General features: G+C 54.1%; 103 protein-coding genes, 4 pseudogenes and 1 riboswitch (1 of these 108 running past the window's edge). Of the genes and pseudogenes, 64 read left to right on the top strand and 43 right to left on the bottom strand.

Going from position 1 to position 115343, the window contains the following annotated elements; translation table 11 throughout:
* A protein-coding gene (locus ACG0Z5_RS03800) for a tellurite resistance TerB family protein (protein WP_394445464.1) crosses the window boundary here: on the top strand, nt 1-231 show its 3' end. 429 nt of this gene lie to the left of the window's left edge; 231 of the gene's 660 nt are visible here — the last part of the coding sequence; its start codon lies off the left edge, out of view; the stop codon is at nt 229-231.
* An 81-nt stretch (nt 232-312) separates the two neighbouring features.
* Nucleotides 313-2373 carry an oligopeptidase B gene (gene ptrB / locus ACG0Z5_RS03795; RefSeq protein ID WP_394445463.1) on the top strand — a complete coding sequence of 687 codons (2061 nt, stop codon included), beginning with the start codon at nt 313-315 and terminating at the stop codon, nt 2371-2373.
* Here the strand turns inward: ptrB and exoX are convergent, their stop codons facing one another.
* The 3 genes from exoX to ACG0Z5_RS03780 form a co-directional block, all read right to left on the bottom strand.
* Nucleotides 2374-3033 (bottom strand): exodeoxyribonuclease X, encoded by a 660-nt coding sequence (gene exoX, locus ACG0Z5_RS03790; protein ID WP_394445461.1) that lies wholly within the window; start codon nt 3031-3033, stop codon nt 2374-2376.
* Nucleotides 3034-3061: 28 nt separating this feature from the next.
* Nucleotides 3062-3754: a carbon-nitrogen hydrolase family protein gene (locus ACG0Z5_RS03785; protein WP_394445459.1), complete on the bottom strand. Its 693-nt coding sequence runs from the start codon at nt 3752-3754 to the stop codon at nt 3062-3064.
* Between the two features lie 108 nt (nt 3755-3862).
* On the bottom strand, nt 3863-4093 hold the full coding sequence (locus tag ACG0Z5_RS03780) for a DNA polymerase III subunit theta (RefSeq protein WP_319627940.1): 231 nt from the start codon (nt 4091-4093) through the stop codon (nt 3863-3865).
* Between the two features lie 138 nt (nt 4094-4231).
* Here ACG0Z5_RS03780 and yobA point away from each other — a divergent pair, with 138 nt between their 5' ends.
* From yobA to ACG0Z5_RS03765, 3 genes are read left to right on the top strand one after another with little or no spacing between them, the layout of a single operon-like run.
* Nucleotides 4232-4606: a CopC domain-containing protein YobA gene (gene yobA / locus ACG0Z5_RS03775; RefSeq protein ID WP_394445457.1), complete on the top strand. Its 375-nt coding sequence runs from the start codon at nt 4232-4234 to the stop codon at nt 4604-4606.
* 2 nt (nt 4607-4608) lie between these two features.
* Nucleotides 4609-5478, top strand: coding sequence for a copper homeostasis membrane protein CopD (copD, locus tag ACG0Z5_RS03770; RefSeq protein ID WP_394445456.1), 870 nt, complete (start codon nt 4609-4611; stop codon nt 5476-5478).
* A gap of 16 nt (nt 5479-5494) precedes the next feature.
* Entirely contained in the window at nt 5495-5833 is a 339-nt protein-coding gene (locus ACG0Z5_RS03765; protein ID WP_394445455.1) for a YebY family protein, read from the top strand.
* 687 nt (nt 5834-6520) lie between these two features.
* Here the strand turns inward: ACG0Z5_RS03765 and ACG0Z5_RS03760 are convergent.
* Nucleotides 6521-6664 (bottom strand): Ecr family regulatory small membrane protein, encoded by a 144-nt coding sequence (locus ACG0Z5_RS03760; RefSeq protein ID WP_394445453.1) that lies wholly within the window; start codon nt 6662-6664, stop codon nt 6521-6523.
* Between the two features lie 130 nt (nt 6665-6794).
* The gene (locus ACG0Z5_RS03755) at nt 6795-7745 is read right to left on the bottom strand and encodes a VirK/YbjX family protein (RefSeq protein ID WP_394445451.1); all 951 of its coding nucleotides are present in this window, start codon (nt 7743-7745) and stop codon (nt 6795-6797) included.
* Nucleotides 7746-7909: 164 nt separating this feature from the next.
* On the opposite strand from ACG0Z5_RS03755, the gene pphA reads away from it, so the two are divergent.
* Entirely contained in the window at nt 7910-8554 is a 645-nt protein-coding gene (gene pphA, locus ACG0Z5_RS03750) for a protein-serine/threonine phosphatase (RefSeq protein WP_394445449.1), read from the top strand.
* Between the two features lie 4 nt (nt 8555-8558).
* Here pphA and ACG0Z5_RS03745 read toward each other — a convergent pair whose 3' ends face one another.
* The 5 genes from ACG0Z5_RS03745 to yebS form a co-directional block, all read right to left on the bottom strand.
* Nucleotides 8559-8750, bottom strand: coding sequence for a YebW family protein (locus tag ACG0Z5_RS03745; protein WP_394445447.1), 192 nt, complete (start codon nt 8748-8750; stop codon nt 8559-8561).
* 97 nt (nt 8751-8847) lie between these two features.
* The gene (locus ACG0Z5_RS03740) at nt 8848-9087 is read right to left on the bottom strand and encodes a YebV family protein (protein WP_319627870.1); all 240 of its coding nucleotides are present in this window, start codon (nt 9085-9087) and stop codon (nt 8848-8850) included.
* A 115-nt stretch (nt 9088-9202) separates the two neighbouring features.
* Nucleotides 9203-10627, bottom strand: a complete 1425-nt coding sequence (rsmF, locus tag ACG0Z5_RS03735; protein ID WP_394445445.1) for a 16S rRNA (cytosine(1407)-C(5))-methyltransferase RsmF — start codon at nt 10625-10627, stop codon at nt 9203-9205.
* Between the two features lie 77 nt (nt 10628-10704).
* Complete coding sequence (locus tag ACG0Z5_RS03730; RefSeq protein WP_394445443.1) at nt 10705-13341, bottom strand: MlaD family protein; 2637 nt, start codon at nt 13339-13341, stop codon at nt 10705-10707.
* A complete protein-coding gene (gene yebS, locus ACG0Z5_RS03725) occupies nt 13310-14593 on the bottom strand; it encodes a membrane integrity lipid transport subunit YebS (RefSeq protein ID WP_394445441.1) in 1284 nt (427 codons plus the stop codon). The genes ACG0Z5_RS03730 and yebS overlap by 32 nt, the downstream gene beginning before the upstream one ends.
* Nucleotides 14594-14736: 143 nt before the next feature.
* Between yebS and ACG0Z5_RS03720 the strand changes: the two are divergent.
* The 4 genes and pseudogenes from ACG0Z5_RS03720 to htpX all read left to right on the top strand — a co-directional run bounded on the left by ACG0Z5_RS03720 (nt 14737) and on the right by htpX (nt 19163).
* A pseudogene (locus tag ACG0Z5_RS03720) lies at nt 14737-15250 on the top strand (GAF domain-containing protein).
* Nucleotides 15251-15331: 81 nt separating this feature from the next.
* Nucleotides 15332-16024, top strand: a complete 693-nt coding sequence (proQ, locus tag ACG0Z5_RS03715; RefSeq protein ID WP_319785869.1) for an RNA chaperone ProQ — start codon at nt 15332-15334, stop codon at nt 16022-16024.
* 19 nt (nt 16025-16043) lie between these two features.
* Nucleotides 16044-18092, top strand: a complete 2049-nt coding sequence (prc, locus tag ACG0Z5_RS03710; protein ID WP_394445439.1) for a carboxy terminal-processing peptidase — start codon at nt 16044-16046, stop codon at nt 18090-18092.
* 189 nt (nt 18093-18281) lie between these two features.
* Nucleotides 18282-19163, top strand: a complete 882-nt coding sequence (gene htpX / locus ACG0Z5_RS03705) for a protease HtpX (protein WP_319627877.1) — start codon at nt 18282-18284, stop codon at nt 19161-19163.
* Between the two features lie 62 nt (nt 19164-19225).
* Here the strand turns inward: htpX and ACG0Z5_RS03700 are convergent, their stop codons facing one another.
* On the bottom strand, nt 19226-20599 hold the full coding sequence (locus tag ACG0Z5_RS03700; protein WP_394445437.1) for an MFS transporter: 1374 nt from the start codon (nt 20597-20599) through the stop codon (nt 19226-19228).
* Nucleotides 20600-20776: 177 nt separating this feature from the next.
* Here ACG0Z5_RS03700 and kdgR point away from each other — a divergent pair, with 177 nt between their 5' ends.
* The gene (gene kdgR, locus ACG0Z5_RS03695) at nt 20777-21568 is read left to right on the top strand and encodes a DNA-binding transcriptional regulator KdgR (protein ID WP_394445435.1); all 792 of its coding nucleotides are present in this window, start codon (nt 20777-20779) and stop codon (nt 21566-21568) included.
* 61 nt (nt 21569-21629) lie between these two features.
* Here kdgR and ACG0Z5_RS03690 read toward each other — a convergent pair whose 3' ends face one another.
* Complete coding sequence (locus ACG0Z5_RS03690) at nt 21630-21869, bottom strand: YobH family protein (RefSeq protein WP_394445673.1); 240 nt, start codon at nt 21867-21869, stop codon at nt 21630-21632.
* A 158-nt stretch (nt 21870-22027) separates the two neighbouring features.
* Between ACG0Z5_RS03690 and mgrB the strand changes: the two genes are divergently transcribed.
* From mgrB to rlmA, 6 genes are all read left to right on the top strand, one after another.
* Complete coding sequence (mgrB, locus tag ACG0Z5_RS03685) at nt 22028-22174, top strand: PhoP/PhoQ regulator MgrB (protein ID WP_319627880.1); 147 nt, start codon at nt 22028-22030, stop codon at nt 22172-22174.
* Nucleotides 22175-22247: 73 nt separating this feature from the next.
* The gene (locus ACG0Z5_RS03680; protein WP_394445432.1) at nt 22248-22541 is read left to right on the top strand and encodes a YebO family protein; all 294 of its coding nucleotides are present in this window, start codon (nt 22248-22250) and stop codon (nt 22539-22541) included.
* 610 nt (nt 22542-23151) lie between these two features.
* The gene (locus ACG0Z5_RS03675) at nt 23152-23268 is read left to right on the top strand and encodes a DUF2627 domain-containing protein (RefSeq protein ID WP_097163794.1); all 117 of its coding nucleotides are present in this window, start codon (nt 23152-23154) and stop codon (nt 23266-23268) included.
* Between the two features lie 41 nt (nt 23269-23309).
* Nucleotides 23310-23519 carry a transcription antiterminator/RNA stability regulator CspE gene (gene cspE, locus ACG0Z5_RS03670; protein WP_001062678.1) on the top strand — a complete coding sequence of 70 codons (210 nt, stop codon included), beginning with the start codon at nt 23310-23312 and terminating at the stop codon, nt 23517-23519.
* Between the two features lie 210 nt (nt 23520-23729).
* Nucleotides 23730-25463 carry a peptidoglycan glycosyltransferase FtsI gene (ftsI, locus tag ACG0Z5_RS03665; RefSeq protein ID WP_394445430.1) on the top strand — a complete coding sequence of 578 codons (1734 nt, stop codon included), beginning with the start codon at nt 23730-23732 and terminating at the stop codon, nt 25461-25463.
* A 62-nt stretch (nt 25464-25525) separates the two neighbouring features.
* Nucleotides 25526-26320 (top strand): 23S rRNA (guanine(745)-N(1))-methyltransferase, encoded by a 795-nt coding sequence (gene rlmA, locus ACG0Z5_RS03660; RefSeq protein ID WP_394445428.1) that lies wholly within the window; start codon nt 25526-25528, stop codon nt 26318-26320.
* Here rlmA and mntP read toward each other — a convergent pair.
* The 5 genes from mntP to manX all read right to left on the bottom strand — a co-directional run bounded on the left by mntP (nt 26317) and on the right by manX (nt 30496).
* Nucleotides 26317-26883, bottom strand: coding sequence for a manganese efflux pump MntP (gene mntP, locus ACG0Z5_RS03655; protein WP_394445426.1), 567 nt, complete (start codon nt 26881-26883; stop codon nt 26317-26319). The genes rlmA and mntP overlap by 4 nt on opposite strands.
* A 61-nt stretch (nt 26884-26944) precedes the next feature.
* Nucleotides 26945-27085: riboswitch (yybP-ykoY riboswitch) on the bottom strand.
* Between the two features lie 198 nt (nt 27086-27283).
* The gene (locus tag ACG0Z5_RS03650; protein WP_394445424.1) at nt 27284-27742 is read right to left on the bottom strand and encodes a DUF986 family protein; all 459 of its coding nucleotides are present in this window, start codon (nt 27740-27742) and stop codon (nt 27284-27286) included.
* A gap of 63 nt (nt 27743-27805) precedes the next feature.
* On the bottom strand, nt 27806-28657 hold the full coding sequence (locus ACG0Z5_RS03645) for a PTS mannose transporter subunit IID (protein WP_319627886.1): 852 nt from the start codon (nt 28655-28657) through the stop codon (nt 27806-27808).
* Nucleotides 28658-28669: 12 nt separating this feature from the next.
* On the bottom strand, nt 28670-29467 hold the full coding sequence (locus ACG0Z5_RS03640; protein ID WP_110512219.1) for a PTS mannose/fructose/sorbose transporter subunit IIC: 798 nt from the start codon (nt 29465-29467) through the stop codon (nt 28670-28672).
* Between the two features lie 57 nt (nt 29468-29524).
* On the bottom strand, nt 29525-30496 hold the full coding sequence (manX, locus tag ACG0Z5_RS03635; RefSeq protein ID WP_394445421.1) for a PTS mannose transporter subunit IIAB: 972 nt from the start codon (nt 30494-30496) through the stop codon (nt 29525-29527).
* A gap of 441 nt (nt 30497-30937) precedes the next feature.
* On the opposite strand from manX, the gene yoaE reads away from it, so the two are divergent.
* Nucleotides 30938-32500 (top strand): CNNM family cation transport protein YoaE, encoded by a 1563-nt coding sequence (gene yoaE / locus ACG0Z5_RS03630; protein WP_394445419.1) that lies wholly within the window; start codon nt 30938-30940, stop codon nt 32498-32500.
* A 4-nt stretch (nt 32501-32504) separates the two neighbouring features.
* Here the strand turns inward: yoaE and ACG0Z5_RS03625 are convergent, their stop codons facing one another.
* From ACG0Z5_RS03625 to pabB, 4 genes are all read right to left on the bottom strand, one after another.
* Nucleotides 32505-34097 carry an EAL domain-containing protein gene (locus ACG0Z5_RS03625; RefSeq protein ID WP_394445417.1) on the bottom strand — a complete coding sequence of 531 codons (1593 nt, stop codon included), beginning with the start codon at nt 34095-34097 and terminating at the stop codon, nt 32505-32507.
* 127 nt (nt 34098-34224) lie between these two features.
* Nucleotides 34225-35589 (bottom strand): L-serine ammonia-lyase, encoded by a 1365-nt coding sequence (sdaA, locus tag ACG0Z5_RS03620; protein ID WP_394445415.1) that lies wholly within the window; start codon nt 35587-35589, stop codon nt 34225-34227.
* Between the two features lie 173 nt (nt 35590-35762).
* Complete coding sequence (locus ACG0Z5_RS03615; protein WP_394445413.1) at nt 35763-36341, bottom strand: CoA pyrophosphatase; 579 nt, start codon at nt 36339-36341, stop codon at nt 35763-35765.
* A gap of 3 nt (nt 36342-36344) precedes the next feature.
* Entirely contained in the window at nt 36345-37697 is a 1353-nt protein-coding gene (gene pabB / locus ACG0Z5_RS03610) for an aminodeoxychorismate synthase component 1 (protein WP_394445411.1), read from the bottom strand.
* 89 nt (nt 37698-37786) lie between these two features.
* Here pabB and ACG0Z5_RS03605 point away from each other — a divergent pair, with 89 nt between their 5' ends.
* The gene (locus tag ACG0Z5_RS03605) at nt 37787-37972 is read left to right on the top strand and encodes a YoaH family protein (RefSeq protein ID WP_159755532.1); all 186 of its coding nucleotides are present in this window, start codon (nt 37787-37789) and stop codon (nt 37970-37972) included.
* Between the two features lie 11 nt (nt 37973-37983).
* Here the strand turns inward: ACG0Z5_RS03605 and ACG0Z5_RS03600 are convergent, their stop codons facing one another.
* On the bottom strand, nt 37984-38328 hold the full coding sequence (locus ACG0Z5_RS03600) for a RidA family protein (RefSeq protein WP_319627893.1): 345 nt from the start codon (nt 38326-38328) through the stop codon (nt 37984-37986).
* A 128-nt stretch (nt 38329-38456) separates the two neighbouring features.
* Here ACG0Z5_RS03600 and ACG0Z5_RS03595 point away from each other — a divergent pair, with 128 nt between their 5' ends.
* The 5 genes from ACG0Z5_RS03595 to rnd all read left to right on the top strand — a co-directional run bounded on the left by ACG0Z5_RS03595 (nt 38457) and on the right by rnd (nt 44860).
* Nucleotides 38457-40376, top strand: coding sequence for an ATP-dependent DNA helicase (locus tag ACG0Z5_RS03595; RefSeq protein WP_394445408.1), 1920 nt, complete (start codon nt 38457-38459; stop codon nt 40374-40376).
* Nucleotides 40377-40433: 57 nt separating this feature from the next.
* Nucleotides 40434-41129 (top strand): tRNA (adenosine(37)-N6)-threonylcarbamoyltransferase complex dimerization subunit type 1 TsaB, encoded by a 696-nt coding sequence (gene tsaB / locus ACG0Z5_RS03590; RefSeq protein WP_394445406.1) that lies wholly within the window; start codon nt 40434-40436, stop codon nt 41127-41129.
* 38 nt (nt 41130-41167) lie between these two features.
* Nucleotides 41168-41755, top strand: coding sequence for a Slp/YeaY family lipoprotein (locus ACG0Z5_RS03585; protein WP_394445671.1), 588 nt, complete (start codon nt 41168-41170; stop codon nt 41753-41755).
* 215 nt (nt 41756-41970) lie between these two features.
* Entirely contained in the window at nt 41971-43656 is a 1686-nt protein-coding gene (fadD, locus tag ACG0Z5_RS03580; RefSeq protein ID WP_394445669.1) for a long-chain-fatty-acid--CoA ligase FadD, read from the top strand.
* Between the two features lie 73 nt (nt 43657-43729).
* The gene (rnd, locus tag ACG0Z5_RS03575) at nt 43730-44860 is read left to right on the top strand and encodes a ribonuclease D (protein ID WP_394445404.1); all 1131 of its coding nucleotides are present in this window, start codon (nt 43730-43732) and stop codon (nt 44858-44860) included.
* 58 nt (nt 44861-44918) lie between these two features.
* Here rnd and minE read toward each other — a convergent pair whose 3' ends face one another.
* The 3 genes from minE to minC are packed head-to-tail and all read right to left on the bottom strand — an operon-like array spanning nt 44919 to nt 46726.
* Entirely contained in the window at nt 44919-45188 is a 270-nt protein-coding gene (minE, locus tag ACG0Z5_RS03570; RefSeq protein ID WP_097163775.1) for a cell division topological specificity factor MinE, read from the bottom strand.
* Between the two features lie 3 nt (nt 45189-45191).
* Nucleotides 45192-46004, bottom strand: a complete 813-nt coding sequence (gene minD / locus ACG0Z5_RS03565) for a septum site-determining protein MinD (RefSeq protein WP_319627898.1) — start codon at nt 46002-46004, stop codon at nt 45192-45194.
* Nucleotides 46005-46027: 23 nt separating this feature from the next.
* Nucleotides 46028-46726, bottom strand: coding sequence for a septum site-determining protein MinC (gene minC, locus ACG0Z5_RS03560; RefSeq protein WP_319627899.1), 699 nt, complete (start codon nt 46724-46726; stop codon nt 46028-46030).
* Nucleotides 46727-46851: 125 nt separating this feature from the next.
* On the opposite strand from minC, the gene ACG0Z5_RS03555 reads away from it, so the two are divergent.
* From ACG0Z5_RS03555 to ACG0Z5_RS03545, 3 genes are all read left to right on the top strand, one after another.
* Nucleotides 46852-47127 carry a YcgL domain-containing protein gene (locus tag ACG0Z5_RS03555; protein ID WP_394445401.1) on the top strand — a complete coding sequence of 92 codons (276 nt, stop codon included), beginning with the start codon at nt 46852-46854 and terminating at the stop codon, nt 47125-47127.
* Nucleotides 47128-47146: 19 nt separating this feature from the next.
* The gene (locus tag ACG0Z5_RS03550; RefSeq protein WP_394445399.1) at nt 47147-47806 is read left to right on the top strand and encodes a fumarylacetoacetate hydrolase family protein; all 660 of its coding nucleotides are present in this window, start codon (nt 47147-47149) and stop codon (nt 47804-47806) included.
* Between the two features lie 95 nt (nt 47807-47901).
* A complete protein-coding gene (locus ACG0Z5_RS03545) occupies nt 47902-48345 on the top strand; it encodes a YcgN family cysteine cluster protein (protein ID WP_394445397.1) in 444 nt (147 codons plus the stop codon).
* Between the two features lie 64 nt (nt 48346-48409).
* On the opposite strand, the gene ACG0Z5_RS03540 is transcribed toward ACG0Z5_RS03545, so the two are convergent.
* The 3 genes from ACG0Z5_RS03540 to nhaB form a co-directional block, all read right to left on the bottom strand.
* Nucleotides 48410-50599 carry a TonB-dependent siderophore receptor gene (locus ACG0Z5_RS03540; protein ID WP_394445395.1) on the bottom strand — a complete coding sequence of 730 codons (2190 nt, stop codon included), beginning with the start codon at nt 50597-50599 and terminating at the stop codon, nt 48410-48412.
* A gap of 251 nt (nt 50600-50850) precedes the next feature.
* Complete coding sequence (gene dsbB, locus ACG0Z5_RS03535; protein WP_394445393.1) at nt 50851-51381, bottom strand: disulfide bond formation protein DsbB; 531 nt, start codon at nt 51379-51381, stop codon at nt 50851-50853.
* Between the two features lie 135 nt (nt 51382-51516).
* Nucleotides 51517-53073: a Na(+)/H(+) antiporter NhaB gene (nhaB, locus tag ACG0Z5_RS03530; RefSeq protein ID WP_394445391.1), complete on the bottom strand. Its 1557-nt coding sequence runs from the start codon at nt 53071-53073 to the stop codon at nt 51517-51519.
* Nucleotides 53074-53288: 215 nt separating this feature from the next.
* Here nhaB and fadR point away from each other — a divergent pair, with 215 nt between their 5' ends.
* Nucleotides 53289-54008, top strand: coding sequence for a fatty acid metabolism transcriptional regulator FadR (fadR, locus tag ACG0Z5_RS03525; protein ID WP_394445389.1), 720 nt, complete (start codon nt 53289-53291; stop codon nt 54006-54008).
* A gap of 56 nt (nt 54009-54064) precedes the next feature.
* On the opposite strand, the gene ACG0Z5_RS03520 is transcribed toward fadR, so the two are convergent.
* A complete protein-coding gene (locus tag ACG0Z5_RS03520) occupies nt 54065-55597 on the bottom strand; it encodes a SpoVR family protein (protein WP_319627906.1) in 1533 nt (510 codons plus the stop codon).
* Nucleotides 55598-55916: 319 nt separating this feature from the next.
* Between ACG0Z5_RS03520 and ACG0Z5_RS03515 the strand changes: the two genes are divergently transcribed.
* The gene (locus tag ACG0Z5_RS03515; protein ID WP_394445387.1) at nt 55917-57215 is read left to right on the top strand and encodes a D-amino acid dehydrogenase; all 1299 of its coding nucleotides are present in this window, start codon (nt 55917-55919) and stop codon (nt 57213-57215) included.
* A gap of 9 nt (nt 57216-57224) precedes the next feature.
* Nucleotides 57225-58295 (top strand): catabolic alanine racemase DadX, encoded by a 1071-nt coding sequence (dadX, locus tag ACG0Z5_RS03510; RefSeq protein WP_394445385.1) that lies wholly within the window; start codon nt 57225-57227, stop codon nt 58293-58295.
* Between the two features lie 96 nt (nt 58296-58391).
* On the opposite strand, the gene ACG0Z5_RS03505 is transcribed toward dadX, so the two are convergent.
* Nucleotides 58392-60125, bottom strand: a complete 1734-nt coding sequence (locus ACG0Z5_RS03505) for a potassium/proton antiporter (protein WP_394445384.1) — start codon at nt 60123-60125, stop codon at nt 58392-58394.
* 95 nt (nt 60126-60220) lie between these two features.
* Entirely contained in the window at nt 60221-61132 is a 912-nt protein-coding gene (gene ldcA, locus ACG0Z5_RS03500; RefSeq protein ID WP_394445383.1) for a muramoyltetrapeptide carboxypeptidase, read from the bottom strand.
* A 92-nt stretch (nt 61133-61224) separates the two neighbouring features.
* Between ldcA and emtA the strand changes: the two genes are divergently transcribed.
* Nucleotides 61225-61845 (top strand): membrane-bound lytic murein transglycosylase EmtA, encoded by a 621-nt coding sequence (emtA, locus tag ACG0Z5_RS03495; protein WP_394445382.1) that lies wholly within the window; start codon nt 61225-61227, stop codon nt 61843-61845.
* Here emtA and ACG0Z5_RS03490 read toward each other — a convergent pair whose 3' ends face one another.
* Nucleotides 61846-62577: a flagellar brake protein YcgR gene (locus ACG0Z5_RS03490; protein WP_394445381.1), complete on the bottom strand. Its 732-nt coding sequence runs from the start codon at nt 62575-62577 to the stop codon at nt 61846-61848.
* A gap of 209 nt (nt 62578-62786) precedes the next feature.
* On the opposite strand from ACG0Z5_RS03490, the gene ACG0Z5_RS03485 reads away from it, so the two are divergent.
* On the top strand, nt 62787-63041 hold the full coding sequence (locus ACG0Z5_RS03485) for a GlsB/YeaQ/YmgE family stress response membrane protein (RefSeq protein WP_394445380.1): 255 nt from the start codon (nt 62787-62789) through the stop codon (nt 63039-63041).
* Between the two features lie 94 nt (nt 63042-63135).
* On the opposite strand, the gene ACG0Z5_RS03480 is transcribed toward ACG0Z5_RS03485, so the two are convergent.
* From ACG0Z5_RS03480 to ACG0Z5_RS03460, 5 genes are all read right to left on the bottom strand, one after another.
* Complete coding sequence (locus ACG0Z5_RS03480) at nt 63136-65256, bottom strand: TonB-dependent siderophore receptor (protein WP_394445379.1); 2121 nt, start codon at nt 65254-65256, stop codon at nt 63136-63138.
* Nucleotides 65257-65430: 174 nt separating this feature from the next.
* Complete coding sequence (treA, locus tag ACG0Z5_RS03475) at nt 65431-67185, bottom strand: alpha,alpha-trehalase TreA (protein WP_394445378.1); 1755 nt, start codon at nt 67183-67185, stop codon at nt 65431-65433.
* Between the two features lie 179 nt (nt 67186-67364).
* On the bottom strand, nt 67365-68528 hold the full coding sequence (gene iadA, locus ACG0Z5_RS03470) for a beta-aspartyl-peptidase (protein WP_394445377.1): 1164 nt from the start codon (nt 68526-68528) through the stop codon (nt 67365-67367).
* 8 nt (nt 68529-68536) lie between these two features.
* Entirely contained in the window at nt 68537-68998 is a 462-nt protein-coding gene (locus ACG0Z5_RS03465) for a YjiG family protein (RefSeq protein WP_319627919.1), read from the bottom strand.
* The gene (locus ACG0Z5_RS03460) at nt 68979-69656 is read right to left on the bottom strand and encodes a nucleoside recognition domain-containing protein (RefSeq protein WP_394445376.1); all 678 of its coding nucleotides are present in this window, start codon (nt 69654-69656) and stop codon (nt 68979-68981) included. The genes ACG0Z5_RS03465 and ACG0Z5_RS03460 overlap by 20 nt, the downstream gene beginning before the upstream one ends.
* A gap of 283 nt (nt 69657-69939) precedes the next feature.
* Here ACG0Z5_RS03460 and ACG0Z5_RS03455 point away from each other — a divergent pair, with 283 nt between their 5' ends.
* From ACG0Z5_RS03455 to phnE (ACG0Z5_RS03435), 5 genes are all read left to right on the top strand, one after another.
* Nucleotides 69940-71331: a glycoside-pentoside-hexuronide (GPH):cation symporter gene (locus ACG0Z5_RS03455; RefSeq protein WP_319785969.1), complete on the top strand. Its 1392-nt coding sequence runs from the start codon at nt 69940-69942 to the stop codon at nt 71329-71331.
* A gap of 95 nt (nt 71332-71426) precedes the next feature.
* Nucleotides 71427-72269 (top strand): phosphonate ABC transporter ATP-binding protein, encoded by an 843-nt coding sequence (gene phnC, locus ACG0Z5_RS03450; protein ID WP_319785850.1) that lies wholly within the window; start codon nt 71427-71429, stop codon nt 72267-72269.
* Nucleotides 72270-72299: 30 nt separating this feature from the next.
* A complete protein-coding gene (gene phnD / locus ACG0Z5_RS03445; RefSeq protein ID WP_319785849.1) occupies nt 72300-73238 on the top strand; it encodes a phosphonate ABC transporter substrate-binding protein in 939 nt (312 codons plus the stop codon).
* Nucleotides 73239-73297: 59 nt separating this feature from the next.
* Nucleotides 73298-74164 carry a phosphonate ABC transporter, permease protein PhnE gene (phnE, locus tag ACG0Z5_RS03440; RefSeq protein WP_394445373.1) on the top strand — a complete coding sequence of 289 codons (867 nt, stop codon included), beginning with the start codon at nt 73298-73300 and terminating at the stop codon, nt 74162-74164.
* Nucleotides 74161-75042, top strand: a complete 882-nt coding sequence (gene phnE, locus ACG0Z5_RS03435; protein ID WP_394445371.1) for a phosphonate ABC transporter, permease protein PhnE — start codon at nt 74161-74163, stop codon at nt 75040-75042. Before phnE (ACG0Z5_RS03440) ends, phnE (ACG0Z5_RS03435) begins: the two co-directional genes overlap by 4 nt.
* A 51-nt stretch (nt 75043-75093) precedes the next feature.
* On the opposite strand, the gene ACG0Z5_RS03430 is transcribed toward phnE (ACG0Z5_RS03435), so the two are convergent.
* From ACG0Z5_RS03430 to ACG0Z5_RS03420, 3 genes are read right to left on the bottom strand one after another with little or no spacing between them, the layout of a single operon-like run.
* The gene (locus tag ACG0Z5_RS03430) at nt 75094-76203 is read right to left on the bottom strand and encodes a mandelate racemase/muconate lactonizing enzyme family protein (protein ID WP_394445369.1); all 1110 of its coding nucleotides are present in this window, start codon (nt 76201-76203) and stop codon (nt 75094-75096) included.
* A gap of 11 nt (nt 76204-76214) precedes the next feature.
* A complete protein-coding gene (locus tag ACG0Z5_RS03425; RefSeq protein WP_394445367.1) occupies nt 76215-77072 on the bottom strand; it encodes a fumarylacetoacetate hydrolase family protein in 858 nt (285 codons plus the stop codon).
* 26 nt (nt 77073-77098) lie between these two features.
* Nucleotides 77099-77824, bottom strand: a complete 726-nt coding sequence (locus ACG0Z5_RS03420) for an SDR family oxidoreductase (RefSeq protein WP_394445365.1) — start codon at nt 77822-77824, stop codon at nt 77099-77101.
* Between the two features lie 193 nt (nt 77825-78017).
* On the opposite strand from ACG0Z5_RS03420, the gene ACG0Z5_RS03415 reads away from it, so the two are divergent.
* Nucleotides 78018-78800, top strand: a complete 783-nt coding sequence (locus tag ACG0Z5_RS03415) for an IclR family transcriptional regulator (protein ID WP_394445363.1) — start codon at nt 78018-78020, stop codon at nt 78798-78800.
* 232 nt (nt 78801-79032) lie between these two features.
* The gene (locus tag ACG0Z5_RS03410; protein WP_394445361.1) at nt 79033-80355 is read left to right on the top strand and encodes an MFS transporter; all 1323 of its coding nucleotides are present in this window, start codon (nt 79033-79035) and stop codon (nt 80353-80355) included.
* Between the two features lie 31 nt (nt 80356-80386).
* Here the strand turns inward: ACG0Z5_RS03410 and ACG0Z5_RS03405 are convergent, their stop codons facing one another.
* Nucleotides 80387-81157 (bottom strand): IclR family transcriptional regulator, encoded by a 771-nt coding sequence (locus tag ACG0Z5_RS03405; protein WP_394445359.1) that lies wholly within the window; start codon nt 81155-81157, stop codon nt 80387-80389.
* A 180-nt stretch (nt 81158-81337) separates the two neighbouring features.
* On the opposite strand from ACG0Z5_RS03405, the gene ACG0Z5_RS03400 reads away from it, so the two are divergent.
* From ACG0Z5_RS03400 to dbpA, 3 genes are all read left to right on the top strand, one after another.
* Complete coding sequence (locus tag ACG0Z5_RS03400) at nt 81338-82951, top strand: OPT/YSL family transporter (protein WP_394445357.1); 1614 nt, start codon at nt 81338-81340, stop codon at nt 82949-82951.
* Nucleotides 82952-82979: 28 nt separating this feature from the next.
* Nucleotides 82980-84032: a DUF917 family protein gene (locus ACG0Z5_RS03395; RefSeq protein WP_394445355.1), complete on the top strand. Its 1053-nt coding sequence runs from the start codon at nt 82980-82982 to the stop codon at nt 84030-84032.
* 155 nt (nt 84033-84187) lie between these two features.
* Nucleotides 84188-85561, top strand: a complete 1374-nt coding sequence (gene dbpA / locus ACG0Z5_RS03390) for an ATP-dependent RNA helicase DbpA (RefSeq protein ID WP_394445353.1) — start codon at nt 84188-84190, stop codon at nt 85559-85561.
* 145 nt (nt 85562-85706) lie between these two features.
* On the opposite strand, the gene ACG0Z5_RS03385 is transcribed toward dbpA, so the two are convergent.
* Nucleotides 85707-86225, bottom strand: coding sequence for an Hcp family type VI secretion system effector (locus ACG0Z5_RS03385; protein WP_319785846.1), 519 nt, complete (start codon nt 86223-86225; stop codon nt 85707-85709).
* A 642-nt stretch (nt 86226-86867) separates the two neighbouring features.
* Here ACG0Z5_RS03385 and tssB point away from each other — a divergent pair.
* The 22 genes and pseudogenes from tssB to ACG0Z5_RS03275 all read left to right on the top strand — a co-directional run bounded on the left by tssB (nt 86868) and on the right by ACG0Z5_RS03275 (nt 115137).
* Nucleotides 86868-87365 (top strand): type VI secretion system contractile sheath small subunit, encoded by a 498-nt coding sequence (gene tssB / locus ACG0Z5_RS03380; RefSeq protein ID WP_394445351.1) that lies wholly within the window; start codon nt 86868-86870, stop codon nt 87363-87365.
* 27 nt (nt 87366-87392) lie between these two features.
* Nucleotides 87393-88877 carry a type VI secretion system contractile sheath large subunit gene (gene tssC, locus ACG0Z5_RS03375; protein WP_394445350.1) on the top strand — a complete coding sequence of 495 codons (1485 nt, stop codon included), beginning with the start codon at nt 87393-87395 and terminating at the stop codon, nt 88875-88877.
* Between the two features lie 6 nt (nt 88878-88883).
* The gene (tssE, locus tag ACG0Z5_RS03370) at nt 88884-89321 is read left to right on the top strand and encodes a type VI secretion system baseplate subunit TssE (RefSeq protein WP_394445349.1); all 438 of its coding nucleotides are present in this window, start codon (nt 88884-88886) and stop codon (nt 89319-89321) included.
* Nucleotides 89321-91128, top strand: a pseudogene (gene tssF / locus ACG0Z5_RS03365) (type VI secretion system baseplate subunit TssF). Before tssE ends, tssF begins: the two are co-directional and overlap by 1 nt.
* Nucleotides 91092-92141: a type VI secretion system baseplate subunit TssG gene (tssG, locus tag ACG0Z5_RS03360; protein WP_394445348.1), complete on the top strand. Its 1050-nt coding sequence runs from the start codon at nt 91092-91094 to the stop codon at nt 92139-92141. Before tssF ends, tssG begins: the two are co-directional and overlap by 37 nt.
* Nucleotides 92142-92161: 20 nt before the next feature.
* On the top strand, nt 92162-93457 hold the full coding sequence (tagH, locus tag ACG0Z5_RS03355) for a type VI secretion system-associated FHA domain protein TagH (protein ID WP_394445347.1): 1296 nt from the start codon (nt 92162-92164) through the stop codon (nt 93455-93457).
* On the top strand, nt 93454-93999 hold the full coding sequence (gene tssJ / locus ACG0Z5_RS03350) for a type VI secretion system lipoprotein TssJ (RefSeq protein ID WP_394445346.1): 546 nt from the start codon (nt 93454-93456) through the stop codon (nt 93997-93999). Before tagH ends, tssJ begins: the two co-directional genes overlap by 4 nt.
* A 2-nt stretch (nt 94000-94001) precedes the next feature.
* A pseudogene (gene tssK, locus ACG0Z5_RS03345) lies at nt 94002-95349 on the top strand (type VI secretion system baseplate subunit TssK).
* Nucleotides 95349-96131, top strand: a complete 783-nt coding sequence (icmH, locus tag ACG0Z5_RS03340; RefSeq protein ID WP_394445345.1) for a type IVB secretion system protein IcmH/DotU — start codon at nt 95349-95351, stop codon at nt 96129-96131. The pseudogene tssK and the gene icmH overlap by 1 nt, the downstream one beginning before the upstream one ends.
* Nucleotides 96128-98728: a type VI secretion system ATPase TssH gene (gene tssH / locus ACG0Z5_RS03335; protein ID WP_394445343.1), complete on the top strand. Its 2601-nt coding sequence runs from the start codon at nt 96128-96130 to the stop codon at nt 98726-98728. The genes icmH and tssH overlap by 4 nt, the downstream gene beginning before the upstream one ends.
* Nucleotides 98725-99525: a helix-turn-helix domain-containing protein gene (locus ACG0Z5_RS03330; RefSeq protein ID WP_394445341.1), complete on the top strand. Its 801-nt coding sequence runs from the start codon at nt 98725-98727 to the stop codon at nt 99523-99525. The genes tssH and ACG0Z5_RS03330 overlap by 4 nt, the downstream gene beginning before the upstream one ends.
* Complete coding sequence (vasI, locus tag ACG0Z5_RS03325) at nt 99522-100193, top strand: type VI secretion system-associated protein VasI (protein WP_394445340.1); 672 nt, start codon at nt 99522-99524, stop codon at nt 100191-100193. The genes ACG0Z5_RS03330 and vasI overlap by 4 nt, the downstream gene beginning before the upstream one ends.
* Before the next feature lie 5 nt (nt 100194-100198).
* Nucleotides 100199-101581 (top strand): type VI secretion system protein TssA, encoded by a 1383-nt coding sequence (gene tssA / locus ACG0Z5_RS03320; protein WP_394445339.1) that lies wholly within the window; start codon nt 100199-100201, stop codon nt 101579-101581.
* Nucleotides 101582-101607: 26 nt separating this feature from the next.
* The gene (gene tssM, locus ACG0Z5_RS03315) at nt 101608-105129 is read left to right on the top strand and encodes a type VI secretion system membrane subunit TssM (protein WP_394445338.1); all 3522 of its coding nucleotides are present in this window, start codon (nt 101608-101610) and stop codon (nt 105127-105129) included.
* Nucleotides 105130-105141: 12 nt separating this feature from the next.
* Nucleotides 105142-106455: a VasL domain-containing protein gene (locus ACG0Z5_RS03310; protein WP_394445336.1), complete on the top strand. Its 1314-nt coding sequence runs from the start codon at nt 105142-105144 to the stop codon at nt 106453-106455.
* Nucleotides 106456-106482: 27 nt separating this feature from the next.
* Nucleotides 106483-108375, top strand: coding sequence for a type VI secretion system tip protein VgrG (locus ACG0Z5_RS03305; protein WP_394445335.1), 1893 nt, complete (start codon nt 106483-106485; stop codon nt 108373-108375).
* Between the two features lie 45 nt (nt 108376-108420).
* Nucleotides 108421-108888, top strand: coding sequence for a DcrB-related protein (locus ACG0Z5_RS03300; protein ID WP_394445334.1), 468 nt, complete (start codon nt 108421-108423; stop codon nt 108886-108888).
* A gap of 12 nt (nt 108889-108900) precedes the next feature.
* The gene (locus ACG0Z5_RS03295) at nt 108901-113403 is read left to right on the top strand and encodes an RHS repeat-associated core domain-containing protein (RefSeq protein ID WP_394445333.1); all 4503 of its coding nucleotides are present in this window, start codon (nt 108901-108903) and stop codon (nt 113401-113403) included.
* Nucleotides 113404-113408: 5 nt separating this feature from the next.
* Nucleotides 113409-113798, top strand: a complete 390-nt coding sequence (locus tag ACG0Z5_RS03290; RefSeq protein ID WP_394445331.1) for an Imm50 family immunity protein — start codon at nt 113409-113411, stop codon at nt 113796-113798.
* A 72-nt stretch (nt 113799-113870) separates the two neighbouring features.
* Entirely contained in the window at nt 113871-114167 is a 297-nt protein-coding gene (locus ACG0Z5_RS03285) for a hypothetical protein (RefSeq protein ID WP_394445330.1), read from the top strand.
* A 78-nt stretch (nt 114168-114245) separates the two neighbouring features.
* Nucleotides 114246-114578, top strand: coding sequence for a hypothetical protein (locus ACG0Z5_RS03280; RefSeq protein WP_394445329.1), 333 nt, complete (start codon nt 114246-114248; stop codon nt 114576-114578).
* On the top strand, nt 114550-115137 hold the full coding sequence (locus tag ACG0Z5_RS03275) for a hypothetical protein (protein ID WP_394445327.1): 588 nt from the start codon (nt 114550-114552) through the stop codon (nt 115135-115137). Before ACG0Z5_RS03280 ends, ACG0Z5_RS03275 begins: the two co-directional genes overlap by 29 nt.
* Before the next feature lie 132 nt (nt 115138-115269).
* Here ACG0Z5_RS03275 and ACG0Z5_RS03270 read toward each other — a convergent pair.
* Nucleotides 115270-115343, bottom strand: a pseudogene (locus ACG0Z5_RS03270) (integrase); the annotation flags it as partial.

Here is a 115343-nt window from a genome sequence, read left to right as displayed (position 1 = left end):
GAGCTGGTCGAGAAAGCGATTGCTCAGCCTTTGGATCCGCAACGGCTGGCGAAAGATGTACGCAATGAAGAGGAAGCCCTGGAGCTTTATTTCCTCAGCTGTGCCGCCATCGATATCGATCACTTTATGGAGCGGAGCTATCTTAATGCGCTCGGCGATGCGCTGAAAATTCCTCAGGAGGTGCGCGATGGCATCGAAGCGGATTTAAAAGCGCAAAAACAGTCGCTTTAACGACAGAATGGCATGTTTCGCTTGCATCGCTCTGCACATTTGCCACCCTTAGGGTAAGGTAATTTGCAGAAGAACAATGACATGCCACCCAAAGCAAAACGTATTCCCCACGCCATGAGCCTTCATGGCGACAACCGCATCGACAACTACTACTGGCTGCGTGACGACGACCGCGCGCAGCCCGCCGTGCTTGAGTACCTGAAACAGGAGAACGACTACGGGCATGAGGTCATGGCCTCGCAGCGTACCCTGCAGGAACAGGTGCTCAAGGAAATTGTCGATCGTATCCCGCAGCGTGAGGTGTCCGCGCCTTACGCCAAAAACGGTTATCGCTACCGCCAGATTTACGAACCGGGCTGCGAGTACGCGATTTATCAGCGTCAGTCGGTGCAGAAAGAGGAGTGGAACGATTGGGAGCTGCTGCTGGATGGAAATCAGCGTGCGGCGCACAGCGAGTTCTACACTCTCGGTGGGCTGGGCATTTCTCCTGACAATACCCTGATGGCGTTGACGGAGGATTATCTGTCCCGTCGCCAGTATGGCCTGCGTATCAGAAATCTGGAGAACGACAACTGGTACCCTGAGACGCTGGAAAACGTTGAGCCGGGGTTTGTCTGGGGGAATGATTCACAGACGCTGTATTACGTGCGAAAACACCCAACCACGCTGTTGCCGTATCAGGTCTGGCGACATACCGTCGGGATGCCGGAGACGGTGGACGAGCTGGTGTACGAAGAGAAAGACGACACGTTTTACGTCAGCCTGCATAAAACCAGTTCAAAGCACTATGTGATTATCCATCTGGCGAGCGCCACCACCAGTGAAGTCCTGTTGCTCGATGCCGAGTTGCCGGATGCGCAGCCGCTGTGCTTCCTGCCACGTCGGAAGGATCATGAATACAGCCTCGACCATTTCCAGCATAATTTTTACCTGCGCTCGAATCGTGACGGCAAAAACTTCGGTCTGTATCGTAGCCCGGTGCGCGATGAACGACGTTGGGAAGCGCTGATCCCTCCGCGCGACGCCGTGATGCTGGAGGGTTTTACGCTGTTCACTGACTGGCTGGTGGTCGAAGAGCGTCAGCACGGGCTGACCAGCCTGCGCCAGATAAACCGGAAAACGCGTGAATCCATCGGGATAGCCTTTGACGATCCGGCGTATGTCACCTGGCTGGCGTACAATCCTGAGCCTGACACTTCGCGTCTGCGGTACGGGTATTCCTCCATGACCACGCCGGATACGTTGTTCGAACTGAACATGGATACCGGCGAGCGCACCGTGCTTAAGCAGCAGGAAGTGACCGGGTTTGATGCCAGCCGTTATCGCAGTGAACATTTATGGATCAAAGCCCGGGATGGCGTGGAAGTGCCGGTGTCACTGGTTTATCACCGGGAGCATTTCCGCCAGGGCAACAATCCGCTGTTGGTGTACGGCTACGGCTCTTACGGTGCCAGCATGGATGCGGATTTCAGCAGCAGCCGATTAAGCCTGCTCGACCGCGGCTTCGTCTTTGCCATCGCTCACGTTCGTGGCGGCGGTGAGCTGGGGCAGCAGTGGTATGAAGACGGTAAGTTCCTGCTAAAGAACAACACCTTCAATGACTATCTCGATGTCTGCGACGCACTGCTGGCGCAGGGCTATGGCAATCCCTCACTCTGTTACGGCATGGGTGGCAGTGCGGGCGGGATGCTGATGGGCGTCGCTATTAACCAGCGTCCCGACCTGTTCCACGGCGTGATAGCCCAGGTGCCGTTTGTTGATGTCCTGACTACCATGCTCGATGAATCTATCCCGCTGACCACCGGAGAGTTTGAGGAGTGGGGCAATCCGCAAGATCCTGAGTATTACCACTACATGAAAGGCTACAGCCCGTATGACAACGTCGAGAAAAAGGCGTATCCGCATCTGCTGGTCACGACCGGACTGCATGATTCCCAGGTGCAATACTGGGAGCCAGCAAAATGGGTGGCGAAGCTGCGCGAGCTGAAAACTGACGACAATCTGTTGTTACTGTGCACCGATATGGATTCCGGGCACGGCGGTAAGTCGGGGCGCTTTAAAAGCTATGAAGGGGTGGCGATGGAATTCACGTTCCTGATTGCGCTGGCCCAGGGCACTTTGCCGGGCCAGGCGCCGCGATAGCTACTCGCCCAGCCAGTGTTTCAGCGTCAGGCGCAGTTCAGGGCTCATCGTGTTGAGATTATTGAACAGCCAACGGAGGTAGCCGGGATCTTTCTCAGCTACCTCTGCCACCGGTTTTCCGCGATATTTACCGAAGGTGAAGGTGGTCATCAACGCCGGACGACCGGTGATATCGGCCATCTGATCGGCACTCCAGCCGGAGACATTGATAATATCAATCAGCAGCGCGGCGGTGATGTAGCAATCATACAACGCGCGGTGATGATGCAAACCCGGCGGCGTGGCCACGTTAAGTTTGCGTGATTTATACAACGCCATATTGCTGTACTTAATACCCGGCCACAGGCGGCGGGCCAACTTCATCGTGCATATCCACTCGCCGTTCATTTCCGGCAATACGCGGCGGTCAAAGCTGGCATTGTGTGCCACGTACCATGTGCTGCCCTGATAATACGGCACCACGTCCTCAATCCACGGTTTATCGGCCACCATATCTTCGGTGATGCGATGAATTGCCATCGCCTGGGGGCTGATGGGTCTGTCCGGGCGCACGAGATGGCTCATGGGATTGGTTATCTTGCCGTCAACGATGTCCACCGAGGCGATTTCAACCACGCCTCCTTGTAAATCACAGGTTTCCGTATCGATAACGCGTAACATGGTGCTCTCCCGGCTGAAAAGAGGCAGGTTATGCGTCACAGAGGCTTTCGTCAATGGCGCAGAAGATTTCACTGAGCGGAATGATATCGCCTTCCCAACCTCCGTCATACTGTCGTCCGGTTAACAGCAGTTCTCCGCTGTCGGCGCGAACGATCAGCTGTCCGTTTTCATCCCACAGTGCACTGCCGTCTGCATAGTTGGATTTCAGCACCGCAATGGCGTAGCGGTGAGCCAGGCGTTGGAGGTGTTGTCCGGATTGCTGTTGTTGGAAGTCGGTAGTGCAGGTGCCGGTCGCCAGCAGTGCGGCGTTCGAGTCAAGTTCATTGCCTTTCGCTTCAGGGGCGAGAACACTGATGTGATGGGTATTCGGAGTCAGGCAAGTCCCCTGGCCCTGCTGCAACGTTAGCGGCGCGGTGCCATCGGGTACAAAAATGGCCACCCCTTTGCAGCGTTGACCGTTCATTTCAACCGGCATTCCGGCCACAATGGTCATGCCGTGGCGCGCCGCCGCATCGCTTAGGGGCTCAAGCAGTTGTTCATCCGGTGGAGGGGGCAGGGACGTTCGGGGTCCGGGGCCGGTTAACGACATTTCCGGGAAAACGAGCAGTTGGCAGGCGTGCTGTGCAGCCGCTTCGATAAAACGTAAATGGTGGGCAATATTATCCGCAACGCTCCTGTTGCGGGCCGTGTACTGTGCAGCAGCAATTGTCCATGCAGGCATAGTGGCTTCCTTAACACGTATTCCGACTCAGCGTCCCTGAGCCGGTATTCAGAATCTTCTCAAGATTTTAGCAATAGCTGTGTAAGGAAGTGTAACAGTGAGTAAGTCTTACTTCTGTTTAGGTTCGTAGGGCAGGCGCGAAAGGTTCACCGATGCCAGACGATGGGCGATCAGTCGCTCACGAAACCAGTCGCGCAGATGGGCAGGTTGCTCACGCTCAACCACTTCTGCCACGATAGGCATATTGTAGCGCTCTTTAAAGGCGACCCCGGCGGCGGCCAAATCGACGTTCACTTTGTCCATCTCGTCCTGGGGGATTTTTGCCAGATTGGTGGTCATCATAGGCTCCTTCTGTTTCCGGGGCTGAAAGTACTAAGAGTGTCGCGAAATAGCAAGGCCAACGGCGGTGAATCTCGACGTAAACATTATAGAGCGTTATTCTTTCACCCAAATAGATAACAAAAGGGAATGAAGAGAATGAATCGTATCGCTTCACGCGCGCTGCGCGCCGGTGTGTTCCTGACCTGCGTCTTAACCACTTCCGCTGCTTTTGCACACGCTCATCTTAAGCATCAATATCCTGCGGCCGATGCACAGGTCACCGCTGCGCCCCAGGCGTTAACCCTGAATTTTTCCGAAGGTCTTGAAGTCAAATTCAGCGGCGTGACCCTGACCGGTCCGCAGCAGGCCCAGGTACCTGTTGGTGCGGTGAAACTCAATGAAAAAGATAATACTCAACTTATCGTCCCGGTTGAGGAATTGCTCAAGCCTGGTGACTACAGAGTAGACTGGCACGTAGTGTCGGTCGATGGCCACAAGACCAAAGGCCAGTATCAGTTCAGTGTGAAATAATCGTGCTTGCATCTGCCTATGTCGGGCTGCGATGCCTGCATTTTATCACCGTGATGCTGTCGTTCGGCTGCGTGCTGTACGGTGCCTGGTGGGCCACCCCGCAGCTTCGGCGGTTGATGATGCTGCGCTTTATGCCACTGCTCCGTGTGACGCTGCTGATCAATGCCGTGTCAGCAACTCTGATGCTGATGTTACAGGGCGGTCTGATGGCGAACGGTTGGGGCGATGTGCTGCAACCAGACATCTGGCTAGCGGTAACAGGCACACGATTTGGAAGCATTTGGCAGTGGCAAATTCTGCTGACGTGGGTGGCATTGGCGATTGTCTGCCTCAGGCCGCATCGACTGGCCCCTTTGCTGCTGATCCTCTGTGTGGCGCAGCTCCTGCTGATGGCAGGCGTGGGACACGCGGCGATGCAGGATGGTGCTATCGGCGCGCTACAGCGTCTGAATCACGCGATTCATTTGCTGTGTGCGGGCGCGTGGTTTGGAGGCCTGCTGCCATTCCTGTACTGCCTGCATCTGGCCAAAGGACCATGGCGGACTTCAGCCATCAACACCATGATGCGCTTTTCGCGCTATGGGCATCTTGCGGTAGCCGGTGTGGTGCTGAGCGGAATAACCAATGCCTGGTTGATTCAGGGGCAACTGGTGAGTGACTCAGGATACGGGCGGCTGTTGTTGGTGAAATGTGCGTTAGTGGCGCTGATGGTGGTAATCGCGTTAGCGAACAGGTATGTTTTGGTGCCGCGGATGGCATCCAACAGGCAGCACTGTCAGGCGCTGTTTCTGCGAACCACCCAGCTGGAGATGATTTTAGGAACTCTGGTTTTAGCGACGGTCAGTCTGTTCGCAACCTGGGAACCGTTCTGAATTAAGTGGCGAACTCATGAAAAAACTCGTTCTATCAATGCTGTTACTGGCAACTTCCGGAACCGCTCTGGCGGCACCGCAGATTATCACCGTCAGCCGTTTTGAAATCGGCAAAGCGCAATGGGCGTTCAATCGCGAAGAGGTGATGCTCACCTGCCGTCCGGGTCATGCGCTGTACGCCATCAACCCGAGTACTCTGATGCAGTATCCGCTGAACGCGGCTGCTGAGCAGGAAATGAAAGAGGGGAAAACCACCGCTCAGCCTATTTCTGTTATCCAGGTAGACGATCCAGCGCATCCGGGGCAAAAGATGAGTTTGGCCCCATTCATTGCCCGCGCCGAGAAGCTCTGTTAACACCTGACACTAAGCGATTGACTGACAATAAAAAACCGCAAGTTATTCTGACGAATGCTTGCGGTTTTTACTTTTTGTGACGCGTTGCTCGCGGTTTTTTTCTGACCACTTTTGTCGCGGACTGGAAAACCTGGCACGGTCATCTATTCTTAAAGGGCAAGGCGACTTTAGCCTGCATTAATGCCAACTTTTAGCGCACGGCTCTCTCCCAAGAGCCATTTCCCTGGACCGAATACAGGAATCGTATTCGGTCTCTTTTTATCTGTAATTCACATCAGAGAGTGACAACGCCAGTTACCCGACTAACACGTCTCAGTGACTGACCTGATGTCTTTTATATCACATCAAAATCGGTCTTAACATTTTTTTTACAGGAAAATTCGCGCTGTTGTTCAGGCAAAAAAAATCCCCTTCACTTCGCAGGGTAAAGGGGAAAAGCTTGCAATGAATATTATATTTCGGACTCACTTTTGCAGCGTTACAGGGATATGCAGTGCCGCGAGGTGGATGGTCTGAAAGTTGCGCGTCCAGGGTTGATGGAGTCAGTCAGACCTGAAATGTTCCTCAACGAGTCGACAGGAAGAACGACGCATCGCTTAACATTTCGTAGCTGATGTTATGTGGAGAGGCGATTCGGTTCAAATAACAAGTTGTTTAATTTTGAACAGTTCTCATGGCCTGAGGCCGTTACATAGGCGTGACGATGTCCGGATAGAGGAGGGTTTCGAGATAGCTGACCAGCAACCAGATTTGATCGCTCAGGATGAACCAGATACCGAATCCAAGTATAACCAGGACCAGGATTGTCAGGGCAATTTCAATTTTGCTCATAGCCAGGATATACCGCCAGCGAGGAATCGGGGGAATAACCCGCGGATGATAGCGAAACATCAGGGCTATGCGCAATTGTAATACGCAAAAGCCTCTGCCTGTGAACAGGCAGAGGCTCATTAAAGAAAAATTAGGCGTTGGGGAACAGGGATCGAAACTGCACGGCCATCTCATCGAGTAGGGCAAAACGACGGCGATACTCAGCGCGTTTTTTGCTGGCAATCTCTTCGATGGATTTCCGGTCCTGCTGTAACGGCAGTTGCCAACGGAATTCGCTGGTTTTCACCCCGTCGATGGAGGCCCAAAACTCATCATAGCTGGCATGGAAATGACGGCCCTTACTAAAACGGTAGCGCAGGGCCCGGAATACGTGACCGTTATCGCTGACACCGGAAAGTGACGTAACCCCACACTCGGCCGCCATCAGGCCAAAAAATGCCACCAGAATGCGTTTAGGGAACAGTCCGTAACAGGCGCGAGTGGCATGTTTAATCACCTCATGAGAAACACTGCGGCGTGGACCTTGTAATCCTCCAATGACAATTTCCCAGCCATCCTGATTGCGATTGACGCTGAACGTGGCGCTGGCAAGCACTACATTATCCGCGGTGCAGAACCACAGCGTGCTTTCACCCTCGCGTTCGGCTTTACGCGCGCAGGAGGCGTAGAGCGTTAAATGCGCATCGTCTTTACCGATAAGCGTCATCAGCGCCGTGGGTTCGGTTGCCAGTAATGCACTGGCAAGCCGCGGGCTTTTCATCGAATCAACAAACTGATAGTGACCGACAATGGCTTGCGCACGTTGCGTAGACGACAGACCACGGGAGAGATACTGGCGATGCGTTTTACTCGGTAACGTCACCTGGGCATTCAGCAGTCGCATGAAATCGGGACGCTGCCCAAGATTGTCGAGCATCATTCGGGTCGAGCGATAAAAAATCATCGTCCTCAGCAGGAATTTCAGGCGATAGTCTGCTTTTTTCCAGATAGGTGCCGGGGCAAGATTGCCTTTGACCAAGTCGGAAAGAAGATGTGCTCGCGGTGCAGGTGAATAGGCGGAATGCAGGGTGTTGTCCGTCACGATAATAACCTCATCATTGTTATGACGCTATTCTAGCGACCGGTGAGGTTTATCTTAATGGGGGCGGAGACTTTATTACCCGTTCGTTTACGCGCGATTTAAGTTATTCGCTAGAGCCAGAGAATATTTGTAGATCCCCTATACTTATCTCAGGGGTAAATTTTATGTATCAGCGAATTAATGGCTCAGCATGGCGGCATATCTGGTTAATGGGCGATCTGCATGGCTGCTTTAACCTCTTGATGTCCAAGCTTAAAGAGCTGGATTTTAATCCCTACGAGGATCTGCTTCTGTCGGTGGGCGATCTTATCGACCGTGGGCCTAATAGCCTCAAGTGCCTGAGTTTAATTGAACAAAAATGGTTTATTGCTATTCGGGGTAATCACGAGCAAATGGCGATCGAAGCCCTTGAAGATCATCAATTATCGCTGTGGGCATTAAACGGTGGCGATTGGTTTACGCATTGTTCTGCTGGCGAAAAACAGCGAGTGCGGGATTTATTACATGCGTGCCAGCAATTACCCTATATTATTGAAGTCGATACCGCGACAGGTACTCATATTATTGCTCACGCCGATCACCCGGCGGCACGTTATCACTGGCAGCAGGAACTGGACTGGCATCGGGTACTTTGGGATCGGCAGCGGCTGAGTGACCATCTGGCAGGAAAGCATTCGACGATTGAAGGTGCCGCTCATTTCTGGTTTGGACACACGCCGTTGAAACATCGCTACGATACGCAAAATCAGCATTACATCGACACCGGCGCGGTATTTGGCGGGAACTTAACGCTGGTGCAACTGCAGTAACGTTTTACAAATCGCTGTACTCCTGAGCGGGGTGCCAGAAGCCATCGATAAAATCCTCCACTGGGAAGCACCCCCCCTGGCGCAGACGCTGATCGTCCATCGCACGCAGGCACTGGGATTCGGTGTTGTAGACGTCTACCACAATGTCTTCGCAGCCGCCGTCGAGATAACAAATAAACAGAACCAATGCGAACATCTCACCCTCACGCGCATCCATTACCCGTTAAGTGTAAGAGAGATAAGCGAAAGGCGAAAATAAATAACCCGCCTAAATTGGGCGGGTTCCTGTTGGGTCAGGCAAGGCGCATAACCCAGGCGTCGGTCTTACGGTCGTAATGTTGGCGGTAAAGGACAGAATGCTCCCCATCAAGAATGGCGGGAACGCTGGTATCGGCATCCCATGCATCGAGTTGCATGCACAAATCAGGATCGGATTTACAGGGTATGCTTAACGTTCGCTCCCCTTGCTGCTCGCCATGCAGCTCGGCGTCATCAATTTCAAAGGCGCCTATACGTACGCTGGTTTTGGTCATAATGCTCTTCGGTTGTCTGCTTCACTGTGGTACGACCAGTTAGGTCCTCCCATTTTTCAGCGTAGACAACGGCGAGCATTTTGCCAGTCAGAACGTGCTTATTTTTACCGAGCCGCTACGCCTTGCCCGCGAACAGTTTTCCGTCGCGGACCAGCTCACGCGGGTAGCTATTCTTGAGGCGTGAGCCGACTTTTTTCGCCAGCCCCAGCGGATGTCCCTGAAAGGTCACGATAACATCGTCCCGCTTTGGTGGGGTTTCTGGCCACACGTCCCGGCCGCGATACCACTCTTCGGCTTCCGCCAGGGTCAGTTCAAATCGCGAACTTATTTCACCCGCCAGCGCGATGACCGCCTCATGCTGCCAGCGAAAACCTTTGTTAAAGGTCTCGGCCAGGCGAAGGCCGAGGCGTGAAAAACGCACTTTGCCGATCAACGGTTCAATCTCAGCCGGGAACAGCCAGATCTCTTTATCGCGTTGCCACAGGTTGAGCGTGTCATCCCAGTGTAATCCTACGGCGGCAGCGGCCTGTACCACTGCGGCAGACTCGCGGGTTTTCATTGGCGTAAACGGGAATTTCCCGACTTTATAACCAGGCGCCGGAAGGGCATCGATCGCGGCCGTTTTATGCAGGCGGGCGACGAAAAAACCTTCACAGTCATAGATCTGCGGGAAGACGTGCAGATAACCCTCCGGCGTTAGTGCCAGTTCTGCGCCCTCGAACAGCGCCTTGAGCGGGACGACCTCAACGGCCTGCGGATAGCGTGCCAGCAGCCAGTCCAGCACCTCTTCATTTTCTTCGCGGTTCAGGGTGCAGGTGGAATACACCAGCGTACCGCCAGGGCGAAGCGCGTGAAATGCGCTGTCGATGAGTTCGCGCTGGGTCTGTGCTATCTCGCGGTTGCTTTCAGCAGACCAGTTTTTCAGCGCGTCCGGATCTTTACGCACCACGCCTTCCCCGGAGCAGGGCGCATCGAGCAGAACGGCATCGAAACATTCTGGCAGCGCGGCACCAAATACGCGGCCGTCGAAATGGGTGAGGGCTACGTTGCTTATCCCACAGCGGCTAATATTGGCATGCAGCACTTTTACGCGGCTGGCGGAAAACTCATTAGCAAGGATTGCGCCCTGATTGCCCATTCGCGCGGCGATTTGCGTGGTTTTAGAACCGGGAGCGGCGGCAACATCCATGACCCGGCCCGGCTGATTGTCATCGGCAAACAGGGCAGTGACCGGCAGCATGGAGCTGGCTTCCTGAATGTAGAACAGGCCGCTCAAATGTTCGGCCGTGCTGCCCAGCGGCAGGGCATCTTCATCTTCGCGCTCAATCCAGAAACCTTCCTCGCACCACGGAACCGGTGTGAGCTGCCAGCCGTAAGGCGCTACCAGATTCAGAAAATCGGCGACGGAAATTTTGAGGGTGTTCACGCGAATACTGCGACGCAGCGGTTGTTGACAGGCGGCGATGAAGTCGTCGAAAGAGAGATGAGCGGGCATTGCTGCACGCATCACCTCGAGGAAGGAGTCAGGAAGATAAGCCACTAAACGCACCAGATTCATAAACGGGTGCGCAGTTTAGCACAGCGACTCCGGCTTCTTACAGCCGGAGTCGTGCAGGTTTAACGCGGCAGGGCGGTGCCCCAATCACGCCACTCTTTCGGTTCCGTATCCTGCAACAGGAAATGTTTGTTTTCCTGGGCTTTCGGCGCCAGCGGCGTTCCTGGTGGGGTGGCAAAGGCGATACCACCGCGAATGAACTGGTTGAAGGTCCCGGTCTTCACCACGCCGCCGATAATTCCGAAGTCGAGGTTGTAGCCAGATGCCAGCCAGAACACCGAGTTATTGCGTACCAGATGCTGGTAACGCTGGCTGATACGCAGCGTCACCATCACCCGATCGGACAACGACCCGAGGTGCAGGCCGGTGACGGTTCCGACTTCAATCCCGCGGAACAATACCGGTGTGCCAATACTTAAGGAGCCCGCTTCAGGTGCTTCGACGATAATGCTCAGCCCATCGAGATAACGAGAATCGGTGATCGTCGCTTCCTGCAGTTCGAAGTCACGACGTGCATTGCCCCCGCGTCCGGGTTCGACGTTGATGTACGGCTGCAAAATGGTATCCAGATGCTCAACGCCTGCGGCTGAAATCTGCGGTGTGACCACCGAGAATCGGGTGCCGTTGCGGGCAAAAGTCTTCACGTATTCCGGGTACAGTACCGCTTTAGCCTGAACTTCATTACGAGAGGTAATCAGTTCTAACGTCTGGATCTGACCAATATTGATGCCCAGATAACGAATCGGCATCCCTTCCGCCAGCTTACCGGCGTCGAAGGCGTGGAGCGTGATCTGGCCCCCGACCGCACGCGCAGAGGTTTCTGACGGATAGAGAATGCGTTTATCCCCTTTACGCGCGCCTGCGCCCGCGCCGCTCAGGTTATCAAAGCTTATCGCCCCGCGCAGAGCACGAGAGAGCGGCGATGCCTGAACGGTCAGCCCGCTGCCGTTTAGCTGGACTTTCGCCCCGCCTTCGGCCCAGAAAACGCTGTTTTGGGTCAGCAGATTGCGGTATTCCGGTTTGATGTGCAGTTCGATATCAAACGCGTTGGCCCGTGGGCGAACGGTAATAACTTCCCCGACTTCAAATTTACGGTACAGAACCACCGAACCCGCCTGTACATCCGGCAAGGTGTCTGCCGTCAGGGTGAGAGTGGTGGTGGGCAGATCGCCGAGACTGTTTTCCAGCGCTTTTTCAAGATTGGCGTACAGCGGATAGTCCTGCTTCATCGCGCCTTTTTCGCCGGGCAGAATACGGATCCCGCCGCTGATCCATTCGCTGGCGCTGGCCCCCAGGAACTCAATACCGTCGAGACCAACTTTGACGTCGACCCGGCTGTTGACCACAAACTTACTGTCGCCATGAACGAGGTCGCGATATTGCGGATCGATGGCAACAGAGAACGAGACGCCTTTCCCGGTGAGCGTACGCTCAAGAACCTGACCGATTTTAATCCCGTGCAGGATAACCGGCTGGCCCGCGTCGACACCGTAAGAATCCGGCGCGCTGAGGGTCAGGGTCGCAACTCCGGGTTCCTGAAGCAGCGTCTTATCCGCAGGTACCACCACAAAATGGTTACGCGGCTGGCCTTCGCCCGGGACCAGCTCAAAGGTGCTACCGGTAAGCAGTGAACTCAGATTGGTGTTTTCCAGGGACAGCTTCGGATTACGCAGTTCAATACGGGTTTTATCACGCAGCAGATTCACTACGCTCGGATCAACGGTCATTTCACCGCTGACCGCGCCGCCCGGATTGAGGTCGAGCTTGGTCAACTGACCGACTTCCAGCCCCTGATACATGAGTGCAGTCGAGCCCGCTTTCAGACCCGCGCCGTCTGGCAGGTCGAGTTTGACAATGACCCCACGCTGGCTGTGCGCCAGGTCGGCATACAGGCCAAACTCATCATTCTGTTCGGCAGGCTTCGAGGCTTCCGGTGAGTCAAAGGCAATCGCGCCGTTGACCAGCGCCGCCAGGCTTTCGAGCTGCACTTTCGCGCCGCTCAGGCCGACATCCGCTTTAATACCGGACACGTTCCAGAATCGGCTGCCTTTTTTCACCAGATTCGTGAAGCGGCGGTCAATCAGAATATCAACGGTGACGCCCTGATTATTGGTGTTAATCGCATAGTCATACACGCGTCCGACCGGGATTTTACGGAAGTACACCAGCGAGCCGCTGTTGAGTGAGCCTAAATCCGGAGCATGCAGATGGATCATCAGCTCGCCGTTGTTCAGACGATATTTAGGCTGCGTATCTAACGCGGTGAAGTGGTCTTTCTTCTCACCTTTACCCGGCATCATGCCGATGTAGTTCCCTCCAACCAGCGCATCCAGACCCGATACCCCTGCCAGTGACGCTTTCGGTGTCACCAGCCAGAACTGCGTTTCCTGGCGTAGGGCATCTTTCATATCGCCTTTAATGCTGGCTTTGACCTCAATACGGTTGAGATCTTTCGCCAGGCTAATTTCTTCCACGGTGCCCACTTCAACGCCCTGATAGCGCACAGGCGTTCGGCCGGGAACAATGCCATCGGCAGAAATAAAATCGATAGTCACGGTAGTGCCGCGATCCTCAACGCTATTCCAGATAAGCCAGCCCGCAATCAGCAAGGCAATGACCGGCAGCAGCCAGAAAGGGGAGATACGGCGTTTCGTTTTAATTCTCGCTTCAGTCGGTGAAGCGGGCGTTTCCTGACTCATGTGCATCCCAAAGTAAGCGGCTGTCCAGCCATTCAACAGCAAGAATAGTCAATATTACCGCAGCACCGAAATAAAACGCAGCGGGTCCCATAGTAAAAGCAAGTAACTGATCGCGATTGATAAGCGACATCATCAGCGAGATGACAAACAAATCGAGCATCGACCAGCGACCAATCCACGTCACAAAGCGCAACAGAAGGATACGGGTGCGCAATCCCTGTTCACATTTAAAGTGAATGGATACCAACAGGGTAATCAACACCAGCACCTTGGTGAAAGGCACCAGAATACTGGCGATAAACACCACGGCCGCAATCGGAATATTGCTGCTGGCGAGCGAGATTATCCCGGACAGGATCGTGTCTTCCTGGCGAGCGCCATTCACATAGATTATCGAAATCGGCAGCAGGTTCGCCGGGATTAAAAAAATCAGCGAGGCAATCAGCGCCGCCCAACTTTTTTGCAGGCTATACGCCCGGCGATGACGAAGCGGGATGTGACAGCGACGACAGCGCCCGCGCGCGTCTGAGAATCCGGTGTGGTGGCAGCCCAGACACACCTGCAGACCCGGATCGGGGCGTTGAGCAGGGCGATGAGGATAAAAACGGTCCCAGAGCTGTTCGACGTTGAGATGGATCAGCGTCAAGATACTCAACAGCACCAGAGAAATAAAAGCGACTAGCCCCAATCCCGGCTGGAGAAAGGCGTAATCCTGGACCTTAATCGACGCCACGCCGACCCCAACGAGGTAGATATCCAGCATTACCCACTCTTTGAGGCGCTCCAGCATCAGCAGCACCGGGCGAAGATTCATGCCGAGAATATTACCGAGCCATAAATAAGCGATAGCAATCACCAGCACCAGCGGCGCGCCCACACTGCAAAACAGCACCATCGCGGCGGGAATGGGGTCGCCCTGTTCGGTCATCTGCCAAATCCCCTGCATCAGGTTGGCATCAATGCGCACCCCGAGAAGATGCAGACGAAGCAGCGGTTCGCTCCAGGCAAAAGGCATCAGCAACATCATGGTAACAGCCATCGCCGCGAGGCGGGTCAGCGACCAGTCACGTCCATCACGAATTTTTGCATCGCACCGTGGGCAATATGCACTCTGCGTCCTTTTGACCACAGGCAGACTGAACAGCACGTCACACTGGGGACAGCGATGATATTCCGGTGGTGCCAGCGGATTGCCAATCGCATGGACGGTGATTTTTTTACCCGGCGAAATTTGAGAAGCTCTTAGTGCCATTTATTAGCTTTAGAAATGAATGTATAACTCTATCTTAACCTATGAATGGATTCATCTTGAGCCTGAACGCATTTAATGCTTATTTTAATAGGCTATGCGTCGGCGATGACCGGCTTCGAAGTAAGACAACAAGTGATTGAATAATGAGCAAATCAGAGTTTTACGCGGATCTTAACCGCGATTTTCAGGCATTAATGGCAGGTGAAACCAGTTTTTTAGCCACACTCTCTAATACCAGTGCGTTGCTGTTTGAACGCCTGTCTGAGGTTAACTGGGCCGGTTTTTATCTTCTCGAAGGTGATACGCTGGTTTTAGCCCCGTTCCAGGGCAAAATTGCCTGCGTACGTATTCCGGTCGGACGTGGCGTATGCGGCACCGCGGTGTCACAAAATCGTGTCCAGCGCGTAGAAGACGTTCATGCCTTTGACGGTCACATTGCCTGTGATGCGGCAAGCAACTCAGAAATCGTACTGCCACTTGTGGTAAACGGACACATTATTGGGGTGCTGGATATCGACAGTCCCGCGTATTCCCGCTTCACGACTGAAGATGAACAGGGGCTTCGTGAGCTGGTCGGCCACCTTGAACAGGTGCTTGCGGCGACCGATTATCACAAATTCTTTCAGCCTGTCGCAGGATAATCAACGGATAACGTAGCATTTACCGATGGCGTCATTATAATGACGCCTGTTCATGCCCGCGGTATGTTGGCTACGTCCGTTGTAATCAGGAAATTTCATGGAAAATCAACCTAAGTTGAATAGCAGTAAAGAAGTTATCGCTTTTCTGGCCGAACGATTCCCACAATGTTTCAGCGCCGAAGGTGAAGCACGCCCGCTGAAAATTGGAATTTTTCAGGATCTGGTGACTCGCGTTGAGGGTGAAATGAACCTCAGCAAAACCCAGCTTCGTTCCGCCCTACGTCTTTATACTTCCAGCTGGCGCTACCTGTACGGCATCAAAGCGGGCGCGACCCGTGTTGATCTCGACGGGAACCCATGCGGTGAGCTGGATGAGCAGCATGTGACTCACGCGCGTCAGCAGCTTGAAGAAGCGAAAGCCCGTGTGCAGGCACAGCGTGCTGAGCAGCAGGCGAAAAAACGTGAAGCCGCTATTGCTGCGGGTGAGCCTGTTGATGCGCCGCGCCGTGAGCGTAAACCGCGTCCGGCAGCTCCACGTAAAGATGCGGGTGCTAATAAACCGCGTCCGGCAGCAAAACCGGCCGCCGCGAAAGCGCCACGTCCGGAACGTGAAGAGCGTCATACCCCGGTATCAAACATTTCTGAACTGAGCGTTGGCCAGTCTCTGAAGGTGAAAGCGGGCAATAACGCAATGGACGCCACTGTACTGGAAATCACCAAAGATGGCGTTCGTGTACAGCTGACTTCTGGTATGTCAATGATTGTACGCGCAGAACACTTAGTGTTCTGAAACGGAGGCCGGGCCTGGCATGAACAACTTTTTTAAGGTCACCGCGCTCGCTGGCATGCTGTTGATGGCAGGCCAGTCGTTCGCCGTGGACGATATTACTCGTGCTGACCAGATTCCAGTTCTTAAGGAAGAGGCTCAGCACGCAACGGTAAGCGAGCGTGTGACGTCTCGCTTTACCCGTTCTCATTATCGCCAGTTCGATCTCGACAACGCGTTCTCGGCGAAAATCTTCGACCGTTATCTCAATCTGCTGGATTACAGCCATAACGTGCTGTTGGCCAGTGATATTTCCCAGTTTGAATCACGTAAATCGCAGGTCGGCGACGAACTGCGTAGTGGTAAACTGGATGTTTTTTACGACCTGTTTAATCTGGCGCAAAAGCGCCGCTTTGAGCGCTATCAGTACGCGCTCAAAGTGCTTGAGCGTCCGATGGATTTCACCGGAAACGACACCTACAACCTTGACCGCAGCAAAGCGCCGTGGCCGAAGGATGTGGCCGAGTTGAACGCGCTGTGGGACGGTAAAGTCAAATATGACGAGCTGAGCCTTAAGCTTGCCGGGAAAGACGATAAAGAAATTCGCGAAACGTTGACCCGTCGCTACAAGTTCGCCATTCGCCGTTTGGCTCAGACCAACAGCGAAGACGTGTTCTCTCTGGCGATGACAGCGTTTGCGCACGAAATTGACCCGCACACCAACTACCTCTCCCCGCGCAATACTGAACAATTCAACACCGAAATGAGCCTTTCTCTGGAAGGTATCGGTGCGGTACTGCAAATGGATGACGACTACACCATGATTAATTCCATGGTGGCAGGTGGCCCGGCAGCGAAGAGCAAAGCGATAAGCGTAGGCGACCGCATCGTCGGTGTCGGCCAGACCGGTAAAGGGATGGTCGATGTCATCGGCTGGCGCCTGGACGACGTGGTGGCATTGATTAAAGGGCCGAAGGGCAGCAAAGTGCGCCTTGAGATCCTGCCTGCGGGTAAAGGTACCAAAACCCGCATCGTCACCTTAACGCGCGAGCGTATTCGTCTCGAAGACCGTGCCGTGAAGATGTCAGTTAAAAACGTCGGTAAAGAAAAAGTCGGCGTACTGGATATCCCTGGCTTCTACGTTGGCCTCACTGATGATGTGAAAGTGCAACTGCAGAAACTGGAAAAACAAAACGTCAGCAGCGTGGTTATCGACCTGCGCAGCAACGGCGGTGGAGCACTGACGGAAGCCGTATCGCTCTCTGGTCTGTTCATTCCATCTGGTCCGGTGGTGCAGGTGCGCGATAACAACGGCAAAGTGCGCGAAGACAGCGATACCGATGGCGTGGTGTATTACAAAGGTCCGCTGGTGGTGCTGGTTGATCGCTTCAGCGCTTCGGCATCTGAAATTTTTGCCGCCGCGATGCAGGACTATGGCCGGGCGCTGATTGTCGGTGAACCGACCTTCGGGAAAGGCACCGTCCAGCAGTACCGTTCGCTGAACCGCATCTACGATCAGATGCTGCGCCCGGAATGGCCAGCGCTGGGTTCCGTGCAGTACACCATTCAGAAGTTCTACCGCATCAATGGCGGCAGTACCCAACGTAAAGGTGTTACCCCGGACATCATGCTGCCAACCGGAAGCGAAGAGACGGAAACCGGTGAGAAGTTTGAGGATAACGCTCTGCCGTGGGACAGTATCAATGCCGCGACCTTCGTTAAAACGGGTGATATGATGCCGTTTGGTCCGCAGCTGCTGAAACAGCATAAAGAGCGAATTGCCAAAGATCCGGAATTCCAGTACATCGCCAAAGATATTGCCCATTTCAACGCATTGAAAGACCGCCGCTACATCGCCTCACTGAATTACGCTCAGCGTGAGAAAGAGAATGAGGAAGATGATGCGACCCGTCTGGCGCGCATTAACGATCGCTACAAGCGTGAAGGCAAACCGCTGTTGAAGAAACTGGATGATTTGCCGAAGGACTATCAGGAACCCGATCCGTATCTGGATGAAACCGTCCACATCGCCAATGACCTGGCGACGATGGAAAAGGACAATCCCCCGGTGAACCCAGCACCAAGCAAATAACCTCAACAGGCACAAGAAATTGTGCCTGTTTTTTTACCTGCCTCTACCTGCGTCAGCGGGATGCAACAGAATGTAAAGTTGTGTTTTTCTCGTGACTTAGCGACCTCTGATAGTTGAAAATCACCGTAAGACCCATACCATATGGGTAACCGCATAGTGCGTTTTGTTACAACGAGGTTAAAGAATATTATGATGCGAATCGCGCTTTTCCTGATGACCAACCTGGCAGTGATGGTTGTTTTTGGGCTGGTGCTAAGCCTGACAGGAATTCAGTCAAGCAGCATGACGGGCCTGCTGATCATGGCGCTGCTTTTCGGTTTTGGTGGCTCGATTGTGTCGCTGATGATGTCGAAATGGATGGCGCTGAAATCCGTGGGCGGAGAGGTTATTGAACAACCGCGCAATGAAACTGAGCGCTGGTTGATGAATATCGTCGCGCAGCAATCTCGTCAGGCGGGTATTGCCATGCCACAGGTCGCTGTTTACCACGCGCCCGATATCAACGCTTTTGCCACCGGTGCCCGCCGTGATGCGTCGCTGGTTGCTGTGAGTACCGGTCTGTTGCAAAACATGAGCCGTGACGAAGCCGAAGCGGTTATTGCGCACGAAATCAGCCATATTGCCAACGGTGACATGGTAACCATGACCCTGATTCAGGGGGTGGTGAACACCTTTGTTATCTTTATTTCTCGCGTAATCGCTCAGATTGCTGCCGGTTTCCTCGGCGGTAACCGCGATGAAGGTGAAAGCAGCAACGGCAACCCGCTGATCTATTTTGCGGTCGCCACGGTGCTGGAGCTGGTATTTGGTATTCTCGCCAGCATTATCACCATGTGGTTCTCCCGTCATCGTGAGTTCCATGCGGATGCCGGTTCAGCCAAACTGGTTGGACGTGAGAAAATGATTGCGGCGCTGCAGCGTCTGAAAACCAGCTATGAGCCACAGGAAGCGAGCAGCATGATGGCGTTTTGTATCAACGGTAAAGCGAAATCAATGAGCGAACTGTTCATGACGCACCCGCCGCTGGACAAACGTATCGAAGCGCTGCGCAGCGGTGAATATCTGAAGTAACAGGTTCACAGTACGACCCTAAAGCAAAGCGCCTCAATGAGGCGCTTTTTTTACGTCAGTATTCAGGCTGTGGCACGGGGTTGAGTGACGCGAAGACCACTGATAACCGCCGCGATCACTGCGAGCGTTCCGGCCATCAACAGGGAAGTGTGGGTGCCGTGCGTACCGAACAGGTTAAACATCAGTGCTACAAGTGCAGCCCCGGTACTTTGTCCGAGCAGGCGCGCCGTGCCTAACATGCCGCTGGCTCCGCCACTGCGGTTACGCGGGGCCGACGAGACAATGGTGTGATTGTTCGGCGACTGGAAAAGGCCAAACCCGGCCCCGCAAAGCATCATGCGCCAGATAATATCCAGGTCCTGCGGCGAGGGGGGGAGCAGCGCTAAGGCAAACAACCCGCTTGCCATAATTGCCAGCCCCAGCGCGCCGAGCAATCCGGCGTGAACCTTTTCGATGAGATATCCTGCCAGCGGTGCCATCACCATGGTCGCCAGCGGCCATGGGGTTAACAACAAACCGGTTTCGACTTCACTCCGGCCCATCATCGACTGCAGAAAGAAAGGCAGCGACACCATCGCCAGCATCTGGGCGCAGAAGGAACAAATAGAGGTACAGATAGAGAGTGAAAACAGCGGGATGCGCAGTAGGTCAACCGGCAGCAGCGGCACGGGAAGCTTCAGTTGACGGCGGACAAAGAAGAAGCCGATCACCAGCATCGCCACCACTTCGCACAGTACCAGTCGTAAGGATTGGCCCTGGGCAAAACTGCTCAGGGCGGTGATCAGCAGACCAAAGGTTAAGGCATTCATGATGGCGCTTGGCCAATCGAAGCGTGACGCCTGGCTGCGGGCGCCGTTCGGCGGCAGATAGCGCATCGCCAGCGCAAAGGCAACAATCCCCAGCGGGACGTTGATCAGAAACAGCCATTGCCAGGAAGCGACGGACAAAATCGCCGCGGCAATAGTCGGGCCAGCGGCCGAGGATACCGCCACAATGAACGAGTTAATCCCCATTCCGCGCCCGAGGAAACGCTGCGGGTAAATAAGGCGGATCAGTGCGGTGTTGACGCTCATCAGCGCCGCGCCACCCAGTCCCTGTGCAACGCGGGCCAGCGTCAGCATCTCCAGTGAATGCGATAAGGCGCAGAGTAGTGAAGTACAGGTGAACACCACCAGGCCACATTTGTAGATCCGTCGATAGCCGAACATATCGCCAAGAAACGCCAGGGTCAGCAGCGAAATCACGATGGCAATTTGATAGGCGTTAACAATCCAGATTGAGGCGGCGGGGGAGGCATGTAAATCCGTGGCGATAGTGGGCAGGGCGACGTTGGCAATGGCACCGTCGAGCACCGCCATCGAAATGCCGAGCACGATAGTCAGGATGGCACCATAGCGTTGCGGCAATGGCAGACCATCAGGAGCTGTTTTTTCCATGTTAAAGATAGGTCTTAGTTGAAATCATTATGCAGGTAATTATTTTAGCATTGATTATTCGGCAACAGCTCGCAGATTTGTAACGAAGTCGTATAAGAGTGATTGCGGCGGAAGGCGTGCGAAATTATAATAAAAACCAGTTCTGAATTTTATAAAACAGTCGCGATGAGGTGATAAATGGCAGTTGCAGATTTGGATAAACAGCCAGATTCTGTCTCTTCGGTATTGAAGGTTTTTGGCATTCTGCAGGCGCTCGGCGAAGAGCGTGAGATTGGGATCACCGAGTTATCACAGCGCGTGATGATGTCTAAAAGCACGGTTTATCGTTTTTTACAGACCATGAAATCACTGGGCTACGTGGCGCAGGAAGGTGAGTCAGAGAAATACTCACTGACCTTAAAACTGTTTGAACTGGGTGCGCGCTCGCTGCAAAACGTCGATCTGATCCGTAGTGCAGATATTCAAATGCGTGAACTCTCTCGTCTGACGAAAGAGACCATTCACCTTGGCGCCCTGGACGAAGACAGCATTGTCTACATCCATAAAATTGACTCGATGTATAACCTGCGCATGTACTCGCGCATTGGTCGTCGTAATCCGCTGTACAGCACCGCGATTGGTAAAGTGCTGCTGGCGTGGCGTGACCGCGAGGAAGTGAAGCAGATCCTCGAGCATGTGGAATATAAACGCAGCACCGAGCGGACTATCGCCGACACCGAAGAGTTACTCCCATTGTTGGATCTGGTCCGTGAGCAGGGTTACGGTGAAGATAACGAAGAGCAGGAAGAAGGGCTGCGCTGTATTGGCGTCCCGGTGTTCGATCGTTTCGGCGTGGTCATTGCCGGGCTGAGCATCTCCTTCCCGACGCTGCGTTTCTCCGAAGAGCGTCTGCACGAGTACGTCAGCATGTTGCATACCGCGGCGCGCAAAATTTCAGAGCAAATGGGCTACAACGACTATCCATTCTGAGAATGAAAACCATAAACGGAAAACGCCGCATTAAGCGGCGTTTTCCGTTTATGGTGACCGATTATCCGTTATCGACAACCGTTTTGCTTTTGCGCAGCAACGGGCAGTCGGTCAGGCCGATGATACCGCTGTTTGAGTGCACGTACTGGGCCGTGCTGGTGCCATTTGCAGTCAAATACTTACACTGTAATCCCAATCCACCCACGTTCTCATGGCTACCTATCAGTATGCCATAACCGGATAACAGCAGGGCAATCCAGGCGATTGCCAGTACAATAATTGTACGAATAGTAAAACGCATCATATGCCTCGTTCTTGTTGCTTCCCGTGGACCAGATTAAAGTGTTCACGCTTTGAAACAAGTCGATGATTCTTAAAATGAACCAACTCTATTACAGTTAGCCGCGGTTTAAGGTTAGCGTGCTAACCTGTCTGTAAATGTGAAAACCGGAGAGTGGAGTGAAAAAGTTACGCTGGACCATTCTGGTCGTTATCCTCCTGATTGCCTTTCTTTTACTGTGGACTCAGATGATTAACGTACTGTGCGATCAGGATGTGCAGTTCTTTAGCGGTATTTGCACCATCAATAAATTCATTCCCTGGTAAGTTTTTATAGCAGGTAATTTCCTTCCTCGGGGCGGCGAGTGGTAGAATGGTGGCTCCAATTTGAGGTGGTGAAATGGTTGATTTAATGAATTCCGGAATGTTGAATTTGGCCTCCCTGGCAGTGTCTTTGCTGGTTCTGGTTATTGGACTGGTCCTGTGGTTTTTCGTAAACCGTGCCAGTTCCCGAGCGAACGAACAGATAGAACTTCTGGAAGCCCTGCTGGATCAGCAGAAACGTCAAAACGCATTGCTGCGTCGTCTTTGCGAAGCAAATGAACCGGAGAAGGAAGAGCCGGTGAAACCTGTAGAGCTTCCTCAGACCCAGGAAGATGATGATGACTTTATCCGTCTGGTGGCGGAACGCTGATACGCTTCCCGGTGGCCAGATGCGCTGACTGCCGGGATGTTGAATACAGTATTACTTTGCTATAACGCTTTATTATGTTTTATCACCAATCGGTCTTAATCCCTTCTTGCTATATCCCACGTTAACACTCAACGATTTTTAATTCTTTTACTGATTCCTTTAATGTTGGTTTAAAAAAAGGCAGCGAAACGTTTTGATTGCTTCATAATGAAGCAGTGTCATCAAAAATTCATTATTATGGTGCAATATCAATAATATTTAAAATCGATAATTAGGCTGCGTTTTATAAGGTTAACAGAGCAAAACTGAAGCATATTTATGCACAAAATTGTCTAACTTTAGAAAAATCGTGCGTTTATGGACTTGTTGCCTGGCAGAAGCGAAGCCGTTGAGCTAGGGTAAAAAAGTCGTATAAAACGCAGTCTGGCGGGCATTGTGTTTCTATACCCACCAACATGACGTGTCGTTGTAGGGGCGCATAATTGTGCAGACGATCAACACTTTGTTTCTGGAATTGTGCGACCGATCGAGACACGTTTAAAAATGGCTTGCCATTATTTACGTTGTATGTGATAACACGGTTTGGGTTAAACGAGGTACAGTTCTGTTTATGTGTGGCATTTTCAGTAAAGAAGTTCTGAGTAAACACGTTGTCGTTGAATACCGCTTCTCTGCCGAACCTTATATTAGTGCCTCATGCAGTAATGTCTCAGTTTTAGCTATGTAAGTGCCCCATGGGCGAAGAAAACACTCTAAGGAATTTTGCAAATGGCAAAGATTAAAGGTCAAGTTAAGTGGTTCAACGAGTCTAAAGGTTTTGGTTTCATTACTCCTGCAGACGGCAGCAAAGATGTATTCGTACACTTCTCTGCAATCCAGGGTAACGGCTTCAAAACTCTGGCTGAAGGCCAGAACGTTGAGTTCGAAATCCAGGACGGCCAGAAAGGCCCAGCTGCAGTTAACGTAACTGCTATCTGATTCGGATTACGAATCCACTGATCTCATTCGAAATCAGCCATAAAGCCTCGCTCTAAGCGGGGCTTTTTACGTTTATGACAAAATGTGTCCACTTTCCCTCCTCAGTCGCGCTTTGTTGCAAAACCACAACTTTATTAGCATTGTTTAGCGATTATCTCGCCTCCTTTTCACGTTAAATCATTGGGTTGCGAATCATAACCGGGAGCCGGAGTGCAAAACCATCGCCGTCACTTTACCCCAGTCCGTTTTGGCCTGGTGTGTTTGGGTATTTGTTGTTGTCTGGGGCTGTTATTGGCCCGCGTCGGCTGGCTGCAAATCATTTCGCCAGATAATCTGGTAAAACAAGAAGATATGCGCTCTTTACGCGAAGAACCGATCGCTGTTCCGCGCGGAATGATTACGGACAGAGAAGGGCGCCCGTTAGCCGTTAGCGTCCCGGTCAGCGCCATTTGGGTTGACCCGCAGACGCTATTAGCAAAAGGCGGTGTGGGATATAGCGCCCGCTGGCAGGCGCTTGCCACCGCGTTGCATACCACGCTGGAGGAATTGAGCACCCGTATTACCCAGCATCCACATTCCCGCTTTCTGTATCTGGCTCGCCAGGTCGATCCGCAGCAGGCGGCGTGGATCGATAAACTGCATCTGCCTGGGATTAACCTTCGCGATGAGTCGCGCCGCTTTTACCCTTCAGGACACGTAGCCGCCAACCTGATTGGTTTCACCAATATTGACGATCAGGGCATTGAAGGCGTAGAGAAAAGCTTTAACGCCCAACTACAGGGCAAGCCTGGGCTGCGGCTGGTGCGCAAAGACAGACACGGGAATGTGATTGAGAACCTGACCGAGCAGGCTGCGGTGCCTGCGCATACGTTGCAGCTCAGTATCGATGAGCGCCTGCAAACGGTCACCGAGGATGCGCTGGACAATGCCGTGCGCTGGAACAAAGCCGAATCTGGCGCGTCGGTGCTGATCAAAATTGATACCGGTGAGGTTTTGGCGATGGCCAACTACCCGGATTTCAACCCCAATAACCGTGATCACGCCACGCTGGATGATTTCCGTAATCGTGCCATCAGCGATACCTTTGAACCCGGCTCCACGGTAAAACCACTGGTTATCATGACCGCTTTACAGCAGGGGATCGTTAAGCCTGACAGTGTGGTGGATACCCATCCGTACACGGTCGATGGGCACCGTATTCGTGACGTTGGCTTTTACCCTGAACTGAGTCTCACCGGCATCCTGCAGAAGTCCAGTGACACCGGCGTGTCGCATCTTTCACTCGCTATGCCAATCCAGCATCTGTTGGACACCTATAAAGGTTTCGGCTTCGGTCAACCGACCGGACTCGGCCTTACCGGTGAAAGCCAGGGCCTGATGCCGCAACGTCGTTTCTGGGGACAGCTCGATCGCGCCACTTTCTCGTTCGGTTACGGCTTAATGGTAACGCCGTTGCAGTTGGCGCATGTGTACGCCACCATCGGTGGGTTCGGGATTTCGCGCCCTTTGTCGATCACCCGGATTGACCCGCCGGTGATGGGGCATCGTGTGATGTCCGATGAAATTGTTCATCAGGTTGAACATATGATGGAAAGCGTCGCGCTGCCGGGCGGAGGCGGGATCAAGGCCGCAGTCAATGACTATCGCGTAGCGGTTAAAACCGGTACCGCGAAAAAAATTGGCCCAGACGGTAAATATATTGATAAATACATCGCCTATACGGCAGGCGTTGCCCCGGCCAGTAACCCTAAATATGCCCTGGTAGTGGTGATTAACGACCCGGAGAATGGCAAATACTACGGCGGGGCTGTGGCCGCCCCGGTCTTCAGCCAGATAATGGGCGATGTCCTGCGGCTGGAGAATGTGATGCCGGACGGTATTGCCCCGGGTTCAGACAACCTCATCGTCATGGATCATAACCACGCACTCTCTCCGCCTCTGTAATTCATTCACCTGAAGGGCGAATAGCGTTACACTTTCGCCCTTTCAATGATATCGGAGTCATCATGTCCTGGAGTTGTCCTCTCTGTCACGCGCCGCTTGAGCGCCACAACAACAGCTACATTTGCCCTCAGCGCCACCAGTTTGATCTGGCGAAAGAAGGGTATATCAATCTGTTGCCGGTGCAGCACAAGCGTTCGCGCGATCCGGGTGACAGCGCGGAGATGATGCAGGCTCGTCGTGCGTTTCTTGATGCGGGCCATTATCAGCTGCTGCGCGAGGCGATTGCTGACATTCTCACTCACGCAGCGCCGCAGAACGTGCTCGATATTGGCTGTGGTGAAGGCTATTACACCCACGCCTTTGCGGAAATTGCCGGACACACCTGGGGCCTGGACGTCTCAAAAGTCGCGGTTCGCTATGGCGCTAAACGTTATTCTCAGGTCGAGTTCTGCGTGGCCTCCAGCCAGCGTCTGCCGTTCAGCGATGCCTGTATGGATGCAGTGGTACGCATTTACGCGCCGTGTAACCCTCAGGAGCTGGAAAGAGTCGTCAAGCCGGGTGGGCTGGTGATCACCGCCACGCCGGGACCGCGTCATCTGATGGAACTGAAAGGGCTCATTTATGATGAAATTCGTCTGCATGAGGCGAACAGCGAAACGTTGCCGGGATTCGAGAAGGTCAGTCAGCAACAGTTGGCGTATCCGATGACGTTAACCGGTGGGGAAGCCGTCGCGCTGTTACAAATGACGCCGTTTGCCTGGCGTGCAAAACCGGAAGTGTGGGAGAAACTGGCTGGACTGGAGAAATTTGACTGCCAGACTGATTTTCTTATTCAGGTCTGGCAGCGAAACGCTTAACCCGCGAAGTGGCTCCAGAGGATCTGCACGCCGATCCCTATCAGCACAATACCGCCGAGGATCTCGGCGCGTTTGCCCAGCAGCGGGCCAATAAAGCGGCCGACCATCATTCCGATGGTGGTCATCACCAGCGTCGCACAGCCAATCGCCAGCGCGGTATACACGATATTGACCTGTAAGAATGCCAGGCCCACACCGACGGCCATCGCATCGAGGCTGGTCGCAATCGCAGTGGTGACCAGCAGCCAGAAACCGTGGCGAGTTGGGGCTTTTTCTTCTTGGTCTTCATTCCCACGCCAGCCTTCAATCAGCATTCGTCCGCCGAGAAACACCAGCAGCACGAAAGCAATCCAGTGGTTCCATTCGAGCACGAACTGACTGGCGAGCATACCCAGGCCCCAGCCGATAAGCGGGGTGATCGCTTCGACGCCGCCAAAGATAAGACCGGTGCGCAGTGCTTCAGAGAATTTCGGTTTATGAAGAGAAGCCCCTTTGCTTATCGAGACGGCAAACGCGTCCATCGACATACCAAAGGCGAGTAGGATAGTGGCTGAGAGATTCATCGCTTGTCCTGACCGGGGAAATATCCATATGACATACCACTGCCCCCAGTAAACATACGCCAGCTCAGGCATATAGCAGTGATATGTCTATGGTCTCGCCTGCTCACCATGCTGATGAACCGTACGTGCCACGTTTTGCAACGAGTATGTTGACACGTACATTTCCGGGAAAGGAAATCGGCTACTCCCCAACGACGGGCGGAACCTTAACATAATTTGAGAAAATAAAACAATAACAAAAATCCATTATATCAATCACTAGTTGATAACGATTTTCATTTAAAAAATATCGTAATGGAAACGTTAATAAATATGAGGTGGAAACGGCGGGGATATAGCCATGGCTATAAAGCTATTTGCACAAAATAACTTCAAGTATAGCCATTGCTATATTTATAACTCATTGAGCAGAAGAGAGAAGTTTGTAGATGTGTTCCAGGTCGTCGATATTTCGTACACGTACAAGTAATCGCCGTTGTTCTAATTGCATCACCAAAACACCATCTTCAGATAAATTCATCTGTTGAATCCGGGTATAGGCAATCCATACGTTAGCGAAGAAGAAACCCTGTTGTTTAAAAATAATTTTCGGCGTACGGATCCAGAACAGATATAAACCCATCAACGCCAGCGCACATAATAACCATGTGGTTATTAATTGGCCGTTAGCATTAACATTTTGATAAATAAGAATCGCCACCAGGCCGACGAAGATTATCCCATCAACGCGTCCACGGCGGAGCAGGGGGATTGCGAGCAGCACGGGGCCCTTCAGGTGCGGCATAATGAATTGATCGTAAATGGCAAAAGCCAGTAACGCTACGATAAACAGGACAAGCACCCAATCCGTGATAGTCATTACACCTCCAGAAATAAAAACCGGGGGCAAGCCCCCGGCGTTTCACTATTAATAATCGAGCAATTACAGGCCCAGCAGGCCAACCGCATAACCTGCGATACCGATGACGAAGAAGCCAACGATGATCCACAGTGGGTTGACTTTCTTACGCAACAGCCACATACAGGCGAAGGTCAGCAGCAGAGGCACCAGGCCCGGCATCAGCTGGTCAAGGATAGTCTGCACGGTGGTTACGTGAACCTGGCCGTCGGAACCGGTGATTTTCGACACCACCAACGGAATATTCACGTGCGTCCACTTGTTAACCAAGGCCCCCATGACAAACAGGCCGAGAATGGATGCCCCCTCTGTCAGTTTCTGCAGGAAGCCGCCGCCCATATCCTTAACGATGTCCACGCCTTTACGGTAGCCATAAGCTACGCCGTAATAACGGGTTGCCAGACGTACCGCGTTGAACAGGATGAAGAACAGCAGAGGACCCAGCAGGCTGCCGCTCATCGCGATACCAGCCCCGAGTGCCGCAAATACCGGACGGACGGTACCCCAGAAAATGGGGTCACCGACACCCGCCAGCGGACCCATCAGACCGACTTTGATACCGTTGATGGCACCATCGTCAATCTCTGCGCCGTTAGCACGCTGCTCTTCCATCGCCAGCGTAACCCCGAGAACCGGTGCCGCAACATACGGATGGGTGTTGAAGAATTCCAGGTGACGTTTAATTGCCTGACGACGCGCGTCGTTGTTTTCCGGGTACAGACGACGGATTGCCGGCACCATGGAGAAGCAGAAGCCCAGCGCCTGCATACGTTCGAAGTTCCATGAACCCTGGAACAGGTTAGAACGAAGGAATACGGCGCGGATGTCGCTCTGAGTGAGTTTTTTCTCTGGAGTCGCTTTTGTGATATCAACCATTTCGCTCACCTGTTAGTCCAGTTGGTTATCGAGATCGTTGTTAGCAGCCTGTACCTGGCCACCCGCAACACGATTATATTTCGGGCTCAGCTGGATATACAGAATTGCCATAACTGCACCAATCACACCCAGAGCAACCAGGTTGAAGTTGGTGAATGCCGCGGTAACGAAGCCGAGGTAGAAGAACGGCATCAGGTAGCCAGCACGCATCATGTTGATAACCATCGCGTAACCTACCACAACGATCATGCCACCTGCGATGTTCAGACCGCCGGTAACCACTTCAGGGATAGCGTTCAGCATGCTCTGTACTTCGCTGGTGCCTACAGAGATAGCCACGATAACCGCTGGGATAGCGATACGCATTGCTTGCAGGAACAGGGAAGAAACGTGGAGCCAGGACAGCGCCGTCAGGTTACCGGTGTCTGCCGCCTTATCCGCCGCGTGCTGGAAGGCCACGGTGATGGTACGAACGATGATGGTCAGAACCTGGCCTGCTGCCGCCAGCGGGATAGCCAGTGCGATACCGGCACCGATGCTTTGGTGACCCGCGATAACCAGAACCGTAGAAATGATGGAAGCCAGTGCCGCATCCGGTGCAACGGCTGCACCGATGTTCATCCAGCCCAGGGCGATCATTTCCAGGGTACCACCGATGATAATACCTGTTTTCATGTCGCCAAGGACTGCACCAATCAGGGTACAGGCCACCAGCGGACGGTGGAACTGAAATTCATCGAGTACGGATTCCATACCCGCAATACACGCGACGATGAACACCAGCACAATCTGAAGAGTGGTAATCTCCATTGTACTTCTCCTATAACATAAGCCTAAGTGTGAAAATTCAGTGAATCAGCAGGGGGGTTATTTACTGACCTTGCTGATCAAATCCATCATTTTCAGTTTCTGGTCGGTAGAAACTTTACGAGCTTCCAGTTCAATACCGCGCGCATTCAGTTTTTTGAACGCTTCGATATCTTTTTCATCAACTGAAATCGCGTTGTTGACCTGAGTTTTGCCCTGACGGAAAGCCATACCACCGATATTCACGGTAGTGATTTTCACCCCTTCGGCAACGATACGTTCAACGTCAGTTGGGTTGGTAAACAGCAGCATCACACGTTCACCGGCATATTGCGGGTTGTTGTAAACGCGGATCATTTTCGCCACATCGACCACGTGAGCGGTCACACCTGGAGGCGCAACCTGCGTCAGCAGCGTTTTGCGCACGGTATCTGCCGCCACTTCGTCACTGACGACGATGATGCGCGTAACGTTGGTTTCCTTAGTCCAGCGCGTCGCGACCTGGCCGTGAATCAGACGGTCATCGATACGTGCGAGGCCGATAACCATATAGTCATTCGGACCCATTGGTTTTGCCGGAACGTTGGCTTTCGGGGCTGCGGCAGCAACCGGTGCGGGAGCGGCTTTTTCCACCGGCTTCGCTTTCAGCGCTTTCACGCCTTCACGACCGGTTTCAACAGCCAGTGCGACCAGTTCGTCAAAGCTTGGGTTGTCATCACGCGCCATCAGCGTTTCGACTAACATCGGGATATTCACCCCAGCAATGACTTCATAATGCTCTTTATCGACGACAATGCGACTGGCAGCGTTGAACGGGCTACCACCCCATGTATCGACGAGAAATAGCACCCCTTTACTGGTGTCGAGATTGGCCAGCTGTGCGTTGTACTTCTCGATGAGTGTTTCTGCATTCTCGCCTGGCACGAAATCGATCCAGCCGACGTTTTCCTGCTCGCCCAACAGCATTTCTGCGGTTTTCAGCAGCTGTTCTGCAGCCCAACCATGTGTGCCTATTACAATAGCAATCGTCACTTGCTACCTCCTTTTATTATCGTTACGACAAAACCACTGCCGTTTGATGAACCGTCGGTTTTCACCGAATCGATTCAGATAGGGGTTAGAGTTAGAAATCTAATAACTTCCGTGAATTATTTTAGATAGTGAAAAAATAATTAATGTGATGAAGATCCGTAATTTACTCATCCATGGACAATAATTTTGGAGCGCAAAAAATCAGCGAAAAAATGCAAAGAGACGTAAATTTTTTCCCGAAACTGGCGTCTCTCTGATATGTTTACATCCCGTTTAATTACTCAGGAGTATAGGGCATAGCCCAAGTATGGATCGTCACCGACGTCAGTTAACCCTCTGGCCATCTGCTGCCACTTCTTCCCCACTTATTTATCACCCCGAGATAGTCTCGCCCGTCTTTGACAGCGCGATGACAACGATTGCGCTTTGCAGGAGCTACGCATGGAACTCTTAATGGATCCGTCTATCTGGGTCGGCCTGCTGACGCTGGTTGTTCTGGAAATCGTACTCGGTATTGATAACCTGGTATTCATCGCGATCCTCGCCGACAAACTGCCGCCAAAGCAGCGTGATAAAGCACGTCTGATTGGCCTCTCATTGGCGCTGGTTATGCGTCTGGGGCTGTTGTCGGTTATCTCGTGGATGGTGACCCTGACCAAACCGCTGTTCAGCGTCTGGGACTACGCGTTCTCCGGCCGCGATCTGATCATGCTGCTCGGGGGTATTTTCCTGTTGTTCAAAGCCACTACAGAGCTGCATGAACGGCTGGAAAACCGCCAACATGACGAAGGGCATGGGAAGGGCTACGCCAGTTTCTGGGTCGTGGTACTGCAAATTGTGGTGTTAGATGCGGTGTTCTCCCTCGATGCGGTTATTACCGCAGTAGGGATGGTGAACCATCTGCCGGTCATGATGGCGGCGGTGGTGATTGCGATGGCGGTCATGTTGCTGGCTTCAAAGCCGCTGACTCGCTTCGTCAACCAGCATCCGACGGTGGTTGTACTGTGTCTGAGCTTCCTGCTGATGATAGGTCTGAGCCTCGTCGCAGAAGGGTTCGGCTTCCATATTCCGAAAGGCTACCTGTACGCCGCGATTGGTTTCTCGATAATTATCGAGCTGTTTAACCAGATTGCCCGTCGCAACTTTATTCGTCATCAATCTAACGTGCCGCTGCGTGCCCGCACCGCTGACGCTATCCTGCGTCTGATGGGCGGTCGCAAGCAAACGGTGGTTCAGCATGACGCGGAAAATCCAGTGACGGTTCCGGTCCCGGAAGGCGCATTTGCCGACGAAGAACGTTACATGATCAACGGCGTGTTGACCCTGGCGTCACGTTCCCTGCGCAGCATCATGACGCCTCGCGGTGAAATTAGCTGGGTGGATGTGAATCTCAGCGTGGATGAAATTCGCCAGCAGCTTCTTTCGTCGCCGCACAGCCTGTTCCCGGTGTGCCGTGGCGAACTGGATGAGATCATCGGTATCGTGCGTGCTAAAGAGATGCTGGTGGCGCTGGAAGCGGGTGAGGACGTTGCCGCGATGGCCTCAGCAACGCCTGCCATTGTGGTTCCGGAAACACTGGACCCTATTAACCTGCTCGGCGTGCTGCGTCGTGCCCGGGGCAGCTTTGTGATCGTGACCAACGAGTTTGGCATGGTGCAGGGCCTGGTTACGCCGCTGGACGTACTCGAAGCGATCGCCGGTGAATTCCCGGATGCGGATGAAACACCGGAAATTATTGCTGATGGTGATGGCTGGCTGGTTAAAGGATCGACTGACCTGCATGCGTTACAGCAGGCGCTCGGTCTGGAACATCTGCTGGGCGATGACGAGGATGATATCGCCACGGTGGCGGGCCTCGCGATTGCCGTCAACGGCCATATCCCACGGGCGGGTGATGTCTTACATGTGACTCCGCTGGAGATAACCATTGTTGAGGCAAATCCCTATCGGGTGGACCTGGTTCGGGTCGTGAAACAAGCTTCAGGTCACGACGAAGACGAGTAATTCCTCACAGAATAACGGGCAGTATATGCCCGTTATGTTCCTTTGGTGGGGGCGTTCCTCCTGCCAGCCAGCGCGGAAACTCCGCCAACGGCATCGGTTTCGCGTACAAATACCCCTGTAGTATCGGCACACCATGATGCCGCAAATAATGCGCCTGCTGCGCTGTTTCTACCCCTTCTGCCACCAATTCAATATTCAGCCTTTGCCCCAGGGCGATAATAATATCCGTGACCGTTGAATTCACCGCATCGGTGCCGATGGCGTTAGTAAAAGATTTATCGATTTTGAGAATATCCGGATGAAGCTGTTCCAGCCAGGAGAGGGCGCTGTTGCCGGTGCCGAAGTCGTCAATCGCCAGTCGCACGCCTTTGCGGTGCAGTTCGCGCACCAGCCGATAATCCACGCCCTGCAAATCATCGCGCTCGGTAATTTCCAGGACCAGCTGCTGCTGTGGACGTGCGGCAAACCAGAACTGACTCACATCCCGCAGTAGCACTCCCTGTAGAAAGTGACTTGACGCGACGTTGATACTGATATGGAACTGCGGGCTGGGTGGAAAATAGCCAATCTGGCGCACCGTTTCCGACAGCACGTAGCGAGTCAGGGGCGCAATAAAGTTTTCGCGCTCGGCGACGGGAATAAACACGTCCGGGGAAATCCTGCCGAGCCGCGGATTATTCCAGCGCAACAGAATTTCTACGCCGCAACACTGCCCGGTGCGGGTATCAAGCTGCGGCTGGCAGTAAAGTTCGAACTCACGGCGTTCGATGCCGAGTGCAATCTCCCGGGTAAAGCTCATTCGCCCGGCGGTGGCAATCCACGACACAGCGCTCAATAGCAGCGCCAGAATTACCGCCAGCGGCGCCTGCGAGGGCAATTCTTCCAGCGCCAGTGCCGCGGCACCGGGGGTCGTCACGCTAACGCTGAAAGGAAAAAGCGTCGACCGCCGGGTCTCCACTTCTTCATCCCCTGTTAGTTGAAGCGTATCGCTAATACCTTGCGACTCGCTGTAAAAACGATTTCCGACCGAGACGATTACCCGCTGAATGTGCGGTTTCTGTGAATCAAGCAGTAAAAGACTGAGCAAATGGATATTGATAGTCAGCAACACGCCATCTTCGCCGTCCGGCGAAACGGGATACCACTGAATCAGGATCGGCGAGCCTTTGATTAACGTTTGATCGGTGGAGAGAAGCAGTTGAGGCTGCGGGTCGGGGAGCGATGGCTGGCGCTGGCGTAACACCACATCTCGTTCGCCGAACACACTGGAGCAATAGAGGATCCCGGATTTCACTAGCGCAATCGAGCGCAGGGTTTGCAGCGCGGCAGCTTGTTTACGGATTGGCAGATGCACACTTTCGCAGGATTGCCCCACCAGACCGGCCAGTTCTTGCCGCTCTCCAGCGAGAGGAAGCAAAATTTTATCGAGGCTTTCAACGGCGTGTCCGGCATAGGCATCAATGAGATGCTGATTTAAATCGCGCTGTGAAATAAATCGCAGACCAAAGGTCAGTAGCAAGGTCGCCACAGCGACCAACAGGCAGACAATAACGCGCTTACGGCGGTATCCCTTAATCAGATTTTGGGCTGTATGCATAACTGACGCTCACTTGGCGTTCGCCAACCAAATGATTAGCGCCAACAGACCAAGTGTAGTGGGCCGGGGCTAAATTGCGGGGTTTACACAAAAAAATCGCCCATCTGTTGCAGATGGGCGAGGAGGATTAATCACATTGTACTTTAATGGCGAGACCGCCCCGCGAGGTCTCGCGGTACTTGGCGTTCATGTCTTTGCCGGTTTCGTACATGGTTTCAATCACTTTATCCAGCGAAACGCGCGGTTCGCTGGTGCGGCGCATCGCCATGCGAGCGGAGTTGATCGCTTTCACTGAGGCAATTGCGTTTCGCTCGATGCACGGCACCTGTACCTGGCCTGCAACCGGGTCACACGTCAGGCCCAGGTTATGCTCCATACCGATTTCCGCTGCCACACAAACCTGTTCCGGGCTCGCGCCCAACAGTTCAGCCAGACCTGCTGCTGCCATCGAACAGGCCACGCCCACTTCACCCTGGCAGCCCACTTCGGCACCGGAAATTGACGCGTTCATCTTATACAGCGCGCCGATCGCACCGGAGGCCAGGAAGTAACGGATGTAGCTTTCCTGCGTTACCGGTTCGATAAAGTGATCGTAATAGGCCAGCACCGCCGGAACGATACCGCAGGCACCGTTAGTAGGAGCGGTAACCACGCGGCCACCGGCGGCGTTCTCTTCGTTAACCGCCAGCGCGAACATATTGACCCAGTCAATGACCGTCATCGGATCACTGTTGGTTTTGTCCTGGCTGACCAGCATCCGGCGCAGCGCAGCGGCACGGCGCGGCACGCGCAGTGGACCAGGCAGTACGCCTTCGGTATTCAGACCGCGATCGATACAGGCACGCATGGTCTGCCACACGTCGGCAAAATAGTCTTCAATCTCTTTTTTGCTGTGCAGCGCCAGTTCGTTCTGCATCACCATGCCCGAGAGCGACAGGCCGGTCTCTTTGCAGTAATCGAGCATTTCTTTTGCCGATTTAAACGGATACGGGACGGTGACATCGCCGCTCAAATCCTGGCCGAAATGCTCCTCGTCGACGATGAAACCGCCGCCGATGGAGTAATAGGTTTTGCTGTAAATGACGTTATCGCCGGCGAACGCATGGATGGTCATGCCGTTTTCATGCAGTGACAGGTTGTCGCTACGAAAACGCATTCCGTCGTCCTGCGGGAAATCAACTTCACGACGACCGTTTGCCAGCAGCAGACGACCGCGGGTTTGTACGTCGCGGATAAACGCCGGGATCGCGTCAATATCAACGGTCGCAGGCAGATTGCCCGCCAGACCCATGATGATGGCGATATCGGTGTGGTGGCCCTTACCGGTTAATGACAATGATCCGTAAACGTCAACCGCCACGCGGGTCACGTCATCGATCAGTCCCTTTTCGACCAGGTCATCGACGAACTGCTTACCGGCCTTCATTGGGCCGACAGTGTGGGAAGATGAGGGACCGATCCCCACCTTGAACATGTCGAATATACTAATCACGCTAACACTCCTGACAGGGTTACCGGAAAGTTCCGATAACGATGTTAAAACTGCGCATAGTGTAAGAGGGAACACCGCAGGCAGCTTAACTATTCACATGAATTAAACTAATGCTTCACCTCGAATTTACTAATAGCGTGAAGTGCAGCACAGCGCCTTATTCCACAGTATAGCTAAGGCTTAACGCCAATTTGTAAGGCCAGCTCACGAATAATGCCTGCGGTCATTCCCCAGACAAAATAATGCTGATACCAGGAGAGCCATACGCGATGCGAATTGCCCCGGCGGTGAATGTCGAGGGGGTGATAGCGTCCGAGTCGCAGGGCTTCGGCGAGCGGCATTTCGAAGACTGCCGCGACTTCATCCTCACTGGCGTGATAATGCAAATCGGGCGGAATAATGCCGACCACCGGCGTGACCTGAAATCCGGTGACGCTGTCGACCGGCGGCAGTACGCCGAGAATTTCCACCGATGAGGGTGGGATAGCCACTTCTTCCTGCGCTTCCCGCAGCGCGGCAGCAATTAGCGACGCATCGCTGCTGTCCACAGCGCCGCCGGGAAACGCCACCTGACCGGCGTGTTTACGCAGCCGGGGTGAGCGTTGGGTTAACAGCAATCCGGGTTCTTCACGACGCACAATCGGGATCAGCACCGCCGCTTGTCGCTGATTGAGCGACGCCCGCGTTGGCTGCGGGCGTAATAGTTGAAATCGGGCGATAAAATCGTCAAGTTTCATGTCCGGGTGCTGCATCGGTTAAGACTCCAGTTGCTGCAGAATACGATTCACTTTATCAAACGTTTCCTGATATTCCGCCTGCTCGTCGCTATCGGCCACCACCCCGCCACCGGCAGAGCAGACAATGTTACCGTCTGCCGCGGTCAGCGTGCGGATGGTAATGCTGGTGTCCATATTGCCGCACAGGCTGATATAGCCAATGCTGCCGCACCACGCGTTACGCCGATGGGGTTCAAGCTCATCAATGATTTCCATCGCTCTGACTTTCGGCGCACCGGTAATGGAACCGCCGGGGAAGGCGGCGCGCAGCAAATCGGTCGCGTGCAGGCTGGCGGGAAGTTCAGCAGTAATGGTGCTCACCAGATGGTGCACCGCCGGGAACGGCTCAACCACGAACAGCTCCGGCACGCGAACGCTACCGGGCACCGCCACGCGGCCAATATCGTTGCGCATCAAATCGACAATCATCAAATTTTCAGCCCGATCCTTCGGTGAGGCGCGCAGTTTTTCAGCCTGCTGTCGGTCCTGCTCAGCGTCGGGCAGGCGCGGAAGGGTGCCCTTGATAGGACGGGTCTGGATCTGCTGGTTTTCGAGCTGAATAAAGCGTTCCGGTGACAGGCTCAGCACCGCGCTTGCGTCTAGCCGAATAAAGGCACTGAACGGTGCACGATTGGCCTGATTCAGCAGACAAAATGCCTGCCACTCATCGCCGGAATAGTTAGCCTGAAAACGCTGAGCCAGATTGACCTGATAACAGTCGCCGCTGTTCAAATACGCCTGCACCTGGCGAAATTTTGCGCCGTACTCTTCGCGCGTCATATTGGAATGCCATGGTGACGTCAGGGCAAAGGGCGGGCGTGATTCTACCTGCTGCGCGACCAGCCAGGCTAAGCGCTGGTGGGGACAGTCGTGGCTCAACAAGGACACTTTCCGCAACCGGTGGTCGACTATCAACGCCCAGCGATAAATTCCCACCGCCATATCCGGGACGTGCATATCGGCCTGTGCGTGCTCCGGTAGCGTTTCAAAGCGTCGGCCAAGATCGTAGCCGAACAGACCCAATGCCCCACCCTGAAAGGGGATGTCGGGATGGGGGGGCACGTCAAGGCCGCATTTATCCAACTCACGTTTGAGTAATGACAACGGGTCATCGGTGGAGTCGAAATCGCCCTCTGCACAGCAGATTCGCGTGGTAATACCGGTGGTTTCCACAGTAACGACCGGGTCGGCAACCAGGATATCAAAGCGATTATGCGGGTGATCGGCAAAGCCAGAGTGCAGCAGCATCGCCCAGGGGGCGGTGGAAAGGGGGGCAAAATAGTGTTCAGCGGCGTCGGCGCGCCAGGGCAGAGAAATCACAGCAGGGGACAACTTCGACCTCAATCTGTCTGTTGCCGCCCACTGGCTAATGTGCAGGCGGCGTGAAATAATAAGCGCCAACAATGTAGCAGGAGTTCACCATGATTTCAGGTTTACCTTCACTTAGCCACGACCAACAGCAAAAAGCGGTAGAACGCATTCAGGAACTGATGACCCAGGGCTTGAGTAGCGGCGAGGCGATTCAGTTGGTCGCCAAAGAGATCCGCGCCAGCCACACGGGTGAAATGATCGTAGCGCGTTTTGAAGATGAGGATGAAGAAGAGTAAACCCGCAGGTTTTACACCGCAGCGACAATCTTAATTTCAACCTTATACTGCGGCTTCATCAAACCGGCCTGCACGGTGCAACGCACCGGCGCATGTCCGGCAACTACCCACGCATCCCAGGCTTTATTCATCGCAGCAAAATCTGCTTTATCGGCGAGAAAAATCGTGGCATCGAGGATGCGGGATTTATCGCTGCCCTGTTTTTCCAGAATCGCATCAATCTGCGCCAGAGTGTTCGCCGTCTGCTCAAACGCATCGGCATCCAGATTTTCCGGCACGCCGGTGTAGTAGAGGGTCTGGTTGTGGATCACGACATCAGACCAGCGGGCTTCGGCATCAATACGGACAATAGTCATCTTAGTTTCCTTATTTAACTCCATTTTAGGTGGCAAGAGTGCCACATTGTCGACGGCCCGTCATCAGTTTGGCTGGTACAACGTCCCCCGCACTGACATAATTACTGTCCAGATTTACAGGGGGTAGTGTGACGGACGATTTTGCAACAGACGGGCAATTAGCCCAGGCGATACCCGGGTTCAAACCCCGCGAACCGCAGCGTCAAATGGCGCACGCGGTGGCGAAAGCCATCGATGAAACGCGGCCGCTGGTGGTGGAAGCGGGAACCGGTACGGGCAAAACGTACGCCTACCTTGCCCCTGCGCTGCGGGCGAAGAAAAAGGTCATCATCTCCACGGGGTCGAAAGCGTTGCAGGATCAGCTTTACAGCCGTGATCTGCCGACTGTCGCCACCGCGTTGAAATTCACCGGCAGGCTGGCACTGCTCAAGGGCCGCTCCAACTACCTTTGCCTCGAGCGTCTTGAACAGCAAGCGATTGCCGGGGGCGACCTGCCGGTTCAGACCCTCAGCGACGTTATCATTTTGCGTAGCTGGGCCAATCAGACCATCGACGGCGATATCAGCACCTGCGTCAGCGTGGCGGAAGATTCCCAGGCCTGGCCGTTGGTCACCAGCACCAACGACAACTGTCTTGGCAGCGATTGCCCGCTGTATAAAGACTGCTTTGTGGTCAAGGCGCGTAAAAAAGCGATGGATGCCGATGTGGTGGTGGTCAACCATCACCTGTTTCTCGCCGACATGGTGGTGAAAGAGGGCGGTTTCGGGGAGTTAATCCCGGAAGCGGAAGTCATGATTTTCGATGAAGCCCATCAGCTCCCCGACATCGCCAGCCAGTATTTTGGCCAGTCGCTCTCCAGCCGGCAATTGCTCGATATGGCGAAAGATATCACCATCGCCTATCGCACCGAATTGAAAGACACCCAGCAGTTGCAGAAATGCGCCGACCGTCTGGCGCAGGCAACGCAGGATTTCCGCCTGCAGCTTGGTGAACCGGGCTATCGTGGCAATCTGCGCGAATTGCTGGCCGACAGTGGTATCCAACGGGCGCTTTTGTTGCTCGATGATGCGCTGGAGCTGTGTTACGACGTGGCGAAACTCTCCCTGGGTCGTTCGGCCTTGCTGGACGCGGCATTCGAACGCGCGACCTTATATCGCGCGCGTCTGAAGCGTCTGAAAGAGATTAACCAGCCGGGCTTCAGCTACTGGTATGAATGTACCTCGCGCAACTTTACCCTCGCGCTGACCCCGCTCACGGTGGCCGATAAATTCAAAGAAGTGATGGCGCAGAAAAAGGGCAGCTGGATTTTTACCTCCGCCACGCTGTCGGTGAACGACGATCTGCACCACTTTACCGAGCGGTTGGGCATCAGTGAGGCGGAATCGCTGCTGTTGCCGAGCCCGTTTGATTACGCTACACAGGCGCTATTGTGTGTGCCGCGCAATCTGCCGCTGCCCAACCAGCCGGGCGGAGCACGTCAGCTGGCGACTATGCTGCGCCCGATGATTGAAGCCAACAATGGCCGCTGCTTTATGCTCTGCACCTCGCACGCGATGATGCGTGACCTGGCGGAACAGTTCCGCGCTATGCTCGACCTGCCGGTGCTGTTACAGGGCGAAACCAGCAAAGGCCAGCTTTTGCAGCAGTTCGTCAGCGCCGGGAATGCGTTGTTGGTCGCAACCAGCAGCTTCTGGGAAGGGGTGGACGTACGCGGGGATGCGTTGTCCCTGGTTATCATCGACAAACTGCCGTTTACCTCACCGGAAGATCCGTTGCTAAAAGCGCGAATGGAAGACTGCCGTCTACGCGGGGGCGATCCATTTGATGACGTCCAACTCCCGGATGCGGTGATCACCCTGAAGCAGGGCGTGGGTCGACTGATCCGCGACGTTGACGATCGCGGCGTGCTGGTGATTTGCGATAACCGTCTGGTGATGCGTCCGTACGGGGCGGTGTTCTTATCAAGTCTGCCGCCGACCCCGCGCACCCGTGATATCAGTCGGGCCGTGCGTTTCCTTGCCCGTCTCGAAGTGGGTAATTCAGGGTGAACTGTGTTAATATGCGCGCCATTTTGTTGACCCGCTATTGCGAGAGCGCGACGTCCTATGCGAATTCTGGCTATTGATACCGCCACAGAAGCCTGTTCTGCGGCTATGTGGAATGATGGTGCCACTACGGCTCACTTCGAGCTTTGTCCCCGCGAACACACCCAACGTATTCTGCCTCTGGTGCAGGATATCCTTACCGAAACGGGCATCACGTTGACGGAACTCGACGCACTGGCCTTTGGCCGTGGGCCGGGCAGCTTTACCGGTGTGCGTATCGGGATTGGTATTGCGCAGGGCCTGGCGCTGGGCGCCAATCTGCCGATGATTGGCGTGTCGACCCTGGTCACTATGGCGCAAGGCGCATGGCGTAAAACCGGCGCGACTCGCGTGCTGGCAGCCATTGATGCGCGGATGGGTGAAGTTTACTGGGCCGAATACCAGCGTGATGAGCAGGGCATTTGGCACGGTGAAGAAACGGAAGCGGTGTTGAAGCCTGAAGCCGTTACCGCCCGGTTGCAACAGCTCGATGGCGAATGGGCAACCGTCGGCACCGGCTGGGCTGCCTGGCCAGACATGGCCCATGACACATCCGTCACGCTGGTCGACGGTGAGATGCTACTGCCTGCGGCGGAAGATATGCTGCCCCTGGCCTGCCAGCTGTTGGCTGACAATAAAACCGTTGCCGTAGAACATGCCGAACCAGTTTATTTACGTAACAACGTGGCATGGAAGAAACTTCCGGGCCGGGAATGAATCTTAGTTGATATAACTGAGAATAAAGGAGTTACATCATTGCGAGTCGCAAACAGGTAGTGCGTGGCTTATTGGCTGGAGTAGTCATTGCCGTTCTGAGTGGATGCGTAACCGTCCCGGATGCAATCAAAGGCACCAGCCCAACGCCGCAGCAGGATCTGGTTCGGGTCATGTCTGCTCCGCAACTGTATGTCGGTCAGGAAGCCCGCTTTGGCGGGAAAGTGGTGAACGTCCTCAACGTTCAGGGCAAAACCCGACTGGAAATCGCCACCGTACCGCTAGACGATGGCGCCCGGCCGACGCTCGGCGAACCCTCTCGTGGCCGGGTGTATGCTGATGTGAATGGCTTCCTCGACCCGGTTGATTTCCGTAATCAGCTGGTCACTGTGGTTGGGCCGATTACCGGCACCGCGAAAGGCAAAATTGGCGACACGGCTTACACCTATCTGGTGATGCAGGCCAACGGTTATAAGCGCTGGCGCGTGGTGCAGCAGGTGATGATGCCGCCAGAACCGATTGACCCGTATTGGGGTTGGGCGGGGCCACGCCCTTGGCGTTATGGCTACGGCTATGCCGGCTGGTATAACCCGGGCCCGGCGCAGGTGCAGACTATCGTTACCGAATAATGTCATGTTTTACATCATTTAAGAGACAGCGGCTGGTCCGCTGTTTCTTTTTTTCGGGATGGAGTCCCGAGAGTCATAAAAATAAATAGTGACGCGCTTCGCAACCTTAAATTCGTATAATTAATAAACTGGTACGATAAGTTAATATGTTGTTAATAACTTGTTTATTGGCAGGGGTTGTGATGACGACGAATTCTCATTTCAGAGGTGATGCATTGAAAAAGGTTTGGCTTAACCGCTATCCCGCCGATGTTCCGGCGGAGATTGATCCTGACCGTTATCAATCCCTGGTAGATCTGTTCGAACAGGCGACAACCCGCTACGCTGACCAGCCTGCGTTTATTAACATGGGTGAAGTGATGACCTTCCGTAAGCTCGAAGAGCGCAGCCGCGCCTTTGCCGCTTATCTTCAGGAAGGGCTGGGTCTGCAAAAAGGCGATCGCGTGGCGCTGATGATGCCCAATCTGCTGCAATATCCGGTGGCCTTGTTTGGGATTCTGCGCGCCGGGATGATTGTGGTAAACGTTAACCCGCTCTACACCCCGCGCGAACTCGAACACCAGTTAAACGACAGCGGCGCCAGCGCAATTGTGATTGTCTCCAATTTTGCGCACACCCTGGAAAAAGTCGTCGAGAAAACCCAGGTGCGGCATGTGATCCTCACCCGTATGGGCGATCAGCTTTCCACTGCCAAAGGCACGCTGGTTAATTTCGTCGTCAAATACATCAAGCGTCTGGTGCCGAAGTATCATCTGCCGGACGCTATCTCGTTTCGTAGCGCATTGCAGCAGGGCTACCGGATGCAGTACATCAAGCCGGAAGTGGTCTGCGAAGACCTGGCTTTCCTGCAATACACCGGTGGTACCACGGGCGTTGCCAAAGGCGCGATGCTGACGCACCGCAACATGCTGGCAAACCTGGCACAGGTGCATGCTACCTACGGGCCGCTGTTCCAGCCGGGTAGAGAGCTGGTGGTGACCGCGCTACCGCTGTATCACATTTTCGCCCTGACCATGAACTGCCTGCTGTTTATTGAACTGGGCGGGCAGAACCTGCTTATCACCAACCCGCGCGACATTCCGGGGCTGGTCAAGGAGCTGGCGAAATATCCGTTCACCGCCATGACTGGCGTGAACACCTTGTTCAATGCCTTGCTGAATAACAAGGATTTCCAGCAGCTCGATTTTTCTACCATGCGTCTGTCGGCGGGCGGCGGAATGCCGGTCCAGCAGGCAGTGGCCGAGCGTTGGGTCAAACTCACCGGACGCTATCTGTTGGAAGGCTACGGCCTGACCGAATGCGCACCGCTGGTCAGCGTCAACCCGCACGATATCGACTATCATAGCGGCAGCATTGGCCTGCCGGTGCCATCGACCGAAGTGAAGCTGGTCGATGATGAGAATAACGAGGTCGCACCGGGCGAGCCGGGTGAGCTTTGCGTCAAAGGCCCGCAGGTGATGCTGGGTTACTGGCAGCGCCCGGATGCCACCGACGAAATCATCAAAAACGGTTGGCTGTATACCGGGGATATCGCGGTGATGGACGAAGAGGGCTTCATGCGCATCGTCGATCGCAAAAAGGACATGATTCTGGTCTCCGGTTTTAACGTCTATCCGAATGAAATCGAAGATGTGGTGATGCAGCATTCCGGGGTACAGGAAGTGGCTGCGGTTGGCGTGCCGTCCGGCAGCAGCGGCGAAGCGGTCAAAATCTTCGTGGTCAAGAAAGACGCGTCGTTGACCGAGGAAGCGCTGGTCACCTTCTGCCGTCGGCATCTGACCGGTTACAAGGTACCGAAGCTGGTCGAGTTCCGTACCGAGTTGCCGAAATCCAATGTCGGAAAGATTTTGCGACGAGAACTACGTGACGAAGCGCGCGCTAAAGTAGACAATAAAGCCTGAACTACGCGTGAGTCGCCTTCAGACGCCGGTTAAGCCGGCGTTTTTTATGGGCGCAAACCATAGAGAATACAGATTGAATTATCAGATGATCACCGAGGACGCTGCGCTGAAAGTCGCCTGTGACCAGGCCCGCAACGTACCTGCCATTGCGCTGGACACCGAATTTGTCCGCACCCGTACCTATTACCCGCAGTTGGGTCTGATTCAGATGTTTGATGGCGAAACGGTGGTGCTGATTGACCCGCTGACCATCACCGACTGGCGGCCTTTCAAAGCGCTGATGCTCGACAAAAATGTCACCAAATATTTGCATGCCGGTAGCGAAGATCTCGAAGTCTTTTTGAATGCCTTTGGCGAATTGCCGGAGCCGCTGATTGACACCCAAATCCTCGCCGCGTTCTGCGGTCGCCCGATGTCCTGGGGCTTTGCGGCGATGGTTGAGGAATATACCGGTATTGCGCTGGATAAAAGCGAATCCCGCACCGACTGGCTGGCCCGTCCGCTGACCGAGCGTCAGTGCGATTACGCGGCGGCTGACGTCTGGTATCTGCTGCCTATCGCCAAAAAGCTGCTGGCGGAAACCGACACCAGCGGCTGGCTGCCTGCGGCGCTCGATGAGTGTCGTCTGATGCAGCAGCGCCGCCAGGAAGTGGTTGATCCGGCGGAAGCCTGGCGTGACATTACCAACGCCTGGCAGCTGCGTACGCGTCAGCTGGCGTGTCTGAAACTGCTGGCCGACTGGCGCCTGCGAAAAGCGCGCGAACGCAATATGGCGGTGAATTTCGTGGTGCGGGAAGAACATCTCTGGAGCGTGGCGCGCTACATGCCGGGCAGCATGGGCGAGCTCGACAGCCTGGGCCTGTCAGGGAGCGAAATTCGTTTCCACGGCAAAACGCTGGTGAGCCTGGTTGAGAAAGCCAAAGAGTTACCGGAAGACGCTCTGCCTGAGCCACTGCTGAATCTGATGGATATGCCGGGCTATCGCACGCTGTTCAAAGAGATTAAAGCGCTGGTGCAGGATGTCAGCAAAGAGAAGGGGGTGAGCGTGGAGCTGATGGCCTCTCGTCGCCAAATTAACCAACTGTTGAACTGGCATTGGCAGCTTAAACCGCAGAGCGGTTTACCGGAGCTGATTGCGGGCTGGCGCGGCGAGATGATGGGTGAAAGCCTGAAGGCGCTGCTGGCGAAATATCCGCGCGGCTAAAACGGCGGCACAGTAAAAAACCCCGGATTCCGGGGTTTTTTGTTTTAGCGCATCGTGATTACGACTTCGATTCTTCCGCTTCGGGGAGCGTCACGTTGAGCTCAAGGATGGAGATATCCCCATCTTTTTGCTCCAGTTGAACGGTCACCATTTCGGGATCGATCTGAATGTATTTGCAGATAACTTCAAGAATATCTTTCCTGAGCTGCGGCAAATAATGCGGTTCAGCGTCACTGCGACGGCGCTCCGCGACGATAATCTGTAAACGTTCTTTCGCGATGTTGGCGGTGTTCTTTTTTCGTGAGAGAAAAAAGTCGAGTAATGCCATAACTTATCCTCCGAACAGGCGTTTGAGGAAACCTTTCTTCTCTTCTTCAATGAAGCGGAAAGGACGTTCTTCTCCCAGTAAACGATCTACCGTGTCGGCGTAGGCTTTGCCCGCGTCCGCTTCGGCATCCAGAATAACCGGCTCACCCTGGTTAGATGCGCGTAGCACTGACTGATCTTCAGGGATCACGCCAACCAGTTTGATGCGCAGAATTTCCAGCACATCTTCCATGCTAAGCATATCGCCTCTGCTGACGCGGCCCGGGTTGTAGCGGGTCAGCAAAAGATGCTCTTTAATCGGGTCTTCGCCTTTCTCGGCGCGACGGGATTTCGACGCCAGAATGCCGAGGATACGGTCAGAGTCGCGAACAGAAGAGACTTCCGGGTTGGTGGTGATCACCGCTTCGTCAGCGAAGTACAGCGCCATCAGCGCACCGGTTTCAATACCGGCCGGAGAGTCACAGACGATGAAGTCGAATTCCATCTTCTTTAACTCTTCCAGGACTTTTTCAACGCCTTCGTAGGTCAGGGCGTCTTTATCGCGGGTTTGCGATGCCGGAAGAATATAGAGATTTTCGGTACGTTTATCTTTAATCAGCGCCTGGTTCAGCGTGGCATCGCCCTGAATCACGTTGACGAAATCGTAAACGACACGGCGTTCGCAGCCCATAATCAGGTCAAGGTTACGCAGGCCGATGTCGAAATCGATTACGACGGTTTTCTTTCCCTTCTGGGCCAAACCTGTAGCGATGGCCGCGCTGGAGGTGGTCTTGCCAACGCCCCCTTTACCCGAAGTCACAACAATAATGCGTGCCATAAAAATTCCTTGTTAAAAAGGGATTAGTTTAACGGTTCAATTGTCAAAGCCGCTTCGTCCAGACGCAGACGGACCGCTTTGCCATAATAATCGGCGGTGATGTTTTCACTCAGCCAGTATTCCCCTGCGATAGACACCAGTTCTGCCGCAAGGTGGGTACAAAATATTTGTGCTTCCCTGTCACCGCTTGCACCCGCCAGCGCACGTCCACGCATCATGCCGTAGATATGAATGTTACCGTCGGCGATAAGTTCAGCGCCCGCACTCACATGACTTGTGACAATCAGATCACAGTTTGGTGCATAAATGCGCTGACCGGAACGAACCGGGGTATCAATCAATCGCGTTTTTGTGACCGGAGTAACAATTGGGGCGGGAGCAGGGGCTTCAACAGGGGTAACTCGCTGAACTTTTTCTTTCCCTTCAGTGAGTAAGGGAATGCCCGCGCGCTCAATCTCGGCTTTTAATTCGGGATTTTTGCAGCCGCTGACACCCATAATGCGTAAACCGGTTGCGCTAATGACTTGCTGAAGCGGTTTCCACTGCGTGATGTCAGCCAGACTGCTGATATTCACAACAACAGGGGCGTGTCGCAGAAAAGCGGGAGCCTGGGCGATTTTGTCTTCTAACGCCTGACGAATAACCTCGGGTTTTGCCTCGTGCAAATGAACCACTGATAACGTGAAGCTACTGCCTTTAAGTTCGATTGGCGTGTTTGACATCCTGGCCTTACTCAATTTCAATTTATCGGCCGCACAGCTGCGGTGATATTCCGAAGACTACAGGGCATGTTATAGTCACTAATATAGAGTGGCAAGTCGCCACAGGCTAATTCAGAGTAAAAGTCATGTTTTGTGTGATCTACAAAAGTACCAAGCGCGATCAAACCTACCTCTATGTCGAAAAAAAAGACGATTTCTCCCGCGTTCCGGAAGAATTAATGAAGGGCTTTGGTCAGCCGCAGCTTGCAATGATTCTGCCCCTGGATGGGCGTAAGCAATTGGTCAATGCCTCACTGGAAAAGGTGAAACAAGCCTTAACTGAAAAAGGCTATTATCTGCAAATGCCGCCTCCACCGGAAAATTTACTCAAGCAACACCTTCAGGAGAGCGGTAAAAAATAACGCAACGACAGGAGCTGGCATGTATCAACATCATAACTGGCAGGGCGCGCTACTGGATTACCCGGTCAGTAAAGTGGTTTGTGTAGGCAGTAATTACGCGAAACATATTCAGGAAATGGGCAGCGCGACGCCGGAAGAGCCGGTGCTGTTTATTAAACCTGAAACGGCGCTGTGCGATATACGCCAGCCGCTGGTGTTACCGGAAGGGCTCGGCGCGGTACATCATGAAGTTGAACTGGCGGTGCTGATTGGCGGTACGTTGCGCCATGCCACCGAAGAACACGTGCTCAAGGCGATTGCCGGTTATGGTGTGGCGTTGGACCTCACCCTGCGTGAGCTGCAGGGCAAATTGAAGAAAGCCGGGCAGCCGTGGGAAAAAGCAAAAGGGTTTGATAATTCCTGCCCAATTTCCGGTTTCATTCCGGCGAGCGATTTCCAGGGTGACCCGCAAAACACACCGCTCGGCCTGAAGGTCAATGGCGACGTGCGACAGCTAGGGAATACCGCCGACATGATCCACAAGATTGTGCCGCTGATTGCCTACATGAGCCGTTTCTTCACCCTGAAAAGCGGGGACGTTATCCTGACCGGTACGCCGGAAGGTGTTGGCCCGCTGAGTAGCGGCGACGAACTGGACGTAACCTTCAACGGCCATTCCCTCACAACTCGCGTGCTGTAAGCATCCATTGCCGCCCCTGTCGGGCGGCAAAACTTGCATCCCTCTGCCAGACTGGTTATAAGGTGCACCCTGGTTTTCAATGGCGGATATTCCCTATGAGCAACACACCCTTCTGGCAAAGCAAAACTCTCGAACAGATGACCGACGTTGAGTGGGAGTCTTTGTGCGACGGCTGCGGTCAGTGCTGCCTGCACAAGCTGATGGATGAAGACAGCGATGAAATCTATTTCACCAACGTTGCCTGCCGTCAGCTGAATATCAAAACCTGCCAGTGCCGCAACTACGAGCGCCGCTTTGAGTATGAGGCCGATTGCATCAAGCTGACGCGCGACAATCTGCCAACCTTTGAGTGGTTGCCGCATACCTGCGCCTATCGTCTGCTGGCGGAAGGCCAGCCCTTGCCGACGTGGCATCCGCTGTTGACCGGCTCCAAAGCCGCCATGCACGGCGAGCGCATTTCGGTGCGTCATATCGCGGTGCCGGAATCAGACGTGCGTGACTGGGAAGACCATATTCTGAATCATCCGAATCGTGGGTAATTCTTCGCCAATGAAAACGCCACCCGCAAGCTGCCGGTGGCGTTGTTGTTTCAGGCGTTTCTGATCAGAAAAGTACCGAGTAATTCAGGCCAAACGTCCGGCCACGGCCTTTGTAAGTGTAGAGACCCGGCGCCCCATAGGTTGGGCTGTAAAGCCCCGGTGCGCGCTGGCCCCAGACCGTGGTGTAGTCTTCATCCAGTAGATTTTCCACGCTGAAACTCACTTTGCCTACCGGCAGGGCGTAGCTGCCGAGAAAATCGACGGTGTTATAGCCGTCAATCTTGTTGCTGTCGGCATCCGACACATCAAATGTCTGCGTGCTCTGTACCCGCAGGCCCCAATCCCCCGGCGCCCAGTTGACCCACGCGCTGACCTTCGACGGACTGGCGCTGTCTACCGTCAGTTTCTCCCATTTACCGTTGTTTCGGGTTTCTGACTTGATGGCGTTAAAGTTGGACCCGAGACTCCACTCGCTCTCAGTGAAGAAATAGTCCACCTGACCCTCCACCCCGTAGATTCGACGCTTGTCGTCTTCCAGCGAGAGGGTCATATCGCTCTTATTGATATTGATGGTTTTATCCGACAGCGAGTAATAGGCCGCCACCTGTGTGCGCAGGTTATCACCGGTTAAGCGCCAGCCGAGCTCATAGGCATTGACCTTAATGCCATCCAGTTTTGAATCACTGACGTTGACGCTGTTATTCAGACGGTAGTGGCCGTCAACCAGAGTGTAGTTCCCGGCACCGTAGTACTTCGCCACGTCAGGAATTTCAAAGCCCTGAGAGAAGTTAAACCACAGCTGCTGACGGTCTGTCAGATGCCCAAGGATCCCGGCGTTAAACAGCAGATTGTTGTAATCCGTTTTGCCGCCCGGTACGGCATCGGCAGAGGTCGCTTTGCCGGTGGCAATCGCCTGCTGCTGGGCGTAGCCCACAAAGTCGTCGACCTTGTTTTCGGTATACTGGTAACGCACCCCGCCGGTTAAGGTAATGGCGCTGATGTCGTAACTCGCCTGTAAGAACGGAGCGAGGTTAGTGATGCTGTAGCCCGGGTAACGACCGACGTTATAGGCATTATCCAGCTTCATTCCCCCGCTGGCCGCGGCTTTGTCGAGGTCAAAAAACTGCTGATTGGCATTGAACGACTCGTGATCGGCATCAACGCCCCAGGTCAGGGTCAGGTCATCCACCGGATTGCTGTTCAGCGTCAGCTTGCCGCCGTAAAAGTCGGTTTTCTGTTGTGACGCGCCGATGCTGGTAACGCTGCCTTTGCTCAGGGTCGGGAACGGGTAGAAGGTCAGGCTTTCATCGCGGTAATAAATCTGCGCCACCAGATCCTGCCCCCAGACGTCGGTATTGGAATATTGCAGGTTAATCAGATGGCGTTCGGTGCCGGGCAGGCGATCCGAATCGAGATTATCCTTGTTATAGGCGGTTGCATCCCCGGTCACCGCAGAAAAATCCTCGCCGAGGAACAGGCCGTGTTTACCGTCGGACTGGCTCTTGTAATACTGGGTCGTCAGTTGAAGCTGTTGATGGTCATCAATATTGAGTGTGCCGGTGCCCATAATGTCCAGACGGTCGGAATATTGCAGACCGGTTTGGGTGTTGTCGATAATCACCTCGTCGCCGTTGCCGTCATACCCACCGCCGTATCGCTGATACGCCACCGACAGACGCCCAGAGGCGTTGTCGTTCCCGCCGCTGACCGCCGCCGCGATGTTTTCATCATGATCGTTACGGCTATTAAAGCCGCTCTTTGCCCCGGTCTGGAATTCCACTTCGGTTTCCGGCTGGCCTTTTTTGGTGACGATATTGATAAGGCCCCCGGTACTGCCGCCGCCGTAGAGCGACGTAGCCCCGGAAATGACTTCAATCCGTGAAATATTGAACGGGTCAATAGAATCGAGTTGGCGGCTGTCGCTGCGGGAGGAGTTAAGCCGTACGCCATCGACCATCACCATCATCGAACGTCCACGCATGTTCATCCCGTAGTTGGTGCGTCCCTGACTGCTGACGTCCATTCCGGGGATGAGCTGAGCCAGCACTTCTTTCAGCTCTTTGCCGCCCTGAACCTGCTGTTCAATATCCGCCTGTTCTATAACCCAGGTGGTTTGCGCCATATCGGCAACGGTGTGATTGCCCCGGCTGGCGGACACGACCAGCGTATCTTCCTGTTGTGATCCCGCCGAGACGTTGGCGGAAAACATGGCAAGCAAACAAGGATTCAAAACCCAACGAGTCGTGCGCTTCATTTGTTGTCAAATTCCCAGAGTGGTAGCAGAAGGTAAGCAAGTGTCAATATTGATAATAATTATCGTTATGATATTCATTCCGCTAATTCTGGCAACTTATTTTGTCATATTTGCTTTCATTATCTCCATGATTTACACACAGTTTGTGCCGGTATTGGCGCTTTAGATGAAGCCTTACGAATCAGCATAATGGGGAGTGTTAGATAAAAAAAACGCTCCCGAAGGAGCGTTTAGTGGTGTGCCGTTTGCTTTTATCGTCCAAACAGGTCACGTTTTTTCGGTTTGAACGCCTGGGCAATCAACACCAGCAAACCGACAATCAGGAAGGCGGCGAAAATGCCTACCAGCCACTGCGGCATTTCGAGAGTCAGGAACTGCCACTGACGCTCGGCACAGTCACCTGACGCCACAAATACCTGCGGCAGCCACTTATCCAACGGCAGCCAGCTTGGGAAGCGGGCGGCAAAATCGCAGGTCTGGAACGGGGACGGATGTAGCTGGATCATGGTGTGTTCCCACGCCAGCTGAACGCCGCGCCAGGCGCTGTAAAGCCAAATCAGAATGGCCGCATAACGCAGAGGCGTTTTCGGCGCAATGGCACCGACAATCCCCGCGCCCATAATCCCGAACAGCGCACAGCGCTCGTAAATACACATCACGCACGGCTGGAGCAGCATCACGTGTTGGAACCACAGCGCGACCATTTCGAGTGCAAAGGCCACTAACGCCATCAACAACCACGCTCCGCGACCGCGTGAGCACTGGTTTAAAAATCGCAACATAATCATTTCCCTGGAACATGCTAGACACCGCAGTTTAAACGAATTCATTTCCCGCGCCACCAGGCGTCGCAAAAATATTGCGTAACGGTTGATTAAATCGCCCGGAAATTATTCCGGGCGTCAATCAGAGCAGGTTTAATGTGCCGGGATAGCGGTGCTGACCAGCCAGCCTTTGGCCGTCATCCACTCGGTGTAGGGGATCAGCGTAAACTCGACGCACAGCAGGCCGACAATGGTCAGCACAATGGTATAGGGCAGCGCCATCCACACCATTCGGCCATACGAGAGGCGTATCAGCGGGGCGAGGGCAGAAGTGAGCAGGAACAGGAACGCAGCCTGACCGTTAGGTGTCGCCACCGAGGGCAGGTTAGTACCGGTATTGATTGCCACCGCCAGCATCTCGAACTGCGGCAAAGAAATTGCCCCATGTTCCAGCGCCGCTTTGGCCTCATTGATATACACCGTGCCGACAAATACATTGTCAGAAATGGAGGAGAGCAGGCCATTGAACAGATAGAACAGCGATAGCTGCGCGTGCGGCGACGCCTGTAACACGAAGTCGATAATCGGCCCGAACAGCGCCTGATCGATGATAACCGCCACCACTGCGAAAAACACCGTCAGCAGGGCAGTAAACGGCAGCGCTTCGGTAAAGGCTTTGCCAATGGCATGTTCATCGGTCACGCCGGTCAGTGAGGTCGCAAGAATGATAACCGTCAGGCCAATCAGTCCCACTTCCGCCAGATGCAGGGCCAGGGCCAGCACCAGCCAGACCCCGATAATGCCCTGCACCAACAGCTTCAGCGTTTCCTGGCGAGTACGCTGTTCGCGGCTTTTGTTATCGAAGTCTTTCAGCACATCGCGCACGCCCGGTGGCAGTTCGCCGCCGTAGCCAAACAGTTTAAACTTCTCGACCAGCAGACAGGTCATCATCCCGCACACAAACACCGGCAGGGTTATCGGCAGCATACGCATGAAAAATTCGCCAAAATGCCAGCCCGCGGCTTTGGCGATGATCAGGTTTTGCGGCTCGCCCACCATGGTCATCACCCCGCCGAGCGCGGTACCGACCCCGGCGTGCATCATCAGGCTGCGCAGGAAGGCGCGGAACTGTTCCAGCACGTCTTTGTTATGCACTTCGATATGGCTGTCGTCGAGCATATCGTTATCGCCCGGTCGCGAAGAGGCCACGCGATGATAGATCCCGTAAAAGCCGACCGCGACGCTGATGATAACGGCAACGACCGTGAGCGCATCCAGGAAAGCGGATAAAAACGCAGCGGCGAGACAAAAGGCCGCGGATAGCAGCATCTTACTCTGGATGGTCAGCAGCAGACGGGTAAAGATGAACAGCAGCAGCTGCTTCATGAAATAGATGCCTGCGACCATAAACATCAGCAACAGCAGCACTTCGAGGTTGTTGGCAATTTCTTCGCGCACATGCTCGGCGCTGGTCATACCAATCATCACGCCTTCAATGGCCAACAGGCCGCCGGGGAGCAGGGGATAGCATTTCAGCGCCATTGCCAGGGTGAAGATAAATTCTGCCACCAGCATCCAGCCAGCGATGAACGGATTGAAGTAAAAGACGACTGGGTTAATAACTAAAAAGACAATCAGCGTCAGTTTGTACCAGTCGGGTGACTGGCCCAGAAAGTTGCGCCACAAAGCGCGAGAGGTTGATATTTCCACGACAGATTTCCGATCCCGTCAAAAGTAAGCAGTTTTTTGAGAAGAGTAAGGAAGTATCGGTCCTGAGGCCGCGACAAGCAAGCAAAGCCGCCGCGACTAAATGCGTAAACTTAAACGGCGATCCCTTTTTAATTGCGGCGATGCGCTATCTGCCCCTGATTGGCTCTGGTATGATGAGTTCAATATTTGCAACGCTGTGTAATGGAAATCTCACTATGGTCATAAAGGCGCAGAGCCCGGCGGGTTTCGCGGAAGAGTACATCATTGAAAGTATCTGGAATAACCGCTTTCCCCCTGGCACTATCCTGCCCGCAGAGCGTGAGCTTTCTGAACTGATCGGCGTCACCCGGACCACCTTACGCGAAGTGTTACAGCGTCTGGCGCGTGACGGCTGGCTGACGATTCAGCACGGTAAACCGACCAAAGTGAATAACTTCTGGGAAACGTCAGGCCTCAACATTCTTGAAACTCTGGCGCGTCTCGATCACGACCGTGTCCCGCAGCTGATCGACAATCTGCTCTCTGTGCGTACCAACATTGCGACAATCTTCATTCGTACCGCGTTCCGTCAGCATCCTGAAGATGCGTTGGCCGTGTTGGCCACCGCGCGCGAAGTGGAAGATCACGCCGACGCCTTCGCCGAGCTTGATTACAGCATTTTCCGCGGTCTGGCTTTTGCCTCCGGCAATCCGATTTATGGCCTGATCCTCAATGGCATGAAAGGGCTGTATACCCGCATCGGTCGTCACTACTTTGCTAACCCGGAAGCACGCAGCCTGGCGCTGGGCTTCTACCATCAGTTGGCGAAAATTTGCGAGCAGAGCGAGCACGAGCAGGTGTACGAAACCGTTCGTCGTTACGGTCACGAGTCAGGCCTTATCTGGCATAAAATGCAGAAGACGTTGCCGGGTGATTTGGCCATTCACGGTCGTTAGTCATTCGCTACCTCAGACAGTTTAAAGCCGCTCACTGAGCGGCTTTTTTGTGGCCTCTACAGCAGATTTTGTCGCGGTGGACAGCGTTCCAACAGTTCGACGCTACCGTCGGCATTCTGCTGCTCCAGATGCACGTCAAAGCCCCACAGACGATGCACATGTTTGAGCACTTCCCGACGGCCCATATCCAGCGGGGCGCGGTTGTGCGGCACATAGCGTAACGTCAGGGAGCGATCGCCGCGCAGATCCACGTTCCAGACCTGAATATTCGGCTCAAGGTTGCTGAGATTGTACTGCGACGACAGCCGGTTGCGGATCTCCCGATACCCTTCCTCGTTGTGGATAGCTGAAATCTCGAGGAAGTTGTTGTGATCGTCATCGAGCACCGTGAACAGGCGGAAATCACGCATCACTTTTGGCGACAGGAACTGGCTGATAAAGCTCTCATCCTTAAAGTCGCGCATCGCGAAGTGCAGGGTCTCGAGCCAGTCGGAGCCCGCGATATCCGGGAACCAGTATTTGTCTTCTTCGGTCGGTGACTGACAGATACGTTTAATGTCCTGGAACATCGCAAAGCCCAGCGCATACGGGTTAATACCGCTGTACCACGGGCTGTTATACGGCGGCTGGAACACCACGTTGGTATGGCTGTGCAGAAACTCCAGCATAAAGCGCTCGGTCACTTTCCCTTCATCGTACAGATGATTGAGGATGGTGTAGTGCCAGAAGGTCGCCCAGCCTTCGTTCATTACCTGCGTCTGCTTCTGCGGATAAAAATACTGGCTGACCTTGCGCACAATACGCAGGATCTCACGCTGCCAGGACTCCAGCAGCGGGGCATTTTTTTCCATAAAGTAGAGCAGGTTTTCCTGTGGCTCTGACGGATAACGGCGCACTTCGGCGACGGTTTTCTCTTCCTCTTTCTTCGGCAGGGTGCGCCAAAGGGTATTCACCTGGCTTTGCAGATACTCTTCCCGGCTTTTCTGCCGGGCTTTCTCTTCCTGCAACGAAATCTTCTGCGGGCGTTTGTAACGATCCACGCCGTAGTTCATCAGGGCATGACAGGAGTCGAGCAGCTTCTCCACTTCATCCACGCCGTAGCGCTCTTCGCACTCGGTAATGTATTTCCGGGCGAAAATCAGGTAATCGACAATCGAACTGGCGTCGGTCCAGCTGCGGAACAGGTAATTATTTTTGAAGAAGGAGTTATGCCCGTAGCAGGCATGCGCCATGACCAGCGCCTGCATGGTCATGGTGTTCTCTTCCATCAGATAAGCGATACACGGGTTGGAGTTGATAACGATTTCATACGCCAGCCCCTGCTGCCCGTGCTTATACAGTCGCTCGGTTTCGATGAATTTTTTGCCAAACGACCAGTGGGTATAGTTAATCGGCATCCCGACGCTGGAGTAGGCGTCCATCATCTGTTCGGAGGTAATCACTTCGATTTGATGGGGATAGGTGTCGAGCCGGTACAGCTTCGCCACCCGGTCGATTTCCGCCAGATAGGTATCCAGCAGTTCGAAGGTCCAGTCGGGTCCATCGCTCAGACGTGTGGTGTCCTTATTCATGGAGTCAATCGTAGCCATTAGCGCGCCCTCATTGTTGGCGGCCCTCTCTGTCTGGAGAGCCTCAGATCAAGAATAGAACACCCCCACGTTAACGTGCGAACAGCAAATATTTTTCTTCGCGATTTCCCTGCGTCAACGGCGACGATTTTGGTTTTACACAGAATATTGTGCTGGTGAAAATAGTGCCGCAGCAGGAGATTTCAAAACCGCGCATACCTTTGTGATACGGGCATCTGTGAGGTAAGTCACCATAAAAAAAGCCTATGTTGAATAATATTTTCAGCTAGGTTATCAATATGTAATCAGAAGATTGTTCTTTTACCGATCTGGAGTCGCTATGCGAGTGGTTATCCTCGGAAGTGGGGTTGTGGGCGTGGCCAGCGCCTGGTATTTACGTCAGGCTGGACACGATGTCACGGTTATCGACCGGGAACCCGGCCCGGCGTTAGAAACCAGTGCCGCTAATGCCGGACAGATTTCTCCCGGCTATGCCGCGCCGTGGGCCGCGCCGGGTGTGCCGCTGAAGGCCATCAAATGGATGTTCCAGCGTCACGCGCCGCTGGCGATAAGCCTCGATGGCACCCAGTTCCAGCTGAAATGGATGTGGCAGATGCTGCGCAACTGCGACACTCGCCACTACATGGAAAACAAAGGCCGCATGGTCCGTCTGGCGGAGTACAGCCGCGACTGCCTGAAAGCGCTGCGTGACAGCACCGGCATCGAATACGAAGGCCGTCAGGGCGGTACATTGCAGCTGTTCCGCACCGAACAGCAGTATGAAAATGCCACCCGCGACATCGCGGTGTTGCAGGATGCGGGCGTGCCGTATCAATTGCTGGAAGCCAGCCGTCTGGCAGAGGTCGAACCTGCGCTTGCCGACGTGGCGCACAAACTCACCGGTGGCCTGCGCTTGCCGAATGACGAAACCGGCGACTGTCAGCTGTTCACCCAGCGTTTGGCGAAAATGGCCGAAGAGGCCGGGGTGGTGTTCCGCTACAACACTCCAGTCGACAAGCTGCTCAGTGAAGGTGAAAAGATTTACGGCGTGAAGTGCGGCGAGGAAGTGATCAAAGCCGATGCCTACGTGATGGCGTTTGGTTCTTATTCCACCTCTATGCTGAAAGGGATGGTCGATATTCCGGTGTATCCGTTAAAAGGCTATTCGCTGACGATCCCGGTTAAAGAGGACAACGGTGCTCCGGTTTCGACTATTCTTGATGAAACGTACAAAATTGCGATAACCCGTTTCGATGACCGTATCCGCGTCGGCGGCATGGCGGAGATCGTTGGCTTCAATACCGAGCTGTCGCGCGCCCGTCGCGAAACTCTGGAGATGGTGGTGCGGGATCTGTTCCCGCGCGGCGGTCATGTTGAGCAGGCGACATTCTGGACCGGTCTGCGTCCGATGACGCCGGACGGCACGCCGATTGTCGGTCGCACGCCGTATAAAAATCTGTGGCTGAATACCGGACACGGCACGCTGGGCTGGACCATGGCCTGCGGCTCCGGACAGCTGCTGAGCGATTTGCTTTCGGGCCGCACGCCAGCCATTCCGTACGAGGATTTAGGCGTGGCCCGCTATCAGTCAGGCTATACGCCTTCGCGCCCGCAGCATTTGCACGGCGCGCACAACTAAGGAGCCGTTATGTCCCGTCCCGTTGTAGCCAGCCTCGATTTACAGGCGCTGCGGCAGAACCTTGCGGTGGTGCGCTCTGCGGCCCCGGATTCTCGCGTCTGGTCGGTGGTGAAAGCCAACGCCTACGGTCACGGCATTGATCGCATCTGGAGCGCGCTGAACGACACCGACGGTTTCGCGCTGTTGAACCTGGAGGAGGCCATCCTGCTGCGTGAACGCGGCTGGAAAGGGCCAATTCTGATGCTGGAAGGGTTTTTCCACGCCGACGATTTACCGCTTTATGACCAGTATCGCCTCACCACCAGCGTCCACAGCAACTGGCAGCTGAAAGCGCTGCAAAATGCGAAACTGAACGCGCCGCTGGACGTCTACGTCAAAGTGAACAGCGGCATGAACCGCCTCGGGTTTACGCCGGATAAAATCCACACCGTCTGGCAACAGCTGCGCGCCATGAAAAACGTCAGCGACATGACTCTGATGTCGCACTTTGCCGATGCGGAAAACCCTGACGGGATAGCCGAGCCGATGGCGAAAATCGAGCAGGCGGCGGAAGGGCTTGACTGCCCGCGCTCGCTGTCCAACTCCGCAGCCACGTTGTGGCACCCTGAAGCGCACTTTGACTGGGTGCGGCCGGGCATTGTGCTTTACGGCGCATCGCCTTCCGGCAAATGGCAGGATATCGCCAACAGCGGTCTGAAACCGGTGATGACGCTCAGCAGTGAAATTATCGCCGTGCAGAATCTCAAGCCTGGCGATACCGTGGGCTACGGGCGGTTGTACAAAGCCCAGCAGGAACAGCGGATGGGTATTGTGGCCTGTGGCTATGCGGACGGTTACCCGCGCAACGCGCCAGACGGCACGCCAGTGCTGGTGGACGGTATCCGTACCGGCACGATAGGGCGCGTGTCGATGGATATGCTGGCGGTGGATTTAACGCCTTGCCCGCAGGCCGGGATCGGCACCCCGGTCGAGCTGTGGGGCAAAGAGATTAAAATCGATGATGTTGCCAGTCGCTGTGGCACGGTCGGTTATGAATTGATGTGCGCTCTGGCACTGCGCGTGCCTGTTGTGACAGTGTAACCTGCCGGGTGGCGTAAGCTTGCCAGACCGGCAAAACCTCGACTGTAGGCCCGGTAAGCGTAACGCTACCGGGCAACAGACGATGCTAAACAGACGTTACTCCACGTCCTCTTCAGCGACCCGGACACCCACTTTCTGCACCGAGTTGTCTTCTTTCTCCGCCACGGTCCAGATCATCCCGGCGAATTCCACCTGATCACCGACCACCGGCGCGGCACCTAAAAGATGCTGCACGATTTCGCCCAGCGACTGCTGGTTATCGCGAAACTCTTCCCCGCCGTCGAGACCATAAATCAGCGCCACATCGGCAAATTTCGCATTGGCGTCCAGAATAAAGTCGCCAAAGAAGCGCTGATCCAACGCCACCGGCGGTGACTGGCTGAACAGCTTGCCAAGGGCAGGCAAATCCCGCTCGCGACCAATCACACACAGCACATCGCCTTCGTGCAGGCGGGTACTGCCGGTCGGATGCAGCAGCACGTTATCGCGGAACAACGCCGCAATGCGGGTATCGCGCGGCAGATGTAAATCACGCAGCGCCGCGCCGACGCACCATTTATCGGCGCTTAGCTGATACACAAACTGCTCCCACGGATTCTCAGGGTGAATATCCAGCCCAACACGGGACACCGGCCAGCCGACCGGCGGCACCACCACTTTGGCCTTTTTCGCCGCCCAGGAGAGCGATGTGCCCTGCAACAGCAGTGACACCAGCACCACGAAGAAGGCGACGTTGAAGAACAGCCGGGCGTTTTCCAGACCAGCCATCATTGGGAACACCGCGAGGATAATCGGCACCGCGCCGCGCAACCCCACCCAGCTGATAAACACTCGCTCACGCAGGTTAAAGCCACGGAACGGCAGCAGGCCGATAAATACCGACAGCGGACGAGCAAAGAAAATCATCCCGGCTGACAGCAGCAGCGCCGGAATGGCGATTGGCAGCAGATCTGACGGCGTCACCAGCAGACCAAGCACCAGGAACATGCCGATTTGTGCCAGCCAGGCCAGGCCATCAAAGTTCTGCAAAATGGCATAACGGTTGCGAATAGGGCGATTGCCGAGCAAAAAGCCGCACAGATACACCGCCAGAATGCCGCTGCCGTCGAGCGAAGTGGTGACGGCGAAAATCATAATCCCGCCGCTCAGTGCCAGCAGCGGGTATAGCCCGGCCGGGAGTGAAATGCGGTTGATCATTTGCAACAACAAATAGCCGCCGCCGAGGCCAATCAGGATCCCAAGGCCAAATTGCTGAACGATATGCACCGCAAACATCCAGTTCAGCCCGGTCTCATGCTGCTGGATCATCTCAATCAGGGTGATGGTCAGAAACACCGCCATCGGATCGTTACTGCCGGATTCAATCTCCAGCGTCGAGCCTACGCGTTCGTTCAGGCCCTTGCCGCCAAGCAGCGAGAACACCGCTGCCGCATCGGTCGAACCGACAATGGCGCCAATCAGCAGACCTTCAATTAAATCGAGGTGGAACAGCCAGGCCGCCATCATTCCGGTTAATCCGGAGGTGACCAGTACCCCGACGGTCGCCAGGGATAGCGCCGGACCGAGGGCGACGCGAAACGAACTCGCCTGAGTACGCATCCCGCCATCCAGCAGAATAACCGCCAGCGCGAGGTTACTGATCATGAAGGTGAAGGGGTAATTATCAAACGGAATGCCGCCAATGCCGTCGACGCCTGCCAGCATACCGATGGCGAGGAAGATGACCAGAATCGGAATACCGAGTCGGGAAGAAAAAGAACTTAATAAAATGCTGAAGGTGACCAGCACCGAACCCAGAATAAACAGACTAATTATTGCCCCGGCATCCAACGTTCACGTACTCCCTTAATCGCGTGAATAGAGTCTAAAACGTTACCATAGAAGTCCGTGAAACGATGGAATTATCAGAGCTATGAATGGATTTTTTATTCGACGAGGGTTGGATGACCAGAAATCGACAGGGTCGTGGCTTTTTCACCGTGAACCAGACGCGCCTGTGCGCCAAGCGGTAGCGTAACCGTGCGTTGTTCATGGCCGAAGTCGAGCCCGCTGATGACCGGAATACGTAATCGCGACTGGAGATAAGCCATCATCTCCGGTAAATCGTAACCCGCGTCGTAATCATTCGGCTCCGCACCGCTAAAGCTGCCGAGCACGATCGCCTGCTGACGTCCAAGAATCCCGGCATGGAACAGTTGCAGCAGCATACGCTCCACCCGGAACGGGTGTTCGTTGATGTCTTCCAGCACCAGAATGCCGTTGTCGATTGCCGGCAGCCACGGCGTGCCGACAAGGGATGTCAGCATGGCCAGATTACCGCCCCACAGCGTGCCTTTCACGTCGCAGGCGGGGCCATTGCCTTGCCACTCGACGGTAAACGCAGGGTGACGCAGCGCGCGCCAGAAGTGCTCGAGGGTAAATTCGTTCAGGCTATCAGCGCCGAAATTGCCCGCCAGCATCGGGCCACTGAAAGTGATCACCCCTTTGCACAGCAGCGCCATCTGAATGGCGGTGAAATCGCTATGGCCGCAAATGAGTAGCGGGTCATGACGCTGGCGGGTGGCTAACGCCTGCCAGTCAATCATGTCGAGCAAACGACTGGCACCGTAGCCACCGCGGACCGGCATCACAACGGTATTACTGCCCGCGAGCTGCGCCAACGCGTTGATATCGCCTGCACGCTCGGCTTCATTACCGGCAAAACGCTGCTGGCGACGCGTGAGAATCGACTGATTGTTAACCTGGTGTCCGGCCGCAGTCAGGCGCTCAATCCCGCGGATGGCGGCCTGTTGGTTAATGCAATAGCCCGATGGCGCAATCAGATGAAACAGATTCATGGCAATTCCTTGCTGAGAATGAAACGGTTATCATGCCGCCTGAACATCGCGTTGTCATTAGCGCCGCACACTTCAGTGAAAAGGAAAGAAGCGTGAAATTGAGATGGTTTGTTGTTTTAGTTGTCTTGCTTGCCGGATGCAGTTCAAAACCGAAATACGATTACCGTAACCCACCTTATAACCCGACGGTGCCGGTGCAGCGTGCGATGCAATGGATGCCAATCAGCCAGAAGGCCGGGGCAGCGTGGGGGCTTGATCCTAAATTCATCACCGCCATTATCGCGGTGGAATCGGGCGGGAATCCTAACGTGGTCAGTAAATCGGGGGCGGTGGGCCTGATGCAGCTTAAACCGTCCACCGCCGGGCGGGAAGTGTATCGCTACATGGGCTGGAAGGGCGATCCCTCAGTCAGCGAGCTGAAAAACCCGGAACGTAACATCTCGATGGGCACCGCCTATTTCAGCATCCTTGAGCACGGCGTGCTGGCGGGGATTAAAGATCCGGAAGTGATGCAGTATGCGTTGGTCACCTCTTACGTCAACGGCGCGGGCGCGCTGCTGCGTACCTTCTCCTCCGATCGCAAAAAGGCGATAGCGGAGATTAACGATATGGATAAAGATGAGTTCTTCGACCACATCGTCAAAAACCACCCATCGCCACAGGCTCCGCGCTATATCTGGAAAGTGCAGAAGGCGATGGACGCTATCGATTAACTAACGCACTTTATTTGCGCGCTCACGCGCCTCACGCTCCAGCGAGAAAATAATCCGCTGGAGCGTGCGCTCCATTGCCGGGTTGACGTTGAGAAAACGAAAGCTCAGGCGCGGGGTACTAATCGTCTCATTTTTGCTGTCCACCACCTTGCGCTCGCTGAGCGAAATCAACTGCGCGTCGAAGTGAAATTTTCCCCATTCCCCCATATCGAGTTCCAACTGCGGGATCATCACCCCAGCTTTCAGAATAGCCGGCGGCGCGGACTCCATCAGCGCACCCATTCCGCCGAGCGACAGGTCGCACAGACGAAAACGAATTTCACTTTTATCAGCCAGTTTTGCCCGGCAGTAATAGATCGGGTGCAGTGGGGCGGAGATGCGGAAAAACTCACGGCGCTGAATAAACCACAGCGACGGAGGGATAGGCATGGTGAAGGCGGGCAAATCGAGGAACTGACCAGGGTTCACCTTCGGCACGGTGAATTCTATTTTGGCTCCCTGGGTTTCGGCGGAGAGCGTGATATTTTCAGCACGCTGAACCGCGCGGTTTTCATACTCCTGGCTACCATAGTCGATGATCAACGCCTGAGGAGAGATGTCGAGAATACGGCTAATAAATTGCGATGTTCCCCAGGAAACACGCAACGGGATACGATCGCGGTGCAGATCGCGAAGAACGTTTAACACTGCCAGCGGATTTTGTTTCAGGAATTGCTCATTGTAATGACTCACGCCCGGTCGCTCCTTAATTGACAGAGATTCGATCAACTATCGGCAGCGCCCAACAGAACTTAATACAAACGGGTGAAAAATTTTGATCGAATAATTTTTTCCATCGTTGACCAACCTTTTCGGAAGGATTCCCTATACTTAAGATAAGCAGAGATTACAATAATCCTGTTTTTATTGTGGTTATTTTGTTTATTAGGAGGGTGGTTAAAATGGGTATTCTGACCTGGATTATATTCGGACTGATTGCGGGTGTTATTGCCAAACTGCTGATGCCAGGACGTGATGGCGGCGGCTTTATTCTTACCTGTATTCTGGGGATTGTCGGTGCCGTGGTCGGTGGCTGGCTGGCAACCATGTTCGGTATTGGTGATGTGTCGGGCTTCAACCTGCACAGTTTCCTGGTGGCGGTTGTAGGTGCCATTGTGGTGCTGCTGGTGTTCCGATTGCTGCGTCGCAACGCTTAAGTACATTTGCCCGGCGGCACAGGCTTTCCGGGCCTACGGATTACACGGTAGGCCCGGCAAGCGTAGCGCCACCGGGCAATTTTCTCATTTATTCTCAGAAATCATATCCGACGGTGGCAATCACCGAACGCTCCGCACCCCAATAGCAGTTATTGGTGCCGTAACAGCCGGAAATATACTCTCTGTCAGTCAGGTTATTCGCATTCACCTGTAAATACGCGCCTTTAAGGGCAGATGTCCAGGCCCCGAGATCGGCGCGAATCATCGCATCAAACAGAGTGGTTGACGGCAGACGTTCGGTATTGGCGTCGTCAGCCCACTGCTTGCCGATATAACGCACACCCGCGCCCGCGCTGATCCCGTAATCAAACTTATAGTGCGCCCACAGGGAAGCCATCTGGTCCGGCGTCAGCTGTGGCGTATTATCGTCAGTGCCATCTTTGGTATCGGCAAAGCGCAGACGGTTCCAGGTGTAGCCCGCGATGGTGCTCAGGCGTGGCGTGAGCTGGTTGCGCGCTTCCAGTTCCACCCCTTGCGAATGCACTTTCCCGGCGGGCAGGAAGGTCGCGGTGGCGATATTCGGGTCACGGGTGGCGACGTCTTTCTGCGTCAGGTCATACATCGCAATGCTGTACATGTCGGCAGTACCCGGCGGCTGAAACTTCAGACCCGCTTCGAACTGCTCGGCGGTGGTCGGTTTCAGCAGCGTACCATCCGGACCGGACAGCATCGCAGGGGTGATCGCCTGGCTGTAGCTCATGTACGGTGACAGGCCATTCTCAAAGGCATACAGCAGCGAGGCGCGGCTGCTGATATGGTCATCGGAACGGCGCGACGAGGTGCCAAAGGTATCGCTCACCTGCTGGGAAACAATGCGGTCGTAACGGGTGGAGAGGTCCGCATGCCAGCGGTTCCACACTATCTCATCCTGCAGATAGATGCCGGTCTGATAATAGCGACGATTGTTATAATCGCTGTAGGTCACGGTATGCCCGGTCTGTGCGGTATACCCGGTAAACGGATTGAGCGGATTGGCGCTGCCCGCACCGGTCCACAGGTCATTGCGGAAGCGATGATATTCTCCGCCCAGCACCACGGTGTGCGATACGTCGCCGGTGTTGAAATCGGCCTTAATACGGTTATCGGTTGACCAACCGTCGAGCGAGCCTTCAGAACCGCTGTACCCCCGTGCCAGCATATCGCTGTCGCCTATCCAGCCCACCTGATAAACCTGATCCAGATTGACATCCGAGTGGGTATAGCTCCCGCTGGAAGAGACCGACCAGACATCGTCGAACTGGTGATTAAATTCGTAGCTGTAGATCTGCTCACGGCGCTGATAACCATCGCCCGGATCGCCTTCGTTCGTGTGATTGCTCAGCTTGCGGCCGTTGTGTTCATAGCGGGTGCCATCTAACGGCAGCGAGCCGTGGTAGCCGCCGGACGGATCTTTTTGCAGATAGGCCCGCAGCAGCAGGCTGGTGTCAGAATCGGGTTGCCACAGCAGCGACGGGGAGATGGCGTACCGTTCTTCGCGGGTGTTATCCACCTGCGTATCGGTATTGCGGGTAATGCCAATCACCCGGTATGCCCACTGGTCGTTAATGGCATCGGTATAATCGAATGCCGCGCCTTTGGTGCCCTGCGTGCCGCCAAACACCTGCCCGTGGCCTTCGGAACTAAACTGCGGGCGCTTGGAGGTCAGGTTTACCAGCCCACCCGGCACGCTCTGGCCGTATAGCGCGGAAGAAGGACCTTTGATAACGTCGATGCGGTCGAGGAACCACGGATCAATCTGAATGACGTTATGGCTGCCGCCATCGCTCATCAGACGCATCCCGTCGAGGAAAATGTTATCCACGTCGCCGCCGTGATAGCCGCGCAGGGAAATGGCGTCGAAGCGGGTGGCCGAGCCGCCAAAGGTGCTATACACCCCCGGGGTGTAGCTCAGCGCCTGGCTGACGTTAGTCACACCCTGATCTTCCATCTGCTCACGGGTCACTACCGATACCGACTGGGCGGTGGTGATGAGGGGTTGATCGGTTTTGGTCGAACCGGTGGATGTTTTAGCGGTGTAGCCTTTGGTCGGAGCGGTAGCGGATTCAACCGGCTGGGCCGTGACGACCACCGTTTCTTCTGCGAAAGTCGAGCAGGGGAACGCTAGCGCCAGGGCGCAAAAGACCGACGAGCGTTTAAGAAGCAAAGTGTTATTCATTGCATAATCCTGAAAAACGCGGCCTGGCACTCCTGTGCGCCACCGTGTCAAAAGGTGCGAAAATGTCATTTTTCGTTAAAAAAGAATGCGAATTATTATTGTTTGCGTTTGCGAGGTCAAGTGAAGGACTGAGCACACCTGCTACCATTTTTGGTAGCAGGCTGCGGGTGGGGATTAGGCTTTTTCAGCCGGAGCGAGAGGCGCCGTTGCAGGCGCAGGCGTTTTGTCCGCCTCAGGGGCTTTCTTGTCTGATGGGGCGGGGCTGGCCGCCGGGGCAGGACGGTTTTTAGGCACGTCATCGCACGGCTGCGCTTTCGGGCAGATCAAATCCAGCATTTTCAGGGTCACGCCGTTACTCCAGCCGAAGCCGTCCTGTAACGGATATTCCCCGCCACCACCGCCGGTGCCGGTTGAGGTGATGTCATATTTCTCGACCAGTTTTTGCTGGCTGTCGTAGGTGTGTTGCACGTTGGTCAGGAAACGCCAGCTGACCTCCATCGCAATCTTATCCTTGCCGTAGTTCTGCAGCCCTTCGGCGGCGACCCATTGCAGCGGGGCCCAGCCGTTCGGCGCATCCCATTGCTGACCGCTGTTCACGGTGGTGGTGGTGATGCCGCCCGGTTTCAGCAGGCGGGATTCAGTAACCGACGCCATTTTCGCCGCGCGATCGCTGGAGGCCGCATTCACATACAGCGGGAACAACGCGGCGGCAGTCAGCTGATTACGCACCTTCTGGGTTTTCAAATCGTAATCGGCGTACCAACCCTCTTTGTCATTCCACAGGTGATGTTCGATGGCCTTCTGGCGGTCGTTGGCCATTGCGTCATAACGCGCCGCTTTGGCATCATCTCCGGCAGCTTTGCTGGCGCTGGCGATGATTTTTTCCATTTTGAACATCAGGGCATTAAGGTCGACCGGCACAATGCTGGTGGTGCGGATGGTGCTGAGTTTTTGCGGGTCGTCCATCCAGCGCGAACTGAAGTCCCAACCGGACGCGGCGGCAGAGCGCAGGTCGCGGTAAATTTCGGTCGCCGGGCGGTTCGGATTGCTCTTGGCCGTATTCACATCATCAAGCCATGATTCCGGGCGCGGGGTGTCTTTGTCATCCCAGTAGCGGTTGAGCACCGCGCCGTCGTTAAGTTTCACCACCCGTTTGTCGGCCTTACCGTTTTGCAGTGAATCCTGACCGTCCATCCAGTAGGCGTGCTCTTTTTCCATCTGCGGCAGATAGGTTTTCAGCGCATCGCGGTCGTGAGTAGCCAGCAGTTCAACCATCAGCGAGAAAAACGGCGGCTGCGAGCGGCTCAGATAGTAGCTGCGGTTACCGTTTGGAATATGGCCCCAGGTGTCAATTTCATAGGCAAAGTTGGCAACCATATCCTCGATTTTGTCCCAGTGACCGCTTTCCGCCAGGCCGAGCATGGTGAAATAACTGTCCCAGTAATAGACCTCACGGAAGCGTCCGCCGGGCACGACATACGGCTTGGGCAGCGGCAGCAGGGAATCCCATTTTGCGGCGCTGTCGGTGGTGCGGGTCAGTACCGGCCACAGGCCGTCAATATGGGCCCGCAGGCTCTGGCCTTTCGGCGGCACGTATTTGTCTTTTTCCTGCGGCAGGGTGAAGTTCACCTCCACAAAATGGCGCAGGTCAAAACTGCTCTGATTTCGCTGCATCCGGTAATCGGCGAGGATCATCAACGGATCCCCGTTAGGCACCGCATCGGCAAAGGTTTTCTGGTCCGGGAACAGCTTCGCGCTCTGCACGTCATTGAACAGCGGGCCAAACAAAATATCCGGCGATTGCGGCGTGGCGGTCTGGACATCGTCAGCCTGGGCTGAGGCCACGCTTAACGAAAGTAGGGCACCGCCGAGGGCCAGTTGCAGAGCAAAGTACAGTGAGTCAGGACGGCGCAAAACGGGTTTATTCATTGTTGATTCTCCTTTTTAGCTGCGCAGTTTCCGCTGTTAACAACCATAGCCGAATATCGTTCCCCGCGCGTGTTACAGATAACGTTTCGCGCATTTCCAGAAAAATTACCGTTGCGTTTCAAATAAAAAACGCAAACCCGATAACCGGGCTTGCGTGCAACGATCATATCAGGCGGATATTACTCGAAGGTTCCCCGCACGCAGGCTTTCCCGTCGCGGACCATCTGTTTTCCTTTGGCCCATACTGCGCGGAGCCGCATCTGATCGTCGAGCATCAGCAGGTCTGCATCACCACCGGGTGCCAGACGCCCTTTCTGAGGCAGGTCAAGGAAGGTCGCCACGTTGCGGGTCAGCGGGCTGAGCGCCTGCTCCAGCGGCAATTTATGCTGCACCACCAGCTTTCGCAGTGTTTCCAGTAATGACTCAAAACCAGCGACGCCTATCCCGGTCAGATTCCCCCGGTCGTCAAATTTCGGCTGACTGCCGTTCCCGTCTGAACTGAGCGTTATCTGGGCCAGCGGGACGTCCGCCTGCAGCGCACGCATAATCGCCGTTGCGGGATCGATCGGTGCCTCAATGCTACTGGTAATGTCGATAAACCCGCCATCACGGGCAAACTGCAACGCCGCGATAAACAACGGCTCAGCACGATTGACATGGGTCGGGAGCAGTTTGCCAATCGGTACATCAGCATGGCGCAGGATTTCCCGCAATGGCTCCAGTTCGCGCGGGCTGTTACCCATATGGAACACGCTTATACCGGCTTTTGCCCCCAGCAAGCCACCCACCCGCGCCTGGGCCGCCATCTGCGCCAGTTGCTCAATGGCCGGGGCCGATGAGCGATGATCGGAAATGGCGCACTTCACGCCAATCACCTTATCAATAAGCGCCACGTCCCGGTCAACCGATCCGGTAATCGTCGGAGAGGGGAGAGAATAGGCCCCGGTCAGCATCCAGGCGCTAATGCCTTCCGCCTCCAGCGCCCGGGTTTTCGCCAGCAGTGACTCCGGGTGACGGGTAATACCATCCGTTCCCAATAATCCAACCACAGATGTCACCCCGGCTTCCACCAGGCGCGACAAACGCACCTCTGGGGTGCGGGTATGCGGGCCAGCTTCGCCCCCGCCGCCAATCAGGTGCACGTGCTGGTCAATAAAGCCCGGGCACAGGATGGCACCGTTGAGGTCAATGACCTCACAGCCCGGAATAACGGTGGCTTCGATGTGGGGCGCTATCGCCACGATTTTACCGCCTGCGACCAGCAGATCCTGGCGACCTAAATTTTCTGGCACATAGAGCTGCGCCTGTTTGAACAGGGTCAAACCGTACTCAGAAAAATCCATTTTTAACCTCAGACAATCAGTTGCATAACCCAAATCGAGAGCAGGGCATTGATGACGCAGACCGCGATAATGTGCGGATAATATTTGGGCAGCACACCCGCTGTTCCCAGGCAGCGGCCGACGTTCTGCACCGGGTTGCCCATCAGATAGATAGCGGGCAACAGGACGGTGGCATCATGACCATTTAAACTGCCCGCCATGATCAGGCTGGCGCAAACCCCGACCCCGCCGCCCATGCTCATTACCGCAGCCAGTAGCACCGTTGCCGCTTCGCCAGGTAAGCCCCACAGCGCCATAATCGGTTCGCAGACCTTACCGACTATCTCCAACAGTCCGGTGACCTTCAACGCCTGGATAATCACGAAAGCCATCACCACATTTGGCAGCAGGCTGGTGGTGGCGATGGTGAACCCTCTCCTGGCGCCATCAATAAACAAGTCCATCACGTTTTTATGCGCTTGCGTTGTCATTCCCTGCTCCTCTTACTGCGCGATTCTCGATATGGGCGATCCACAGCCGTAACATATTGGCGCCGACAAATTTAAACACCAGCACCACCGCCAGCGGGAGGATCACCGGCACGGTAATAAACGCAAATAGCGCGGCGCCGGAAGAGAAATAATTGGTGAGCAAGGCGCTGCCGCTGGTCTGGAACGTCGCGAAGACGGCGCGTTCCTGTTCGTTAATCACCCCCTCGGCGGCCAGTTCTTTGGTCATTCCGGCGGCGGCATCGGTGTTTTGTAAGTTGGCAATCAGCGCCAGGGAGCACATGCCGGGGATCCCAAGCAACGGACGCAGTATCGGCGTCATCAACTGCTGGGCGGCGCGCAGCCCGCCTAATCCCTCGGTGATGGAAATAATCCCTAAAGAGAGGATCACCGACGGGGCTAATTCGAGGGCAAACAGAAAACCGTCTTTTGCCCCGGTGCCGCCAGTGCCGCGAAAGGAAACCACGCTATCGCCTGCGTTATTCACCTGACCAAATGACCCATTGAGCACCGTGAAATCAAAAACGCGCCACCACTCAGTACTTTTGCCAAACAAACCTGAAAAGAAAATAATCGTAATAAAAAAAGCTAAATAGCCAACCCATGTCACTTTTTGCTGTGTAGGGGGTGTATGACCCATCTTTGACCTCCAGTTGTCATTGCGTAGAGAAAAATATTCCTGCCGGGAAACTTAAAACGAAATTCAACGTAAAGACAAGATAAAGAGTGTGGATATTAACGTTGCGCCACGTCAGGGCAGTAAAAAACGACACGCCTCGACAGGCTGAACCTCTTTCAGATCACATAAAGTAAAAAACATAAGAAATTAGTCAAAAATCATAATGGAAAGCTTTTCCCGGACTGTGCAAAAAATAACGCCACATAAGAAACCGGTTGCACATTTTAATACTGAAGGGGATTTTATCGTGGCAGGAGTAAAGTTATCCGTCAGAGAAAAAGTCGGCTACAGCCTCGGCGATGCCGCCAGTCATATTGTTTTTGATTCGTCGGTGGCCATTCTGGCCTGGTACTACACCGATATATATGGATTACCGCCAGCGGTGATGGGCACCATGTTTTTACTGGTTCGTATACTCGATGCGATTACCGACCCGATTATGGGGGCCATTGCTGATGCAACCGCCACCCGTTGGGGGCGTTTCCGTCCGTGGCTGTTAGCCATCTGCGTACCTTTTGCAGTGAGCTGCGTGCTGGTTTATTCCATACCGAGTTTCTCAGACAGTGGAAAAGTAGTCTATGCCGTCGCGGCCTATATATTTATGACACTAATGTATACCGCAATTAATATTCCCTATTGCTCATTAGGCGCTGCACTGACCACCGATCCGCAGGAAAGTCTTTCTCTGCAATCCTGGCGTTTTGCCATTACCCCAATTGGCGGGGCATTAGGCACTGCATTTATTTTGCCGCTGGCAGATTTTCTTTATCCCGCCGACCGAGCGACCGGCGTTCAAGTGGCGATGGCGATATTTGGCGTGATTGGCTGCCTGATGTTCATCGTCTGTTTCTTTACCACCAAAGAGCGTGTTCAGCCAATTAAAGAAGAAAATCTGAATATTGCCCGCGATATGAAAATTCTGTTCCGTAACGATCAGTGGCGGATATTATCGGTTTATAACTTCACGATGCTGGTGGCGGTGGTGATCCGCGGCGGGGCGGTGGTCTATTTCGTTAATAGTGTCCTGAGCGAAGGGGCAGATATCATCAGCTGGTTTATGCTCGGCGGCATGTTTGCCTCGATGTTTGGGTCGGTGCTGGCTAAACCATTTGGCACCCGTTTCTGCAAAGTGAAGCTCTCATTCTGGATAAACCTGCTCAATGCCGCCCTGGGCGTGGTGTGCTTTATGCTGCCAATGAATTACTGGGTGATCCCGCTGTTCGCGCATATTCTGATCCAGCTGGTACAGGGCGGCAACGCGGCTATTCAGTGGTCAATGATCACCGATGCCAATAACTACGGTGAATGGAAAACCCAACGCCGTATTACCGGTATGAACGTGGCGGCCAATATCTTTGTTATCAAACTCGGGGTGGCGGTCGGCGGGGCTATCCTGGGCTGGGTGCTGGCGTATTATGGCTATGCTTCCAGCAGCAAGGTGCAATCGTCCGAAGCGCTGTACGGTATCGTGCTGCTGTTCTCAGTTATTCCGTCGGTGTTCTATCTACTGACCGCCATTGCCATCAAGTTCTACAGCCTGACGGAAGCCCGAATGAACGAGGTGGTGGCCGACCTCAATCGCGGCGTGTTTGCCGAAACGGCGGAGACAACGGAAACCTCTTCCGTTACCCCATAAGCCACGATGTTCATCTGTTTATCGTTTTTCTGTCATTAAAGCGTCACGCGCAGCGTTGTTAATAACCACGGCAAAACAAGCAACGTGGAACTCTTATGAACAACGCTCGCGCACTCTTTTCCCTGAACGATTATCCGGTCCAGCCGCAGATTATTCACGCCCATCAGCGCAAAGTGCTGAGCGTGAACCACCTCTGTAAGTCGTACAACGCCCACCAGACGGTGCTGAACGACATTAACTTTGACCTTCATGCAGGCGAAATGGTGGGGATCGTCGGGCGTTCGGGAGCGGGAAAATCCACGCTGCTGCACGTGCTGAACGGCACCCATCCGGCCACTTCCGGCGAGCTGCTGAGCTACCCGGAAGTGGGCACGCCGCGTGATGTCTCTGGCCTCAGCGGTCGCGCCCTGAATCAATGGCGCAGCGAATGCGGGATGATTTTCCAGGATTTCTGCCTGGTGCCGCGTCTCGATGTGCTGACCAACGTCTTACTCGGCCGTCTGAGCCAGACCTCCACGCTCAAATCCCTGTTTAAAGTATTCTCCGACGAGGACCGCGCTCGCGCCATTGCGCTGCTCGAATGGATGAACATGCTGCCACACGCGCTTCAGCGAGCGGAAAACCTCTCCGGTGGACAGATGCAGCGGGTGGCAATTTGCCGGGCGCTGATTCAGAACCCTTCGATACTGCTGGCCGACGAACCGGTAGCTTCGCTCGACCCGAAGAACACCCAACGCATCATGAACGTGCTGCGGGAAGTGAGCGAGCAGGGCATTAGCGTGATGGTCAACCTGCACTCGATCGAACTGGTGAAATCTTACTGCACCCGCGCGATCGGGATAGCACAGGGACAAATCGTGTTTGACGGCCATCCGGACTTACTCAGCCCGGATGTTCTGCAACAGCTCTATGGCGATGAAATCAGCCAGCTTCATTAATCCTCAACACAGACAACACGGGCAATGATAATGAATAAGCACATGACGAGCGCATTACGTTTTTCCGCGATGATGGCAGGGCTGCTGGTGGCAGGGCAAGCCGCGGCGGATCAACCGAAAGAGCTGAATCTGGGTATTCTGGGCGGACAAAATGCCACCCAGCAGATTGGCGATAACCAGTGCGTGAAGGATTTTCTCGACAAGGAACTGAGCGTCGACACCAAGCTGCGTAATTCCTCAGACTACTCTGGCGTCATCCAGGGCCTGCTTGGCGGTAAAGTGGACGTGGTACTGAGCATGTCGCCGTCATCCTATGCATCGGTGTACATCAACAACCCGAAAGCGGTGGATATCGTTGGTATCGCGGTGGACGACAAAGATCAGTCGCGCGGCTACCACTCGGTGGTAATCGTCAAAGCCGACAGCCCGTACAAAACCCTTGATGACCTGAAGGGCAAGTCCTTCGGTATGGCGGACCCGGATTCCACTTCCGGCTTCCTGATCCCAAACCAGGCATTCAAGAAGAAATTCGGCGGCACCACCGATAACAAATACAACAACTTCTTCTCCAGCGTCACCTTCTCAGGCGGCCACGAGCAGGACATTCTCGGCGTGCTGAACGGTCAGTTCGCGGGCGCGGTGACCTGGGCTTCTATGGTCGGTGACTACAACGATGGTTACTCCGCCGGGGCGTTTAACCGCCTGATCCGCATGGACCATCCGGACCTGATGAAAAACATCCGTATCATCTGGCAGTCGCCGTTGATCCCTAACGGCCCAATCCTGGTGAGCAACAGTCTGCCGCCGGAATTCAAAGCCAAAGTGGTCGATGCGGTGAAGAAACTGGATAAAGAAGACCACGCGTGCTTTATCAAAGCGATGGGCGGCACCCAGCATATTGGTCCGGCTAGCGTGGCGGATTTCCAGCAGATTATCGACATGAAACGCGAGCTGGTTAACGCCCGTTAATCAGGCCCTTTCATCTCCCCCGCGAAGTGTGCGGGGGAGCGTGCATCCCGCGAGTGAACATGCAGAATACAGAATTTGAACACTACTACCAGCAGGTGAAAATGTGCCAGACGCGCGACACCGTGACCTGGTCCGCCTTGCTGCTGGTCCTCTATTTTGCCGCCGGACAGGCCGCAGAATTTAATCTCATCACTATCTGGCATTCGCTGCCGAACTTCTTCGATTACATGCTGGAAACCGTGCCGACGCTGCACGCCAGCCAGCTGTTCGGGGATGTTCACACCAAAGGGTCGCTGGCCTACTGGGGCTATCGTCTGCCCGTTCAACTGCCGCTGATTTGGGAAACCTTACAGCTGGCGCTGGCGGCGACCCTGGTTGCCGTAGCGATAGCGACTGTCCTCGCGTTTCTCGCCGCCCGCAACGCCTGGGCCCCCGCCGGGCTGCGCTTCGGTATTCGCGCCCTGGTGGCGTTCCTGCGCACCATGCCGGAACTGGCCTGGGCGGTGATTTTCGTGATGGCGTTTGGCATCGGGGCGATTCCAGGATTTCTGGCCCTGACCCTGCACACTATCGGCAGCCTGACCAAACTGTTTTATGAGGCGATTGAAAGCGCGCAGAACAAGCCGGTTCGCGGCCTGACCGCCTGTGGCGCCACGCCGTTGCAGCGAATGCGCTTCGCCCTCTGGCCGCAGGTCAAACCGATTTTTCTCTCCTATGCCTTCATGCGTTTTGAAATCAACTTCCGCTCATCGACCATTCTGGGTCTGGTGGGGGCGGGCGGGATTGGCCAGGAGCTGATGACCAACATCAAACTCGACCGCTACGACCAGGTGAGCATGACGCTGTTGCTGATTGTCATCGTGGTCTCGATTCTGGACACGCTTTCTGGCCGACTGCGCCAACGGGTTCTGGAGGGAAAAAAATGAAACACTGGCAGGCGGTCACCGACACCGAGCATTATCGTGAAGCACATGCTGAGTTATTCCGCGCCCAGGGCCGCTATCTGCGTCATCTGGCGCTGCTGGGGCTGGCGGTAGGGCTGTATTACGTCTGGTTCTTCATTCAGTTTGGTATCAGCTATGAACAGCTCACCACCGGGATGCAGCAGCTTGGGCGCTACTTCTTCCGTATGTTCGTCTGGCATGATTTTCTCAACTGGCCATTCGGCTACTACTTCAGTCAGATTGGCATCACCCTGGCGATCGTTTTCTCCGGCACTCTCACCGCCACGGTAATAGCCTTGTTGCTGTCGTTTCTCGCGGCGCGCAACGTGATGCGCGGCCCGGTCACGCGGTTCGTGGCGATGTTTATGCGTCGGTTGTTCGACCTGCTGCGCGGGATTGACATGGCTATCTGGGGGCTGATTTTCGTGCGGGCAGTGGGCTTAGGTCCGCTCGCCGGGGTGCTGGCGATCATCATGCAGGACACCGGCTTGCTCGGGCGGTTATATGCCGAAGGGCATGAGGCGGTGGAGCGTTCGCCGGGCCGTGGCCTGACAGCGGTGGGTGCCAACGGCTTGCAAAAACACCGCTTCGGCATCTTCACTCAATCGTTCCCGACCTTTCTTGCGCTGAGCCTGTATCAGCTTGAATCCAACACTCGTTCGGCGGCGGTATTGGGCTTCGTCGGCGCGGGGGGGATCGGGCTGATTTACGCTGAAAATATGCGTCTGTGGAATTGGGACGTGGTGATGTTTATCACCTTGCTGCTGGTGGCAGTGGTGATGACCATGGATGCGCTGTCGTCGTGGCTGCGTCGCCGCTATATCACGGGGGCGACGGTGCCGTTGTATCAGCAGCCGTAACGACAGTTTCCGCGCGAACGCCATCACCAACAGCATTCGCGCGGCAAGGGGTTAATGGCTCAGGCGCTGATAGCTGCCGGGCAGGGTATGACGCTGAAGTGCTTTTTCATCCCAGTCAATGCCGAGCCCTGGGCTTGATGATGGCAGTGCATACCCTTTTTCGACTTGCATCGGCTGGTGGGTAAGAGCATCGAGTTGTGGGATATATTCTAGCCAACGCGCGTTGGGTACGGCGGCGCACAGTGAAACATGGAGCTCCATCAGGAAATGTGGGCAAACGGCAACATTGAAACACTCGGCCAAATGCGCAACCTTTAGCCAGGGTGTGATGCCGCCGATACGTGCAACGTCGACTTGTACGATGGAGCAGGCGTTTTGTTGCAAATACTCGCGGAAGTGAAGCGGACTATAGATACTTTCGCCGACGGCAATAGGGACGCTGGTCTGCTGACTCAGGCGAATATGTCCTTGTAAATCGTCGGCAGGCAATGGTTCTTCCAACCAGCCGATATCCAGTTCCTGATAGTGATGTGCCCGACGAATCGCCTCATCTACCCGAAAAGCTTGATTGGCATCGGTGAAAATCTCGAAATTATCACCGCTTGCCTCACGAACAGCCCGCAGACGTGACATATCCTCTTTAATGGACAGGCCAACTTTCAACTTGGTGGCACCAAAGCCGTTTTGCTGACACTCCAGTGCATTCTCTACCAATTCGCTGGCGGACAAATTGAGCCAACCGCCTTCGGTGTTATAAAGCGGAATGCGCGACTGTGCCCCGCCCGCAGCTATCCATAACGGTTGATTACTGCGTTTACAGCGCAGATCCCAGAGTGCGGTATCGATCGTTGCCAAAGCCAGAGAGGTGATGGCACCCACCGCAGTCGCGTGGGTCAAGAACAGCAGTTCACGCCAACGCTGCTCTATCTCATCCGCTTCTTTCCCTATTAGCGCGGGTACCAGGGTTTTTTCCAGCAGAGAGAGAACAGCCGGGCCGCCTGTACCAATGGTATAGCTATAACCCAGCCCCTGTGCGCCATCTGAGTCAGTAATGCGGACAAATGGCGTTTCCTGACACACAAACGCCTGAATGGCATCCTCGCGCCGCACTTTGGGCTCCAGCATGACCATAAATACTTCAACCGATGTAATAATTGCCATGACTGCATTCCTTACTGTTGTGAGCCGGATTCGGCACGCGTGAATTGCTGTTGTTCTCCCAGGCCTTCAATCCCAAGGCGCAGGGTTTGACCCGGTTTCAGATAGATGGGAGGCGTTTGTCCCATTCCAACGCCTGGTGGTGTGCCAGTGGAAATAATGTCGCCAGGATAGAGCGTCATAAATTGTGAGATATAAGAGACCAGATAACGCACGCCATACACCATGGTTGCCGTGGAGCCCTGTTGGAAGCGATGGCCGTCCACTTCGAGCCATAGCGTAAGGTTTTGCGGATCGGGGATTTCATCCCGGGTGACCAACCAGGGTCCCGTAGGTCCGAAGGTGTCACAACTCTTCCCTTTCATCCATTGACCCTGGCGCTCAATCTGGAATGCGCGCTCAGACAAGTCGTTAATCACGCAATAGCCCGCGACATGTTCCAGAGCGTCATCTTCGCTGACATACTTGGCTTTTTTTCCGATGATCACCCCCAACTCAACTTCCCAGTCGGTTTTTTCAGAACCGCGGGGGATTTCTACATCGTCGTTTGGCCCGACAATCGCATGCGGGGATTTCATAAACAAAATCGGTTCGGGTGGAACAACGGCATGGGTTTCCGCGGCGTGGTCCGAATAGTTAAGGCCAACGCAGATAAATTTGCGGCTACCGCCAACGCAGGGCCCAAGGCGAGGTGTCCCTTCGACCAATGGTAGTTCTTCTGTTGAAATTGAACTCAGGTGGGCGAGGGTATCCGGCGACAAGGTCTCAGCACTGATGTCGTCGATCCAGGCTGAAAGATCGCGGATGCGGCCCTCATTATCGAGCATGCCAGGACGTTCCTGACCCGGTGGACCAAAGCGAAGTAAGCGCATATCAGGCTCCTTTGAGCGTAGAGGTATCAGGCAGACCAGCCGCCATCGATATTATGAATTTGTCCGGTGGTAAAGGTGGCGTGGCTCAGATACAACACCAAATCGGCGATTTCGTCCGGCTTGCCAATCCGTCCCATAGGCTGGCGGCGAATGAAATCGGCACGGGCCGCATCATAGTCGCCGGTATCGCTGAGACGCTGTTGGAGCGATGGAGTTTCTATCGTCCCCGGGCAGATGGCATTGCAGCGTACTCCTTGGGTGATGTAATCCGCAGCAACGGATTTCGTCAGGCCGATAACTGCAGCTTTACTGATGCTATAAGCACAGCGGTTTGGTACGCCTTTCACACTCGATGCGACCGAGGACATATTGATAATGCACCCTTCGCGGCGGCTGAGCATCCCAGGCAGCACAGCCTGAATCAAATGCACTTGCGACATCACGTTCAGTTGCCAGGCCTGATTCAACTGTTCGTCACTGACGGTCAACACCTCGCCGCTATGGACGATACCCGCACAGTTAAACAGCACATCAATAGCGGGCTGTCTGGCGACGAAATCGCGGATTTCAGTTCCATTTGTCACATCAAGAAAGGCGGTATGGACATTTTCAACGTGTGAAAGTGCTTCCAGCTTTGACCTGTCGATATCAGTGGCAATCACCTGAAATCCGGCATTTGCCATACGAAGTACGGTGGCGTAACCGATGCCCTGTGCGGCAGCGGTGATCAGGATTGTCTTCTGCAGTTTCATATCTTTCTCCACGATAACCCGTCAGTTTGTTAATACACTGTAAACAGCTGGGTGTTTAATTCAAATATGAATTTTCTATTTATATATGCACGTCACATTTCCTTTTTTGCTCGTGGGATGGCTTGCGTAGCAGAAGTGCTAAGATGTCACGATTAAAAACAACGTGTTGTTAACACATGGGCATGAGGAAGGTATGGCGCAAAACAAGCCTGAAGTGGAGCCGACTGAGGAGCGCTACCGCGCACCGGCGCTGGACAAGGGTCTGGATATTCTCGAGAAGCTGGCCGAATTGGATGAGGGGTTGTCACAGGCTGAAATCGCTGCTGCGCTCGATCGCAAGCCTAACGAAATCTATCGCATGCTCGACAGACTGGTGAAGCGTGGATATGTGGTTCGGACCAGTGTCGACCAGTATCAGCTTTCACTGAAGTTGTTCGAACTGGCGCACCGTCAGTCACCCATGCGGCGACTGGTCACTCAGTCGATTCCGCATTTGCGAACCTTTGCTGTGGCGGCTCAGCAAGGTTGCCACATCGCACTGTATGAACGGGGTGGACTTACGGCGATCGCCCAAGTGGACGCCCCGGGCTATTGGGGATTTGGCATTCGTGTTGGGGCCCGTTTCGGACTGCTCGATTCCAGCTCCGGCCATGTCCTGTTGGCCTATGCATCACCTGAGGATCAACAATTTATGCTTATGCAAAGCGAACATAGGGATGTCGCTCTGGCAGAGGGGATGGAGGAGAAATTGGCTCAAATTCGAATCCAGGGTTACGAAATCATGCAGAGCCAGCAGGTGGAAGGGGTCTATAACATCGCCGTACCACTACTGAACAGTGGTGGGCAAGCCATTGCTGCCCTGGCATGTCCTTGGGTTAAGCATCTGGATCATATGAATAATCCTTCTCGCGATGCCGTCTTACAGCTGCTTTTTTCCACCGCCGAAAATATCCGTAGCGGTGGGGTAGAACCTTAGTACTTCGCCCACCCCTGCTAAAGCGGCCCTCCCGGCCGCTTATTTTTTATCCTTTTTTGCGACTCATCTCCCCTTTCGCGCAGAGGCAAAGAAGATGAATGTGATCTTCATATATAAATCTGAAATTTATCTTTGAATAAGCATTCTTCAGTGAATACATTTCAGTAACGTAAATCACACGTAACAATAACATTGCGTTTTTGCAACAACGGCCTCTACGCAGGAGAAAACCATGCAGAAAATACCAACACCAGGGTTAAGAAAGGCTGTGACGGCGTCGGTAGTAGGCACCATAATTGAGTGGTTTGACTACGCGTTGTACGGTGCGGCCGCAGGATTAATCATTAATAAAATCTTTTTCCCTGAGCTCTCTGAAGTTGCGGGAATCCTGGCAGCGTTTGCCACTTTTGCGGTGGGCTTCTTCGTGCGCCCACTGGGCGGAATAGTCATTTCGCATATAGGTGATCGTTATGGCCGTAAGCCAGCTTTGGTTTTTGCTATTTCTCTGATGGCTATAGGCACTGTCGCCATCGGATTACTCCCTGGGTACCAGGAAATTGGCATCCTGGCGCCCATTTTGCTGGTTGTTATGCGTATGGCCCAGGGATTTGGTGCAGGGGCGGAATATGCGGGAGCGCTGACGTTACTCTATGAATATGCCCCAAAACAGCAGCGGGGTTTTTATACCGCGCTCCTGCAATCGGCCACAGTGATTGGCATAATCTTCGCAAGCCTTGCCTTCTGGGGCGTCTCATTGATGCCTGTTGACATGATGACGAGCTGGGGCTGGCGCGTGCCATTCCTCTCTTCTGCGGCGCTGTTCGTCGTCGCCATCTATATTCGCCGTCATTTGGATGAAACCCCTGAATATGTTCAGGCCATGAAACAGGCTGAACAAGATAAAAAAGAGCATAAACTGCCATTGAGGATTGTCCTGACACGTTATCCCCGTGAGCTGTTCTGGAGTTTTTTGATGATGTCGGGTCACAATGCGAACGTATATATTTTAAGTGCGTTCAGTATCAGCTATATGACCAACACCCTTCATCTTTCGAAAACCACCGCGTTGAGTGCGTTGTTTATTTCGGCCTGGTGCGCCGTTGTGAGTGCGCCGATCATGGGCTGGCTGGCGGATAAATATAATCCGGCGAAGATCTACGGGGCAGCAGCGCTGTTTACGGTGGTTTATGCTTTCCCATTATTTATGTTTATCGACAGTGGCAATTTGTTGATCATCACCCTCGGTATGTCGATAGCGTTTATCATCAGTTATGGTGCCATGGCGGGTCCGCAGGGTCTGTTGCTGGCGCGCGTTTTTCCAACCGAGTATCGCTATTCCGGGATCAGCGTGGCCCGTGAAATGAACGGGATGCTGGTGGCGGGGCCGACGCCGCTGATCGGTGCTTTTCTTGTTGAAATTGCTGGTGGAAAACCGACCTATGTCGCGGTCTATCTCGGCGTCTGCTGTCTGCTTAGCGCTTTCGCTGTGTATAAACTGGTGACCATGAGGTCGGTCAAACGAGGGACATCGGCTGCCCCTGTTGTTGAAGGGTAAACTCTGATGTTATCGTGATTTTTCAAAGCGTTTAGCCCACAGTCTGAAACGCCAGCCAGAAAGGATCGCCTACGCGTTTCCCGACCTGGCTGGCGGCATCTCTTACCGCAATCCCCAGTCTGGCGATCAGGCTTTCGTTAAGTTCATCCCGAGGAATGGCGAGGCCAAAGCCATAACCCTGCCCGGTGGCAGGGTCGACGACCGCCGCTGAGATCCCGGCCGTCTCCGAAATGTACTCTCCCCGTGAGAGTGACCACCCGTTCAATTTAATCTGTTCAATGCGTGCAGATAATTCGCTCAGCGAACGGGGGGCGTGGCCTCTGGCATCGTCGAAATGTTCTGGCAGGCGTGACAATAATTCATTGCTGCTCAGACCGGCCATCAGTGCGCGACCCGCGGCGCTTGACCATGCCGGAGCGCGGCTGCCGGGTGGGGTGTAAACCTGAAGCGACCGCGAACCGGTACGCATATGGATAACCAACGCATCGGCATTATCCAGCACATTAATATAGCCGGTATAACCCGACTGCCGTACCAGGGTGGCCAGTGCCTCCTCCAGCAGGGAAGAGGTAGAGTGCGCGGCGCGAAACTGCCATGACGCCTCCATCACCACGTTGCCCGGTCGATATGCCCGTGTGACCGGGTCCCGCTCCAGAAAGCCATATTCCGCCATCATGCTTAGCGTTCTTGAGACAGAACTTTTAGGCAACCCCAGCTCGGTGGTGACATCCGTCACCGTCACATCACGTTGTAAGCGCGCAATCAGCAGTAAGACGTCTCGCGCGTTGGCCAGTGTACTCATTCTTTTGTCCTTAGAGGCGTGCAAGCTCAGCCCTGATTCAGGTTGCCAGATGCTTGACATAGTAACAAGACAACAACATATTAATGTTCTAAATATTACAACATAGTTCCATATTATGGAACAAGCGCAAAACAACAACCAGAACAAAGCCCGGTTTTGTTCATCAGCTGGAGCAACATCATGACGCACTCATCCTCCTCAGCAGAGGAGCCCATTGGCGTGGACGATCCCCATCCGCGCTATGCGCATCCCAAAGCGCTGGCCCCGGCGAATTTTCTGCTGGTCAGCCTGCTCAGTTTCGTCGGCGCGATTATTGGTATTCAGATGCTGGCGAGTCTGGGGATCACCCCCAGCACGTCGCTGATTGGTGCGCTCGCCGCGATGGCGCTTTCGCGAATTCCGTTTAAGTGCTTTCGTGGCTTTCGCTCAATACATGCGCAGAATCTGGCGCAAACCAGTATTTCGTCGGCAACGTTTGGGGCGGCAAACAGTCTGTTTTTACCGATAGGGATCCCCTGGTTATTTGGGCTGCCGGAGATGGTGACCCCGATGCTGATCGGGGTTAGCCTGGCGATGTTATTGGATGCCTGGCTGCTGTATCGCATGTTTGATACACCGGTGTTCCCCGCCAGCAGTCCCTGGCCGCCGGGTGTGGCCGCGGCAGAAGCGATCAAAGCTGGCGATAAAGGCGGTAAACAGGCCTGGACGTTGCTGGGAGGTCTCTGCACCGGCGCGCTGGGAGCACTGCTGCACTTGCCTATGTCGGCTTTCGGCGTCGCCCTGATTGGCGGATTCGGTGCCATGGCGGCTTTTGGCGTGGGTTTGCTGATTCGAGGTTACGGGCAACTGCTGACCGGAATGGATATCAACGCGCTCTACTTGCCGCACGGGATGATGATCGGGGCCGGGCTGATGGCGCTGTTACAGGTTTCACGCATCATCTTCCGTCAGGGCGGGCGGGGGAAGGCGACAACCGCTGCTCGACGTACCGGACAGGCGTTTCGTGTTGGAGGGCTAGGGTTTCTGGCCATTATGCTGCTGCTGACGCTCGGTACCGGACTGTATAACCATATGTCGCCGCTGATGCTGGTGTGCTTTGTGTTGTACGGCGCTTTTGTGGCCTTTGTGCATGAAATTATCGTCGGCATCGCAGCCATGCACTCGGGGTGGTTTCCGGCTTTTGCCGTGGCATTGATAACCCTGCTGATTGGCATGCTGCTTGGTTTTCCGCCCGAAGCTTTGGTGGTGCTGTCCGGATTTTCCACTGCAACCGGCCCGGCGTTTGCCGATATGGGCTTCGATTTGAAAGCTGGCTATCTGCTGCGTAAAGGAGAGCATGCCTCGCCTGAATTTGAACTGCAGGGCCGTCGTGAGCAGCTTATCGCGGGGATGATCGGCTTTGTCGCCGCTATTATTGTGGTCGCCTTCAGTTACCGATTCTATTTTTCTGCCCACCAGTTTGCCCCCATCAACGCGGCATATGTTGCTGCCATCAAAGCCGGGATCTCCGTTGATGCGGCACACAATCTGGCGCTGTGGGCCATCCCGGGCGCATTACTCCAACTGTGTGGGGGCGCAAAACGCCAGCTCGGCGTGCTGTTTGCCACCGGATTGCTGATCAGCAGCCCTGCTGCGGGCTGGATGGTTGCCGCAGGACTGATATTCCGCGTGGTGATTTCCCGTCTGGCGGGGGCTCGCCTTCGTGAACAAACAGAGGTCTTCGCCGGGGGTGTCATCGCCGGAGATGCTCTCCTGAATTTCTTTAGCGGTGCCATCGGCGCGCTACGTAAATAGCCATCTTATCCGTACAGGGAACAGAACAATGAAACGTAAATTGACAACAGACGATATTCAAGCCGCCATCTGGGGGGGGGCCATTCTGGGCGGCGGTGGCGGTGGGTTGTTGGCTGCAGGCGAAAAAGCGGCGCAGCTGGCATTGAGCGTGGGTGATGTGAACTTGTGGAGCGCCGATGAGTTCTCCCCAAACGACTTGACTGCCACGGTGGCCCTGGTCGGTGCTCCGGCAGCACCTGACCCGTGCCTGAAACCGGCGCATCTGATGCGGAGTATTGAACTGCTGCGCAGTGCATTACCTACCGGGCAGACACTGGTGGCACTGAACACCAATGAGAACGGTGCAGAAGCCACGGTGAACGGCTGGTTTCATGCCGCGATGTGCGGCCTGCCGCTGATCGACCTCGCCTGTAACGGGCGTGCACATCCTACCGGCACTATGGGCTCACTGGGGCTGCATGCTGAGGCGAATTTCCGTTCCTATCAGGCATGGGCCGGAGGCGCGGCAGAACGTTATGTTGAGGGGGTATCGCAAGGTGGCCTGGAGCAGGTGGCTGGGGTTGTGCGTCGCGCCTCCGTTGAAGCGGGAGGCATTGTCGCGGTGGCTCGTAATCCTGTCACGGTGCGGTATGCCTGCCAGCACGGCGCCCCGGGTGCAATTAGCCAGGCTATTCAGGTGGGGCAAACCTGGCTGGAAAGCGGAGTGGATGGCGTATTGTCGTTGCTGAAGGGGCGTGAAGTGGCGCGAGGCACTGTTTCGCGCTATCAGTGCGAACAGCAGGGCGGGCTGGATGTGGGATATATCGTGCTCGACGATGGGGGCAAGACAACGCTGCGCTTCATTAATGAATATATGCTGATTGAACAAGAAAACAGGATTGGCGCACGCTTCCCTGACTTGCTGATGACCTTTGATGTCCAGGGAAAACCCGTGGTTTCGGCCCATGTCCGTGAAGGTATGGCGATTCAGGTGGTGCGTATTCCTGCAGACCAGTTGCTGTTGTCGAGGACGATGTATATGCCTGAGCTGTATCGCCCGCTCGAGGCACTGCTCAACCGTGAGTTTGCGCCCGCCCGCTGATTCCGACCGACCACGCAACAACAATTGTTGCTCCCGGGCGGGAAGGTTGCGCTTTCCGCCCGAAAAACTCCCGCCGGGAGTCGCTCCAATGGTATGATTACGCCCCTGTACGTCAGCCGCGAGCTGATATCAATGTAATTACCGGAATAATGACCGTGACCTCTTTTTCTGAACTCAACGCGCTTCCTGCCGAACAACTCGATAATCTCAATGAGCTGGGCTATCTGACCATGACCCCGGTGCAGGCGGCGGCGTTACCGGCCATTCTTGCGGGGAAAGACGTCCGTGCGCAGGCGAAAACCGGCAGCGGCAAAACCGCGGCCTTCGGCCTGGGCCTGCTGCAACATATTGATGCCAGCCAGTTTATCACTCAGTCGCTGGTGCTATGCCCGACGCGCGAGCTGGCTGACCAGGTCGCGAAAGAGCTGCGTCGTTTGGCGCGCTACATGCCAAATATCAAGGTGCTGACCCTGTGCGGCGGCCTGCCGTTTAGCGTTCAGCGCGACTCTCTGATCCACGCCCCGCATATCATTGTGGCGACCCCGGGCCGTCTGCTCGATCACCTGAAAAAAGAGACGGTGAACCTCGACGCCTTGCAAACCCTGGTGTTGGATGAAGCCGATCGGATGCTGGACATGGGCTTTGCCGACGCAATTGACGAGGTGATCAGCCACGCCCCCGCCAACCGTCAGACGCTGCTGTTCTCCGCTACCTGGCCGAGCGCAATTGCCGCCATTAGCACCCGTATTCAGCGTGACCCGCAGACCGTGGAAATCGACACCGTCGACGAGCTGCCTGCGGTTGAACAGCAGTTCTATGAAGTGTCCCGCAATGGCAAAATCGGCCTGCTGCAAAAGCTGCTGAGCAAGCACCAGCCCGCTTCCTGCGTGGTGTTCTGTAACACCAAGAAGGATTGCCAGGCGGTTTGCGATGCGCTGAGCGAAAGCAACCAGAGCGTGCTGGCGCTGCACGGCGACATGGAACAGCGTGACCGCGATCAGACCCTGGTGCGTTTTGCCAACGGCAGCAGCCGTGTGCTGGTGGCGACCGACGTCGCCGCGCGTGGACTGGACATTAAAGCGCTGGAGATGGTTATCAACTTCGAACTGGCGTGGGACCCGGAAGTCCATGTCCACCGTATCGGGCGTACAGCACGTGCCGGGCAGAGTGGGCTGGCTATCAGCTTCTGCTCCCCGGAAGAAGGCCAGCGTGCTGCAGTTCTCGAAGATATGCTGAACTTCAAGGTCAACTGGCAGCAGGTACCAACCGGTATCAACATCGCTCCGTTGGAAGCGACTATGGCAACCTTGTGCATCGACGGCGGTAAAAAAGCCAAAATGCGCCCGGGCGATATTCTCGGCGCGTTAACCGGAGACATGGGTCTGGCAGGGGATGATATCGGTAAAATCGATATCCATCCGATCCACGCCTTTGTGGCCGTCAAACACAGCGTCGCCCGCCATGCCTGGAAACAGCTCCAGCAGGGCAAAATTAAAGGGAAGTCGGTGAAGGTGCGGTTGCTGAAGTAATTCGCTGTTGTGCTAACTATTTGCATTTATGTTTACCGGTACTGATAAGTACCCGGAGTCAGAAACTTCATCAACGGGAGTTGGCCTTCTAAAGGTCAACTCCCTAAGCATTGTTGGCTTTATCAGAACCTAAAATGCTATGGCATTATGCCTCGATCGGGGCACGCCAGTCATCGGCACCGGAAGTGCCCGCCGTTGTATGCTCCCAGTTAATCTTACGGTAAGCCAGAGAGACGCGAACTAATTGCGTGAACTCCGCCTTGGTGGCGTCCTGGCAATGCGGCATTTTGCAATCAATATCAATAATGGTCGCATCTTCCAGTTTGGTGGTGAAGAAGTGCTCCTGCTTACCTTCAATTGAGGTGCGGTACCACTTAAGTTCTACCGATGGCAGCATTTCACCCGATGCTAATGCGTTATACAGCAACGGTACGGCTTTGTTGTACGCCACGGTAAAACGGAAAGGTTTATGGGCACGCTGGCCCGCAGGTTGACCGGACTGCGGATCGGTTGGCACGGTGACAATATGCTCGAATTCCTGAACCAGCATTTCGTCTTCATGACCCTGTACATAGATATTACCGACTGATTCAGCCGTGAATGCGCTGGCGGTAATATTACCTTGAGTTTTTCCGGTGATAGAAATATACGCTGGAGTTGGCATGTTAAATATCCTTATTTTGTTTTTCAATCTTAGATTGATGTAGAACAATTTAAGCGGGCTAATAAACTGATCCGCTGGCTCTGTGATGAGATCTGAATTCTAATAATTCCGGGGCACTATAAAACGATTTCTTTATGTATCCAAGATGTCATGAAAATCCAGATATTCTTTTTTGGTGCCACTGGTAGTTAATATTATAATGTTTGCAAAAATAGAGTATTGTTCTGCCTGTTGAGCCTCAATTATTGAGGAAATATAAGTGACTTATTAGTAAAGTGTAGCGCCTCTATGTAAGTCTATGTTTTTAAAAGGGTGTCGAGAATTATCATTAATTATTTTCGTGATCGCTGCAGAGAGATTTCAAGGCCGAAGAAAGAATTTTTACAATGCTGACTGAATAGAGTGGCGCTAGACTTTTATCTGGAAGTTTGTGAAGATATGTTTACTGGCATTACCGATGTGATACGAGCTATTCATTTTTTGTAGCCATGGTTGATTGTTCCATGACGTTATTCATTCATTGCGGTTATTAATTCACTGCCATTGATTAAATCAATGCTTCACTTGATCGGAAGAACTTTTCTGATATCTGAAGCGGAAGTGTCAATAGCAATTATTTATTAGTACGGAAAAGGACGAATTATGAGTAAGAGTAATCAGAGTAGTGTTGCTCCGAAAGAAAGGATAAACATCAAATATGTTCCCAATACTGGCGACCAGATCGCAGAAATTGAATTGCCGTTAAATTTATTGGTGGTAGGGGATCTTAAAGGCATACGTGAAGATACTGCTATTGAAGAGCGTCAGGTTGTATCGATTAATAAAAATAACTTCAATGCAGTGATGAACGAAGCAAATATCAGCCTGGCGTTCAATGTCCTTAATCACCTGGATGGTGATGGTAAAGAAGAGATGCCTGTCACTGTAGACATTAAATCTCTGGATGATTTTTCGCCGGATAACGTGGCGAAGAAAGTGCCGGAACTACAAAAAATTCTCGAACTTCGTGAAGCCCTGGTGGCGCTGAAAGGGCCACTCGGCAACATTCCTGCGTTCCGTTCGCGTCTGCAGGATCTGTTAGGCAATGAAGCGATGCGTGAGCAGTTGCTCAAAGAGCTGGACATGCTTAATCAAAAATAATTGCGTGTGATAAAGGGAATTCAACGTATGTCTTTACAAGAAGATGATGCAGTTTTAGCTCAGGAGCAGCAGGCCAGCTCAACGTATCTCCTCGACGAGATTATGTCTCAGACCCGCCTGATGCCTGGTAACGACGGTTATGACGTGGCTAAACAGGGCGTTGCCGCCTTTATTGCCAGCATTCTGGACACCGGCGTCAATCAAGAGCCAATCAATAAGATTCTGGTTGACCGGATGATTGTTGAACTGGACAAAAAGCTCAGTGCTCAGATGGATGAAATCCTCCACGCGCCAGCCTTCCGCGAAATCGAGTCGTCCTGGCGCTCGCTTAAGTTGCTGGTTGATCGGACTGATTTCCGTGAAAACATCAAAATCAACATCATGCATGCAACAAAATCCGAGCTGCTGGAAGATTTTGAATTCTCACCAGAAATTATTCAGTCCGGCTTCTATAAGCATGTTTACTCCTCCGGCTACGGTCAGTTTGGTGGTGAACCCACAGCGGCTATTATCGGTAACTACGCCTTTAGCAACACCTCGCCTGACATGAAGCTCTTACAATATGTTAGCGCGGTCGGCGCCATGGCCCATTCACCGTTCCTGTCCAGCGTTGCACCTGACTTCTTCGGCATCGAAAGCTTTACCGAACTGCCAGCTATCAAGGACATGAGATCGGTCTTCGAAGGTCCGGTGCATACTAAGTGGCGAGCTTTACGTGAGTCAGAAGACTCCCGCTATCTGGGGTTAACCACGCCGCGCTTCCTGCTGCGATTACCGTATTCTACGGTCGAAAACCCGATCAAAAACTTCAATTACTACGAAGATGTCAGCAAAAATCATGAGCACTTCTTATGGGGCAATACCGCCTTCTTACTCGCCTCCTGCCTGACAGACAGCTTCGCCAAATACCGCTGGTGCCCGAATATCATCGGTCCGCAAAGTGGTGGTGCGGTGCACGATCTGCCGGTCCATCTCTATGAAGCAATGGGGCAGATTCAAGCCAAAATCCCAACGGAAGTGTTGATCACCGATCGCCGCGAGTTTGAACTCGCCGAAGAGGGATTTATCACATTGACGATGCGTAAAGGCAGCGATAATGCGGCATTTTTCTCGGCAAACTCGGTGCAAAAACCAAAAGTTTTCCCCAATACCCGCGAAGGGAAAATGGCGGAAACCAATTACAAGCTGGGTACCCAGCTGCCGTACATGTTCATCATTAACCGCCTTGCGCACTATATAAAAGTGTTGCAGCGCGAACAGATTGGCTCCTGGAAGGAGCGTCAGGATCTGGAACGTGAGCTGAATACCTGGCTGAAGCAATACATCGCCGACCAGGAAAACCCGCCGACAGATGTTCGCAGCCGTCGTCCTTTACGTTCCGCTCAAATTCAGGTGCTGGATGTTGAAGGGGATCCAGGTTGGTACCAGGTTGCAATGCAGGTTCGTCCACACTTCAAGTACATGGGGGCGAGCTTCGAGTTGTCACTGGTTGGCCGCCTGGATAAGGAATAATAGGGCATGGCTGCGCTACTCAACTGGGCGCGAGGGAGTTCTGCCAGCTTGTTTGAGCGCATACAGGGGGAGGGAAGTTCTTCCTCCCGTAACCGGCTTTCGGGACTGGTTCGTTCCATCCAGAATCACTTAAACGAAGTCCTGAATTCTCGGCCTGGAGGTTGCCAAAGCGCCGTCGGTCTTGGCGTAGTTGATTTCAACGACGCGACGGCAAGCACCTCCGATTTCAGAACCAGCATCGAACAAGCTATTAAAGTGTGTATTGAAGGGTTTGAACCGCGTATTACAGCCGTCACTGTTCAATCGTTAATCAGTGATGAGGACCCGTTACTGCTCAGCTTCCATATCAGTGCCTGCGTGGACTTCGACAATATGGGTGATGTGGTCGAATTCAATATCCAGCTGGACAACAACCGTCGTTACTGCTTTAGCCAGGATGTCTAATGTCGTTCGAAAAATATTTTAGGGATGAGCTGGATTACCTCCGGCAATTAGGCCGTGATGCCGCTATCGAGCGGCCTCACTTGGCCACGTTTCTATCGGAACAGGGTTCGGATCCGGACGTTGAGCGTCTGCTGGAAGGCTTTGCATTTTTAACGGGTAATTTGCGTGAAAAAATTGATGATCAGTTCCCGGAATTAACCCATGGCTTATTAAACATGCTGTGGCCGAATTATCTACGGCCCATTCCCAGTATGACGATCATCGAATATACACCGGACGATAGCGTGGTCACTCAGGCCACGCTGATTAACAGTGGTACTCAGGTGTTGAGCGCGCCACTCACTCAACAAGAAGGGAACGAGCCGACGGACTCAAACGGGATACAGTGCATTTTCAGACTGTGCCGCGATCTCTGGCTGTTCCCGATGTCCATTCGCGATATTTCCGCCAACAATAGCAACGAGCAGGGGATATTGCGCGTCGATTTTCCTCGAAAACTGAACTCAATATGCGGGATCTGCAACTGGGCAAACTGCGCTTTCACTTGAGCGAAGATTATTACACCAGTACCCAGCTTTATTTCTGGATAAGCCATTATTTCGAACGGGCAGAATTAGTGGTAAATGGCGCCGTGATCCCAATGCCAGATTTTGACTTTTCACCTGTGGGATTTTCCCGTGAAGACGCATTATTGCCTTACACCAAGAACGCTTATATGGGCTATCGCATCCTGCAGGAGTATTTCTGCTTCCCGGAGGGCTTCCTCTTCTTTGATGTGACGGGCATCGTTGATTTTCCGCCACAGCTTAACGCCAGTGAATTTACCCTCAATTTGTATTTTTCCCATGCGCTTCCCCCGGAGATAAAAGTCCGTTCGACGACGTTACGTCTCAACTGTACCCCAGCGGTGAACCTCTTCGAGCACGACAGCGAAGCCATTAAGTTGGATGGCACCCAAGTGGAATACCCGCTGCGTGCCAGTTATAGCCGTGCGGATCACTACGATATTTTCTCCGTGGATAGTGTGGACAGTTGGCTGGACGAAAACGGTGGAAAGCCGGGGCGCTCACGTGGACGGGGTCGGTCATTCACCTCTTTTGAAAGCTTCCACCATCAGGTGGAACATGCCCAAGGGCGGGATGCACTCTACTATCGGCTGCGGGTCAAAAATGGCGTATTCCGAAAAGGTTTTGATCACTTTATTTCATTCGTGCGCAGCGACGAATCCAGCGTGGTGATGAAGGATGAAAATATCTCCATTGGGTTGACGTGTACCAACCGGGAATTGCCTTTGCTACTGAGAGTCGGGGATATCAATCAGCCGAAAAAAGGTAGCCCATCATTTGCCACTTTTCGCAATATTACCCGGCCCTCAGTGCCGCTCTATCCGGTACTGGACGGCAGTCTGCACTGGTCTCTACTTTCTAATATGTCTCTGAATTACATGTCGTTGCTGGATAAAGACGCCTTAAAGCAAATTTTACATACCTATGATTTTCCGAGCATGCATAACCGCCAGTCCGCGAGGGCTTCCCAGCGGCGGTTGGATGCCATTGAGCGTATCGAAACGCAGCCTGTAGACCGCTTGTTTCGTGGCCTTCCCGTCAGGGGATTACAGACCACGCTGTGGCTGGAACAAAGCGCATTCAGCTCGGAGGGTGAACTTTATCTTTTCAGCACTGTACTCGCGCATTTCTTCTCGTTGTACGCCAGCGTCAATGCGTTTCACCTCTTAAAAGTTACCAATCTTGATAATCAGGAATGTTACGAATGGCCAGTACAAACGGGGCAGCACGCACTCATGTAAGGCTTGAGCAGGAAGCCCCGCTTGCCGCAGGTCTGGATGTGACACGTTACAACTTCTTTCAGTTGGTCGAGCTTCTCCACCAATTGGCGGTAGCGTGGGAAAAATCCCCTGGCGCGTCGAACCCGGCGCAGGAGGCGATTCGTTTTACATCCTCTGCAAGTCTGGCTTTTCCAACCCGGGACATCATTGCCCTGCATACCTCGCCGCGTAACCAGTTTGAGCTGGAGGTTTCGTTCCTGGGGCTACATGGCAGCCAGTCGCCGCTACCGGGATATTACCTGGATTCGCTGGCTTGGGAGGCGGCGCAAAACGAAAACCGTCTGACGGATTTCTTGAACGTGTTCAACCACCGCCTGCTGACATTGCTGCATCAGATCTGGCGCAAATACCGCTACTACATCTGCTTCGACAGCGGCAGTGACGACTTTTCACAGCGGATGTTTTCTCTGGTGGGGTTGGGGAGCACGGCAATACGCAACAAGCTGCAGATTAATCACGAAAAAATGCTCGCGTACGCCGGCCTTCTGGCAAGCCCAGGGCGCGCCCCAGAAGTGATTTGCAGCCTGGTTTCCCACTGCTTCAACCTTGAGGACGTCACGCTTCACAGTTGGCAGTTGCGTAAGGTCAGTATTGCCCCGGAACAGCAGAACCGGTTGGGCAGTAGGGTGCGACTGCGTGGTAACAAGTACCAGCAAAAGTCGGTGATGGGCATCAATTTCTCAATTGGTGCCAGGGTGGCCGATCGGAGCGGCAAGTTCCAGTTGTGCATTAACAACCTGACCCGCGAGCAGTTTTTATCGTTTTTACCCGAGGGAGCCAACTATGCGTCACTGGTGATGTTTGTGGCTTTCATTATGCGTGATCAGTTCGCGTGGGATTTACGTCTGGGACTGGCAGAAAAGCAGGTGAGCGGCATGGTGCTGGGTACTGAGCAAAACAACCTGCTGGGTTGGACCAGCTTTCTGGGGCAACCCGAAGCGAAGCCGCACGTCATCATCAGCGTGATGGAATAACAATAAGGATTCAGCAACTCATGGATAAACAGCAGCCAACGCTATCATTACGGGTCATCAATAGCGACAAACTGGAAAGTGGCAAGCAGGCAAGCCACTTATTTCACCCGCGCGGTGGCACAGTGGGGAGTGATGTCGGTCATCTTTGGTCGATTCAGGATCAGAGCGGGAGCGTCCATGCTTCAGTTTTCGCCATAGAGTGGCGTGACGGCGCTTTCTGCCTACGGGTTTTGAATGACTCGATCACCATTAACCAGTCCGTGCTAACGGTGAAATCTGGGTTTGTGCTGCTGCAACAGGGGGATGAAATCGCCCTTAACACGCTAATGTTAAAGTGTCATATCGCTTTTTCTGACGCCGGGGCGGTTGATCCGCTAACCGTGTCGCCGGAATCTCTGGTGTCTAACTATAGCAACCCTTTGGAAGCGATGATGGAAGGGGGGGAGTCTCGTGTCGCCGCCAGTCAACAGGAAGCTCGTCTGGCCTCTACGGTGGTTAACGGTTTCAGTAGCGACCCTTTGCGGGTGCTGGAAACTGAAAGCCTGACCACCCAGAACAACGGCAGGGTGAATTCTGATATCGACTCGATCCTGCATCAGGGGAGTTATCGCCGCCCGCTCATTGCCTCACCACTCTCAGACAGCAGTACGGCGATAGAGCAGGAGTATTTAGATCTCCCTCATATCACGCCATACATTGCGGCCCAGAATAGCGAAGCGGAACACAACATCGCCCAACTTCATGTGGCGATCACGCCATTGATGCGCGGGTTTGACGCGCAGTTGCCTATCCGTAACAGCCAGGAAGCGAATGATTTTCTGGAAGAAGCCGGAAAAACGCTCAAGGCAACCATTGAGGGCCTGCTTGCCCTTCAGCGCAGCCAGCATGGCCTAAGGGACAAGCACCTGCGGCCGTTGGAAGACAACCCACTGCGTCTGAATATGGACTACGACACAACGCTAAGCCTGCTTTTTGCGGAGGGGAAAAGCCCGGTACATCTTGCTGCACCTGCGGCGGTGGCAGAGAGCCTGCACAATCTCCGTTTGCATCATCAGGCCAACCAGCAGGCTATCGCTCAAGCGCTCAATACCATGCTAGATGCCTTTTCACCTGAACGGTTACTGACGCGTTTTACCCATTACTTGCGCAGCAATGAACGCCAGGAGCGAGACTCCGCCTGGGCATGGGAGATGTACAAAAACTACTACGAGGAGCTGTCCTCCAGTCGTCAGCAGGGATTTGAAAAACTGTTTGGTGAAGTTTACGCCCAGGCCTATGACCAGGCGCTGCGTCAGGGGATGAAAGACAGCGAATGAGTAACCACACCAGAAACAACAGCCTGCTCTCGGTGCTGTGCCTGGCGTTATTGCTGACGGGATGCAGCGCGTGGAAGGCAACGAAAAAAGTTGGGGAAGTCATCATCAATCCGGATATTCCGGTCGGGGAGCCAGCCGAACAACCGTCTATTGTCCGTATGGTGTTATTGGCCGAGCCGGACACCAATCCGAATATGCAGGGGGAAGCAACACCTGTTGAATTCGCCGTTATCTATCTGAGCGAAGACTCTAAGTTGCTCGCGGCCGATCACGCTCAACTCACCCCTGACTCACTGGAGAAAACACTCGGCAAAAACTACCTCGATCACCAGGAGTACACCCTTCTGGCGGATCAGTATAAACCGCTAGCACCGATCACACTTGAAGAGAAAACCCGCTACATCGGCGTAGTGGCCTGGTTTGCCAATATGGAAAAAAGCGAGTGGAAAAAGACGATAAAAATCAAAAGTATTGGCAAACACTACCAGATTTTGATCCACATCAGGACTAACGAGATTGAACTAAGGGAAGAGGAAGAATAAGCATGCCTACGAAAAACAGAGTGATCTGGCGTGAAGGGTTGTTTATCAAGCCCCAGCACTTCCAGCAACAGCAGAGGCACAATGACTATCAACTGCATCAGCGTTTCTCCACGCTGCACGGCTATAGCTACGGTTTTCACTCGTTAGTCATCAACCAGGAAGTTGTTAAAGCTCGGTCGTATTGGGGTGAGTAGCGCCAGCGGCAGCATGCCTGATGGTTCCATTTTTGAGATGCCTTATCAGGACAACTGTCCGAAACCACTGGACGTGCTTAACTGTAACGACGCCGCCAGCCGGGATATCTATCTGGCGTTGCCGATGCTTAATGACGCCATCAACGAAGTTGCCGGCCAGCAGGGCCAGACCCAGAGCACCATTCGTTACCGCGAGCATCTTGATGATGTGCGGGATCTTCACACCGACGGAGGTGATGTCAGCCAGTTAGTGCTGGCGCAGCTTGCTCCGCGTCTGATGCAGGGGGGGGAAGATCTCAGTGCGTACACGGCGCTACCGCTTTGCCGCATCAAAGAAAAACGCCCGGATGGAGCGTTGATCCTGGATGAAGAGTTTATTCCGACCTGCACTACGCTCACCGTTTCCGTCCCGCTCAAAAGTTTTATAGATGAAGTGGAGGGAACACTGGTCGAGCGTGCCCGTCTGTTGGCTAAACGTATCGGATCCCCAGGCCAGCAGGGCATTGCAGATGTGGCTGAATTTATGATGCTACAGGTCTTTAATCGAGAACAGCCGCTGTTTACCCATCTGGCGCATCAGGCGGTGCTGCACCCACAGCACTTCTATTGCCAATTAGTGCAGACCTGCGGTGAGTTGCGCACCTTTACCGATGAGGCACGCATCGCAGGCGTCTTTCCGGTTTATAACCACGATAATCTCACCGATACCTTCCAGCCGTTATTCCAGTCGCTGCGCCAGGTACTGAGCACTGTCCTAACGCCGCGCGCGGTGTCCATCCAGTTGCAAATGCAGGCGCACGGCATTCGTGTGGCGACGATCAACGATCGTGATCTCCTGCGCAGCGCGGATTTTGTGCTCGCTGTGCGCGCGCAGATCCCGCAAGAGCAGCTCCGGCGCCAGTTTGTGCAACAAACCAAGATCACCTCACTGGAAAAAATCCGCGAGTTGGTCAGTGTGCAACTCCCCGGAGTACCGTTGGTGGCGCTTTCAGCCGCTCCTCGCCAGCTGCCATACCACTCCGGCTACACCTATTTCATGCTCGACAGGCAGAGCGCGGCCTGGAAAGAGATCCAGCAAAGTAACGCCATCGCTTTCCACGTTTCAGGCGAGTTCCCTGAACTGGACATGCAGTTTTGGGCCATCAGGGGAAGCTAATGAAAACGGATGCGGTCACACACGACGTGCTGATTGCGGCCCCCGAAAGGGTCGCCTCTTACCGGCAATATCAACTCCCGCTACGTGGCGAAAGCCTGAATGCGATGGTGGATGCCGCAACGCCATTGCTTGGCATGGTGCTACGTCTCAAAGAGATGGAAAACCATCCGTTGCCGGACAAGCTCTATCAGCAGGTGGTGGCGGATATTCGCGCCACCGAACAGTTACTGCAAACTCAAGGCTATGAGCCCGGGGCGATCGTCTCTTTTCGCTATGTGCTTTGTACCTTTATTGATGAAACCGCGCTGGGTCACGGCTGGAATTCGCAAAACGATTGGGTACAGCAGTCGCTGCTGGTGCATTTCCACAATGAAACCTGGGGTGGCGAAAAAGTGTACGTCCTGCTGGAGCGTTTAATGGGTGAACCAAAACGCTACCAGGATCTGCTGGAGTTTATGTATCTCTGTTTCTGCCTGGGCTATCGCGGGCGCTACAAAGTGACCCTGCGAAACAGCGATGACTTTGAACGCCTGTTCGGCCGCCTGCATCACCAACTCCACCAGTTACGGGGGGATGCGCCAGCTACCGTGTTACACCAAAAGCCGGGACGTTCAGGCGGGCACTACCACCTCACCAGAAGGCTTTCAGTCAAACATGTTCTGTGGGGAGGGTTAGGGCTGCTGGGAGTCATCTACTTGTTTTACGCCCTCAATCTGCATGCCCAGAGTCAGGATATCCTGGAGCAACTCAACAAATTATTGAGCAAGGACGCGCCAAAATGATCCAGATTGATCTACCAACCCTGGTAAACCGCCTGCACCCGATTGCCCGCCATGCGCTGGAATCAGCTGCGGCCCACTGCGTAAGTCTGCAGGAGGCGGAAATTACCGTCCCACAGGTGCTACGCCAGATGGTCGCCACCCCGCTGAGCGACGTCAGGCTGATACTGAACCATGCCGGGGTTGATCTCGACGAGTTGCAGGCGCTGCTCGATCAGCGCATCACCAGCTATCAGACGGTGACGCAGGCATACCCGAGTTTTTCACCACTGCTGATGGAATGGTTGCAGGACAGTTGGCTGCTTGCCTCTACAGAGATGGAACATGGTCAGCTACGCAGCGGCGTAATGCTTCTGACGCTATTGCTCAGTCCGTTACGCTATTTGACACCTGCCGCAAACCGCGTGCTGTCACCAGTAAACCGAGAACTACTGCGGCAGAACTTTGCGCAGTGGACCAGCGACTCTGCCGAAATCCCTCAGTGTGATAAAGCGAATGATACAGCTGTGGGGGCGTCAGTCAGTGATAGCCTGCTGACGCGTTATGCCAGCAACATGACCGAACAGGCCCGCAGCGGCAAGCTCGACCCGGTTCTGTGCCGCGACACGGAAATCGACCTAATGATCGATATTCTCTGCCGCCGTCGTAAAAATAATCCTATTGTCGTCGGGGAGGCAGGAGTAGGGAAAAGCGCGTTAATCGAAGGGCTAGCGCTGCGCATTGTGGCAAACGAGGTGCCACAGAAACTGCTTAACAGCGAACTGATGACACTGGATCTGGGGGCGCTCCAGGCCGGGGCGGCGGTGAAAGGTGAATTCGAAAAACGATTCAAAGGCATCATGTCCGAAATAGCCCAGTCCGCTACGCCGATCATTTTGTTTATCGATGAAGCTCACACCCTGATCGGCGCGGGCAACCAGCAGGGCGGCCTGGACATCTCCAACTTGTTAAAGCCAGCTCTGGCTCGTGGCGAGCTGAAAACCATCGCCGCCACGACCTGGGGTGAATACAAAAAATACTTTGAAAAAGACGCCGCACTTTCTCGTCGTTTCCAACTGATCACCGTCTCTGAACCGAGCGCGGATGAGGCGACGATCATCCTGCGTGGCCTGCGCACTATCTATGAACAGGCTCACGGCGTGCTAATCGACGACGAAGCGCTACAAGCCTCCGCCGTGTTAAGCGACCGCTATCTGTCCGGCCGCCAACTGCCGGATAAAGCCATTGATGTGCTGGATACTGCGTCGGCGCGGGTGGCGATTAACTTGACCTCTGCACCTCGCCAGGTTTCTGCGCTGCAAACCCAACTGCACCAGCAGGCGATGGAAATCGAGATCCTCGAGCGGGAGCAGCGGCTGAACCTCGGCAGCCCGAGCGAGCGTTTACATGAGCTATGCCAGCAGCGGCAAGCCATCGAACAGCAGCTGACTGAACTGAAGACCCGTTGGGAAACCCAGAAGCAGCTGGTAGAGCAAATTATCGAACTCAGGTCGCAATTACTGACACAGGAAGAGCCTGTCGGCGATGAACAAACTGCCCGATTGAGAGCACTGGACATCGAGTTGGAAGCGTTGCAACAGCATCAGACGCTCGTCTCTGCGCATGTGGATAAACACCAGATTGCGGCGGTGATTGCCGAGTGGACAGGCGTACCGCTGAATCGTCTTTCACAAAGCGAACTCACGGTGGTCACGGAGCTTCCGGACTATCTTGGACAGCAGATTAAAGGCCAGAGCACGGCTATCCATTGTCTGCATCAACACCTGCTCACTGCACGGGCAGATCTGCGTCGACCTGGCCGTCCGATGGGTGCTTTCCTGCTGGTTGGGCCAAGCGGCGTCGGCAAAACTGAAACGGTGCTGCAAATCGCAGACCTGCTGTACGGCGGTCGTCAATACCTTACGACTATCAACATGTCGGAATTCCAGGAGAAACACACCGTTTCGCGCCTGATTGGTTCGCCACCAGGCTACATCGGCTATGGTGAAGGTGGCGTGCTAACCGAGGCGATTCGTCAGAAGCCTTATTCCGTGGTGCTGCTGGACGAAGTGGAAAAAGCGCATCCGGACGTGCTGAACCTGTTCTACCAGGCTTTCGACAAAGGTGAGTTGGCAGACGGCGAAGGCCGCATTATCGACTGCAAAAATGTGGTGTTCTTTCTTACCTCCAATCTGGGCTACCAGACGATTGTTGATAACGCCGCGCAGCCAGAGCAACTCAACGAGTTGCTGTACCCGGAACTGGCTGCTTTCTTCAAGCCCGCCTTGCTGGCACGTATGGAAGTCGTGCCTTATCTGCCACTGGATCGCTCCACGCTGCAAACCATTATCTACGGCAAGCTGAACAGACTGGACAGCTTACTGCGTCAGCGCTTTAACGCCGAAGTGGTGATTGACCCGCAGGTCATCGACGAGATCCTGCTGCGTGCCACGCGCGCGGAAAACGGTGCCAGAATGCTGGAATCGATTATCGACGGCGCCGTGCTACCGCCCGTCTCGTTACTGTTGCTGCAAAAAATGGCGGCAGGTTCGGTAATTCGCTCTATCAGGCTGTTCGTCGAGGGGAATGTGTTCGCCGCTCAGGTTGAGGAGGTGATATGAGGCAGCGGCTGAAAAACGTGCTGGCGTTACTGGATGACAACACCATCGAGAAGCTGATCTACCGTTTTCTGGCAATAAAACACCACCGTCTTCGCTTCAGCACCCTCATGGTGGCGATGTTCAATGCCAGCGAAAGACGGCTGGATTGCTATCTCCATCCCGATGAAAACAGCTACGAAACAGTAAACCTGAATATCAACATAGACGACTTCAGCCACCCGCTGGTGCAGGTACTGCGCAACGGTTCACCGTTGCTCTGGGACTGCCTGCAACAGGGCGTACGGCTTGACGATGCCAGTTTTCGCGAACTGGTGCAGGAGATGCCTGTGGGGTGTGGGATGTATGCCTTGCCGCTGTTTGATTTACACGGACGTGCCTGTGGGGTCATTGCGATCATCGCTGAACGGATCGCCCGCTTTGCCGAGCCCGACGGTATTTTTGGCGTTTACTGCACTGTCTTCCAGCATCGCCTGATCAAACTGCAGGAAACAGATCAGCTTCGCACCCAGCTTAGCCAGATCCGCGCTTTATTAGCATCCCAGCAGCAGCGCGAAAAGCAAATGGATGAACTGCTGTCCACGCTGCGGGCAGCGGATGAATTCAGCACTTTGCCGGGGCTGTCCCACGACTACAGCAGAATTGATGACCTGCCCGAAGCGGTTGAGGCGTTCGAAATCGCTATCCTGACACAGCGCATGCGCGTTTACGGAAAAGACAAAAACCGTATTGCGGAAAGCCTGGGTATTGCGCCTCGTACGCTGGCCTACAAGCTGACGAAATACGGGTGTGAAGTATGAGCACATGGCTATTGGTAACCGCGTTAATGGCTCAAGTCGGCCAGTTACTCCCAGCAGGGGAGCAGGGCGTACTTCTGGATCCTGAACTGGAGATATCCGTCACGCACACAATGGCGAAGGTGACGCGCTGCCGTGAGGAAACGTCCCCTCTGGTGCGACTGGAGTGTTACGACCAGGCACTGTCCACCCCCACGGAAATTGCGATAAATCAGACCCGTAGCGGCCCGGTGTGGCAAAAAGCGATGGAGCAGGAGAAAGGGCGTAACAGCCACTCAACCACATTTTTGGTAACACAGAGCACCGGCAATAACCCAAACGTGATGATCACCACCCCCGCGATTGGCATTCCTCCGCCTCGGCCAGTGCTGATGCTGAGCTGCATCGACAACATTACACGTCTGCAAATTGCCCTCACCACGCAGTCCAAAGACGGCTCAGTAAGAATCGCTGCTGACAACGATCGCTTCGCTGCCCAATGGTTTTTGCGTGAAAACAGCTATCTGCTGGAGTCCAGTCGGGGGCTAGCGGGCATTGAAGAAATCAAACGTCTGATGCCTGCAACAACGCTGACGGTCGACAGCCTGGAGAGCGGCTTTCCCCGAATGACATTTAACATTACGCAGTTGACGGAGGTTGTGAAACCTCTACGCAACGCCTGCCACTGGTAAGGTTTATGGATATCTCATCGCAACATCCCTGGCATGCCTTACTCCTTACGCCCCTAAGCCCGGAGCAGGTTGCTCTGGCGCTGGCGGACGACGATCCGGAATGGGAGTTTCTCGACAGCCAGATGGTGAAACTGGGTTCTCTGGCGCACAGGACCCTGGACCTGGACGACATTCAGCGGCGACTTATCACGCTGCTGGCACAAAAAAGTAAAGACTTTCGTCTGATGGTTCACCTACTACGTACCCTACAACATGGCGGAGAACCAGAGCAATTGCTGCTGGCAATCTCACTGCTGACCGCCTGGATCGAGCATTTCTGGGTTAGCGCGGCCCCCGCTAACGCCATGCACAAGCGCCGCTTTGCCCAGCAAATTCTTAAACGGTTCGACAGCGCCAGTAACAGTTTTAGCCAGAATGCGGACGTCATCCAGCGGAATGATGCTCAAGCGCTGCTGGCGCATTTGGCGCAGGTCTGGCTTGACCACGAACCGGTGCTGGCAAAAGACGTTGACGAGTTGTGCAAGCGTTATGTGCGGCTGCCTGAAAGGGTTGTTGAAGCGACTCCCCGTCACGAGGAGAGTGCGCTGCCAGGTGTGGCACAGAACATACCAGCATCTGTTATCCCTAGCCTGACCGTGGATAACTCCAACGAAAAAGCCTGGCGTCACAGCATCTTAAAAATGGCCGACATTCTTTGCCAGCTCCAACCGGATGTGGCGATGGGTTACCGCCTGCGTCGCTATGCCGTGTGGGGAAGCATTGCGGCATTGCCAATGGCACAAAGCGATGGCCGTACGCCGCTGGCGGCAGTCTCCAGCGATCGTATTGCGGACTATCTCGCCCGCCTACCTTATGCCGATATACCGCTGTGGCAGCAGGTGGAACAGAGCCTCACGCTTGCGCCTTACTGGCTGGACGGTCACGCGCTTTCGGCCCGCATTGCTACGCAGCTCGGGTATGACGCGGTGGCACAAGCTATCCGGGAAGAACTCACGATCTTTCTGGCCAGATTGCCTGGGCTGTGCACGCTGTTATTCACCGATATGACCCCTTTCCTCGCCCCAGAGACGGCGGCCTGGCTGCAACAGCATCAAGGCGAAACGCAGGACAAAAGTACGTTCGAACAGGACGAAATATGGCAGTGCTACCAGCAGCAGGGGCTGGAGTCAGCGCTACAACTGCTTGAGCGCCAGCCGCAAAACGAACCCAGAACAGGCTTTTACAACCAGTTAATGGGGGCGCAATTGCTGGAAAAATCTGGATTAACAGCGCTCGCTCGCCAGCAGTATCACAGCCTGATGTTGGTAGGAGAACAGCTGCAGCTCAGGGAATGGGAACCCGCATTGATGGCGTTGCTGACAGAAAAACAACGGCAGTTAAAACCGTGACAACCAGGGAACAGGAGTAGTACCACATGAAATTGCCGTCTTTTATCCGCATCGTAAAACCCGCGCTTCCACGCTTTAAAGCGTCGATCCCTTTAGTCATGTTTCTGCTGGCCTGCGGCACACTTGCCTGGGTCTGGATCTATGGGCCCCAATGGAAAGTTGCTGAATATTACCCTTTAGAGACGCAGCTTAGCCGCTGGCTGGTCACCGCTTTACTTGTGCTGCTGGGCGTATGCTGGATGACTGTAAAATTTATGGCCCGCGTGCAGCATCTTGAAAAACTCCAACTACAGCTGAAAACGCATCAGGACGACCCAATGAGTGCGGATGTGGCGCAACAAAACCACTACCTCAGCCGTTGGAAGCATCAACTCCAGCGCCAGCTCGGCACCCCTGCGTATCTGTATCGCCTGCCCTGGTACATGGTGATTGGCGGTAGAAAAAGCGGCAAAACGACGTTTATTCGTGAAGGCTATAAGCTTAATGACATTACGGCTCAGGATCACCGCCGCATGGAGAGTGCTGAAGAACTTCGGGTGCGCTGTTGGCTGGGTGAGCAGGCGGTAATCATCGACCCGGCTGGTGAGCTTATCGAACAGCCGGTGTGCGACGTCCCAGAGAAAGCGCTGCTTAACCACCGTCTCTGGAAGAGCCTGCTTGAATGGCTGCTAACGGAGCGCGCTCGCCAGCCGCTGAACGGCATCATTCTGACCGTCGATCTACACCATTTACTGACCGCCACTAAAACCCAGCGCGAAATGTACATCACTGACATCCACCAACGCCTGTTGGAGGTGCAACTCAGTCTGAACGTCGAGGTGCCGCTGTACGTAGTATTCACTAAAATGGATCTGCTCTACGGCTTTGGCGCGATGTACCAGACGCTGACCAAAGCACAGCGCGAAGCGGTGTTGGGTGTCACCTTCAGCATGGATGCTTCCGCGTGGCGTGAAGAGTTACATCAGTTCTGGAGACAGTGGGTCGCGCAGTTGAACAACGCCATGCCGGACATGATGCTGCAAAGCGTCGAAGCCGTGCAGCGCAGTCAACTCTTCAGCTTTACCCGACAAATGCAGGGACTGCACGATGCGGTGTTGCAACTGTTGGAAGGGATCTTGTACAGCGGTGACCATAGCCATCCGTTGCTGCGTGGTGTCTATCTGACCTCATCGCAGCAGCGCGGGCAAATGGACGATGTGTTTACCCAGTCTGCCGCCGTGCAATATCACCTTGCACCGCAAGCCTTTCCGACCTGGCCGGTGGCGGATACCTCACCGTATTTCTCAAAAGCTTTGTTCAGCGAAGTTCTGCTTGCGGAACCCAACCTCGCCACGGAAAACAGCCTGTGGTTGCAGCGTTCACAAAAACGCATGCTGATTTGCTCCGGCGTTGGCACGCTTGTGGCGCTGACCCTATGGGGCTATTGGCAATATTACTACCAGCGCAATTATCACGCCGGGCAGGAGGTTTTAAGCCAGGCAAAAAACTTCCTTTCTGTGGATATGCCAGCGGGTGAAGACCGCTACGGTGATCTACAACTCCCTTTGCTGAATCCGGTGCGTGACGCGACGCTTGCGTATGGTGACTACCGGGAGCGCAGCCTGCTCGCGGATATGGGGCTCTATCAGGGTAATGATGTTGGGCCATATGTGGAAAGTACCTATCTGCAACTGCTGCAACAGCGATTTGTGCCTGCCCTGATGAGTGGCCTGCTTGAGCAACTGAATGCCGCCCCTGCGGGTAGCGAGCAGAAGCTCGAAATTCTGCGCATCATGCGCATGCTGGAAGACGGCGGTGGGCGCAATATCCCGTGGGTGGAACAGTACATGAGCACCCTCTGGAGCCAGAAGTTCAATGGCCGGCGGGCGTTGCAACAGCAACTCATGAGTCATCTGGACTACGCCCTGAAACACACGGACTGGCATCAGTCTCGTGAGCAGGGGGACCAGTATGCCATCAAGAGCTTTGTGCCGTATGCGGACCCCATCCGTAACGCCCAGCGTGAGCTGAGTAAACTGTCGATTTATCAACGGGTATACCAGAACTTGCGCATCAAAGCCCAGGAGTCACTACCGCCTGCACTTAACCTGCGCGACCAGATAGGCGCAGGGTTTGACGATGTGTTTGTTCCCAATGATGACAAGTTGCTGACGGTGCCGTCATTCCTGACGCGCAAAGGGCTGCAAAACTACTTTGTGAAGCAGAACGATCAGTTTATTGAACTGACGGTGATGGACAGTTGGGTGCTGAACCTGACCAAAAATGTCGAATACAGCGAGGCCGATCGCACAGAGATCCAAAGGCAGGTCACTGAACAATATATCGGCGATTACAATGCCACCTGGCGTGCCGCCATGAACAACCTGTCGGTGGGCGAATTTGAGGATCTGCAACTGGCTATCAACGCCATTGAGCAGGTGATCAGTGGCGAACAACCCTTCCGTCGCGCGCTGCAGACACTCAGTGACAACACCCGCATCCCGGCTGTTCCTGACACACTGGTTGGGAAAGATCGCGACACATTTCTCGCTCAGCCTGACTATACCTTGCTGCTGCGTATCAATCGCGAGTTCGCACCAGAAACCAGCGCGCTGGTAGAACACGGTGAAAAAGGCAGCGTACTGCAAAGCGTTTATCAGAAGCTAACCGAGCTCCACCGCTACCTGTTGGCGATTCAGAACTCACCAGCACCGGGCAAAGCAGCGCTGAAAGCTGTTCAGCTTCGACTCGATCAAAACAACAGCGACCCGATCTTTGAAGTTCAGCAACTGGCGAAAAACCTGCCTGAGCCGCTTAACCGCTGGGTTGGGGATTTGGCCGATCAAGCGTGGCGGGTGGTGATGAAAGAGGCGATCAGCTATCTGGAAGTAGAATGGAACGGCACCATCGTCAAGCAGTACCAGACCTATCTGGCCGGGCGTTATCCGTTCGATCCGCAGGCGAAAGAGGATGTCCCGCTCAGTGAGTTTGAACGCTTCTTCGGCCCGAAAGGCACGCTGGAAACCTTCTATCAGAGCAACCTGAAACCGTTTGTGGAAAACAACCTGACGGCAGACAGCGACGGGCAACTGCTGATCCGGGAAGACGTCCTGGAACAACTCGAGTTGGCGAACAAAATCCGCGAAACCTTCTTCTCTACTCAGAGCGGCGCTGGTGTGCAATTTGCTATCGAGCCGGTGAACCTAAGCGGTAATAAACGACGCAGCATCCTGAACCTTGACGGACAACTGCTGGATTACACCCATGGCCCAAGCAATCGGGCACATCTGGTGTGGCCAAACTCCATGCGCACGGGGGTAGAAAGCAAGCTCACCCTGGTACCGAACGCAAACGACAAATCTCCGAGAAACCTGAGCTTTACCGGTCCGTGGGCACAACTGAGGTTAATCAACTCCGGCGAGCTCACCAGTGTCAACAGCAGCAGCTTTGATGTGCGCTTCATCGTTGACGGCGGTGACATGACCTATCGCGTTTATGTAGATGAGTCTGACAACCCCTTTGCGGGCGGCCTGTTCAGCGACTTCAATCTGCCGGATACGCTCTATTAAGGATGATGCTCAATGAGTGCAGTTAACGGGAATATCATTATCCAGACCGGCCCGGATCCCCGGGACTGGCCTGAGTTCACGGCAATCCGGGAGGAGATCAACAAAATCAATCATCCCGCGCGGCCAGAGGTAAGCTGGAGTCTGATCGAGTCGCTGTCGCTATCGCTGTTTCGCAGCAACGGCGTGGATTTGCAGACCGCCGCCTATTACACCCTGGCGCGCACTCATAAGCAGGGGCTGGCCGGGTTTACCGAAGGCTGCGAACTGCTGGCGGCGATGGTCGTCAACCAGTGGGAAAAGCTGTGGCCGCAGAAAGGGCAGGCGCGCACGGAGATCCTCGAATGGTTCAATGCCAGGGTAGGAAGCCAACTGCGTCAGTACAGCTTTGAAAGCAGGGATTTGCCGATGATCTGCCGGGCGGAGCGGGCGTTGCAAATGCTGTGTGACAAACTGCAGCAGGTCGAACTGAGCCGGGTGCCGCGCATCGAAAATCTATTGTACCTGATGCAAAACACCGCGAAGCGGCTGGAAGCTCCGGCTATTAAGCCCCCGCAACCCGCAACGCAACCAAAGCAGACGCTGGTGTATTTGTCCATGCCGCAGCCTGAACTGGAACAGCCTGCTGTTCCGGAGTACCACGCGGAGACTTCGGTGCGACAAGGTGTAGAAGTGCGTGTTGCGCCTCCCGTGGCAAAACGCTCGGCGGTCATCCTCGGCTTTACCGCAGGTGTGTTGATCGGTGCACTTGTGGCGGTCGCTATTTACATGACGCAGGTCAGGCCGCTGCAACAGCAACTGACCGCGCTGGCGATGATGCCGGTGACGGCAGCCCCCCTGTGGCTGAGCAAACCTGAACTCCCCACTTACGCAGAGCAGCTAAATGTACTGGAGAACCTTTCTCCCCTGACCGTACTGCACTCGGCAGACCGTGTGGTGGCAAAAGCCAGCAGCCTGTGGCCGACAGATCCGCAACAGCGTGCTCAGACGCAGCGCTGGCAGCAACTGCAAACGGCCAGAGCCGACTACGCCGAAGAGGACAGCTATTTTCAACTCCGCCTGCAACTGAAGGCGCTATCGGACAAGCTGGTCGAACAGGAAAAGGCCCACGGCAGCCTGACTATCTCGTATCTCAAAACCGCTGTCTACCAGATGCAGAATGAGCTTAACCGTGCCACGCCGCTGGAAGAGCTGTTGCGTCAGTTGTCGGTGGCGGTGGATGCGAACCAGCCGCCGTCTCCATTGTTAATCAAACAAACCGATGAGCGCTGGAATGCGCTGCTCAGTCGTTATCACCAGCTCATGGTGCAGGGGCACGCTGCCCGCTGACACCCGCTATTCAGGTAAGGAGTACCTATGTTTGCAGATAACAAGACAACATCCCCGGTGCCAGGGGTCAAAAAGCCCAGCGGCTTACAGTTCACCCTGAAGGCCTCCGGCCTGCCGCCGCAGACCTTTGCGGTGGTGGATTTCACCCTCAGTGAATCCCTGTCCGAGCCGTTTGTGCTGAATGTCGGGCTGGCGAGTGCGGACCCGGCGGTGGATTTTGCCGCCGTGCTGGATAAAGATGCCACGCTGATGGTCTGGCGGGAGGGCGTGATGCAGCGCAGCGTCACCGGGATGGTGGCGAGTTTTGAGCAGGGGGACACCGGCTTTCATCAGACGCGCTACAGCATGGTCATCCGCCCGGGGCTGTGGCGTACCAGCCTGCGGCGCAACTCACGCATTTTCCAGCTGGAGACGGTGGAAAGCATCATCTCCACGCTGCTGAAAGAAAACGGAATCAACGACTTTGCGTTTGGCTTCCGCAATCCACATCCGGCACGGGAATTCTGTGTGCAGTATCAGGAGTCTGACTTCGATTTCATCCAGCGCCTGACGGCAGAAGAGGGCATTTTCTACTACTTCGAGTTCAGCACAGGTCAGAACACCGTGGTCTACGCCGACGATGTGGGTTCACTGCCGAAAGGCGCCACACTGCCCTATAACCCGAACGTGGCGGCCCAGGCGCAGGAGCTGTGCGTCACCACCTTTACCCGCCGCGCCCAGGTGCGTCCGGCCTCGGTGCAGTTGAAGGACTACACCTTTAAAAATCCCCAATGGGCGGCCCAGTTCAACCGGGAAGCCAGCGACCTGAGCAACCAGCGTGCGGGCTATGAACACTTTGATTTCCCGGGTCGTTTTAAGGACGAGCAGCACGGCAAGGATTTCACCCGTTACCGGCTGGAGGCCCTGCGCAACGACGCCAGCCTCGGCAAGGGCCAGAGCAACGATGCCAGCCTGCAACCGGGCCAGCTGTTCAGCCTGACCCGCCATCCGCGTCCCGACCTGAACCACGCCTGGCAGATACGGAGTATCGAACATACGGGCAAACAGCCGCAGGCGCTGGAGCAGGAAGCGGGCGAGCAGGGCACGCACCTGAGTAACAGTTTCAGCTTCATTCCACACACCCAGACCTGGCGCCCGAGCCCACTGGCCAAACCGGCGATGGACGGGCCGCAAATCGCGATGGTGGTGGGCCCGGCCGGGGAAGAGATTTACTGCGACGCGTTCGGCCGTATCCGCCTGCAGTTTTTGTGGGACAGGTACGGGAAGAGCAACGACACCAGCTCGTGCTGGATACGGGTGACGCAGCCGTGGGCAGGTCAGGGCTGGGGCGTGCTGGCCATCCCGCGTATCGGGCAGGAAGTGGTGGTGGATTTTCTGCACGGTGACCCGGACCAGCCGATTGTGACGGGAAGAACCTATCACGCGAGCAACATCCCGCCGGGGAGCCTGCCGGGAACAAAAACGCAGATGGCATTCCGCTCGAAGACGCACAAGGGCGAGGGGTTTAATGAGCTGAAGTTCGAAGATGCGCAGGGCAAAGAAGAGCTGGCGATGCATGCGCAGAAAGATATGAAGACGACGGTCAAGAATGACCAGACCCTGACTGTTGAAGCAGGGAATCGTACTTTGAACATTCTTGCGGGCAATGAAACCAAAACAGTAGCCCAAGGTGGTTTGTCTGAAAGCGTTTGTACTATGCGCAGTACGAGTGCGAATAAAGTGCAGGTCAAAGTAAACGCGGGAAAAAGTGGGACAGGAACGCAACTTTATGAGGCATCAGATGAAATAACACTGAAAGTTGGGGCCGGGGAAATAAAGATGACCCCATCCAGCATTGTGCTCAAGTTTTCTGAATCGAGTATTCAACTGGACGCGAAAGGCATCTTCGCTAGTGGGCCAGTTATTCATTTGAATAAATGAATGCATTTTGGATGTTGTATATATAGTCAGATTCAGGAGTTAACAATGTTTAAGTCAGATGAGCTTTCCTCTTTTAACTTTAATGAGGGGTCTGTTGAATTACCTGCAGCCTGGAAAGACCTGAGTGTGCTGGTGCTAAGTGCTGCAGATAATGACCAAAGTGGTATCAGCTTTACTATTTCCAGAGATTACATTCCCTGGGGAATGTCATTCAACCAGTTTGCAGATCGCGAAATCGCTGGTTTATCAAGTCAATTGAAAAGCTATAAACAAATAAACACGGTACCGGGTGAACTCCAGGATTATAAAACGGTGACGTCTGAATTCAGTTGGTCATCACCTCAGGGGGCGATCCATCAATTAATGGTGCTGCTGGATCTCAGTCCAAAAGTACTGGTTTTCACCGCAACTATTCCAGGCGAAATGACGGAGGAACAACGAATACAGGTTGTTAGTTTCATTAACACATTCAGGTTACGGGATACGTCAACGACAGGAAAGCCTAAGCAGTAGTGGGAGCAGAAAATGAGTGTTCAGCAGGGAGTATGGACAGGCGCCGGGGCTGCAGGCGGGCATTCGGCAGTTCGCCAGGATGTTATGGAGCAACAGCGGGGAGCATCTCCACCCGATACCAGTGCAGGAGGTGAAGAAGCGTTTAATGAGCAGGCCCTGAGCTTTATGGAAAGTGAGGGGGTGAATAATACGGTTACGGCGGGAATGGGAGCTTACGCTGTTGCGACTGGAGCCGGAGCACCATTTGCGGTCGGTTTTGCTGCCGGATATGTAGGTGCTCAGGCAGGAAGCTACCTTGGCGACAAAGCGGGCCATTCTGTCGCCGGGGCGTTGGGCTGGAAGAAGGTCGCCACGGAAGGGGATGCCCCGGCACGTTTAGGAGATTTTATTGCTCACCAGAAAAAAGATCTCGGTACCTGGGGAGTCATTGGCGGGATTTTGCTCGGGGCAGCCGCCGCTGTTGCGGTAGGCGCTTTAGTTGTTGCGACAGGCGGGGCGGCTTTAGTCGTCGTCGCGGCAGCGGCCGCTGCCGGCGGGTTTGTTGGCGCAGGGGTAGCGGCTGTCGGGATGGCAATGGGGCAGTATGGTGAGAACAAAGGAACAATAATTGCCGGGTCGCCGAATGTTTACTTTGAAGGCAAGCCCGTTGCCCGCGTGGGAGATCTCATTGAATGTAGCGTTCATCCTTCTCCACCGGCCGTTATCGCCGAGGGGGCAAAAACGGTTTACGCAAATGGTAAGCAAATTGCCCGTCTGGGACACCGTACAACCTGTGATGCCAACATTAATAGTGGTGCCGCCACTATTGTCGAAACTCAGGAAACAGCACAGGTTTTTGCGGTAAAAGACAGTCGAAGCTCAACGCTGCGTTGGGTGGCTATTGTTGCCAGTTTTCTCCCCATCCCCAAGGGCAAAAAAGGCAAACCGAAAACGTCAGCAGAAGTGGACGGTTGCAGCAGTAAAAAATGCACAACACCCGGGGAGCCCGTCGATGCGGCAACCGGTGATTTTCTTCAGGTCTGGCCGGTTATTGATATACCCGGCATCCTGCCACTTAATCTCACTCGATTTTATCGCTCCACAGCCAGCGTGTCCGGTACCTTTGGTCATAAATGGATGGATAGCTGGTCACAGCATCTGATTATTGAAAAGAATGTGATCCATTTTCAGGATCATGAAGGTGTGCTGCTGACCTATGATGCACCGGAAGATGACGACGATGTCCAGGCGGTCAACCTGCATGAAGGCCAGTATTTGCTTTACGGTAAACGCAGGGGGGCGTTGCATATCTTTAACCGCCAGACCCAGCAAATCCTGCATTTTGCGCATCGCCAGGGGGATCGGTGCTTTTTATCGGCGATAAGCGATCGGATGGGGAATGAGATCCGTTTTCTATATACGGATGGACAACAACTTTCGCGTATTGAGCACTGTGCGGGTTATTACCTTGAACTCAGTTATGAACAACACCAGTTGGCCCGGGTTGAACTGATAACCGCTACCGAGCGGCAATGGCTGGTGAAATGCAGCTATACCCCGCATGGCCTGCTGGCTGAATGTGATACTTTTCAGTTCACTCATCTGTTCCATGAATATAATGTCGCAGGTTATATGACCCGCTGGCATGATACAGACAAAACTGATGCACATATTCAGTATGATCGTCAGGGACGGGTCCTGACAACCCGTACAGCGAGTGGGCATTATCAGGATCGTTTTATTTACGATGATTTAGCCCGTTGCACAACCTACCAGGATGCAGAAGGGGGCATTACCCGATTCTGGTACAACAACGATGGTCAGGTTGTGCGTGAAATTGATCCTCTGGAGCGTGAACGCCTGACGAAGTGGTCATTCAGTAACAAGGTGGCTGAAACGGATGCGCTGGGTCGGACCGTGACCTTCCGGCGTAATCTCTTCGGTGAAGCGGAGGAGATCCAGACACCCGAAGGCGATATCTGTCAGTATCATTACAATGGGTTTGGACAGGTGATCCAAAGTCTCCTGCCGGAGGGCAAACCCTGGCAGTATATTTACGACCAGCAGGGGCAGTTGTGTTGCGTCGTCAATCCGCAGGGGCTGAGGCAGGAGTACCGGTATGGCGCGCAGGGCGAACGACTGCGTCACATTCTTCCGGATGGCACAGAATGGCGTTATCGCTATAACGCACAGTTGCAGGTGTGTGAAATCACCGCCCCTGATGGGGGCACGACGCTGCTGCGCCAGGATATTTTGGGCAGGCTGCGGGAATTACAGGACCCCCTGGGGCAAACGACGCGTTACAGCCATAGTGCGCACCACGCCAGCCTGGCGGGAAGCGTCAGCCAGATTACGCTCCCGGACGGAGTGACCCAGTCGATTGCTTATGACAGTGAAAAACGGATCGCTGCGCTGACCGATGGTGCAGGTAAAACCACGCGTTATGCCTACGGCGGTTTTGATTTACTGACAGGCATAACGCGTCCTGACGGACAGCGGCTGGCATTTGATTATGACAAATTAACCCGCCTCACCCGTGTGACCAATGCACAGGGGGAAACATACCGCTACACCCTGGATACCGCCGGGCAGGTGGTGAGTGAAACGGATTTCACCGGACGTACTGTCGGGTATCAGTATGATGCCGTCGGGCGACGGATATGGGCTCGCCACCCGGATAAGCGGGTGACTTGCTGGCAGTATTCATCCCGCGACAGGCTTGTGGCGCAGAGAACCTGGCGCTGTGATGCACTGTGTTCAGTGCTGGTCGCAACGGTTCTTTATGACTACGACAACAGTGGCCGGCTGGTGAAAGCCGAAAATGCAGATGCGGTCGTTGAGTTTGAGTATAACGATGCCGGGCAACTGACTGCGGAAAGGCTGAACGGGCGGGAAATCAGTCACCAGTGGGATGCGCTGAAAGGGACACCGCGCGCCAGACAGTTCGGCGGGCTGGGGCTGGAATTTGAATATGGCAGCCAGGGTGAACTGGTGCAGTTGCAGCTTACGGGCCATCACCCCCTGCGTCTGCAACATGACAGGCTGGGGCGGGAAACTGTCCGTGAAAGCGCCGCCGGGTTTATCCAGGCATGCAACTACACCGCAACGGGGCAGCTGGCAAACCAGGCCGCAGGACGAAACTCGCTATTTTTTCAGCAACAATTAAGCGAGCCGGAGGATGTGACTCCGGCCCTGCACGGCAGTGCGGTGAACCGCAGCTGGCAGTACGACCGGGCATACAACGTGGTGGGCATTGATGACGGACGCTGGGGAAAGATGCAGTACCGGTACGACAGCAATGACCAGCCGGTATCCGCAAGCTTTGGGGGTGCCCTGCCACTGCAGGAACAGTTTGCCTATGATGCAAACCAGAACCTGACCGGGCACGGTTTTTTATCACGCCGCAGGGATGCCGTATTACTGCAGGATGCACAGCGCCAGCAGGCAGGGCGGGTACGCTCCCGGGGAGGCAGTCAGTACCGTTATGACACAGCAGGCAGGTTGGTAGAGAAGCGGGAACACAAAGAGGGATACCGGCCGCAGGTCTGGCGGTACCGCTGGAACGAACAGGATCAGTTATCGGAACTGATCACGCCGAAAGGAGAACGCTGGCGCTATGGTTACGATGCATTCGGACGGCGGATCCGTAAACTGAGGGTCGTGAATAACGTCCCTGTACAGCCAGGTGTGTCGGTGGGTTATGAATATCTGTGGAGTGGTGACCAGCTAATCGAAGAATGCCCGATCTGTGCAGATGGCAGTGTGGCTTATGAGCAGAGCATTCACTGGCTGTATGCCCCCGGAGCACTGACCCCGAGCGCCCGTTATTCGCAGGGAAAACTGCATTATGTGGTCGCCGACCACCAGGGGACGCCACGGGAACTGCTGAACGAGCAGGGAAAGGTAGTCTGGGCAAGCCGGTTAAGCACCTGGGGTAAAGCGGAGTTGTGGGGACAGCCCGCAAATGATGAAGACAGGGCGACGTGTAACCTGCGCTTTGTGGGGCAATATGCTGATGCGGAAAGTGGGTTGCACTACAATCGATTTCGCTATTATGATGGTGAAACGGGGCAGTATTTAAGTCCGGACCCGATAGGGCTGGCGGGCGGGGTGAATCCTTACGGGTATGTGCATAACCCGCTGAGTTGGGTTGATCCGCTGGGGCTGGCTTGTTGCCCGCCGAAGTATGGTTCAAGGAATGAAGCTTTCAGGGCAGCAAAAAGGGACGCGGGGATACCTATGGGACAGCAACCAAATAGTGTTAACAAAGTTCCAATCACAGACATCAATGGGCGACAGATGATGGATGTTGATCATAACCCACTTTCTTCTCGCGAATATAATTATACTCGGCCAGATGGCTCTAAATTTGTGATTCAGGAACATTCTGCTGGTCATATATATGGACCATCGGGAACACAAGGAAACCAAGGTCCCCATTTTAATCCAAGGCCCGTTGACCCTAAAACAGGAAATGGTTCTAGAAATGGTTCGGTGGATGGGATGTCTGATCACTATGAATTTCCTATAGGGTGATAATAATGTGGTTTGAACACGCACATGGAAAAGAAAAAATAATTCATATGTTTAATGGTGAATTACCACTCTTAAATATGGAGTTAGACAAGTTGATATATCATGATACATCACGATTAACTATTTGTTTAAACACAAAAAAGATACCACTCTACACCCCTGAAAAATGGAAGAAAAAAACATTCAATAGCTTGGCTGTTTCATTAACTTTTACTGAGATTTTAACCTTTACATGTAACGGAGGAAATATTGGTTTTGAATGTAATCCAATTGTGAGGCTTGATAGGGGAGTAACCTATTTCTCTATTGAAAATAATGAGTTCAATTTATTCTGTGCTGCTAATTATATGTTCATAGATGATGTGACCCCTTATCTGGATAACAGATGGAAATAGCGTGAGATTAAGTATAAAAACCTAGCGATCTTTCTGTCTAGTTTAATATGCCGGTGTTGATATCCACTGGAAATGCGAGTACCTGACCGAAAAAATTCCGGTGTATGCCAGTGGCACTTCGGCGAATATCGTCAGTATCGTCTGGATTTACAAATCAGGCAGTTCACACCACTGGCGCGTTATGAGAAAGGACAGAAGCACTATGTAGTAACCGATACGGTCGGTCGCATTCAGGAGTTGCTGACCGAAGACGGCAGTATTGTCTGGCGCGATAGGCATCATTTCTGGGGGCAGGAAGAAAGTGCGAATGATGACACTCTGAGTTACAGACTGCGTTTTAGGGGAGTCGAAGATACCGAATTCGGCTGACACTACAATCGCCATCGTTACTATGATACGGAGACGGGGCAGTACCTGACGCCGGACCCGATAGAGCTGGCGGGGGGAGTGAATCCTTACGGGTATGTGCATAATCCATTAGGATGGGTTGATCCGCTGGGGCTGGCAGGTTGTCCGTTAAATAATCCAAAACAAAAAGTGAATAGTCTCGAAGTTGGTGATTTAGTAAGAACGCCATCCTCACATCCTGAGGACTTTACTAAAGTAAGAGGAAGGTTCTTTAAAAACAATAATACGGGTGAAATATGGAGTAAAAACAATACCACACATAGTGATAAAATGGGGGAGTGGAAGGTTGGCATTGGAAAATCTGACCCTAGCCCTAGTCATAAAATTACGGTAGGAATGAGTGATGGTAAAATCATTAAAATTGATAAATAAAAACATATCCTTTAATGGGATTGATTTCAGTGGTTTTAGTTCATCTAATGGGTGGGTCGGTTATTTTGAAAGGAAAAGTGGATTTTCATTAGAGTTAGTTGAAGATGCTGTGAGGCTATTTGAGAGTTATTTTAATAATGATAATGACCAAGTGATGATTGTTAGCGCACTTTCTTTTGATGATGAAAGTGAAAGTGACAATATAATTTTAGAGCACTATAAAAGACAAGTAGAGGAGGCGAAGGCATTAAAAATTTTCACAGCTATAACACCTTCATTTGAACGCTATTTGTACGGGGAGGCACCTTTGCCAGCCAATTCATTGAGTTTTTATTTTTGTCAATCCAGTTTTACTCTTCTGTCGAAATTGATCATGGCACATGGTGGAGTGATCGGAGATGTATGTTTCTATATTAATATAACAAAAAACATTGCTGTATACCCACATGGTGATACTGGTTTTGGGTGCATCGGAATGAATAATGAAAAATATGCCGCAGTGGATTTTTTGAATTATTGCAAAAAAAATGTTAATTTTAATGTTGTAATTGATATTTAATCTTGTAGAACTGAAATATGGATGATTAATGCCTATTGTTTTTTAACAGAAAATACTTGAACAGGAAGTTTTGCGAGGCTTTGTTGAATAAATAGGATTTAGATAACAGATCCTCCTGTAAGCATACCTGTTTTAGTTCCACACACTTTTTGAGAGTTCCGGTTTTTCAGCCATCAGCCGGTATTCTTCCGGCGTCAGGTTATTCA

Source organism: Scandinavium sp. M-37, assembly GCF_043558715.1.
Lineage (GTDB): Bacteria > Pseudomonadota > Gammaproteobacteria > Enterobacterales > Enterobacteriaceae > Scandinavium > Scandinavium vulneris_A.
The sequence above is the reverse complement of the archived record's forward strand: the minus strand, read 5'-3'. Positions and strand labels throughout refer to the sequence as shown.

What these genes read in the sequence shown, in the direction of transcription:
- ptrB (WP_394445463.1), top strand. Translation starts at nt 313, where the DNA reads ATGCCACCCAAAGCAAAACGTATTCCCCACGCCATGAGCCTTCATGGC.
- exoX (WP_394445461.1), bottom strand. Translation starts at nt 3,033, where the DNA reads ATGTTACGCGTTATCGATACGGAAACCTGTGATTTACAAGGAGGCGTG.
- ACG0Z5_RS03785 (WP_394445459.1), bottom strand. Translation starts at nt 3,754, where the DNA reads ATGCCTGCATGGACAATTGCTGCTGCACAGTACACGGCCCGCAACAGG.
- ACG0Z5_RS03780 (WP_319627940.1), bottom strand. Translation starts at nt 4,093, where the DNA reads ATGACCACCAATCTGGCAAAAATCCCCCAGGACGAGATGGACAAAGTG.
- yobA (WP_394445457.1), top strand. Translation starts at nt 4,232, where the DNA reads ATGAATCGTATCGCTTCACGCGCGCTGCGCGCCGGTGTGTTCCTGACC.
- ACG0Z5_RS03765 (WP_394445455.1), top strand. Translation starts at nt 5,495, where the DNA reads ATGAAAAAACTCGTTCTATCAATGCTGTTACTGGCAACTTCCGGAACC.
- ACG0Z5_RS03760 (WP_394445453.1), bottom strand. Translation starts at nt 6,664, where the DNA reads ATGAGCAAAATTGAAATTGCCCTGACAATCCTGGTCCTGGTTATACTT.
- pphA (WP_394445449.1), top strand. Translation starts at nt 7,910, where the DNA reads ATGTATCAGCGAATTAATGGCTCAGCATGGCGGCATATCTGGTTAATG.
- ACG0Z5_RS03745 (WP_394445447.1), bottom strand. Translation starts at nt 8,750, where the DNA reads ATGTTCGCATTGGTTCTGTTTATTTGTTATCTCGACGGCGGCTGCGAA.
- ACG0Z5_RS03740 (WP_319627870.1), bottom strand. Translation starts at nt 9,087, where the DNA reads ATGACCAAAACCAGCGTACGTATAGGCGCCTTTGAAATTGATGACGCC.
- ACG0Z5_RS03730 (WP_394445443.1), bottom strand. Translation starts at nt 13,341, where the DNA reads ATGAGTCAGGAAACGCCCGCTTCACCGACTGAAGCGAGAATTAAAACG.
- yebS (WP_394445441.1), bottom strand. Translation starts at nt 14,593, where the DNA reads ATGGCACTAAGAGCTTCTCAAATTTCGCCGGGTAAAAAAATCACCGTC.
- proQ (WP_319785869.1), top strand. Translation starts at nt 15,332, where the DNA reads ATGGAAAATCAACCTAAGTTGAATAGCAGTAAAGAAGTTATCGCTTTT.
- prc (WP_394445439.1), top strand. Translation starts at nt 16,044, where the DNA reads ATGAACAACTTTTTTAAGGTCACCGCGCTCGCTGGCATGCTGTTGATG.
- htpX (WP_319627877.1), top strand. Translation starts at nt 18,282, where the DNA reads ATGATGCGAATCGCGCTTTTCCTGATGACCAACCTGGCAGTGATGGTT.
- ACG0Z5_RS03700 (WP_394445437.1), bottom strand. Translation starts at nt 20,599, where the DNA reads ATGGAAAAAACAGCTCCTGATGGTCTGCCATTGCCGCAACGCTATGGT.
- kdgR (WP_394445435.1), top strand. Translation starts at nt 20,777, where the DNA reads ATGGCAGTTGCAGATTTGGATAAACAGCCAGATTCTGTCTCTTCGGTA.
- ACG0Z5_RS03690 (WP_394445673.1), bottom strand. Translation starts at nt 21,869, where the DNA reads ATGCGTTTTACTATTCGTACAATTATTGTACTGGCAATCGCCTGGATT.
- ACG0Z5_RS03680 (WP_394445432.1), top strand. Translation starts at nt 22,248, where the DNA reads ATGGTTGATTTAATGAATTCCGGAATGTTGAATTTGGCCTCCCTGGCA.
- ACG0Z5_RS03675 (WP_097163794.1), top strand. Translation starts at nt 23,152, where the DNA reads ATGTGTGGCATTTTCAGTAAAGAAGTTCTGAGTAAACACGTTGTCGTT.
- cspE (WP_001062678.1), top strand. Translation starts at nt 23,310, where the DNA reads ATGGCAAAGATTAAAGGTCAAGTTAAGTGGTTCAACGAGTCTAAAGGT.
- rlmA (WP_394445428.1), top strand. Translation starts at nt 25,526, where the DNA reads ATGTCCTGGAGTTGTCCTCTCTGTCACGCGCCGCTTGAGCGCCACAAC.
- mntP (WP_394445426.1), bottom strand. Translation starts at nt 26,883, where the DNA reads ATGAATCTCTCAGCCACTATCCTACTCGCCTTTGGTATGTCGATGGAC.
- ACG0Z5_RS03650 (WP_394445424.1), bottom strand. Translation starts at nt 27,742, where the DNA reads ATGACTATCACGGATTGGGTGCTTGTCCTGTTTATCGTAGCGTTACTG.
- ACG0Z5_RS03645 (WP_319627886.1), bottom strand. Translation starts at nt 28,657, where the DNA reads ATGGTTGATATCACAAAAGCGACTCCAGAGAAAAAACTCACTCAGAGC.
- ACG0Z5_RS03640 (WP_110512219.1), bottom strand. Translation starts at nt 29,467, where the DNA reads ATGGAGATTACCACTCTTCAGATTGTGCTGGTGTTCATCGTCGCGTGT.
- yoaE (WP_394445419.1), top strand. Translation starts at nt 30,938, where the DNA reads ATGGAACTCTTAATGGATCCGTCTATCTGGGTCGGCCTGCTGACGCTG.
- ACG0Z5_RS03625 (WP_394445417.1), bottom strand. Translation starts at nt 34,097, where the DNA reads ATGCATACAGCCCAAAATCTGATTAAGGGATACCGCCGTAAGCGCGTT.
- ACG0Z5_RS03615 (WP_394445413.1), bottom strand. Translation starts at nt 36,341, where the DNA reads ATGCAGCACCCGGACATGAAACTTGACGATTTTATCGCCCGATTTCAA.
- ACG0Z5_RS03605 (WP_159755532.1), top strand. Translation starts at nt 37,787, where the DNA reads ATGATTTCAGGTTTACCTTCACTTAGCCACGACCAACAGCAAAAAGCG.
- ACG0Z5_RS03600 (WP_319627893.1), bottom strand. Translation starts at nt 38,328, where the DNA reads ATGACTATTGTCCGTATTGATGCCGAAGCCCGCTGGTCTGATGTCGTG.
- tsaB (WP_394445406.1), top strand. Translation starts at nt 40,434, where the DNA reads ATGCGAATTCTGGCTATTGATACCGCCACAGAAGCCTGTTCTGCGGCT.
- minE (WP_097163775.1), bottom strand. Translation starts at nt 45,188, where the DNA reads ATGGCATTACTCGACTTTTTTCTCTCACGAAAAAAGAACACCGCCAAC.
- minD (WP_319627898.1), bottom strand. Translation starts at nt 46,004, where the DNA reads ATGGCACGCATTATTGTTGTGACTTCGGGTAAAGGGGGCGTTGGCAAG.
- minC (WP_319627899.1), bottom strand. Translation starts at nt 46,726, where the DNA reads ATGTCAAACACGCCAATCGAACTTAAAGGCAGTAGCTTCACGTTATCA.
- ACG0Z5_RS03555 (WP_394445401.1), top strand. Translation starts at nt 46,852, where the DNA reads ATGTTTTGTGTGATCTACAAAAGTACCAAGCGCGATCAAACCTACCTC.
- ACG0Z5_RS03550 (WP_394445399.1), top strand. Translation starts at nt 47,147, where the DNA reads ATGTATCAACATCATAACTGGCAGGGCGCGCTACTGGATTACCCGGTC.
- ACG0Z5_RS03545 (WP_394445397.1), top strand. Translation starts at nt 47,902, where the DNA reads ATGAGCAACACACCCTTCTGGCAAAGCAAAACTCTCGAACAGATGACC.
- ACG0Z5_RS03540 (WP_394445395.1), bottom strand. Translation starts at nt 50,599, where the DNA reads ATGAAGCGCACGACTCGTTGGGTTTTGAATCCTTGTTTGCTTGCCATG.
- dsbB (WP_394445393.1), bottom strand. Translation starts at nt 51,381, where the DNA reads ATGTTGCGATTTTTAAACCAGTGCTCACGCGGTCGCGGAGCGTGGTTG.
- fadR (WP_394445389.1), top strand. Translation starts at nt 53,289, where the DNA reads ATGGTCATAAAGGCGCAGAGCCCGGCGGGTTTCGCGGAAGAGTACATC.
- ACG0Z5_RS03520 (WP_319627906.1), bottom strand. Translation starts at nt 55,597, where the DNA reads ATGGCTACGATTGACTCCATGAATAAGGACACCACACGTCTGAGCGAT.
- ACG0Z5_RS03515 (WP_394445387.1), top strand. Translation starts at nt 55,917, where the DNA reads ATGCGAGTGGTTATCCTCGGAAGTGGGGTTGTGGGCGTGGCCAGCGCC.
- dadX (WP_394445385.1), top strand. Translation starts at nt 57,225, where the DNA reads ATGTCCCGTCCCGTTGTAGCCAGCCTCGATTTACAGGCGCTGCGGCAG.
- ldcA (WP_394445383.1), bottom strand. Translation starts at nt 61,132, where the DNA reads ATGAATCTGTTTCATCTGATTGCGCCATCGGGCTATTGCATTAACCAA.
- ACG0Z5_RS03485 (WP_394445380.1), top strand. Translation starts at nt 62,787, where the DNA reads ATGGGTATTCTGACCTGGATTATATTCGGACTGATTGCGGGTGTTATT.
- ACG0Z5_RS03480 (WP_394445379.1), bottom strand. Translation starts at nt 65,256, where the DNA reads ATGAATAACACTTTGCTTCTTAAACGCTCGTCGGTCTTTTGCGCCCTG.
- treA (WP_394445378.1), bottom strand. Translation starts at nt 67,185, where the DNA reads ATGAATAAACCCGTTTTGCGCCGTCCTGACTCACTGTACTTTGCTCTG.
- iadA (WP_394445377.1), bottom strand. Translation starts at nt 68,528, where the DNA reads ATGGATTTTTCTGAGTACGGTTTGACCCTGTTCAAACAGGCGCAGCTC.
- ACG0Z5_RS03465 (WP_319627919.1), bottom strand. Translation starts at nt 68,998, where the DNA reads ATGACAACGCAAGCGCATAAAAACGTGATGGACTTGTTTATTGATGGC.
- ACG0Z5_RS03460 (WP_394445376.1), bottom strand. Translation starts at nt 69,656, where the DNA reads ATGGGTCATACACCCCCTACACAGCAAAAAGTGACATGGGTTGGCTAT.
- phnC (WP_319785850.1), top strand. Translation starts at nt 71,427, where the DNA reads ATGAACAACGCTCGCGCACTCTTTTCCCTGAACGATTATCCGGTCCAG.
- phnD (WP_319785849.1), top strand. Translation starts at nt 72,300, where the DNA reads ATGAATAAGCACATGACGAGCGCATTACGTTTTTCCGCGATGATGGCA.
- phnE (WP_394445373.1), top strand. Translation starts at nt 73,298, where the DNA reads ATGCAGAATACAGAATTTGAACACTACTACCAGCAGGTGAAAATGTGC.
- phnE (WP_394445371.1), top strand. Translation starts at nt 74,161, where the DNA reads ATGAAACACTGGCAGGCGGTCACCGACACCGAGCATTATCGTGAAGCA.
- ACG0Z5_RS03430 (WP_394445369.1), bottom strand. Translation starts at nt 76,203, where the DNA reads ATGGCAATTATTACATCGGTTGAAGTATTTATGGTCATGCTGGAGCCC.
- ACG0Z5_RS03425 (WP_394445367.1), bottom strand. Translation starts at nt 77,072, where the DNA reads ATGCGCTTACTTCGCTTTGGTCCACCGGGTCAGGAACGTCCTGGCATG.
- ACG0Z5_RS03420 (WP_394445365.1), bottom strand. Translation starts at nt 77,824, where the DNA reads ATGAAACTGCAGAAGACAATCCTGATCACCGCTGCCGCACAGGGCATC.
- ACG0Z5_RS03415 (WP_394445363.1), top strand. Translation starts at nt 78,018, where the DNA reads ATGGCGCAAAACAAGCCTGAAGTGGAGCCGACTGAGGAGCGCTACCGC.
- ACG0Z5_RS03410 (WP_394445361.1), top strand. Translation starts at nt 79,033, where the DNA reads ATGCAGAAAATACCAACACCAGGGTTAAGAAAGGCTGTGACGGCGTCG.
- ACG0Z5_RS03405 (WP_394445359.1), bottom strand. Translation starts at nt 81,157, where the DNA reads ATGAGTACACTGGCCAACGCGCGAGACGTCTTACTGCTGATTGCGCGC.
- ACG0Z5_RS03400 (WP_394445357.1), top strand. Translation starts at nt 81,338, where the DNA reads ATGACGCACTCATCCTCCTCAGCAGAGGAGCCCATTGGCGTGGACGAT.
- ACG0Z5_RS03395 (WP_394445355.1), top strand. Translation starts at nt 82,980, where the DNA reads ATGAAACGTAAATTGACAACAGACGATATTCAAGCCGCCATCTGGGGG.
- ACG0Z5_RS03385 (WP_319785846.1), bottom strand. Translation starts at nt 86,225, where the DNA reads ATGCCAACTCCAGCGTATATTTCTATCACCGGAAAAACTCAAGGTAAT.
- tssB (WP_394445351.1), top strand. Translation starts at nt 86,868, where the DNA reads ATGAGTAAGAGTAATCAGAGTAGTGTTGCTCCGAAAGAAAGGATAAAC.
- tssC (WP_394445350.1), top strand. Translation starts at nt 87,393, where the DNA reads ATGTCTTTACAAGAAGATGATGCAGTTTTAGCTCAGGAGCAGCAGGCC.
- tssE (WP_394445349.1), top strand. Translation starts at nt 88,884, where the DNA reads ATGGCTGCGCTACTCAACTGGGCGCGAGGGAGTTCTGCCAGCTTGTTT.
- tssG (WP_394445348.1), top strand. Translation starts at nt 91,092, where the DNA reads ATGGCCAGTACAAACGGGGCAGCACGCACTCATGTAAGGCTTGAGCAG.
- tagH (WP_394445347.1), top strand. Translation starts at nt 92,162, where the DNA reads ATGGATAAACAGCAGCCAACGCTATCATTACGGGTCATCAATAGCGAC.
- tssJ (WP_394445346.1), top strand. Translation starts at nt 93,454, where the DNA reads ATGAGTAACCACACCAGAAACAACAGCCTGCTCTCGGTGCTGTGCCTG.
- icmH (WP_394445345.1), top strand. Translation starts at nt 95,349, where the DNA reads ATGAAAACGGATGCGGTCACACACGACGTGCTGATTGCGGCCCCCGAA.
- tssH (WP_394445343.1), top strand. Translation starts at nt 96,128, where the DNA reads ATGATCCAGATTGATCTACCAACCCTGGTAAACCGCCTGCACCCGATT.
- ACG0Z5_RS03330 (WP_394445341.1), top strand. Translation starts at nt 98,725, where the DNA reads ATGAGGCAGCGGCTGAAAAACGTGCTGGCGTTACTGGATGACAACACC.
- vasI (WP_394445340.1), top strand. Translation starts at nt 99,522, where the DNA reads ATGAGCACATGGCTATTGGTAACCGCGTTAATGGCTCAAGTCGGCCAG.
- tssA (WP_394445339.1), top strand. Translation starts at nt 100,199, where the DNA reads ATGGATATCTCATCGCAACATCCCTGGCATGCCTTACTCCTTACGCCC.
- tssM (WP_394445338.1), top strand. Translation starts at nt 101,608, where the DNA reads ATGAAATTGCCGTCTTTTATCCGCATCGTAAAACCCGCGCTTCCACGC.
- ACG0Z5_RS03310 (WP_394445336.1), top strand. Translation starts at nt 105,142, where the DNA reads ATGAGTGCAGTTAACGGGAATATCATTATCCAGACCGGCCCGGATCCC.
- ACG0Z5_RS03305 (WP_394445335.1), top strand. Translation starts at nt 106,483, where the DNA reads ATGTTTGCAGATAACAAGACAACATCCCCGGTGCCAGGGGTCAAAAAG.
- ACG0Z5_RS03300 (WP_394445334.1), top strand. Translation starts at nt 108,421, where the DNA reads ATGTTTAAGTCAGATGAGCTTTCCTCTTTTAACTTTAATGAGGGGTCT.
- ACG0Z5_RS03295 (WP_394445333.1), top strand. Translation starts at nt 108,901, where the DNA reads ATGAGTGTTCAGCAGGGAGTATGGACAGGCGCCGGGGCTGCAGGCGGG.
- ACG0Z5_RS03290 (WP_394445331.1), top strand. Translation starts at nt 113,409, where the DNA reads ATGTGGTTTGAACACGCACATGGAAAAGAAAAAATAATTCATATGTTT.
- ACG0Z5_RS03285 (WP_394445330.1), top strand. Translation starts at nt 113,871, where the DNA reads ATGCGAGTACCTGACCGAAAAAATTCCGGTGTATGCCAGTGGCACTTC.
- ACG0Z5_RS03275 (WP_394445327.1), top strand. Translation starts at nt 114,550, where the DNA reads ATGGTAAAATCATTAAAATTGATAAATAAAAACATATCCTTTAATGGG.